Consider the following 115,343-nt stretch of genomic DNA (forward strand, 5'->3'; position numbering starts at 1 on the left):
GGGTGATGCCCATCATCCGGATGATCTCCTGAACCTTGAGGATCTCCACCCCGAACTCCTCCTCGCCAATGTGAAACGTGACCAATTGCAGCAGATTGCTGTCCTTTTTTTGGTCCGATTCGTGTATTTGCATGCCCCCCTCCTATCTCGTTGTACTTTTTAACTTCTCTATCAAAAAATTTGGCCGTTTCCACGTTCATGCTCAGCCAGGCTACGCTCCTCATCGAGAAAAGAATCCTCAACACTCCGCCAGGGCGGGACGGATCGCGGATATCAACTGTTCGCCGTCAAACGGCTTGTGGATAACGCCGCAGACCCCAATTTCCTGAAGCCGCGATATGGTCTCCCTGTCGCCGTATCCGGTCATGACCAGGATCTTGACCGGTTCTTCGGACTGTTTGAGGATTTTGATCAGTTCCAAACCATCCATGCCGGGCATCTTGATGTCGGTGACGACCAAGTCGACTCTCTGAGCCTGCTCCAGGGCCTCCTCCATAACTCGCAAAGCTTCCACGCCATTATCCGCTTCCAACACCTGAAGTCCGTGATGCTTGAGAATCAGCGCCAAAGTGAAACGAACCCTGGGCTCATCATCAACGATGAGAATAAGCTTACCGTCCATGACCCTTCATGAGCACAAGACGTGCCACGGACATATATTAGCGTAAAAATATGGAATAAAAGATAATATCAGGAATACAGAGAGAAGAAGGCCAACCAGAAGTGTCAACCCTGGTTGGCAAAAGGGAGTGTTTGGGTCGGCAGGGTCTATACTGGCGCGCCATGCAACCAAGGTTGACGCTCGAGAAATACGTCAACCTTGGCTTACAGGCCAAAATTGAAGGGATGACGACAATACTCACAGTGCCTGGATGGTCCGCGGCACTTAGGTAGTGTCAGCATTTCCGCTGCGCTTTCTTGAGCCGCTTGTTCATGGCTTGCCGGGAAATGCCGAGCATTGCCGCTGCCTTGGATTGATTGCCGTTGGTCGTCAGCAGGGCCTGCTCCACCAGCATGTCGCCGGCTTGTTCCAGGGTGGGAAGGGGTTCGGGGTATCGCCATGGCACGGAGCGGCAGTCGGGATTTCGTTGCGCCGTGACCGTGCCGACCAGGCCGATCCCCGTGAGGTCGGAGATCTTTTTTTCCAGGACCGCCATGCCGCCTCCGGCCATGGCCGCGAAGACGAGCGAGCGGAGTTCCCGGACATTGCCTGGAAAGCCATACGACGCCAACAGTCCCGCGACACGAGGGGACAGCGGTTCCCGGCTCACGTTCAACTCGGAACAGGCCTCGGCCAGGAAGAACTCGGCCAGGAGTGAGATGTCGCCTCTCCGCTCCCGCAGAGGCGGAAGGTGGATGTGGTAGGTGTTGATCCTGTACAGCAAATCCTCCCGAAATCGCCCCTGTTGATGAGCCGCTTCCAGGTCCCGGTTGGTGGCGGCGATGATTCTGGCCGTACAGGTCTTGGGCGTGTCCGATCCCAGAGGATAATATACGCGGTCCTGGATGAGCTTGAGCAGTTTGACCTGAGAAGCCGGGGTCAGGTCGCCGATTTCATCCAGAAACAACGAGCCGCCCTCAGCTTGTTCCACAAGCCCTTTGCGGGCTTCGCGGGCATCGGTGAACGCCCCCTTGACGTGCCCGAACAGCGTGTCCGCGAAGACATTGTCGTCCAGGCCTGCCGCGTTGAGACCGACGAACCGGCCCTTCCGCCCGCTGGCTTCGTGCAGGGCCACGGCCAGCAAATCTTTGCCGGTCCCGGTTTCCCCGGTGACGAGCACGGGGGCGGACAGGGCGGCGAGGACCTCCACGGAGCTGAATATCGCCCGCATCCGCGAATCCTGGGTAATGATCCGTCGAAAAATATCCGGCTGGTCCAGATCGCCCGTGAGCAATTTTCGTCTCAACCTGAAATTCTGTTCCAGCACCGAGGCATGGCTCATGGCCCGGCGCACCGTGGTCACCAGCCTGTCCGCGTCCACGGGCTTGACCAGATAGTCGAACGCCCCGGCCCGGATGCACCGCACCGCCGTATCCGCCTCGTTGATCCCGGTGACCACCACCACCTGCACCAGCGGACTGTATTCCCGAACCCGTTTCAGGACTTCCTCCCCGGGCATGCCCGGCATGGAAAGATCCAGCAAAAGCACCCCGCTTTCCCGCTCTGAAAAAAGGTCCAGGATTTCTCGGCCGTCATGAAACATCCGGACGTCTTCGAAGCCGAATGACTTGAGCGTCAAAAAAAAGCTCCGCGTTAGAGCCTGTTCATCGTCAAGGATGTAGACGGGAAGGTGCTGCGTGGAATCAGGCATGATCGTCCTTGCGCATGGGTAAAGTCGGGAACCGTGCTACTCCGGGACGCTCAGAAACACAGTGACTACCGTGCCTTGTCCCGGGCTGGATTCAAACTGGATATCGCCCCCATGGTCCTGGATGATCGCGGAGCTGATGGACAATCCCAAGCCGGTCCCTCCGGTTTTATGCCGCGTGCTGTAAAACGGATCGAGGATTCGATTCATGTCTTCGGGCCGAACCCCCTCGCCCTGGTCCGTGATCCGCACGGCCACGGCCGCGCGATCCGGGACATGGAACGTCTCCAGGGCAATGGATTGGTGCTTGTCGGTCAAGGCCTGGCAGGCATTAAGCAACAGGTTGACCACGACCTGCTCCAGCTTGTGGTGGTCCCCCCGGATCAGCGGCGTCTCTGGCATGAGCGTTACGCTGAAGTTTTCCGTATACCTGGAGACGGTCTTCCCGATCAAAACCAGGGCCGACTCGACCACCTCGTTGATATTCACCCGGCCCGCCATGTTCAACGGCGACTGTCGGGCATAATCCTTCAATTCCGTGACAATCTTGGCAATGCGCCTGCTTCCTTCATTGATCCCGGAATACAGTTCCTGGACATGCTCGCGCATCTCGCCAAAGGGAATTCCCACCAGTTTGAACTCCGGGTTCTTTCGCCAATACGCTTCCAGTATCGACGACACGTCCTTCCAGACCCGCTCCAGAATGGGCGCGTTGAGCATGATCAGGTTGTTGGGATTGTTGATCTCATGGGCCACCCCGGCCACAAGGGTGCCCAAGGCGGTCATTTTGGAAGCCTGAACCAGTTGCTCGCGCTGTTCCTCTTTGGCGATCTCCAACAGCCTTTTCTCGGTTATGTCCTGAATCATGCCGATAATCGTCGCGGCCTCGCCGCCATCATCGACCTCCACGTCCCCAAGGACCCTGACCCATTTCCGTTGGCCTTGAACAACGACTCGCAGTTCAAAATCAAATGCCTGGGGAGACCGCAATAGCTTGTCCCGGGTCATGACCGTAAACGAGCGATCATCTTCATGGATGATTCCCAGGACGTCGTCAAAAAGCAGCTCTCCCTCTCCGTCCATGCCGATAATGCTGAACGCTTCCTCCGACCCCGTGAAAACATCGCGAACCGGATCGTATTTCCAGCTGCCCATGCGAGCCAGTCGCTCCGCTGCTTTCAGGTCGGCGTTGCTTTTCAGGAGCGCCGCCTCGGCCTTCTTTCGCTCAGTGACGTCCCGAGAACTGAAGATAAGTTCCTTGGGGTTGCCTTGATCGTCAAAAATAAAGCCTCCCACCGTCTCAAGCCAGAGATGGCTCCCGTCGGCCAGCAGATACCTCAGCTCGACCTTTCGCGCGCCGTCCTTGACGGCCAGGAAGTCCTCAAAGGCCGCCATGATCTTCGCCTTGTCCTCCGGGTGGACGAACTCCATGATGTTCCTGCCTACTCGGGAATCCACGTCATGCCCCAAAAGACTCGTGGACTTGCTGAGAAACAAGATATTTCCCTCCAAGTCGGTGAGGGTCACCATGTCGAGCATGTTGTCCGTGATCTTCTCCAGAAGACGGGTCTGCTCCTCCAAAGCTTCCTGGGATCTTCTGAGGTCCGTGACATCCCGGACAATGGCCAGAAAACACTCGCCACAGCCGGTCATTCGGCTTTCATACCGCTTGGTCTCGCCGTTGACGACGAGTTCATATCCGTAGGAAACGCACGCCCCCGTCTCAGCGACTTGATCGATATGCCGCTGGGTCATTTCAGCGATATCCGGGCCGAGGACATCCCGCACATTGCGCCCGAGAAACATGCCCGGCGCCATCAGAAGACCGCCGCCTGGCGCATGATGATCCAAAAACTCTCCACTCCGACTGAAGAGGAACATCAAATCCGGCAGGGCGTTGAGCAAAGCCTTGCCTCTGTCTTCGCTCTCCCGCAGTTTCTGATGATCCAGCCTGGCCTCGGTAATGTCCGTGGTGAACCCCTGGTAAAAAGCGATCTCTCCAGCCTCGTCCCGCACAGCCCGCGCATTCACGGACACCCAAAAAATGGAGCCGTCCCGGTGTCGCCGCCGAGTCTCATGGTTCCAGACCAGGCCGTATTCTTCCAGAATCCGCTTGAATTCCTCCCTATCCGCCGGATCGACGTACACTTGACCGGGAATATCCTGAATCGATTCCAAAAACTCGAGGGGAGTCGCGTAGCCGAACATTCCGGCCAAGGCGGTATTGACGGAAAGGTACGTTCCTTCGGGCGTGGAGGTGAAGATGCCGATGGGGGCGTGGTCAAAGAAGTCTTGGTCGTTGAAGCCGAGCACGTCGCCAGCGTCGGTGCGACTTTGGGGGCATGTAGGGAACATGATCAGTACTCCTCGAAGATTCGCCTGCCATCTGGATGAGTCCGGGACGGTGCCTCCCTCATTCCTTTCCCAACGCCCCCCGTACCGCGGCCTCCAGCTCCTTCAACTGATACGGCTTGCCGATGAAGCCCACTGCCCCGGATTTCAGGCTTTCCCTGGCTTGGCCGTTGGCCGAATAGCCGCTGGAGATGAGCACCCGGACGGCCGGGTCGAGGCGGAGCAGTTCCTGGAGGCATTTGTGGCCGCCCATGCCGGGCATGTTCAGGTCCAGCAGGACCAGGTCGATGGTTTGGCCGTGCTCCTGGTAGATGGCCAGGGCTTCTTCCCCATTGGCCGCGTGAAGCACGACATAGCCGAAGTCTTCCAAGGCCTCCTGAGTCAGCTCCCGGATTGTCGACTCGTCGTCCACCACCAGGACGGTTCTGGCGTCGTTCACACCGTCCATGTTGGTCTTGAGCGAGGCCTTGGGTTGGAGGGGTTCATCCAGTCCTGCCTCGAAGGAATCGGCTGCCGGCAGATAAACCCGGAACGTCGTGCCTTGGCCGGGTTCGCTGTAACAGTGGATGAGGCCGCCATGGCTCTTGACGACGCCGTAGACCGAGGCCAGCCCCAGGCCGGTGCCCTGTCCCACTTCCTTGGTGGTGAAGAAGGGGTCGAAAGCCTGCTTGAGCGTTGCCTCGTCCATGCCGCACCCCGTGTCGGTGACGGTCAGGAGCACGTGACGCCCAACGGTCGCTCCGGGATGGCCGCCGACAAAATTCGCGTCCAGGTCCACATTACTGGTTTCGATGATCAACCGGCCCCCGTCGGGCATGGCGTCCACGGCATTGTTGGCCAGGTTGAGCAGGACCTGTTCCACCTGCACCGGATCGCCGGATATCGGACGAACCGCCGGATCGAGGCGCAATTCCAAGGCGATCATCTTGGGAATGGTCCGCTCCAGCATCTGGGCCGCCTCGCGCACTTCCTGGTTCAGATCCACCGGCTCCTTGCCGGATTCAACCTTCCGGCTGAACAGCAGAAGTTGCTGGACCAGCCTGGCCGCCCGGTCCAGGGACGTGGTGACGGATTTCAACCGGGCCGCTCCCTGGGGATCGATGGATGGATTTCGGGCCAGCAATTCGATATTGCCGCGCATCACATGGAGCAGATTGTTGAAGTCATGGGCCACCCCCCCGGCCAGAATGCCCACGGACTCCATCTTCTGGGCCTGAAGCAATTGGGCCTGAATCTTGGCATTCTGGGCCAGAACCATGTTTGATTTCGCGCCGATCTCCCGCAACTCGGCAATGCGCAGCGCGTCCAGATCCACCGGTGCATTCTCGCCGCTCTCGCCCCGGGAGACGATCAGGTTCAGTTCACGGGAGAACCAGGCGGCCATGCGTTGGCTGACCACCAGCACCAGCATCGCCGTAATGCCGAGAGCGATTCCGGCGATGAGGATATTGACGATCAGACGTTGCTGCATGCTCGCCTGCACTTCGGCCAGCCGCGCTTCGATATCCTCAAAGTACACGCCCGCTCCCATGACCCAGCCCCAGCCGTCCACTGACCGGACAAAGCTGAGCTTTTTGGCCGGTGCGCCGGTGCGCGGATCAATGGTAGCCACATACTCCAGGAACCCGCCGCCGGGCTGTCGGCCGACGCGATCCAGCTCCTGCACCAATTTCATGCCGGACGCATCCAGGAGTTCCCAGCGGTTCCGGCCGATCACCTCCTCGTTGATATGGTTCAGGCAGACCCCGTGCCGGTCGTGATTGAAGATGTATCCCGCCTCGCCGAAGCGAACGGCGGCAATGCGCCTGATCATGGCCTCCTGGGTTTGGGCTTCGACATCCTCCACGTATTCTCCCACGCCGATCACCCAGTTGTACGGCTCGAACAACTGAAGATAGGCGATTTTCTTCCGACCCAGTTCCCGGTGGTAGCGCTCGTCGATCTCGGGTTTGCTCCAGTAGTAGTCGACAAACCCGCCCCGCGAATCGGACAAAGCCGCGGAAACGAAACTCTGGATCAGCAATTGCCCCTGGCTGTCCACGAGATCGGTGTCGTCCCCCCCGATGGACCCTTCCCGAAAAGGATGGGCCACGAGAATATGATCCGTGTCATGAATCCAATAGTAGCCGCGGCCATTAAAAAAGCGCAACGGCATCAAGGCGTCGATGATCAGCTGCCTGACCTCGGCCTCGTCGCGCGCCCCGCTTTCCCGGGCATGGATCGCCGTGGCGATGTCAATGGCCACGCGGACCTTTTCGAGAATATTTCGCTTCAGCCGATCCTCAACTTCGGCCTGATGAAAGGCGATTTCATCAACCAGTTGCTCGACGATGGCCCGGACCTCGGCCTTGCGCAGGGCGACATGGTCCTCGTGGATGCGCTGCATCGTCTCAAGCTGATACTGGTGCTCACGCTTAATCCAGACATAGCCCACGACCGCGCCGGAGAGCAGCAGGATGGCGACGACCACGACCTGAAAAACTTTTTTGTAGCTGTATGTTTTCATGTGAGTATGGACCTCATGTCTTGGACATGTTCGTCTTCACGGATTGCGAAGCGTCAACGATTCAGCGGTTGCGGAGGGTTCACGGTTGAACCGCGGGATTGTCGAAAGATAGTGCATTTGGCGCTGTACCGCCGGGCGAAAGATTTTTCGCCCCTACGGATTGATGGATTTGCGGTGTCCTATGCATCGGATGAGGCTTGAATCATTATATTTTGATCTTTTCTCCAGATGACTCACCGGCTCTTCGGCACCTTGAAGGGCAGAACCACATGCACCGTGGTTCCCTGGTCGACCATGCTTTCAACATGGATATTCCCGTTCATCAGCTCCACCAACCGGCGCACGATGGCCAACCCCAGCCCCGCGCCCTGATACGAACGGGTGTAGGAGCCGTCCGCCTGAACAAAAGGCTTAAACAGATCCACCAGCTTCTCGTTCGGAATACCGATACCCGTGTCCGAGACCGAAAACATTAACCTTATATCGCCCCCTTTGGCCGCAGAGAGAGGCGTCAGCCGGAGCTGCACGGAGCCGCTGTCCGTGAATTTCAAGGCATTGCCCACAAGGTTGAACAACACCTGCCGACACCGGGCCTCGTCACCGATCAGCTTGGCGGGGATTACCGGGTCGATGTCGCACAGCAGCTCAAGCCCCTTGTCCCTGGCCATGACCGTAAACAAATCCGTGACCGACTGGCCAAGCTCGCTGACTTCGAATTCGGCTTCATGCAGTTCCATCATTCCCGCCTCGACCCGGGAGAGGTCCAGGATGTCCGAGAGCAGGCGTGTCAATCGGTTGGCCGAAGTGACGGTCAGTTGGACGTACTTGCTTTGATCGGGATCCAGGTCCGTGGTTTTCAGAAGCTGCATCATGCCCAAAATCCCGTTCAGCGGGGTGCGGATTTCGTGGGACATATTGGCCAGGAACGCGGACTTGGCCTGGTTGGCGACCTCGGCCTGCTCCTTGGCCAGGAACAGAGCCTGTTCAGCTTGCTTGCGGTTGGTGATGTCTATTCCTGTGGTTAAAAAGGCTTTTCTTTCTCCGAAGGAGAGGATTGTGGAGGAAAAGTCCAAAATTCTCGATCGTCCGTCTTTTGTGATGATCTTCAGTTCATAGTTATTAGGGGCGTTGCCGCCGCGCTCTCGTTTCGCCGCATGCACTAATACCTCGTGGCGCATATCGGGGTGCACTAATTCAATGGGTTTCAGAGCCTCAGACTCTTCCTTGCCGTAGCCGGTGACCTGTTCCCATTCGTTGTTCACGTACAGAAAGGACCCGCCTTTAGAATCGGCAACAATGGCAATCATGATCCGGGCGGAATCTGCCAGGCGACGAAATTTTTCCTCGCTCTCCCGCAGCCGTTCCTCACCCTTTCTACGGACCACCAACACCCCCACCAGCGCGGCGATGCACACGCCCAAAAAGGCGATCACCGCCGTCACGGGCCAGATCAGTGCCTTGTGTCGGGCATAGAAGGTCTCGGGCAGGTTGGTCAACACGGCTTCGGCGGGCAGGTCCGCGGTCTTTACGCCGAAGCGTCGCATCTGCTGATAATCGAACATAAGCACGTTGGGGCTCTCCATGACCACCGGAAGGTAGTCCGGGTGCTGGCCCGAGAGAATTCGAATCGCCAACTCCCCGGCAGCGCGGCCCTGCTCCCGCGCACTGACCAGAAATCCACCCAAGGCGCCCTGCCCCATGTCAAAATCCCAAAAAGACAGCACTGGAGCCGAAGACTCCCGTGAAATAATGTGCATGCTTTCCGTCACCGAAAGAAAGCCGCCTCGCTCATCCAGGAAATTGTTCAACCGTAGAACAAGGCTGTCCCTGGGCAAGGACCGCAGCACCTTCGTGGCCTCACGGGCAGACAGATTAAACAATTCTTCCATGGCCACCCGAGGGGCGAACCGTTCCACCTCCGCCCTGTACCGCTCCAGGTTGGCCCGTCCCATGGGCGAATGGTCATCCACCATGGCAAAAACCTGACTGGTTCCGGGAAAGAGCCGCAGCCCCAACTCCAGGTTCCGGGCAATACTGATTTCCTCATTGACTCCGGTGATATTGAACTGACCGGCAATGCGCTCCGGGGTAAAGCTGTTGATCCCGGTGAAGACCACGGGTACGCGGGGGAACAACTCGTCGCGGACCCGGATGAGAAAATCCAGGGCCTCGTCATCCGAGACAATGACCAGATCCTGGGGTTTTCTCCGATACTTATGCCCGAGAAAGCAGCTCACCCACTGTTGATACTTCTCGCCCGCGTTGCGGCGCATATCCAGATGCTCGATGGTCAGGTTCACATGCGCCAAGCCCCCCAACACATCCCGAACACCCTGGACAATACCGTCGTTCCAGGCATCTCCATGATGGTAGGAGGTGACCATCAACACCTGCTTGTGCTGTGCGGCGGCCTGGACTGTCGGCGGCATCGCCAACCAGCAGCAGATCGCCACAAGAACGCCGTTAAAGACACGGATCATAACCAGCCTCCTCGCAACAACCATTGCCCTCTCACCACGAGACCATCTCTAAGAACCATACTAAGTATGGCCTACAATCCACAAGGTTATGCCATCAGTTCAGAATATCAAACAGCCACAACGGCAGAACGCGACCATACCCGACCTCCCGGCCGTCCGTGAAAATTTCGCCCATGCGATTTCCCGCGTTAATCCGGATTGGACGCACACATAGGTGCGCCCCTACCTAGAATTTCTCAAACTCATCATCCGCCCCTATATCCAGGCCCGAACCGCCTTGGTCCTGCTTCCTCGCCGGAACGACCTTGCGAGAGGGAACCAGGAGGTTGCCGGGTTGGGGCTTGCGTTGCCGTTGTTTTTTCAGTCCTGATATTGTCACGACGAGCCAATCGCCTCTTGCATTCGCGCTAACTGATCCTCCAACTCGCCCATCCGCTCCCGGACCGCCTCCAGATTCCCGGCCTTAGCCGCGTGTTCCATTGCCTCGGCCAGGGCTCGCAAGGTTTCCGCGCCGATATTGGCGGCTATGCCCTTGAGGGTATGGGCCTGCACGTGGGCGGCTTGGACGTCGGCGGCGTCCAGGGCCGCCTGAAGTTCCCGGATGTGCCGGGGCACGGTTTCCAGGGACAGGCTCAGGACTCGATTGAACAGACCTTCATCACCCATGACGCGCTCCATGAGCGCGACACGGTCGAACAACGGCGAAGCCTCTTCATCCCCAATCCGCGCCTCAATCTTCACCTCCCGATCGCCCCGACCTTCCCCATCCTGCCTTCCGTCTCCCGGCTCCCGACTCCCGTCTCTTCCCAGCCACCTTTCCAGCACCCGAGCAAGGTCATCCGGATTCACCGGCTTGGCCACGAAATCATCCATCCCGGCCTCGAAACACTGCTCCCGATCCTCCGGCATGGCCCCGGCGGTCATGGCGATGATCGGCGTTCGCCGAGAGGGATGAGGGATGAGACCTGAGACCGGGGGGGCGGAAATTTGTCCTCTGCCTTTCGCCCCCTGACTTCTGACTCCTGACTCCTGAATTCTAATCCTTTTCGTCGCCTCCAAGCCATCCATCTCCGGCATCATCACGTCCATGAGCACGAGGTCGTAGGACAGGGATTGCAAAGCATGGAGGGCTTCGAGGCCGTTGGAAACGGTATCGGCATGAAGGCCGAATTTCTTGAGCATGCCCAGGGCCACCTGTTGATTCACGGGGTTGTCCTCGGCCACGAGGACCCGACCGGTGAAGCGCGGACAGGCTGCCTGGCGGCGCTGATTTTCCCGTGCCAGGTGGCGGGTGATGATCGGTTTGGAGGGGGAACGCTCTCCCGTGTCGGCCATGACCAGGGCCAGGGTGTCGTACATCTCGGACTGACGCACGGGTTTGTTCAGGTAGGCGGCAAAGCCCAGGTCCGCGAACAGGCGGGCATCACCGGGACGTCCCAGAGACGTGAGCATGACCAGAGGGATGGTCCGAAAGCGTGGATCGGCCTTGAGCAACCGCCCCAGACTCCCTCCGTCCATGCCCGGCATCTGAAAGTCCACAATGGCCAGATCGTACGGATCGGCCCGGTCATGGGCCTCGCCCGCGGCCCGCAGGGCTTCTTCCCCGCCCTCGACCGCCTGGGGCCGCATCCCCCAGGCCGTAAACTGCTTCATAAGGATTTCCCGGTTGGTAGCATTGTCGTCCACCACGAGAACACGCAGCCCCGTCAGACTTTCCACGGCCTGAGGCAGAGCCCCGTCCGTCGCCTCCTGAACAGTAAATCGGGCCGTGAACCAGAACTCCGAACCTTCACCCGGCATGCTGTTCACCCCTACTTCACCGTCCATCATCTCCACCAGTTGTCTGGAAATGGCCAACCCCAGCCCGGTCCCCCCGAACTTCCTGGTAATGGACGCATCCACTTGGCTGAACTTGTCGAAAAGGAGATCGATCTTGTCCTCGGGAATGCCGATCCCGGTGTCCCGGACCGTGAAACGCAGCTTCACGGTTCGAGGGCCACGGTCCATGGTCAGGTCCGTGGCATCGTCGGAATATGCTGCAACAGACGCAACAGCCGGTGGGCGGCTGCCGGTCGCCCCTACGCCACCTTCCGGCACTCCACCTGCCGCTTGATCAGTTCCCGCATACCCGCATCCCGGCATTCCGGCATTTCCTTCCACCCTTTCAACCATCACCACCACCTCCCCCATCTCCGTAAATTTCACCGCATTCCCAATCAGGTTCGTCAGTATCTGACGTAGTCGTCCTGGGTCGCCGAGAAGGAGGGTGGGAGCGTCGGGATGGGTGGTGGAGATGAATTCCAGGCCTTTCTCGTGAGCACGCAAAGCCATGACGGAAGCGATGTCGTCCATCAGGTTTTCCAAGTCGAAGTCCAGCATTTCCATGCTGACCCGCCCGGCCTCGATCTTGGAATAATCCAGGATGTCGTTGATGAGGCTCAGAAGAGCCGCGCCGCTGATCTGGATGGTTTCGGTGTAACGGCGCTGCTCTTCCGTCAGCTCCGTATCCAAAAGGAGGTCGGTCATGCCGATCACGCCGTTCATCGGAGTGCGGATTTCGTGGCTCATATTAGCCAGGAACTCGCTCTTAGCCCGAGTGGCCGCCTCCGCCTTGATCAGGGCCGCGTCCAGTTCCCGGTTCTTCAGTTCCATCTCATCGACGATCTGAAGCAACTTTTCCTCGGCCTGCTTGCGGGCAATGACTTCCCAAGTCACGTCGGCCAAAAATATCAAGGCGTCCAAATCCTCCCGGATGTAGTCCACGGGCTTGTTGCCCACGCCCATGATGGCCACCACCGCACCATGGCGCATCACGGGAACGACCATTTCCCGAACCACCTCGGCATGGCCGTCCGGCAACCCCTTTTTCCGCGGCAGGGAGGCGTAGTCGTTGTGGATCACCCCTTTACGTTCCCGGACGCAGTCCACCCAAACCCCGGCCCGATCGATGTCGTAGTGCAGACCTTGGCCAGGCGATTTGCAAAAACGTTCACTGGTCGCAGTGGACCATTGCTGCAAAGCCAGGGTCTTCTGATCCGGTTCCACGAAATGGAGGAAGCTGATGGAGCTGTTCAGAAACCGTTCAACTTCGTCCAGGGCCTTGACCATTAATTCGGCCAATGAGTGATCGGAAGAAGAGGATACCAGCCTGAGCCGGATTTCCGTCTGCTGTTCGATGCGTTTTCGCTGGGTGATGTCCTCCTTGACCGCGACGTAATGGGTGGTCCGCCCCTGCTCATCGCTGATAGGGGAGATAGAGGCGGATTCCCAATACACATCTCCGTTTTTCATGATGTTCTTGAACTCTCCACGCCATTCCTTGCCCGAGGCGAGAGTCGTCCACATTTCCTTGTAGTCCTCTGGTTTCTTGTCCGAAGACTTCAACACCCTTGGATTCTGGCCGATCACCTCGTCAAAGGCATAGCCCGTGACCTTGGTGAAAGCCGGATTGACGTACTCTATCGTGCCCTGCAAATCTGTCAGGACGATGCTGACCGGGCTTTGCTCCACGGCCCTGGACAGCATGCGAAGCCGCGTATCCGAACCGCGCAACAACCGTCGGCCGATCCCCAAGCCCGCCAAACCCAGAACGCCCAGCAACAGATGCGCCAGGACCAGCGCGACATGGCCGCCTTGCAACCAGTTCCAAGCCAGGGACGCCGACACCACGACGATCCAGATCGTCGCGGTCACCATTGTCCGTCGTTTCGCGGTCCAAGAAAAAATCATCGCTTGTGGACTCATGACGCTGTTCCTTGATCGATTGAATAGGCTTTCACAGACGGATTAAGGGGGATTGGAAAGTCGCCCCCGCGGACGAACGTCGGCGAAAAAGAAAGGCGCCGACATGGTCCGCGCCGAGAGAGGAGGATGGAGAGAAAGAGGAGGGCATAGCGGGCCTGTTCATTGTTTGAAGTGGCCAACCCGATCGAGAAGATCGGAAAACGACCATGCCATGCCAAAAAAAGTTATGCAATCATATTGAAAGTTGGACGCTCTACACCCGCTCCGAAAGACACTGGACACACTGAGCGTAACGTGCGCCGCCTACGTCACGCCGTTTCCTGGTCCTTCCCTCCATACAACCCCTGGGCCGTTCCAGGTAGACTTTTGGACAGGGAACAAAGCACCGGAACCACGATCAACGTCAACAGCGTGGCCACGGCCAGGCCGAAGACCACGGCCACGGCCATGGGGCCCCACCACTGGGCCGATTCGCCGCCGATGCTCCATGCCAGGCTCTTGAAGTCGAAGCTGATGCCGGTGGCCATGGGCATCAGGCCGAGAATGGTGGTGACGGCGGTGAGCATCACCGGGCGGAAACGGACCAGTCCGGCCCGGAGCAGGGCTTCGGTGCGCTCCATGCCCCGAGCCAGAAGCTGCATGTAGTAGTCGATGAGCACGATGGCGTTGTTCACAACCACCCCGGCCAGACTGATCACCCCGATTCCGGTCATGATGATCCCAAAGGCCGTGCCCGTGACCAGCAACCCGAAGAACACGCCGATCAGGGAGAAGAGCACCGAGGCCAGAATGATCAGCCCGGGGATGATGGAATTGAACTGGGTGATCAGGATCAGGAAGATCAGGAAGATCACCGCGATAAATGCCTTGCTCAGGAAGTCCTGGGCCTTGGCCTGCTCCTCCTGCTCGCCGGTGAACTGGTAGGAATACCCCCGGGGCCATTCAAAACCGGCCAGAAGCCGCTGGATGTCCTCCAGGACGTCGTTGGCCAGCCTCCCGGAAACCGAAGCTGAAACCGTGACCACCCGGCGCTGGTTCAGACGCATGATGTCCCCCACACCGCTGCCCAGTTCCACCTCGGCCACGCTGGTCAAGGGAATAGGCTCTCCCAAAGGCCCGGAAACCGTCAATCGCTTCAGGGATTCCAGGGAATCCCTGGCTTCTTCGGGCAACCGAGCCGTGATGTCGTATTCGTCCCGGTCGTCGCGCAAGACTCCCACCCGCACTCCGCCGATGGCCGCCTTGACCGTATAGGCGATGGTGTAGGCGTCCAGACCCAGCAGGGCCGCTTTTTCCTTGTCGATATTGATCCGGATCTCCGGCTTGCCCTGGACGAAATTGTCCTTCAGGTCCACCAGCCCGGGCACGTCCCGAATGGCTCGTCGAACCTGGGCCGCCAGTTCGCCAAGAACCCGGATGTCCCGCCCGGAAATCTCCATGTTCACCGGAGGCCCCGTGGGCGGACCGCCCTCTTCCTTTTCCACCTGGACCTCGGCCCCGACAATGGTCGTCAAAAGGCGTTCGCGAATTTCGTCCAGGGTTTTGGTGGAGGACTGAGAGCGGTCGTGAAAGTCCACGAAGTCCAGGGCCACCCGGCTCAGATGGGTTCCCGGCCCGCCCGCGGCGAACGGATCGCCTCCGGCGGAGCCGATGTTCCCGATCACGAACTTGATGTCCGGGTATTCCATGACGATGTCTTCCACCTGAGCCACCAGCCGGTCCGAGGCGTCCAGGCTGGTGCCTTCCGGAGCGCGGATATGCACGTAGGCCCGGTTCGGGTCGGTCTCCGGAAAGAACTCCACCCCCTTGCCCCAGGCTCCGAAACCGACCATAGCCGCGACCAGCATCAACACGGCGGTTCCCAGAACCACCAGCCGATGACGTAGCGACCAAGTCAAAAGACCAAGATAGAGCCGCTTGATCCAGGGCTCGCGGACCTCTTCCTGGTCAGGGTTTTTCGCATCCTCGCTTTGTCGCGGCTTGGGCGTTTTGACGACCTGGTACCGGGCCGAAAGCACCGGATTGACCACAAGGGCCACGAACAAGGACGCCGAGAGGACCATGATCAGGGTCTTGGGCAGGAACATCATGAACTCGCCCACGATCCCGGGCCAGAACAGCAGCGGGATGAACGCGGACAGAGTGGTCAGGGTGGCTGTGATCACCGGCCAGGCCACCTGGTCCGTGCCGATCCGGGCCGCGACCTCCCGAGGCCGACCCTGCTGCATGTGACGGTAGATGTTCTCCACCACGACGATGCCGTTGTCCACGAGCATGCCCAGAGCCAAAATCAGGGAAAAGAGCACCACCATGTTCAGGGTGATCCCGAATCCGGAAAGCAGGGCGAAGCCGATGAACATGGAGTAGGGAATGGCCAGGGCCACGAACACGGCCGAGCGCCCGCCGATGAACAGCACGATCACGCCGAGCACCAGAATCAAGCCGGAAAGAATGTTGTTTTCCAGCTCGGAGACCATGAACCGAACATCCTCGGACATGTCCGAGGTGATGTCCAGGATCAGATCCGGCGGCAGATCCGGACGGAGCCTGTCCACCATGGCCCGGACCTCGTCGCAAATCCGGACGATGTTCTCCCCGCTGCGCTTTTGCACCGAAAGGGTCACGCTGGGCCGACCGTTGATCCGACTGCGGGTCAGGGGATCTTTATGGGTGTCCTCGATCCGGGCCACGTCGCGCAGATACACGGGGCGTCCGTCACGGACAAAAGCCACTATGGAAAAGATCTCCGAGGGATGCTTGAAGTCCTCGGGCACCCGCACCAGGTAACGGGTTTCGCCGATGTCCATGCTCCCGCCGGGCATGTTCACGTTACTCTGGGTCACGGCCTGGATCATGCTGGAAAAGGGCACGTTGTAGGCCCGGATGCGGTCCAGGTCGAACTCCACCCGGATTTCCCGCTCCAGCCCGCCGCTTTCCAGAACGTTGAGCACCCCGGGGATGGTCTCGATCTCGTCCTTGAGGTCCTCGGCCCAGGTCTTCAGCCGGGCCAGGGAGTACGGGCCGGAGAGAACCACCCGGATCACCGGGATGTCCGAGAAGTTGACCTCCTCCACCACCGGGTCGTCCTCCAGATCCGAGGGCAGGTCCGCCTTGGCCTGGTCCACCTTGACCCGGACCTTCTGCAAGGCGTCGTCGATGTCCACCGAAGGGATGAACTTCACCGCCACCGTGGACAACCCCTCGGCCGAACTGGCCCGAATCTCCTCCACCCCGGCCAGCCCCTTGAGCTTGCGCTCAATGGGCATGGTGATCAGCGTCTCCATGTCCTCCGGGGCCACGCCTTCATAGGTCGTGGTCACGAACACGTACGGGATGGTGATATCCGGGAAGGCTTCCCGTGGAAGAGTCAGATAGGAATACACGCCGATGATCACCAGGAACACCAGCAAAGTCAGGACCGTGGCCTGGCGGCGCAAGGCCCATTTGTTGACGATCATCGCACCACCACCGCCGTCCCCTCATCCACTTCGCGGTGCCCGGCCACGATCAGGCGGTCGCCGGGGTACAGGCCGCGGGTGATCTGAATGCGGTCGCGTTCGATGACCCCGATCTCCACTTGGCGCGCCCGAGCCAGGCCGTCTTCTTCCACGTAGACGAGGCGTTCTCCGCCCCGGTCGATCAGGGCGGACAGGGGGATGGCCAGGGCGTCCGGGATGGTCCGGCGCTGAAAGAGCACCCGGGCGATCATCCCGGGCCGGATTTTGCCCTCGGGGTTGTCCATGACCACCTGGGTACGGAAGGTCTTGGTGGCCGGGTCGCCCCGGAAGGCGATGAAGTCGATGACGCCTTGAAACTCCTGGCCCTGAAAAGCGTCCACCATCACCAGCACGGGCTGGCCCACCTCCAGAAAGCGGACGTCCATTTCCGGAACCTGGACCTGGACCTTGATCTTGTCGATGTTCACCAACTCGATGATTGTCTGGCCGCGATCCACGAACTCCCCGGCCTCAATCAGCATGTTGTTCACTCTGCAGGGACCGGGCGCGCGGACAATGCCCCGGTCATATTCAATCTCAGCCTGGCGCAGGGCCTCCCTGGCCTGGACCCTCTGGCTGCGAACCTGATCCAACTCCTCCTCGGAGATGATCTCGTCCTGAAAAAGCCGTTCCCGACGTCGCAACTGTTCGTCGGAAAGGTCAAAAGCCGACCGGGCACGGGCCATGTCGGCCCCCAAGGCCGTCACTTCGATCTGGGCCAAAACCTGTCCGGTTTGAACGCGATCCCCTTCGCGCACGGACAGATTCTCCACCCTGCCCGCGGTTTCCGCGGCCAGATTCACGCTCAGCCAGGGGTCCGCCGAGCCCGGCAGCACGACCACGTCCCGCATTTCTTGCGGCATAATCTCCTGAACCGTCACGTTCACCCGGCGCGTGACGACTGATTCCCTGGAGGTCTCTTGCGATGCTTCTCGAGGTTCCTGCCCGGAAGAGGAGGAACAACCGAAGAGTGGCGACAGGCCGGCCAGGATCAGCAGAGCCGGCAGAATCAACCGGTAGAATGAAAATAAGAAACGCATCGTCTTTTGCATATGCTAAGCCCCCGCCTCGGGGGAAGGGATGGAAGGATGGGAGGATGGAGGTGGTTGCAAGGAAAGTTTTGATGGGATAGGAAATAAGGATATTGAATGCCGCGTCAACTGCCCTGATCGACTTGGTTTACCTACTCCCTTCCATGACCATGTTCAAGCCTTTTTCTCCGCGCGGACGCCGTGTGGTCGGCACGCCGAACATCAACAAACGCAAATAAACTTCGCAACATAACTGACACCGGAACGGCTTCACGCCGCTCCGGCGAAAATGTCCTGGAGAGATGCATGCGCGCCTTCACCGCACATTTTTTACTTTTCCGACCACTCTTGGCCTCGGCTCTGGCCCTGCTATTCGCCTTGACCTTTGTCTGCGCTGCACCAGGCGTCTCGTTCGCCCAGCAAGAGCCCGCTCCAACGCCCGGCCTTCCAGCGACGCCCCCCCCGGGCTCGACTCAGAACCTGGAAGAACGGCTGGACGCCGTTCGATCCCAACTGGCCAATATCGCCCAGTCCATCCAGGATCGCCGCAGACATCTGGACGATCTGCGCCGCCACATGACCGAAGCCCAGACCGCCTCGGAACGCGCCGAGATGGAAGCGGAAATCGAAGAGCTGGAGCGTTTGATCCAGGCCTCCAGGACCACCTTCGAGTCCGTGGCCACCGGTGGCGTGGACAGTTCCATCTTCCGCGACCAACCGGAGCAACCCTTTGACTGGCAACAACAACTTTTCGAGGTCATTGAGCCTTTCCTCGACCAACTCAAGCAGTTCACGGAAACGCCGCGCAACATCGAACGGATCAACCGCGAAATAGCCCAGGATCAGGCCAGAGTGAACGTGGCCAATCGAGCCCTGGCCAACATCGCCAACGTCATCGCCGGAGTTCAGGACGAAGAGTTGCTCACTCGTTTGCAGGCTCTGGAAAAATCCTGGCTGCAGCGCAAGTCGGACCTGGAGCTGGAAATCAACCTGCAACAGCTCCAGCTTCAGGAACTGCGGGAGGAGCAAAGAACCTTCTGGGACATGCTCCACCAGGGCATGCTGTCCTTTGTCCAGGGCCGCGGCCTGATCCTGATCATGGCGGTCGTGGTCACCGCCGGGGTCTGGTTCCTGCTCCAGACCATGCCCAAGATCGTCCGCCGCAAAGAGGACAGCGAGGTCGTCCTGAAACGCAAGCCCCACGCCAAACTGATTACGGTGGGCTATCAGGCGCTCAGCATCATCCTCGCCCTGTGCGCCCTGCTTCTGGTGCTCTACGTTTCCGGAGACTGGCTGCTCCTGGGCTTGGCCATGATCATTCTCGTCCTGGTCGCGGTCGGTTCCAGAACCTATCTGCCCAAGTTCATGACCGAGGTCCGGATGCTGCTGGACATGGGGCCGGTCCGGGAAGGGGAGCGGATTTTCCTGAACGGAATTCCCTGGGAGGTCAAAAACCTGAACATGTACTCGACGTTGTACAATCCGGAGCTGCAGGGCGGCGTGCTGCGCGTGCCCCTGGGCGATCTGGCCAACCAAATATCCCGCCCGGACGACCCGGAGGAACCCTGGTTCCCGACACGCAAGGACGAATACGTGATGCTTTCCGACGGCACTTTCGGTCAGGTACTGCTCCAGACGCCGGAGGTGGTTCAGATCAAGCACGTCGGGTCCGTGCGCACCTTTTCCACGAGTTCTTTCCTAGGAGCCTCGCCGCGCAACCTGACCCGCGACGGCTTCGGCTTCGCCGTGACCTTCGGCATCGACTATCAGCATCAGGCCATCTGCCTGGAGGAAGTGCCGGAGATTTTCGAGGCCGCGGTGAAGGACGCCCTGAAAGCCTCGTTCAATGACGGCCTCGAATCCGTGCTGGTGGACTTCAAGGAAGCCGGAGCCTCGTCCCTGGACTACCTGATTTACGTGATGATGAACGGCAAGGCGGCCGGGTCCTACTGGGCCGTGGGCCGGATCATCCAGCAGTCCTGCGTCCGGGTCTGCAACGAACGTGGCTGGATCATCCCCTTCACGCAACTCACCGTGCATCAGGGAGACGGCTTTGAGGCCCTGCGCACCGCTCGGTCATAGTCGTCGATTGTCGCGATTTCTCGTTTTCGCCCTGGTCCTGGCCGGCCTGGTCGTCACGATCAGTCCGGCCCAGGCCCAGTTCGACAATCTGCGGGATCTTGTCCCGGACGCCTTGCACCAGACGTTGTTCGGCACGGATGCGTATCAAGTGGTCTTCGAAGGCGAACTGGACCCCGCCCTCCGGGACGTCCTGCGCTCGGTGTCCGAATCCCACGCCCTGCGCGAGCGCATACCGGCCACGGACCAGATGTTCCAGCGCCGGGCCCGGGCCGACATCCCCAACCTGCTTCGCGCCCTGCGCTCCGAAGGCTACTACGACGGACATGTAGAGGCCCATGTCGATCCGCAAGCCTCCCCGCCCCGGATTGTCTTTCATGTTCAGCCCGGGCCGGCCTACCTGCTGGAGGCCGTACATTTCCACGGCCCGGACTCCGAGAACGGATTCGGCTTTCCTCCTCCCGGCCCGACCACCGCGGGCCTTACCCTTGGCAGCCGGGCCAGGGCGCCCGAAATCCGCGGAGGCACGGACATGTTCCGCGAATTCCTCCGCGAAAACGGCCACCCCTTTCCCTGGGTCGCGCTCCGGGAAGCCCGGGTGGACCACGAATCCCGAACCCTTACCGTAACCTACACCTTCAACCCCGGTCCTTCGGCCAAGTTCGGGACGGTGAACGTGGAGGGCGAGGAACGGGTCTCTCCGCGCTACATCCTGGACAAGGTTCCCTGGTCCGAGAACCAGACGTTCCGCTCTTCCCAACTACACGGGCTGCGCGCCACCCTGATGCAGACAGGCCTGTTCACCATGGTGGACGTCTCCCATCCGGGATCGATCCCCGAGGCATCAAGGAACAACGAGCTGCCCGTCACCATTTCCGTGGTGGAGCGCGTTCCTCGGACCGTCAAGGCCGGCGTGGGGTATGAAACCGATACGGGACTGGGCACGGCCCTGGAGTGGGAACACCGCAACATCCTCGGCAGCGGCGAACAACTCCGCACCAGGCTCCATCTAGCCGAAAAAAGGCAAATGCTCGAAGGCGAGTTCAAGGTACCGGAATTTTCCGATCCGTCGCAATCCCTGACCATCCAGGGGAATATCGGCCAGGAAACAACCGACGCCCTGGAAAAGAAGGAAATCGCGGCCGGGGCCATGATCAACCGCCGACTGGATCGCTTTTGGTCCGTGGGCCTCGGAACGAATTTCCGGTATTCGGAAGTCACCCAGCTTGGAGAAACCGAGACCTACGGCCTGATCTCCACCCCAGGCGAACTAACCTGGGACATGCGCGACCACGTGCTCAACCCGACCAGAGGCTGGCGGATACAGCTCCGGGCTGAACCGTTTTTGGACACGCTGGAGTGGAACACGACCTTTTTCAAGCTCTCCGGCTCACTGAGCGCCTATCTGCCCATCCTGGCCGAAGACCGCCTGGTCCTGGCCGGACGAGGGGCCCTGGGGTCGATCACGGGTGAAGCCAACATGAACCTGCCCCCGGATCAACGCTTCTACGCCGGAGGTGGCGGTTCGGTCCGCGGCTACGCCTATCAATCCATCGGGCCGGAGGTGGACGGCAAGGTCGTCGGCGGCAAGAGCATGGTGGAAGTGGGTACTGAACTGCGGCTGCGGCTGGAGAACAATATCGGACTGGTGGCCTTTCTGGATGGGGGACAGGTGTTCAGCGAATCCGAACTGCAATTCCAGGACGATTTCCTCTGGGGCGCGGGCCTGGGGCTGCGCTACCACCTGGACTTCGGCCCCATCCGCCTGGACCTGGCCTTCCCGCTGAACCGCCGGGACAAAGACAGCGCATTTCAGGTCTATGTGAGTATTGGGCAGGCGTATTGAGCACCAACCCAAGGACGAAAACGACGCATGACCGAACCAAACGCCTCCTCAGCGCGACATCCCAGGAAAAAGAGCCCACGTCGGTGGTGGCTCTATCTGTTCCTCGCCCCGGTGGGACTGTTGATCACGTTTGTTCTGATGATCGTCATCCTGCTCCGCACCGATTTCGGCCTCCAACGCCTGGAAAACCTGCTCAACTCCAGCCTGGCCGACGTGGGCGGGCAGCGAGTCGAATTATCCGGGCTGCATGGCCGGTTTCCCTTCGACCTTCGGCTTGCCGAACTGCGCCTGGCTGATGACGAGGGGGTATGGCTGGAGATCGACGAGATCGCTCTGCGGTGGTCCGGCCGGGATCTGCTTGCGGCTCGCATCCGGATTCAGGAGCTGAGCGCGGACCGGGTCGAGCTGCTGCGTGTTCCCGCCGGTGACGATCCCAAGCCGGACCCAGAGCCCGCCAAGCCGGAATCCTGGGAAGCGCTCCTGGATTTTGAACCGCCCACGGCTTTTCCGCGGGCGGCCCTGGACAACCTGGACATCCGCGAAATCATTCTGGCCGAAGCCGTGGCCGGGGAACGGATCGTCCTCCGCCTGTATGGCGACCTGGACGCCGGGGAGCAGGGAGTTCGGGTCAACCTCAGCCTGGACTCCCTGGCCGGCCCTGCCGGTGGGGTCGGTGAAGCAAGCCTGCTCAACCTGAGGGCCGGGTTTGACCCGGAGACCGACCTTCTGGATCTGCGCCTGGCCTTCACCGACCCGAACGGCGCCCTGGCTCCCCTGCTCGGCCTGCCCCAGGGCACGCCCCTGGAACTGCTCCTGGACGGCGACGGGCCGCCCCTGGCCTGGGACGGATCGTTTTCGTTCCAGGCCGGAGAATTGATTTCCCTGCGCAGCGAACTAGGCTTGGCTTGGCCGGATCACCCCAGCCTGACCTGGCACGGAGAGTTCGCCGTCGCTTCCTCCTTGTTTCCCGATCCCGCCCTGGGCTTGCTGCCTCCCACGATCTTCCAAATCCAGGCGTCCATGCCCAAGCCCGACGTCGTGCATCTGGCCGGATTCGCCCTGCATAACGCCCTGCTGGACCTGAACGCGCATGCGGACCTGGATCTGGGCCTGTCCACCCTGACCGGCGGACTGCGTCTGGACGTGCTGGATGCGGCCCCCCTGGCCGAGCTGGCCGGAGTGGACTTGGGACCGCGCATCGGTCTGCGCGGCGACGTTTCCGGCCCCTTGACCGGCCCGGACATCCAGCTCGCCCTGCACCTGACTGATGTTTTCGCGGACCCGGTTCGGGTCGGCGGGCTGGACCTGGACGCCGCGATCCGGTTCAGCGCGACAAGCGAGACAGGCGAGCCAGGGGAGACGACAAGGGCGACCGACCGGATCATCTCCGTCGTGGGCACTCTGGAAGCCCAGGGGCTGCACGTTCCGGACACGGCCCTGCCTCCGGAACTGACCGCGAACTTCGCCGCGGCCTATCGCCTGACGGACAATTTCCTGGACATGACGTCCCTGAACCTGCTCGGCAACGGCGTGGACATCCACGCCGTTGCCGGATACGGCCTGGAAACCAACCAACTGGACGCCCTTCTGGAACTGCGCCCCAGCCCGATCCAACCCTGGCTGGCCCCGCATGGCCTGGAAGACGTCGGCGGCGAGGCCGATCTGAAAATCACGGCCCAGGGCACGGTCCACCCCATGAATCTGGACGTGAACCTGGACGCGGGCCTGACTCAACTCGCAGGCCTGCCCGATCCACTACCCGATCTGCTGGGCGCGGCCCCCAGGCTGCTGGCCCAGGTTCGACTTCTGCCTCCCGAAGACGCCGCAACGGCCGGACCGGGAAGCATCCAGGCCCAGACCCTGCGCTTGCAATCGCCCGGCCTGGACATGAACGCGACGGCTGATTTCATCCTGGCCAGCGGCGAGCTGTCCGCCCAGGCCACCCTGTCCCTTCCAGACCTTTCCCTGGCCGCGCCCAACCCTGAGTTGGGCCTGGCCGGAGCGGCCGTGCTGCAAGCCCAGGCCCGGGGCGACGTCAGCCAAAATCTGGCCCTGGATCTCGACCTGCGCAGCGACGATCTGCGCGTGGCCGACATGGACGCCTTTCCGCTTCAACTGCTCGCGACCATTCGCTCCCTGCCCTCGGCCCCGCACGGCGAGCTGACCCTGTCCGCCTCGCCCCTGCAAGCCCCCTTGCTCCTGGAAACGGCCTTCGCCCTGGACGACGCCCTGCTTCGCCTCTCGGAACTGGAGCTGATCGTGCCCGAAGGCGCGCTGCACGGCCAAGGCGTCGTGGACCTGGACAGTCATCTGGTCACGGCCCGGCTCCAGGGTCGCATCCGGGATATCGCGCCCTTAAGCGCCCTGGCCGGGCAGACCATGCACGGCGCTCTGGACCTGGACGTGGAACTCCAGTCGGACAGCGTTGCGAACGAGCAGGTCCGAAACATCCAGAACGGCAGGCTCAACGTGACCCTGGACCAGTTCCAAGCGGATTTCGGCACCCTGCCCGGACTGAGCCTGACCGGCCGGATTCAGGACGCCTGGAGCGCCCAGGGCGCGCCGAATCTGCATCTGGACGTGGCGGCCAGGGATTTTCAAAGCGGCGAAACCCAGGTCAGCACCCTGGACGCGGCCATCACCGGATCACTCGCGGACCTGGTCCTGAACGCCGAGGCCCGGGGAAACGCCCTGCACCCCTTCACGCTCCAACTCGAGGCCGCCTACGCCGACCAGGACGGAAGCCACTCCGTGGAACTGCGCGATCTTACCGGGGACTGGGCCGGCCAGCCCCTGCTGCTGACCGCGCCCGTACGCATCACCCTGGGAGAACACGAACAGACCATTTCGCCCCTGCACCTGGATTTCGGCCAGGCCGTCGTCCGCGCCGACGCCCGGATCGGAGCGGACGACGCCGACCTGCGCCTGGGAATCGAGAGTCTGCCGTTGTCGTTGTTCACTCCGGAGATCCTGGGCACGGTCACCGCCGGGGCGGTGCTCCACGGTCCCAAGTCCGCCCTGCGCGGCGACCTGACCGTGCTCGGCGAGAACCTGCAACCAACGGGCAGCGGCCTGGAGAACGTTCCGACCCTGGATATCCAAGCCGACGCGGCTCTGGACGGGACAACCGTCGCCCTGATGGCCGTCCTGCGCGAAACCGACGCGACCACCCCCTTGCTCCAGGCCCAGGGGCGGACGCTGATGACCCTCGGGCTGGACCCCGCGGGTGTTGTCCTGCCCCACGACGCTCCGCTGAGCGCCTCCGTACGAGGCGATTTGGACCTGGGCTGGCTGGGAGAAATCGTGCTCACGGACAGCCAACTGCTGACCGGAATCCTGGAGCTGGATTTTCAACTCGACGGGACCCTGGACGCCCCGCGCCCCGCGGGAACGATCCTGATCCGCCAGGGAGGCTACCAGCACCTGCTCCAAGGCGTCCTGCTCCAGGACATTGAGGCCCAGGCCCAGGTCACGGACCAACGGTTCAACCTGGTTTCCCTCACCGCCACGGACGGCGGACAGGGCCGTCTTCAGATCCACGGAGGCGCTGACCTGGACCCGGACCGAAGTTATCCCTTTCACTTCTCAATCCTTCTGGACGACATGCGCGTTCTGGACAGCCCGATGGTGCAAGCCAGGCTGGCCAATGTAGATCTGGACGTTTCCGGCACCATGTCGGCCCAGGAAGTCTCCGGCTTGGTGGTCCTGGATCGGATGGAAATCTTCCTCAAGGAAGTGGGCGGCCCCCAGGTGGCGGAACTGCCCGTGGTGGAGATCAACTCCCCACGAGCCGCGTCCCCGGAACAGCTCGCTCCAACGCCCTCCGCCCCGCCTCTGGCTCTGAACATTGAAGCGCGGTTCCCGGCCCGGGTGTTCGTGCGCGGTCGGGGTCTGGATTCGGAATGGGGCGGCAACCTGCGGATCACCGGCACCGCGGCCGAACCCGATATCCGCGGGGAAATCAGGCCGTTGCGCGGACGTCTGGACCTGCTGGGCAGACGATTCGCCGTGGATCCGGAAAGCGTGATCCAGTTCACCGGCGGACAGCCGCCGCTGCCGTTCATCAACCTGACGGCCTCCCAGACCCGGCGCGATCCGGACGGGGAGAAAACCTTCACCGTGCGCATCAGCGGGGTCCCTCCGGACATTCCCCCCCCGACATTGACCTCCGATCCGCCTCTGCCCCAGGATGAAATCCTGTCCCAGATGCTCTTCGGCCGGTCCCTGTCCCGCATCTCCCCCACCCAGGCCGCCCAGCTGGCTTTGGCGGCCCGGGAACTGGCCGGCCACGGCTCCGGCCTGAACCTGATGGGCACGGCCCGCGACCTGCTCCAGCTCGACGACCTGGACCTGATTTCCGGCCAGGACGGCGACATGAGCCTGCGCGCCGGAAAATACATCCACGACCGCGTCTACCTGCGCCTGGACAGCGACCTGAGAACCGGCGAGGAAACAGCCTCCGTGGACGTGGAACTCAGCCCCCGGATCAACCTGGAAAGCACCATCGGCCCCAAGGGAGGCGGGCTGGGATTGTTCTGGAAAAGGGATTATTGAACGTTCGTCTAACGGAGATATAAACGCCGCGGACGCCGCGCAAACCAAGATATCACTCCAAGGGAGGACGACCATGAATTATGTTCAAGCAGGAACGTTGCGGATCGCCAAGCCGTTTTACGACTTCATCGTTCAGGAGGCCGCGCCAGGAACCGGGGTGGAGCCGGAGCGCTTCTGGAGCGCCCTGGAGGAGATCGTCCGGGAGTTCGGCCCGCGCAACGCCGCGCTGCTGCGAAAGCGCGACGAACTGCAAGCGGCCATCGACCAATGGCACCGCGACCGGGCCGGACAACCCCACGACGCCGCGGCTTACAAGCAGTTTCTTCTGAATATCGGCTATCTCTTGCCCGAGAGTGCTTCCGAAAGTGTCTTTGAGGGCCCGGATTTCCAGATCACCACCGAAAACGTGGACCCGGAAATCGCCGCTATTGCCGGGCCGCAGCTCGTGGTTCCGGTGACCAACGCCCGGTACGCGGTCAACGCGGTCAACGCCCGCTGGGGCAGCCTGTACGACGCCCTGTACGGCACGGACGTGGTCGACGAGGACCAGGACACGGAAAAAGGGGCGGCCTATAATCCGGTACGCGGAGCCAGGGTCATGGCCGAGGCCGCCGCGTTTCTGGACCGGGCCGTCCCGCTGGCCGCCGGCCGCCACGCCGACGTGGTCCGCTACATGGTCGCCCCAAGCCCCTCCGCGCCGGAGAGGCGGACCCTGGTCGCCCTCCTGGATGACGGCTCCAGGCAGGGGCTGATCCGCCCGGAACAGTTCGTCGGCTTTTTCGGCCCCGTGAACCAGGACGACGAACCAAAGGCCGTCATCCTGCGCAACCACGGCCTGCACCTGGAACTGCGCATCGACCGCACCCACCACATCGGACGGGAAAACAAGGCCGGAGTCTGCGACGTGGTTCTGGAAGCGGCCCTGACCACCATTCTGGATTTCGAGGACTCCGTGGCCGTGGTGGACGCCGAGGACAAGATCGGGGCCTTTCGCAACCTGCTGGGCCTGCTCAAGGGCGACCTGACCGCCAAATTTTCCAAGGGCGACCGTTTCGTGGAACGCCGGATGCATGAAGACCGGAGGTTCACGGCCCCCGACGGAACCGAACTCCGCCTGCCCGGACGCAGCCTGATGCTGGTCCGCAACGTGGGCCTGCTGATGACCACGGACATCGTCCTGGACGATCAGGGCCGGGAAATATACGAAGGCATTCTGGACGGCCTGACCACGGCCCTGGTTTCCCTGCACGATCTCCGAGCTTCCGGCGGCAATCCGTACCGCAACAGCCGCCGCGGCAGCGTATACATCGTCAAACCCAAGCAGCACGGTCCCGAGGAGGTCCGGTTCACCCGGGACCTGTTCGCCGCCATCGAGGACGCCCTGGGCCTGGACCTGGGTCTGACCCGCAACGCCCTGAAGATCGGGATCATGGACGAGGAACGTCGGACCACCCTGAACCTCAAGGAGTGCATCCGGGCCGCCCGGGAGCGGGTCATCTTCATCAACACCGGATTCCTGGACCGCACCGGGGATGAAATCCACACCAGCATGGAGGCCGGGCCCATGGTCCGCAAGAACGACATGCGCTCCGAGCCGTGGATGACCGCCTACGAGGACTGGAACGTGGACGTGGGGCTGGCCGCGGGCCTGAGCGGCAAGGCCCAGATCGGCAAGGGCATGTGGGCCAAGCCGGACAAGATGAAGGAAATGGTCGAGGCCAAGATCGGCCATCCCCTGTCCGGCGCCAACTGCGCCTGGGTCCCCTCCCCCACCGCAGCCACCCTGCATGCCATGCACTACCACCAGGTGGACGTCTTCGCCCGGCAGCGCGAACTCATGGGCAAGCCACGAGCCACCCTGGACGACCTGCTCCGACTGCCCCTGCTGGGCGACAAGCGCCCCAGCCCCGAGGAAATCGAAGAGGAACTGGCCAACAACGCCCAGTCCATCCTGGGCTACGTGGTCCGCTGGGTGAACCAGGGCGTGGGCTGCTCCAAGGTGCCGGACATCTCGGACGTGGGTCTGATGGAAGACCGGGCCACCCTGCGCATCTCCAGCCAGCACATGGCCAACTGGCTCCGCCACGGCATCTGCACCCGGGACCAGGTCCTGGCCGTCCTGCGCCGCATGGCCGATGTGGTGGACCGCCAAAACGCCAACGACCCGCTCTACCAGCCCATGGGACCAAACCACGACCAAAGCATCGCCTTCCAGGCCGCCCGAGACCTGATCCTCCTGGGCCTCGAACAACCGAGCGGCTACACGGAGCCGATCCTCCACGCCCGGCGCAGGGAGGTAAAGGGCGGAGGAAAATGATTTCAAAGCATATTCCCAAGAATACTCTACTCGAGGTGCGACCATGGTGACCGTACATCCAGAATACGTTGTCGACGCACAGCAAAACCGCAAGGCGGTTCTACTGCCTTTGGCGGAATGGGAACAGATTGTCAGTGAGCTGGAAGAGCTTGATGACATCCGGGCGTACGATGCCGCCCAGCAGCATGCTGCCGATCGGCTGCCTTTCGAGGAAGCCGTACACGAAATCCAACAGGGCTATGACTCGTGAATTACTCGATCGAAATATTGCGCATTGCTCAGAAGCAACTCGCGAAAATCGACCGAATTCACCAACAGCGCATCATCGACGCAATACGGAGTCTCGCCCTCAACCCTCGGCCCTCGGGTTGCAAGAAGCTCTCCAGCCGCCCAGCCTGGCGCATCCGCATCGGTCCCTACCGCGTGATTTACGAGATACACGATACCCAACTCCTGGTTCTCGTCGTTACCATCGGGGATAGGAAGGATGCATACCGGTGAGCAGCCCCATTCCTCGCCAGCAGGAAATCAAAACACTCTGAGTACATTGATTGGAATACTGCTGGGTTTGATTTGACACTCACCACATCCTCGACGGAGTCTACGACAAGTATCTGCTCAACGCCGGTGCCTATCCGCTGACGATTTTCGTCGGCCAAAAAAGCTGAAAACAGGAAACGCTCATGACCAATCCGCTGATCAAGCCCGAATTCCCCCTTTCCGCGAAATACGACCCGGACTGGATGCTGGACAACCAGATGGGGCCCAACGCCGTCTGGCTGATGGAATGGCTGGCCGAGGGCTTGACGCCGCGGCCAGGACTGCGCGTGCTCGATTTGGGGTGCGGGCGGGCCATGACCAGCGTCTTCCTGGCCCGGGAGTTCGGCGTGCAGGTCTGGGCCGCGGATCTGTGGATTTCGCCGGAATTCAACCGCGTCCGGGCCGAGGCGGCCGGGGTCGGCTCCCTGGTGTATCCCTTGCGGGCCGAGGCCCACGCCCTGCCCTTTCCCGAGGCCTTCTTCGACCTGGTCGTATCCGTGGACGCCTACCAGTATTTCGGCACCGACGTGCTCTACCTGGGCTACCTGACCCGCTTCCTGAAGCCCGGCGGACGGATCGGCATGGTCGTCCCCGGCCTGACCCAGGCCTTCACCGAGGTCCCGGAGCACCTGGCCCGGCCGCAATCCAACGGCAAGGTCTTCTGGGAGGACGAGTGCTGGAGCTTCAAGACCGCGGACTGGTGGCGGGAGCACTGGAGCCGCAATCAAGGAGTCGCCGACGTGCTGGTGAACCTGCTGCCGGACGGGTGGCGGCACTGGCATGACTTCGAACTGGCCGTGGAGGCTTCCGGCAAGTCCCATTTTCCATCGGACGCCGAAGCCCTGGCCGCTGACCAAGGAAAATTCATCGGTTTTGTCCGGGCCGTGGGCAGGCGCACCGACTGGATGGCCGAGAACCTGTACAGCCCGGACGTAGGCGTGCGCTGCGGCGTGGACGGCTGATGAAAGGGCTGAACAAGCTATCGAAGGCCGCCGACCTGCTGACCGGACTGCGCCGGACGATCCAAGGGGCAGCCGCTGACAAAAACCCCGAAAGCGACCCGGGCAACGCCGTGCTGGACGAGGCCCTGCGCCGGGCCAGGGCGGCCCAGCCTCCGCCGGTGGTCTGGCTGCTGGGCAAGACCCAGTCCGGAAAAACCTCCATCATCCGCTCCCTGACCGGCAGCCCGGACGCCGAGATCGGCAACGGCTTTCAAAGCTGCACCCGAACCGCCCGGCTCTACGACCACCCGGCCGATGCGCCGGTGGTCCGCTTCCTGGACACCCAGGGGCTGGGCGAGGTGGACTACGATCCCGCCGAGGACCTGGCGTTTTGCGAATCCCAGGCCCAGTTGATCATTGCCGTGATCAAGGCTTCGGACGGGCTGCAAGGCGCGGTGTTCGACGTCTTGCGGGCCGTGCGCCGTCGGCGACCGGACTGGCCGGTGATCGTGGCCCAGACCTGCCTGCACGAAGTCTATCCCCCGGGCTTTGAGCACGTTCTGCCCTATCCTTTTGATGAACCCGGCTGGGAGACGCGGGTTCCTCCGGACTTGGCCAGAGCCCTGCTCTTCCAGCGCGACCATCTCGGCTCTCTGGCCGGAAGCGGGCCGGCCATCTGGGTCCCGGTGGACCTGACCCTGCCCGAGGACGACATCCGTCCCGCGGATTACGGTCTGGACGCACTTTGGGTCGCGATCCAGCGGGCTTCAGACAGCCTGAAAGAACGGCTTCAAGATGAGTCTGGCCAGTCCTCCCCCTTTTCACGCGCCGCCCATCAGCAGATCGTCGGCTACGCCATGGCCTCGGCGGCCCTGGGGGCCGTGCCCCTGGTGGATCTGGCGGCCCTGCCCGCCTTGCAGGTGAAAATGCTGCACAAGCTTGGCGAGTTGGCCGGGGTGCGCTGGGACAAACGGCGCGTGGCCGAATTCTCGGCCCTGCTGGGCCCGGGCATTGCCGCCGGATACGGGCTGCGCATGGCCGGGCGCAGCGCGATCAAGCTGATTCCGGTTCTTGGTCAGACCGGAGGGGCCGCCTATGGCGCGGCCACCGGCGCGGCCCTGACCTTCGCCCTGGGCAAGGCGGCCCGGCTTTACCTGGACCACGCGGCCCAAGGGCGGTCCGTGCGGGCCGAGGACGTCCGTCGGGTCTTTGACGAGGCGTTGCGTCGGGGCCGGGACCTGATCAAAACCATCAAAACGAAGGGAGGGCCATAATCAGCATGATCAGCAAGATCGCCCTCTTACGCGGCTTCGGACTGCTCCGGCTGCTGGCCGTCCTCCTTGCGGCCCTTCCTCTGCTGGCCCTGCCGGCCCTCGGCCTGGCCTGGATCTGGCTGTCCGACCATCGCCCCTTCTGGCTGGCCGCGTTGGGGGTCTGCGCCGTTTCCGGCTACGGACTGCACCTGCTGGCAGCCTGGATCGAACGTTCCCGATCCAAGACGGATCAAGCCGAGCAACCAGAAGAACCCGAACCCCACACCACCAGATCCGCCGCCCATTGGTCCCGCCAAGACGAGGCCTGCTGGGCCAAGGTGGAGGATCTGGCCCGGCGGACTTCGCCCAAGGACTGGGCATCAGCGGACGTACAGCGCATCGCCTTGCTGGGCCGGGACGCCCTGGAGGTGGTGGCCCGCCATTATCATCCCGAAGCGGACAAACCGCTCCTGGAACTGACCATCCCCCACGCCCTCCTGATCACCGAACGGGCTGCCCGGGACCTGCGCCAGGAGATCACCCGGACCATCCCCTTCAGTCACAAGCTGACCATGGGCCTGCTGGCCCGGATCAACCGTTGGCGGGAAACCGCCAAGCAGTACGAAACCCTCTATCGCTTGGGCCGGGCCGTGCTTTCGCCGTATTCGGCCCTGTTTCATGAAGTGCGGCGCAACCTGGGAAACAGCATCGCCGGATACGGCCTGGACAACGTCAAGGCCTGGCTGCTGCGCGAATACGTGCGCAAGGTCGGGTACTACGCCATTGAACTCTACAGCGGAAAACTGCTGCTTGTTGACGAGGACCCGACGGCCCGTCCTACCTCCGCCACCCGAAGCGACCTGGGCGGCCTCAACGATGCCGGAAAGCAAGACGTCTCCTCCACCGCCGAACCGCTCCGCATTCTGGTCCTGGGCCGGGCCAACGCGGGCAAATCCAGCCTGATCAACGCCCTGTTCGGCAGGCTGCAAATCGTCACCGACGCATTGCCCGGAACCACCCAGGCCATGAAAGCCTATCGCCTGGAACGAGAGGGGCGGGACGCGGCCCTGATCCTGGACGCTCCCGGATGCGACACCGATCTTCTGCCCTCCAAGGCCCTGCGCCAAGCCGTGCTGGACGCGGACCTGATCCTTTGGGTCACAGCGGCAAACCGGGCCGACCGCCAAACTGAAAGCGAGCAACTGGACCGGATCAGGGCCTGGTACGCCGAACGTCCATCCCGCCGCTTCCCCCCTCTGGTGGTCGTGGTCACGCACATCGATCAGCTCCGGCCGGTCAAGGAATGGCAGCCTCCCTACGATCTGAACGCCGATTCAACCCCCAAGGCCGTGGCCATCGCCGGGGCGGTGCAAGCCGTGGCCCGGGACCTGAACGTTCTCGTAGACCAGACGATCCCGGTCTGCCTGGCCCAAGGGCGTCTCTACAACGTGGAGGACACCTTGGCCTCGGTGATTCTGGAGCTTCAAGAGGAAAGCGAGAAAGCGCGGTTTTTGCGCTGCCTGGAGGCGAGGAAGGGAGAGGAGTTCTGGAGCACCGTCAAACAGCAAATGAAGACGGCGGGCAGAATGCTCGGGTCGGTTCTCAGATAGCCATGGCGAGATGAGAGAAAATCAGGAAGCCTCGTCATGCAGGGACGCGGCGACGTCGATAAAGACTTGATGAACCATGGCCGCCTGCTCCCGGTCCGCGAACTGGAAGCAGACCAGCTCCCGGCCGGAGCGGGCCATGTCCTCGTCCAGGGTCAGGTCAAGCTGGAAGCCCCATTCCTGGTCGCTCCCCAGCGCCGATTCTCCCGATGGCACAAGCGGACCGACCCGCAAGTCGGACACGCTTTCGCACTCGATGTTGCCGTAGAACCGGTGACCGTTGCCCACGAAATGCACGGTCCTGCCGCGCACGTAAACATCCTCCAGGCTGCGAAAGGCCAGGAGCATGGCGCAGGGGCCTACGGCTTTGGAAACCGAGGTCATTTCAGGGTCACTTCAGGTTGACCTGATCGGCGATGCTGGTGATGGAAGCCACGGCGTCGTTGAGAAAGTCGTCCAATCCCACGCCGATGGTTTCGCACTCCCGGATGATCTCCCGGTTCACCGCCGCGGCAAAGGCCTTGTCCTTCATTTTCTTCTTCAGACTCTTGGCTCCCAGCCCTTCAAGTTTTGTAGGGCGGATCAGGGCAGCGGCGGAAACCAGGCCGGTGACCGTCTCGGCGCAGCGCAGGGCATGGTCGAAGGTGGTGGATGGCGCTACTCCGTTGCGCTCGCCGTTATGGGCGCGAATGGCCGTCAAGGCTTCCTCGGGCAGGTCCTCGGCCAACCACGTCGCCGCCCGCAAGCCGTGTTCCTCGGGCAGATCCTTGGTTTCATGGAAATCCAGGTCATGCAGCAGCCCAGACAGCCCCCAGACCTCCTCATCCCGACCCAACCGCCTGGCTAGCCCCCGCATCACCGCCTCTGTCTCCAAGGCATGATGCAGCATATGCTGTTCCTGGCCCTTGCTGAAAAGCAGTTCCCAAGCTTGTTCACGTGATATCATGTTGTCTCCGCTGCTTACTTAAAAAATAATTTCCGTGCCGATCCCGCCCTTGGTGAACATCTCCAGAAGGATGGAGTTCTCCAGGCGTCCGTCGATGATGTGCGCCTTCTCCACGCCGGCTTCCACGGCTTCCAGGCAGCATTTGACCTTGGGGATCATCCCGCCGCGCAGTACGCCCTTTTCCAGGGCCTCCACGGCCTTGTGGCGATTCATGGACGAGATCAGGTTGCCTTCGATGTCCAGGACCCCGGCAACATCCGTGAGCAGAATCAGCCGCTTGGCTTCCAGTGCCGCGGCCACGGCCCCGGCCACGGCGTCGGCGTTGATGTTGTAGGTCTCGCCGTCGTCGTCCACGCCCACCGGGGCGATCACCGGAATGAATCCTTCCTTTTCCAGGGTGCGGATCAGGCCGGTGCGGATGTCCGTTACCTCGCCCACCTTGCCCAGGTCGATGATCTCCGGGGGCATGTCCTTGTGCGGGATGACCATCTCCATTTTCTGGGCGTTGATGATCCGCCCGTCCTTGCCGGAGAGCCCCACGGCCTTGCCGCCGTGCTGATTGAGCAGGTTGACGATCTCCTTGTTCACCTTGCCCACCAGGACCATTTCCACCACGTCCATGGTGGCCTCGTCCGTGACCCGCAGCCCTTCCCGAAACTGGCAGCAGATGCCCAATTGATCCAACATTTTGCCGATCTGCGGCCCGCCGCCATGCACGATCACCGGATTGACCCCGATGTAGCGCAGCAGGACGATGTTCAGAGCGAACGCCCGCTTGAGCTGCTCGTCCTTCATGGCGTGCCCGCCGTACTTGATGACCACGGTCTGTCCGTAAAAATCCCGGATATACGGGAGCGCTTCAAGCAGGGTTTTGGCTTTCGTGACTTCGTGCTGCATGGAGAAACCTCTTCAAAAAACCGTTAGCCGTTCAACAAACCGTTCGCGCTACAGAATATACCGCGACAAATCCCGCCGTTGCTGAATATCCTGAAGCTTGTCCTGGACATAGGCACCGTCCACGACCACCTTGTCGCCGGAGCGTTCCGAGGCTTCGAAGGAGAGATCAGAAAGGATCTTTTCCAAGATCGTATACAGCCTGCGTGCTCCGATGTTCTCCGTGTCGTCATTGATCTTTTGAGCGAAGTCCGCCACCTCTTCCAGGGAGTCCGGGGCGAATTCCAGGGTCACGCCTTCGGTCCCCAGCAGGGCCATGTACTGTTTGGTCAGGGCGTTTTCCGGTTCAGTCAGAATGCGCAGGAAGTCTTCCTTGGTCAGAGCGGACAGCTCCACGCGCAGCGGAAAACGGCCCTGCAGTTCCGGAATCAGGTCCGAGGGCTTGGACATGTGGAACGCGCCGGCGGCGATGAACAGGATGTGATCCGTGCGCACCATCCCGTACTTGGTGTTCACGGAACTGCCTTCCACCACCGGCAGCAGGTCCCGCTGCACGCCTTCCCGAGACACGTCGGCCTTGGTCGCTTCCCGACTGCTGCAGACCTTGTCGATCTCGTCCAAAAAGACGATTCCGCCCTGCTCGACCCGCTCCCGGGCCGCTTCCATGACCTTGTCCATGTCGATGAGCTTGTCGCTCTCCTCCTGGATCAGCAGTTCATAGGCATCCTTGACCTTGACCCGGCGTTGCTTGCGGCGCTGGGGAAAAACCCGGCTGAACATGTCCCGGAACTGCATTTCCATGTCCTCCAGTCCGGGCATGGCCATGATCTCCACCTGGGGCGAGGAAGCCTTGACCTCCAGCTCCACCAGCCGCTCGTCCAGCTTGCCGTCCCGCCACAGTTTGCGCAGCTTTTCCCGGGTCGAATCCTGGCCGACGTCGCCGTCGCTCTCCAGGGCCGGGGCATTGGTGGGCGGAATGGTGGGCGAGGTCTGCTGCGGAGGCTTTTTGGCCGGCAAAAGCAGGTCCAGCAATCGTTCTTCGGCCAGCTTCTCGGCCTTGACCCGGACCCGCTCGTTTTCCTCCTTGCGCAGCATGGTCACGCCGATCTCCATCAGGTCCCGGATCATGGACTCCACGTCCCGGCCCACGTACCCGACTTCCGTGTATTTCGTCGCCTCCACCTTGATGAACGGCGCACTGGCCAGCTTGGCCAGCCGCCGGGCGATCTCCGTCTTGCCCACGCCGGTGGGGCCGATCATAATGATGTTTTTGGGCGCGATCTCGTCCCGCAGTTCCGGGGCCAACTGCTGCCTGCGCCAACGGTTGCGCAGGGCAATGGCCACCATGCGCTTGGCGTCCTTCTGGCCGATGATGTAGCGGTCCAGCTCCGATACAATTTCACGGGGGGTCAAATAGCTCATCAGGTGGTCGTCTCCTTTTTGGCCTCGTCGTTGCGCAAGATTTCCAGGCTCAATTGGTCGTTGGTGAACACGCACAGCTCCGCGGCAATGGCCATGGACTTGCGCACGATGTCCTCGCAGTCCAGGGAAGTATTCCGGGCCAGGGCTCTGGCCGCGGCCAAGGCGTAGCTTCCGCCAGAGCCGATGGCCGCGGCCCCGTCGTCGGGCTCGATTACGTCCCCGGTGCCGCTGAGCAGCAGGATGGACGTATCGTCGGCCACCAGCAACATGGCCTCCAGCCGCCGCAAATACTTGTCCAACCGCCATTCCTTGGCCATTTCCACGCTGGCCCGGACCAAGTTGCCGCCGTATTCCTCCAGCTTGGCCTCGAAGCGCTCGAACAACGTCATGGCGTCCGCCGTGGCCCCGGCAAAGCCGACCATCACCCGATCCTTGTAAATCTTCCGAACCTTGCGGGCCTTGTGCTTCAGGGCCACGCTCTGGCCCATGGTCACCTGCCCGTCACCGGCCATGGCCACCCCGTCCGCGCCCCTCACGGCGAGAATGGTCGTTCCGTGTAAGTCCATTACTTGCTCCTCAAGTGCTCGTTTAAAAATATCAAGAAGGAACGATCAACCCTTTTTCGACTTGATCACGGCCCGCGGCTTGCTGCCTTCCTGGGCACCAAGCAGGCCGTCCTTTTCCATTTGTTCGATGAACCGGGCCGAGCGGTTGAAACCAATCCGGAAGCGGCGCTGGAGCAGGGAGATGGAGGCCCGGCCCTGTTCCAGGACGAATTCCACGGCCTGGCTGTAGATGGGATCATCCACCACGTCCGAGCCTTCGGGGCCGAGACCGTTGTTGCCTCCGGCCTCCTCCTTGGCCCACTCGGTGAAATCCAGCTCAAAGCTGGGCGGCTGCTGTTCGTGCCAGGCCTTGACCACCGCGGCGATTTCGTCGTCGCCGACAAAGGCCCCATGCATCCGCTGCAACTTTCCAGCGCTGGGCTTAAAGAGCATGTCGCCCTGGCCCAGGAGGTGCTCCGCGCCCACGGAATCCAGAATGGTCCGGGAGTCGTGCTTGGAGGTGACCTGAAAGCTGATCCGGCAGGGAAAGTTGGCCTTGATCAGCCCGGTGACCACGTCCACCGAAGGCCGTTGCGTGGCCAGAATCATATGAATGCCCGCGGCCCGGGCCAACTGGGCCAAGCGAACGATGCACACCTCCACTTCCTTGCCCGCGGTGAGCATCAGGTCCGCCAATTCGTCGATAATGATCACCAGATAGGGCATGGCCCGATGCTGCTCGGCCTCTTCCGGGGGCAGCCCGGCGACCTTTTGCTGGTACGACGAGATGTGCCGGACGCCCAAAGCGGCCATGGCTTCGTAACGGGCGTCCATCTCGGCCATGGCCCAATCCAGGGCGCTTTTGGCCAGGGACATGTCCGTGACCACGGGATGCACCAGGTGGGGCAGGTCCGCGTACACGGCCAGCTCGATCCGCTTGGGGTCCACCAACAAAAACTTGACCTCGTCCGGCCGGGCCTTGAACAGGATGCTCACGATCATCGCGTTCAAACCCACGCTTTTTCCGGCCCCGGTGGCCCCGGCCACCAGCAGGTGCGGCATCCGGGCCAGATCCGCGACCATGGGCAGGCCTTCAATGTCCTTGCCGATGGCGATGGTCAGTTTGGATTTGGATTTCTGGAAGGCATCGGACTCCAGAATATCCCGCAACCAGACCGACTGGCGGTGCTCGTTGGGGATCTCCACGCCCACGGCGTCCTTGCCCTGCAACGGGGCCACCACGCGCACCGATGCGGCCTTGAGCCCCAGGGACAGATCGTCGCTCAGACCGGCGATCCGACTGATCTTCACCCCCGGCGCGGGCTTGTATTCGAACATGGTGATCACCGGGCCGGGCTGGATGTTCTGGACCTCACCCTGAACCCCGAAGTCCGCCAGACAGGCCGACAGGGACTTGGCCATTTCTTGCAGGCGCTGCGGAGAGGTACGCGGCTGCTTGCGGTCCGGAACGGCCAAAAGATTCAGGCTCGGAAAAAACGGTCCGCCTTTCTCCCCCAAAGCAAAATCCAGCTTCTCCGTGACCGCGGCCAGCGGGTCCCGTTCCCTTTTTCCGTCCTTGGGCTTAGGCTTGACGGCCCGGCTTTTTCCTCCGGGAACCTGAAACTCCTCCAACAGGGACGGGGGCATGTCATTATTTCTGCGCTTACCGGGCTTGTCTTTGACCGGGCGAGGGCGGGGAGGTCGTTTGATCCATTCGGCCAAGGCGCTTCCCCAGGTGGTCCAGTAGACGCCGAACAGCAATTGCGAGGACAGAAAGACCAGGAAAAGCCACAACAGCAAAGCCCCGCGCTCATGAAACAAAACCATGCTCAAAGCGTGGAGTTGGTCTCCGAAGTAGCCGCCTCCCTGAATCCCGGCCATGACAAACCGCTCCGCGCCCCAGGGATGACTGGCCGCGGCCAGCAAGGCGCAACAAAGCAGCAGCATGCCGACCCAACGCCACCAAGGCACCCGGAACACGCTCCAGACGCAGGCCACCCCCAACCAGACCAAGACCACCGGAAACACGAACGCCAACAGCCCAAACAGGTCCACGAACAGTCCGGCCACATAGGCCCCGACGATTCCGGCCTGATTATTGATGGACTGGATGCTGGTGGCCTGTTGGTTAAAGGACGGATCCTGGGGATGGTAGCTGGACAGGCTGAGGATGAGAAAAGCGGCGACGAAAAGCAGGGTCAGCGCGCAGATTTCCCGCAGCAGTCGTGTTTCATTTTCTTGGGGGGCGTCGGCGGTCACGGCGGAAGGACTCATGAAGGCTTGATGGAATCAAAAAAGATGAGAATTGGAAACTTTTCTTTAACTTGGAACTCCCGTGGCCTGGGTTCCCGCAAAGACGGGAACCAGGCCACGGGGCAAATTTCAAGACGCTCTCGACCTTGTATGCGCGGAAACGATAGTCGCTACTCGCGGCTGATATAGGTTCCGGAGCGGGTGTCAACCTTGATCTTGTCGCCCTGGTTGATGAACAGCGGAACGTTGACCGTCAAACCGGTTTGAACAACGGCCGGCTTGGTGGAGCCGCTGACCGTGTCGCCTTTGAGGCCGGGATCGGTCTCGGTCACTTCCAGCACCACGGAGGCAGGCATGTCCATGTCGATGGCCTGGCCGCGATACAGCAGCACCTTCACCTGCTGACCGTCCACCAGATAGCGGCCCTTCTCCCCGGCCTGATCCTCGGTCACGCTGAGCTGCTCGTAGGTGGTCATGTCCATGAACACATAGCCCGTGCCGTCATGATACAAAAACTGCATTTCCCGGGATTCCAGGTCCGGCTTGGCGAATTTTTCCCCGGAGCGGTAGGTCTGGTCCAGTATCCGGCCAGTAAGAATGTTGCGCAGCTTGGTGCGCACGAAAGCTCCGCCCTTGCCGGGCTTGACGTGCTGGAATTCCACAATCTCGTAGGGCGTGTCGTCGATTTCAATTTTCAGTCCGCGCTTGAAGTCGGTCGTCGAAGGCATGGCTTGGGTCCCATGAATGAGGTTGAAGGTTATGACGGTTCGGCGATGGACGTGGACCATCGCAGCCAGAGCGTCTGCACGGCCAGGGCGTAGCTGAGCAGGCCGAAGCCGGAAATCACGCCGACGCAGTGTGGGGCGATCAGACTAGCGTGCCGGATGGACTCGGCCCTGGCCAGGATGTTGCTCAGATGCACTTCCACGCAAGGCAGGTCGATCCAGGCCAGACAGTCGGCCAGGGCTAAGCTGGTGTGCGTGTAGGCCCCGGCGTTCAGAGCCACGCCGTAAACATCCTCGTTGCGGGCCTGCTCCAGACGGTCGATGATCCGGCCTTCGCCGTTGGCCTGAAAAAAAAACAGCTCCACCTCGTCCACGGCCCGACCCATCAAGGTTTCCAGCAGGTCCGGCAGGTCGCGCATGCCCTGGGAGCCGTAGATGTCCGGCTGACGCTGGCCAAGATGGCCGAGATTGGGACCGTTGAGGACGAGAATGCGACAGGTCATGAAAGGAAACGCTCACGGAAGGCTGCTGTTTCAGGAGGATACGAGCGGCGCCCGTCGCCTTGATCACGGACGACCAGCTGAGGCGTACACCGCGAAAGAATAGATAAATCTAGCTGGTTGTCCAGAAAATCGCAACCTAGCGGAAGCTGACGGAAGTGGTCAGCCAGAAATGCTCAGCATGAAGAAGCGGAAAGACGACCGGAAACGAGCGTCCGGTCGTCTTTATGAGGTTTGATCAACGATCAAGCTGCATCCACGGGATTTGACGCGTCGATATCCAAGTCCGCCGGGACCTTTGCCGTATTCACCGCCGATTCCGAACATCGCGCAGTTTTGCGGCCCTCGTGCCGGGCGAAGACCAGAAACCCGGTATGGGCGACCATCCGGTCGTCCGGACGTAGCCGTTCGGCTACGGGCTTGTAGCGGCGCAACAAGATTTCCAGGACTTCCACGTCTTCGAAAGGGGCCTTTTCCAAGCCGACCAGCAGGGAGCTGACCTGATTGGTGGTGGGCAGCAGGAAGCCCACCGGCGCGCCGGGCATGATCGCGGCCACGACCTGATCCAGGAAGTCCCACGGGGTGCGTACGTCCAGGAACAGGGCGTCCACGTTGGTCTGCAGGAAGCCTTCGGCGATATTTTGATTGAATTGCTCCACCCGCTCTCCCAAGCCGGACCAACTCAGATTTTCGCCGCACAAGCGGTAGAACTCCTCGCGCTGCTCGTACGTGTAGACCCGGCCGTGATCCCCGACATACCAGGCCAGGGCCGTGGTCAACGCGCCCGAACCGCTGCCGGCCTCGATCACCCGACACCCCGGAGCGATGCCCAACTTGAGCAGGATATAGCCGATTTCCTTTGGATAGATGATCTGGGTCCGCCTCTTGAGCATCTTGACCATGTCGTAGAGGCTCGGCTTGAGCACCCGGAATGGATGACCGAGATGGGTGCGCACCTCTTCGCCGTACCCGGACTGAAGCAGGGCCGCGTGTTCCAGCACCCCGAAATGGGTCTGCATGGTTTCGCCTTCGCGAACTTTTCGAACGTAACGCTTGCCTTGCGGACAGACCAGCATTACCAGATCACCTGGATTAAGCATATTGCCTCCTGAAGATAAAAGAAGTGTGCTGGTATGTGCTGAAACCCGGCGTGTCAAGGCTGAAAGCCCCCTCAAGCAGGGCAGATTTGTTCTCGCACTACGGACGCTCTGAATCGGTATCGAAATCGAAATCGTGATCGAAATCGATTTTTCGTAACTTTCCGATTTCGATAGCGATTTCGATTTCGATGATTGCTGGCCCACCACATCAATATCCGAATCCATACATAACCATCAAACACCCCATGCAATTCAAAACTCTTTACGGCCCGGTCCGATCCGGACGCCTCGGCCTGTCCCTGGGAGTGGACCTCCTGGGCAAGCGCATCTGCTCCCTGGACTGCATCTACTGCGAAGTCGGCCCGACCCGCATCCACACCCTGGAACGCCGCGCCTACATGCCCGCCCGGACCATTCTGGAGGAACTCCGCTCCTGGAAAAGTCAGGGGTTGCCCAGACCGGAGTTCATCACCCTGGGCGGTCTGGGTGAGCCCTGCCTGAACCTGGAACTGGAGGAAATCATCATCGGCAGCCGGACCATCTTTCCGGATATTCCGGTGGCCGTGCTGACCAACTCCACCCTGCTCCACGACCCGGCGGTCCGCCGGGAACTGGCCGCGACGCAGGTGATCCTGCCCTCACTGGACACCCTTGTGCCCAGTGAGTTCATCAAGATAAACAAACCTTGTTCCGGCGTTACATTGGACAATATCACCACCGGACTACTGGAGTTCCGCGAGCGATACGCCGGAAGAATATTTCTGGAAATCCTTTTGGCTCGAGGCATCAACGACAGCGAGGAGAACCTGGCCCGGCTCCGGGACTTCATTCCCAGGCTCAAGCCGGATCGGGTGGATGTGGTCACCATGACCAGGCCTGGCGCGTCCCCTCTGGCCAAGGCGGTGGACGAGCAAACCTTGATCGCTTGGCGTACCGCGTTGCGGGGAACGACCAAGAAAGAGGGGATTCAGCAGCCCGCCTCCATACAGGGCCAAACCCAGGACTTGGCCCAGGACTTGGCAACGGACGCCCAACGCGAGCTGGTGCTGAATTCCCTGCGTCGCCGCCCGCAAACCATCGACCAAGTCCGCGAGGCCCTGGGGCTTGACCCGGCGCAAACCCGCGCCGTATTCGCCGACCTGACCGCCCAGGGCGCGATCCAGCACGCCCGGGAACTCGGCGAGGATTTTTTTCAGGCCGCGCCCTAGAAACGCTTTGCGACCCACTTCCGCTCCATGAGCGGAAGAACTCATAATTTTTAATTTTTTGAAGGAAAAAAACATGGCTCCAACAAAGAAACGCAAAAAAATGTTCATCAGCGTGCTGCCCGGTGAACAGGTCGAGTTGATTCTGGCCGAGGACGCCAAGATCACCGACTATTTCATTGAAATGCTGCACCAGGCCAAAACCAAGGGCAACATTTACAAAGGTACCGTGAACAACATCGACACGGCCCTGCAAGCGGCCTTCATCAATTACGGAGAGGCCCGCAACGGCTTTCTGCAGATCGACGAGGTCCACCCCGAATACTATCTCAAGGAACACAACCCGGAAAACGGCCGCAAGTACCCGCCCCTGCAAAAGGTGCTCAAAAACGGCCAGGAGCTGCTGGTCCAGGTGGTCAAGGAACCCACGGTGAACAAAGGTGGCTTCCTGACCACCTACCTCTCCCTGGCCGGTCGCTTCCTGGTGCTCACTCCGGGACAGGATCAACTCGGGGTTTCCCGCAAGATCGAGGACGACGAGGAACGCACCCGGCTCAAGGAAATCCTCCGGGAACAGGACCTGGGCGAGGGCATCGGCCTGATCGCCCGGACCAACAGCCTGGGTCAGACCAAGACCAACCTGCTCAAGGATCTTCAGTACCTGAAGCGACTCTGGAAGGACGTGCGCAAAAAAGGCATGACCGAGAAGGCTCCGGTACTGATCTACCAGGAGAAGGAACTGGCTTTCCGGGCCGTGCGGGACTACCTGACCTCGGACGTCGGTGAAATCTGGATCGACCACCCGGAAACCATGGAACTGGTCAAGGAATTCGTGACCCTGACCTTTCCCCGACGACAGAACATGGTCAAACTGCACGCGGACACGGACCGCACCCTTTGGGAGCGCTTCAACCTGGAAAAACAATTGCAGCAGATCTTCGGGCGCGAGGTGTTGCTGCCCAGCGGCGGACGTCTGGTTTTTGATCAGACTGAGGCCCTGATGGCCGTGGACGTCAACTCCGGCAAAATCAGCGGAAGCAATTTCAACGAAATGGTCTTCAAGACCAACATGGAGGCGGCCCAGGAAATCGGGCAGCAATTGCGGATGCGCGACGTAGGCGGGCAGATCGTGATCGATTTCATTGAGATGCGCGACCCCAAGCACCGCCGCGAAGTGGAAAAGGAACTCAAGTCCTCGCTCAAGGTCGACCGGGCCCGGGTGGACGTGGGTCGGCTCTCCAAGTTCGGCCTGCTGGAAATGGTCCGCCAGCGCCTGGGCTCCTCGGCCCTGTCCATCAGCTCCGAGCCCTGCCCGCACTGCCAGGGCTCGGGACTGCAACGCAACATTGAATGGCGCGCCCTCCAGGTCCTGAAGGACATCTACCGCAGACTGCGCGCCAAGAACTGCCCCACGCCCCTGGAATACCGCACCGAGGCCGAATTGGCCCTGTACCTGCTGAACCACAAGCGGATCATGCTCAAGGACCTGGAGGACCGCTTCCAGAATTCGATTCTCGTGCTTACCGAGAAATGTCCGAGCTAAAGCCCGGCGCAACCCTGCTCCACGTCTGCTGCGGACCGTGCTCCCTGGTGCCGGTGCAAACGCTGCGGAAGCAGGGGGATGAGGTCGTGGGGTTGTTCTTCAATCCGAACATCCACGGCGTGGAGGAGTATTTCAAGCGCCGGGAGGCGGTGCTTCAGGCCGCTCAAGGACTGGACTGCCCGATGATCTGCCTGGACGCGGAATACGACCCGCGCCGTTTTTTCCAGGTCGTGCACGGCCGGGAAGACCACCGCTGCCCCGCCTGCTACCGGCTGCGCCTGGAGCGGACCTTCGCTTACGCGAGGGAACACGGTTTTTCCACCGTGAGCACCACCCTGCTCTACAGCATCTACCAGGACCGGGACGCCATCGTGGCCATTGGCCGGGAACTGGAAGGCCGGACCGGAATCCGCTTCCAGGACCGGGATTTCCGCCCCGGCTGGCAAGCGGGAATCGACCTGTCCCGGCAATGGGGGCTGTACCGCCAGAGCTACTGCGGCTGCCTGTACAGCGAACTGGAGCGCCGCCGCAAAAAGCTGAACCGGCTGACGGACAGCTCCAGTCCGACGTGAACTTCGTGCATGTTGCTGTATATCCACATCCCCTTCTGCCGGAGCAAGTGCGGGTACTGCTCCTTCTTCTCGATCCCCGCCCCAAGCGCGACCGACCTGGAGGCCTACCTGGACCATCTCAAGGCCGAAATCGCCCTCTGGGGACGACGGCTGGGCAGGGCCGGAATCCGGCGATCCGTCTCCTCCATCTACTTCGGCGGCGGAACGCCCAGCCTGCTTTCCCTGAAACAGATGGAGCGAATCGCATCGGCCCTGGCCCGAACCTTCGAGCTGGCCCCGGGCCTGGAATGGAGCCTGGAGGCCAATCCGGACTCCGCGGCTGACCCGGACTATCTGCGCGGCCTGCTCGTCCTGGGCGTGAACCGGCTCAGCCTGGGATTGCAAAGCCTGGACAATAAGAAACTGGAGGTACTGGGTCGGCGGCACCAGTCCGCCCAAGGCGTGAAGGCCTTTGACCTTGCTCGCCGGGCGGGTTTCGCGAACATCAGCCTGGATCTGATCTGGGGACTGCCCGGACAACGGGCCCTGGAATGGCTGCGTGAGCTGGAAACCGTGGTCAATCTCCAGCCCGACCACCTCTCCTGCTACGGCCTGACCTTGGAAGAAGAGACGCCCCTGGCCCAGGCCGTAGCGGACGGAAAAATCGAGTTGCCGCCCGAAAACGAGCAGGCCAAGATGTTTCTGCAGGGGGCGGAGTTGCTGGAATCAAAGGGGTACCTGCACTACGAAATTTCCAACTTCAGCCGGATGGGCTTCGCCTGCCGCCACAACCAGGGCTACTGGCAATCCCAAAGCTACCTTGGCCTGGGGGCCGGGGCGGTCTCCACCCTGGGCGGCCTGCGCTGGGAAAACCCGAAGAACCTGAAGGATTATGCCGAACTGGTCCGCACGGAACGGATCGGTGAAACGTCCGCGGCCCTGACGCCCGCGGACAAGGTCAAGGAACTGGTCATGCTCTCCCTGCGCACCACCAAGGGACTCAGTCTGACCGAATACCGACAACGCACCGGCCAGGATTTCCTGCGCAGACACCGCCGCCTGATCCAGGTTCTCCGGCAAAACGAATTGATCCGGGTCCATTCCGGCCTGCTGCGCCTGACCAGATCTGGGATGCTGGTCAGCAACGCCATCCTCGAACGCTTCCTGCAGGACATCCCCGGCCATCTTCCAAACGACACACGGGATCACGCCCCTGCATCGGACATAGGATCGAAATCGAAATCGTGAAAGCCAAGCGCACCAGGGAATAGTGGCGGTATCGATTTCGATCCCGATTTCGATTTCGATTACGATTACGACCAACACACTTGGCTTCGCACCTCTTAGTCAACGCTGACCAGCCCTATGCAAACCTGGTATCTCTACTCCTTGCTGGCCCTGCTGCTCCTGGGCGGACAGCGCTTTCTGTACAAGGTCGCCGCAGCCAAGAATTGCGGCACCTTCCTGACCACCTTTTGCTTCATGATCACCGTGGCCGTGCTCAGCACCGGCCTGCTGCTGCTCTTTCCGCCGGTCGTGCCCAGCCTAGCCTTCCTGGCCCTGATCTCCCTGGCCAACAGCCTGACCTTCGTCAGCGCCACCCTGGCCCACATCCAGGCCCTGAAACACATGCCCGCCACCGTGGCCTATCCGTTGATCCGGATGAACATCGTGCTGGTGGTCCTCTTTGCCGTGTTTTTCCTCCAGGAGCGGCTTGAGACCCAGCAGATTCTGGGCGTTGCTCTCTCCTTCGCCACCATCTGGGTACTGGCCCGGGACAACGCCCCGGACAACGACGCCCGAACCAGGGCCAAGGGCCTGATCCTGGTTTTCGTGGCCATGCTGGCCGGGGCTCTCTCGGCCATCAGCTCCAGATACGCAGCCCTGCATACGGATCTGTTGGCCTTCATCGCCCTGTCCTACGTCTTCTCCACCCTCTTCACACTGGCCCTGGCCCCAAGGATGTTCGCCCCAGACCAAGCCCACACCGTACCCCGGAGCTCACGCAAACTGGCCGCGGGCATCGGCCTGGCCATGGGCCTGCTCAACCTGGCCGGGTTCTACCTCTTCCTGAAAGCTCTGGCCCTGGGTCCGCTGGCCATCGTGGCCTCGATCAACGGCATGCACTTTCTGGTGGCCGTGGTGCTGTCCGTGCTAATTTTCCGAGAAAAATTAACCCTCGGCCGCCTGCTGGGGCTGGCTCTGGCCATTGTCGCCATCGTGCTGCTGCGGGGATGATGAGGGATACAGGCTATAGGGAAAAAGGCCGTTTCCGGATGTAAACCGGCTTCCCCATCTTTCCAGCGGAAGATCTAAATCATTTCCTGGCGACCCTTGCATACCCAGCGAAGCAGGCGGTTCAATGCTTCAGAGGATTGCTTCCGTAAGGAACGTCGTTTATAGGTTTCGAGAAATCAATTTATCTCGATAAATGTCAGACCCACGGCCAAAATATTTGCAAGGTTGATTCTCCTGTTAGCGTGCAACAGAGGAAGTGCAGTTTTTCAACTTCCTTGCTGAGTTAAAAAAGTCTCTCAAAGGCGTTTTCCTGAGGCTTTCGTTTAGCCTCGCATGTATTCATTCAGGAGGATGTGACATGGTGCACAGGCGCAAACGACTCGTATTATTGTTGACGGTAGTGCTATCCTTTTTGGCTTTTGGTACTGCAACCCTTGGCGACCAAGCCTGGGCTCAGTCACAGGTTGAGCAGATCAAAGAGGCCAATGATCTGCTTCGTACGGCTGAACGTAATCTGCACGGAGGGAAGGCTGACCTGGCCCTGGCGGACCTGGCCAAGGCCGGGGATATGCTTGAGGCCGCAAAGATTGGAGGCGAGAGTCCGCAGCTGAAAACAGCCTTGAATAAGCATGCCAAGCTTCTGGCCGATGTTCAGCGTCGCACCGGGCAGAAGCAGACTGCGTCTGCCCAGCCGACGGCATCGTCAGGAGGAGGTGCCGCCGTTAAAATGCCTGCGTCCGTGTCCCGTCAGTTCCTGGAGCTGAACCGGGAAATGAGTAAAACCAAAACCAGTCTGAGCTATGACAAATGGTGGGATTTGGCGTCCAGCATGCGCGAGGGTCGTCTTCAAAGCGCGGACGAGAGCCTGGCCATGTTCCGGAGCCAGCTTGACGAACTGATTGCCGGCCTTGACCCTTCCCTGGCCGATGCCCCGCAGGTCCACGAAAATAAAGCACTATTAGCAGAAATTATTTCATGGCGTGAACGTCGGGGTACGGAAACTGAACCCGTTGCGGATGTGCATCCGGCAGTGGCCGAGGCTCTGGCCATCGAGGAGAAATTGCTGGCCCTGCATGCCAAGTATAAAGACCGTTTTGAAGGCGTGTACGGTTCATCCATGATCAACGAGAGTCTGCTGGAAGCCCAGTTCAAGCAAGGTCGCGACGCTTTGGCTCAGTTGGAAGCCTTGGAGAGCGAGGTGGTGCCGGCCATCCAGCCCGTGTTGGCAGTTATTGTCGAAAAATACGGCGACAACCCCATGGATATTGACAATTCACTCTTTGCCCTGGGCCTGAAAAACGATCATTTTTTTGGTGGAGCCTTCCGGGATCTCTACTCGGGGTTGGCGAACATACGTAAGTCCAGACAGGCAACCGGTCAGGACATGGCGGCAAGGGCAGGACAGACCATGAGCGGCATTGAGGGGTACTCCGAAGAAATCCGCCTGCGGAGACTGGGGGAGGCACGGGAGCAACTTTTGCTCGGAAAAGCTTTTGATCCGGCCAACGCCGAGATCAATCGGCTGTTGGGAGAGATGGATATACTGTATGCCGACATCACCGCCCGCATTGAAACAGATGTGGATGCCCGCACCTGGGCCGGGGACATCAAGGACTTTCCCGGGCCGGGATCGCCGGACGTATTGACCCGGGCCGCCCGTGAATATTTTCGGGCGCACCCCAATTGGAACCCATCCGGCAAAGGCGTCGAAGTGCTGGCTGTTGCCCTCCGAGGCCCCTGGGCCGTGGCGACAAGCGATGTTTTCGGGCGGGTTCTTCAATGGCGACTGCCCATCCATGTAGCCATCACCAACACGGAAATGAAAACCGGAAACATTGCCCGTGTTTACGAGTTAAGCATTCTGACCGGCCAAGGGGTGCCGGGTAACGAAGATAAAAAGCCTCCATTCGCCGACTACTGGGTCGGCAACAGCTGGAACATGCGCCTGGATAAAACGCCGGTCCAGAATTAGCCAAAAAAACGCCCGAGGTCTCGAGCCTCGGGCGTTTTTTTTATCGGGAAGGCCTAATGCCGCCATCAGATATGGAGGAAGGAGGACACGTGTAAAAGGGAATCAGTGGTGCCAAGTTTTTATCTTTCCCTCGGAAGGTAAAATCCCTTTTGGTGCCCCTTGTGCTCTGAGCGAAATGGGCGGTTCAATGCTTCAAACGTCGACAGGTTCTGAACCACCCAGTTATTCAAGCCCCCGCAGCCTCTCCGCGATGTTCCAGGCCCGACAATGCCGAACCGTGGCCGCCGGGGTCAGGTGTTCCCAGGGCCGGTCGTCGATCATGGCTTGACGAACCTCCGTGCCGCTGATGCCTTTTTGGTCCGGGGGAACGTCCCAAAGAACATGGGTTCGCAGGCTCAGAGCCTGAAACTGGCTCAGTTTGTGGAGGCCCCAGTCATCGCAGATGGAAAGCAGAAAAACCGCGTCCAAAGGGACATAGTGGCGATAAAGGTCGGGGTGAGTGATGGGCAGGGGAACGATGGTGGTTTCTGGTTGGCTGACTCCGGCTTCCAGAAGGATGTCCCGGAGAATCACCAAGCGTTCGTAAAAGGTCAGGGGGTTGGCCTGGGCGCTGGAACGGTTGCGGTCCACGGCCACCTCGGAGGTCAGGCTGGGATCCGGGTTGGTGACGCCCACGACAAGGTGGCGGCACAGCGCCTTGCCGGCCAGCAGATATCTCAAGTGGTCGTTGTGCGGAACCTGAAACCGACCGTGAATCACGCCGATGTCGTACATGTGGGCTTCCATGTGGATATTGGGTTAAGAGACACGCAGGGGCTGGTAGTCTCCGGGCCAATACAGGCAGTCCTCCGGGGAGTCCCGGATCCCTTCCAGGCGGGCCATGTCCAGATGGTTCAGGATCAACCGGAACAGCTCCGCGCCGCGCACGCCGCCCAGGCACCCCGACGCGGCGTGGATCTCATCGAAGCGATCCACCACATCCCGTCGGACTCCGGCCCCGTGCAGGACCAACGGCACGGGTTCGCCGGAGTGGATCATGTTGCCGGAGCTGGGCGTGGAGTGATCCGCGGTGACCACCACCAGCAGGTCCGGATCTTTCAGTAAGGAATTTTCAACGGTCCCAAGGGCCTGATCCAAGGTCTCGATCACCGCTTTCTTGAGCAAGGGATCCTTGGCGTGGCCCGCCTCGTCCGGGGCTTTGGTGTGCAGGTGGATGAAGTCGTGCCGGGTAAAGTGCTCCGGCACGTCGGCCAGGTCATGGGCAAAGTCCGCCCGCAGGTTGCCGGTGTTCCGCGGCGCTTGCCAGTCCAACCCCAGATACCGGGCCAAACCCCGAAACACCGCGCCCGAGGCGATACTCAGTCCGCGCAGGCCGCAGCGTCGGGAAAACGGGAGCACCGGGCGCAATCTTCCCGCACGCTGGGTGACCAACCCGGTGATGGGCGGAGACCCGGCCCGTCGGCGGCGATCATTGAGGGGATGCTCCCGCAGGGTGCGCCAGGCATGCAGCAAATAGGCCCGCAGCACACGGGCCGTTTTCCGAGCGCGAACCTCCTCGCTCCCCGTCCCATCTGCTCCCCCTTTTCCGGAGTGTTTCGAGACCAAGGGCAGCACGTCCGGCAGGAACCGGCCGTCGCGCATCGGCCCGGTGTCCGTGATGTCCGGAGAAACCTCGCCGGAAAGGACCAGCACCCCGAACACGCCCTTGACCGGGACGTACCGGATGCGGATGCCGTCCTGTTCCCACGTGTCCACGGCCCGAATCAGTTCGGCGACCTCCTCCGCATTAGCCCGGGGAACGTCCCGGACCAAAGCCAGGCAGCCGTCCCGTTCCTCCAGGGCCGCGAAATGGGCCAGGACCGCGACCTCGTCCCGGGCCAGATCCACCCCGGCCCCCAAGGCTTCCAAAGGCCCCCGCCCTGGAAAATCCTCCCGATCATAGCCAAACATGGCGAAGTGCGCGGTTTCACTGGGCAGAGCCTCGCCCAGACTCCCGGCATGGTACAGGCCGTTGGCGCCGTTTCGGGCTAGGCTGTCCAGGTGCGGCGTGCAGGCGGCCTGGAGCGGGGTTCGCCAATCCAAGACCTCATGGGAGCGGTCCCCCAGTCCGTCCAGAACGATCAGCAGGCATTTGTCGGGCATCATGGGCGTGTGGGGGGCGGTTAAAAATTCAAGGGAAAACAGGGGCGTCTTGGCCCAAGCGCGGCAGATCGGGACCGAATCGGGAAAGCCGAATATGGCTCCGCTTCGCAATGACTGAGGTGAGATGGCGGGACGACTTGATCCAATTCATCCAGGAGCAAGGCCCGAGTGGCCAGGGCGTGCTCAGGGCGCTGCAATTCAATGGTCCACCAGACGCACTCGGTCTGCAGGAGCTTGGCTATGAGCGGCCTGAACGGGACGATGTCCTCAATGGGATGATGACCTTGGTCGTCTTCACGTCCGTAAATATGAACCTCGAACAGCCTGTCCGCGAAAAGATCCACGAACCGTTCCGCCGGGAAACGGCCGTCGCGCGCGGCCTCCGAGCCCAAGGCGTGGCCGACGTCCAGGGTGATCATGGCTCCGGTTCGCTCGGCCCAACGCAATACGTTTGCCGGTTCACTGGATGGGCCACAGCGCAGATTTTCCAAGCAGACCACGATGCCCAGGTCTTTCCCGTGGGCCACCAAGCGAGCCAAGTTGTCCATGAATGTCGACTCATGCACCGGTTGGCTCGGGTCGAGTCCGGTATGCACCGTGACCACGGGCTCGCCCAGCCCGACCATGGCCCGCAGGGTACGCAAATGTGCCTCCAGGGCCAGATCGGCCAGGACCGGGTCGGCGTGGCCCAGTTCGTGTTCAAAATATCTGGTATGGAACCGGACGAAACGACTTTGGGCCAGAAACGGCAGGATCATCTCCGCAAGCCGGTCCAGATGATTCGGATCCGGTGAAAACTCCACCGCGGCGGCTAGCTCGCCTACCCAATGCAGCCTGGAAGCCGGGTCCGAGGCGGCCGCGGTAAAGGCCAGGGTCGGGGAAGGGGTTGGAGATGAGCCGTTCATTTCGATTCAGTGGGACGCAACCGGGAGCGTCGAGGGAGAGTCGAAAAACCATGTGGAGCGAAAAGACACCGACACATGGGCGTCCATTAAGTATTTCCGAAACAGCCCGGATCAGCAACTGATTTTTTCTATGGCTCAGACAAAAAAGCATTTGCTTTTCCAATTTGACATTTACCCCTGAAATCATTTCTAAACTGATCGATAGATTCGTCACCAGCAAAGCCACGAAGCGGCCATGACCCAAGAACACTCTCCGACTCCCAGCGACTCACCGAACACCTTCCGGGAAGAAATGCCCCCTCAGGAATGGAATTTCGACGAAGAATTCGACGGCGGGGAGGAAACCTGCGGGCGGGTGATCATCAATCTCTACACCTATCTGCTGCCCATGCCGCCAGGAACCAAGGTCCTGCTCATCTCCAAGGACCCGGCCGCGCCCATCGAGTTTCCGGCCTGGTGTCGGATGACCAGGAACACCCTTCTGGACATGCGGCCCCCATACTATCTCATCGAATACAAACCCGAATGGAAAAAGGAGCAACCCCATGGCGAACCGATTCTGCGTGACCATCAGCCACTGCCGCACTGACGGCGACAAGGCCACCCTGGGCTTCGTGGTGGCCAACGCGGCCCAGGGCAGCGAGAAGGAAACCATGATCTTTCTGAGCACGGACGGCGTGTACTGCGCGGTCAACGGCGAGGCGGAAAAGATTGATGAAGGCGCACCCTTTGCCCCGCTCAAGGAACTGATCACCAAGTTCGTCAATGCCGGTGGCAAAATCTACGTCTGCACCCCCTGCTTGAAAAAACGCGGCCTGTCCGAAGCCGACCTGATTGAGGGCGCGGTCCCGGCCGGCGGCGCGGCCCTGGTGGAATGGCTTTCCGCTGATCCGGCCTGCGTGGCGTATTAGATTGGACGGCTGATTGCAGGTCGAAGGCTGGAGACTGAACCCTTCCCGGTTTGATCTCGTGCCTTGGTCTCTGATCATACCGCATTTTTTCATGGCCGGGGGCGGTGTCCGATCCGCCTCCGGCGTATTTATTTGGAGAACGCGATGAGTGAACCACTTGATGTTTCCGCCCTGGAGGCGTTGCGGGTGGAACGGGTCTTTGACGGCGGGGATCTGGACTGCGGGTCCGGGTTGATCCTCCTGATCCGGGAGAACATGCTCCAGACTCCGGTGGGGCAAATTCTGGAGATGCGCAGCCGGGAACCTACGGTCAACGACGATCTGCCGCCCTGGTGCCGGATGGCCGGGCACGAATATCTGGGCCGTCTGGAAGGTCCGGGATATGCCCGATATTTTCTCCGGCGCGGAGCCCCCAAGACGGATCAAACCGCTCCATCCGACGACCAGGCCCTGGTAGAGGACAAGAAAAAGGCCACGGAATACGAATGGCGGATGCGGGTCCGGTCCACGGGCAACCTGAAAAGCACGGTGTATTGCCGCAATTTTTCCTGGGATTTAGGACAACCGGCCAGCTTCAAGGACAAGGACGCTTATCCGTGCGCGGTGGAAGCCTTATTGGGCGCGCTGGGCGGGGCGCTCAGCAGCGGGTTTGCCACGGACTGCGCCCGTGAAGGCCTGGACGTGGACGACGTGGAAATCACGGTTCGCGGCAAGCTCCACAACATCCTGGCGCACATGGGCCTGGAAGTGGGCGATCCTTCTTTTGCCGGGATCGAGCTGAAATGCTTCGCCTCGACCATGGACGACGAAGCCAAGGTCCGTCGGGTCTGGGACCAAACCGTGGCCCGCTCGCCCATCGCGGCCACCCTGGCCAAGGCGGTTGAGCTGAACATCAAATTCGCTGTGGTGTGATCATGTTTACGACAACGCAAGTGGGCAGCTGGCCCCGCTCCAAAACCATGCTTAAGGCATTGCGCGACCGGCGGCTGGAGCGGATGTCCCGGGCCGAGTTCAACGCCGTGGCCGACGAGGAAGTCCGGCGCACCATACGCATCCAGGAGGAAGCCGGACTGGATGTGGTGGTGGACGGTGAGCACCGCCGGGACAATTTCTACTCCTTCATCACCGAAAAGGTGGCCGGAACCAAACTGATGAGCCTGGCCGAAATGCTGGACGAGGTGGAGGACAAGTCCGGATTCGAGGAAATGCTGGGCACGTTGGACGTCCCGGCCTCGGCCATCCGCAATCCCACCTGCGTGGGGCGACTGGAGCGGCGCGAGCCCCTGGCCGTGGACGACTTCCGATTCGTAAAGCAGCTCACGGACAAGCCGGTGAAGATCACCTTGCCTGGGCCGTACCTGCTCAGCCGTTCGATGTGGGTGTCCAACTACACAAAAAAAGCCTACCGCGACCAAGGCGAGCTGGGCGACGACGTGGTGCGGATCCTGCGCGACGAACTGCGGGAACTGGCCGAGGCCGGTTGCGAATTCGTCCAGTTCGACGAGCCGGTGCTCACCGAAGTGGTCATGTCCGCGGAGTGCGGCCGCCGAACCTTCATGTGAGCGACTCTGGCCACCCGCCGGGATGTGGGTGTTGAACTGGAGTACGCCGCGGAACTGATTAACCGCATTATTGAAGGCATTGCCGCCCCGCCCCATGGGCCGCGCATCGGTCTGCATATTTGCCGGGGCAACTGGAGCACCCGGGAGGACGTCCTGCTCACGGGAGATTATACCCCCCTGTTACCGGCCCTGACTCGGATGCGCGTTCATCAATTCGTCCTGGAGTACGCCACGCCCCGAGCCGGGGAGATCGCTGTGGTCGGAGAGGCCCTGTCCGGGGCCGTGCCCGGAACGGACCGCCCTCGGGAACTCGGCCTGGGCGTGGTCAACCCACGAACCACCAAGGCCGAAACGCCCGAGGAAATCGTGGCCAAGGCCGAGCTGGCTCTTCGCCACTATCGCCCGGAGCAGCTTTTCCTGAACACGGACTGCGGCTTCGGCTGCTTCGCCAACCGCTGCGTAAACGTGGAAGAGGTGGCCGCGGCCAAAATCCGGAACATCGTCCTGGCTGCCCGGGAGCTTCGGGAGCGGCATGGATGAACTGAATATATCAAATATTCAAGTCACTAAAACGCCCCCACTCCACCACCATCTCCCTGGAGCCGGTTCCAACGAGCCGACTCCAGGGAGAGCCACTTTGCCGTGAACTCCCCCGGCACTTGATCTGAACAGATTCACCATCTCCATCGTCAGACCCTCTGTCGCGGACCGCTCCTTTCCATGCGGTCACTCCCTCCTGCCTCCTTCGCCTCAGCAAATTTCCGGGCTTGGCTATCCTTTAGCGAACGGCCAAGTACTGCCTCGCGGCCCGAATCTTCACGAATTCACGCTTGAAAGGAACAGGCCCTGACCTTTGATGCCGTTTCCGTCTATTGAAACAGCCTCACACGATTGTTTTTACCTATTTGACATTATTCCCCGGAATCGGTTTAAGAATCATTAAGAACATAGGGTATCGAGATAATTATCAATTTTGTTACGATTTTTTAAAAGCAGCGCACAGAAGACAACAAAAATACAAAACGTGCTACACAATAATTTTCATCGCCTTGCAAACTCTTTCCCGGAGGTTCTCCCCACAACCCTCAACGCAAGGACAAAGAAAAGTTCAAAGTTTAAGAGTGGTTATTAACACGTGAAAATTTGAACTTTTCAAAAAAAGCCTCACGGGTTTTGGCAGGTCCGCTTGACCCGGTACGGCTCGATATCGCAACAGGCCCTGGTAATGAACACTCTAAACGGAGGTGGGTTATGAAATTCAGTGTTGGCTTGGCCAGAGACGAAGCCGAAAAACGGCTCGCGAATCGTGGCGTCAATCGTCGCGATTTCATGAAATTCTGTGCCGCGGTGGCGGCGGCCATGGGCATGGAGGCCTCGTTCGCCAAACAAGTCGCGGCCGCGCTCACTGATCCGCGCCGCCCGTCCGTGGTATATTTCCACTTCGCTGAATGCACGGGTTGCTCCATGGCCGTGGTGCGCACGGTCAATCCCTACATCGACGAACTGATCCTGGACACCATTTCCCTGGACTATCACGAAACCCTGATGGCCGCGGCCGGCGATCCAGCTGAAGCCGCCCTGGAGCAGGCCGTCACCTCGCCCCACGGATTCATCGCCGTGGTGGAAGGTGCCATTCCGACCAAGGACAACGGCGTTTACGGCATGGTCGGCGGACACACCATGCTGGAAATGGCCCAGAAGTACCTGCCCAAGGCCCAGGCCGTCATCGCCATCGGCGCCTGCGCGACCTTCGGCGGCGTCCAGGCCGCGGACCCCAATCCCACGGAAGCCATGGGCGTGAACGAACTGATGGAACACCTCGGACTGCCGACCCGGGCCATCAACATCGCCGGCTGTCCCCCTAGTCCCTACAACTTCGTCGGGACCGTGGTGCATCTGCTGACCAAGGGCATGCCGGAACTGGATCGCCTGAATCGCCCGAAAATGTTCTACGGCGAATCGGTCCATGAACTCTGCGAGCGGCTGGATCATTTTTTCAACTACGAGTTCGCTCCATCCTTCGACTCCGAAGAGGCCAGAAAAGGCTGGTGTCTGTATGAGGTCGGCTGCAAGGGACCGGACACCTACAACAACTGTCCCAAGGTCAAGTTCAACGAAACCAACTGGCCCGTACAGGCCGGTCATCCCTGCATCGGCTGCAGCGAGCCGAAGTTTTGGGATCAGCTCAGCCCGTTCTACAAACCGGTTTAACTCCGAAATCAAGCGAAAAGACATTCCAACATTGCCAATAATTCGAAGGAGGAGAGATTATGTCTGGCTGTAAGCCCCAAGGTGCTCCGGTCGTCCCGGTCACCCCGCAAAGCAACTATTCCGGTCCCGTGGTTGTTGATCCATTGACCAGGATCGAAGGTCACCTGCGCCTGGAGGTGGAGGTGGACAACGGCAAGGTCAAGAACGCCTGGTCCAGTTCCCAGCTCTACCGCGGCCTGGAAACCATCCTCAAGGGCCGCGATCCCCGAGACGCCCAGCACTTCACCCAGCGGGCCTGCGGGGTCTGCACCTACACCCACGCCCTGGCATCCACCCGATGTCTGGACGATGCCGTGGGCGTCGATATTCCCGATAACGCCCGGCTCATCCGCAACTTGGTGATGGGCACCCAGACGTTCGTCGACCACCTGATTCACTTCTACGTGCTGCACGCCCTGGATTGGGTGGACGTAACCAGCGCCCTGAAAGCCGATCCGATCAAGGCGGCCAAGATCGCCAACAATATCTCCCCCCGGCCGACCAGCGCCGAGGACCTGAAGGCCGTTCAGGACAAGCTGACCGCCTTCGTGAACCAAGGACAGTTGGGCATTTTTACCAACGCCGACTTCCTGGGCGGTCATCCGGCCTACTACCTGCCGCCGGAGGTCAACCTGATCGCCACGGCCCACTATCTGGAAGCCCTGCGTCTGCAAATCAAAGGTTCCCGGGCCATGGCAATTTTCGGCGGCAAAGTGCCCCACACCCAGTTCACCATCAGCGGCGGCGTGACGTGTTACGACGCTTTGCGCCCCGAACGCATTGAGGAATATCGCGCTCTGTACAGGGAAACCCGCGATTTCATTGAGCAGGTGTACATCCCGGATCTGCTGGCCGTGGCCTCCTACTACAAGGATTGGGCCGGTATCGGCGGATGCACCAATTATCTGTGCTTCGGGGAATTCCCTCAGGTGGAGAAAGACATCAACTCCCGCTGGTATCCCCAGGGCGTGATCATGAACCGCGATCTGACCAACGTGAAAGATTTCGATCCCGCGGCCATCTACGAACACGTGGCCGCCAGTTGGTACGAAGGCACTGAAGCCCGGCATCCTTACGAAGGCGTGACCGAGCCCAAGTACACCAGCCTGGACGACAAGGAGCGCTATTCCTGGATGAAGGCGCCCCGGTACCAGGACGAATCCATGGAAGTGGGCCCACTGGCCCAGGTGCTGGTGGCCTATGCCAAGGGTCAGCCCGAGGTGAAGGCGGCCGTGGACCTGGTGCTGAACCACCTCGGCGTGGGCGCCGACGCCCTGCACTCCACTCTGGGCCGGACCGCGGCCCGGGGCATCCATGCCCTGACCGTCGTGCAAAAGACCGAGGCCTGGCTGGACGAACTGGCGGAAAACGTGAAGAGAGGTGACACCAAGATCGCCGAAAATCACGAAATGCCGGACGAGGCCGAGGGCGTCGGCTATTGCGACGCACCCCGAGGCGCGCTGAGCCACTGGATCAAGATCAAGGGCGGCAAGATCGAGAACTTCCAACTCGTGGTCCCCTCCACCTGGAACCTGGGGCCGCGCTGTGACAAGGGCAAGTTAGGCCCGGTGGAAGAAGCGCTGATCAACACTCCCATCGCCGATCCCAAGCGCCCCGTGGAACTGCTGCGCACCGTCCACTCCTTCGACCCCTGCATCGCCTGCGGCGTCCACGTCATTGACTCCAAGACCAACCAGGTCCACGAGTTCAAAATCCTCTAAGCCTTAGCCTTACGCCTTGCCGAAACGCCCACCGGAACGGTAAGCGTTTGATGAGCGCAAGGTGAGTGTATCACGGAGAGCGAAGCGGCCTTGACGGCCCTTCGCTCTCCTTTTTTGGAAGTCCAACCGAAAGGCGGAATCCCACGATGCCGAGAAATCCCCAGGAAATAAAACCGCCTGAAACCGCGAGCCGCATTGCCGAAGCCTGTACCCGTTGCGGAACCTGTGTTCGCCGGTGTGCCTTTCTGAACAAGTACGGCATGCCCGGGGACATCGCTCGCCAAGTGCTGACCGGGGATTCCACCGTCGATCCCTACGAATGCAGTCTGTGCAACCTTTGCGCCGCGGTCTGCCCGGAAGGACTCGCTCCGGGCGACCTGTTCCTGGACCGGCGTCGTTTGGCCGCGGACCAGGGTTTGGTGGACTTCAAACCCTACGCGCAGCTGCTCGGCTACGAAAAACTCGGCCACTCTCGCCTCTTTGCCTGGTATCCGCCCACGCCCGCGAAAACGGTATTCTTTCCGGGCTGCACTCTTCCCGGCACCCGTCCCCGAATCACGTGGAAATTTTTCGAGGCCTTGCGCGAATGTGAACCAACGACGGCCATGGTTCTGGACTGCTGCCACAAGCCGTCCCACGACTTGGGGCGGCAATCCTATTTTCTCGATCAATTCCGGGACATTCGGGATCGTCTCCTGGCCCTGGGCGTGGAACGGATCGTCGTGGCCTGCCCCAACTGCCACAAGGTCTTCAGGAAGTACGGGGACGGGCTGACGGTCGCCACGGTGTACGAAGTCCTGGCCCAAGATCAGGCCCGGATAACGGATAAGACCGCTTTGGCGTCACCGCGCACGACCGTTCAAATCACGGTCCACGATCCCTGCCCTCTGCGGGACCAGGTTGGAGTCCACCAGGCCGTGCGTGCGCTCCTGGCGGCTCGGGGCTATGGCATTCGGGAAATGAGAGACAGCGGGGCGCGAACCCTTTGCTGCGGGGAAGGTGGTGCCGTGGGATTCAAAAATCCAGCCCTGGCAGCGACATGGATCGAAAAGCGACGCGCCCAGGCCCAAGGCGACCGGATCATCACCTACTGCGCCGGTTGCACCGGATTCCTGGACCGCGCCGCACCCACAAGTCATCTGGGAGACGTACTGTTCGAGCCGGAAAAGGCCATGCGGGGCCGAAGCCAGGCGGCCAAGACCCCGATGACCTATTGGAACAGGTTGTGGTTAAAACGGAGACTCATTCGAGACGCCTAGCAATTCATCAACAAGACGAACAACTTCCTCCGCAACCTCCGCCTCCGCCGCCCACCTGGACCTCGGAGGAGACGGCGAATCCGTACGGCGTCATGTCGATCTTGATAACCCCGGCTTTTTCGCTCAATTCCTTGTCCACGAGAAAGGTATAGCCGCTGAGTTCCTGCACCAGATCCGTCTCCTGCTCCGTGTCCAAAGCCAGAGAGAGCCGCTCTCCGCCGCATCCGGCGGCCAGATAGACCCGAATCGGAGATTGCGCCTTACCCTGAAAATGGTTGTCCAATTGTTCTTTCACGGAAGGGGTGATTTCAATCATGTCTCGTATTCCTCTTGGGTTAAGTGTTTGCTTTTGCAACGACGTGTATTTCATTGGGTAAAAACAAGAACACGAAAAGTCAAATAGATTCCCTGTATTGTGTTGCCACAAAAGCATTCATCGTTCCAATTGATCAGGCCGACGTGGGAAACTTCATCGGCATATTGTCCATACATGCCCGATGGTATTTGAGGTCGGACCCGATTCCGTTGTGTCGGAGTCCGCGCATCGAAAAAAGCAATTGTCTGAAGAAACATCCATTCGTCTTTCAAATTAGACATAAAGCTCGCGGATGAGGTAAATAAAAGCGGTTCCGTGAACACATGACTGTTTCCGCTGAAACGGCGACATCGAATGCCCGGAGGTTCTTCATGGCCGTTATTATTGTCGACCCTGCGCAGTTTTCCAAGAAAACAGCCAAAATGCTCAAATCCGGAGGCAAAGCCGGGGGCGCGGCCCGACAGGCCCAGGCAATCATCCAGGACTTGGCCGACAGCGGGCGATTGGATCCCAATATTGCCCGGAAGTTGACCTCCAACGGCGAGGCTAGAATGGAAAATTGCTGGAAATTCAACCTTGCCGGCGGACATCGGCTGGTCCTGACCAAGCACGAGGGCGACTTCGCCTTCCTGTTCCTGGGAACCCACGATGAAACCGACACCTGGATCAAGAACAACTCTGGAATCAAGCTGGACATCTCCGGAGGGGAAATCGTTCCCGGAGCCGCATCCGGGCTAAACGATCATAGGGGCGCGCCCGACGAGTCCGACATGCCAACAACGCTTGTCCCTGCATCCGATGACGACGACTACTATGACCGTCCCCTTCATGAATTCATTGACCAGAACATGCTTCGGGAGATTTTTCGCGGATTGTGCGACGCTCCCGGTCTGAAAGTCGGAAACGAATCACCAGGCTAACGGAGCAGGCTTGAGTCACCGTGAAAACACCTTCACGAACTGAGGGCGTAGCAGCGTACTGAATGGTCAGCGACCAGGAGTCACTCTTGGAGCGCCAAGACACTGTTTTCTTTGTTGCGAAACGGACAATCCGGCAGGGTTTCCGGTCTAGCAAGTCATGAAGCCGGCAAGGGCCATGCACGACCCCTCCGGGTTCGTGCATGGCCCTTGCGTTAATCCGTCTTAATCGTGTTTTTGCGCTTATCCGAATAGACGCCGGACCGGCGAGGCCACGGCAGCCAGCACCCTTTTCCGGCTCAATGTTCCTGGGACGTCCGCCTGGGCCATGGCGTAGCCGTGATACCTGCGGGGGCTTTCCTCGCACAGGTAGACGACCCGGGTATCCTCCGGATCAACCAGCACGGCGTTGGGTCGGTAGGCCCGGACTTCGGCCAAGCGCTTCCCGGCCAGTTCCAGCATTTCCCCACGGTCCCCAAAATGCATCGTCCCGGTGGGACAGGACAGCACGCAGGCCGGCAACAGCCCATTCTGCACCCGGTCCAGACACATGTCGCACTTGGCCTGCACCTTGGTTTCATCCCAGCGGGGGATGTCGTAGGGGCAGGACGTCCGAATCTCCTCGCCGTCCAGATTCTTGGTGCGGTCCGTAAAAAGGATCGCGCCGGTTTCCGGATCGTGCAGGATGGCTGTGTCGTCGTACATGTCGCCGACCATCTTGCACGGCGGATGCACGCAATGCCGACATTGGTCCGGAAAGAAATACCAGTTCTTGAATTCGCCGTTCTCTTCCACTTCGGAGAACCGGACCAGCTTTAACGTGTTGAAGGAGAGATCCTTGGGGTTCTGGAACGAGCCCCAGTTTTTGGTTTCCTCGGCGGGCAGCTTCTTCCATTGCTTGCAGGCTACCTGGCAGCCCCGACAGGCCGTACATTTGGTCAGGTCGATGAAAAACGTTTTTCCTTGCATGATTCAGTTTCCTCCTATGCCTTGCGGATGTTGACCATGAACGCCTTGGTCTCCGGAATGCCGGTGTTCGGATCGCCCACGGCCGGGGTCAGCAAATTCGCCGCGTCCCCGCCGTCCTTGGGATGCACCCAGCCGTAGTGCCAGGGCACGCCGACCATATGCAGACTCTGTCCCATAACCTTGTAGGGTTTCAGCCGGGGAGTGACGATGGCCACGCACTCAACTTGGCCGCGCATGCTCTCCACGATAACCTTCTCCCCGTTGGCGATGCCCCGGAGCTTGGCCAGCTCAGGGTCGATCTCCGCGAACATCTGGGGCTGGCACTCCAAAAGCCAGGGGGTCCAGCGGGTCATGACCCCGGTCTGCCAGTGTTCGGTGACCCGGTACGTGGTGCCCACAAAGGGATAGCGCGGGTCGCACACGGCCCGCTTTTCCAGCGGCCCGGAAAAATGCAGGGCCGTGGGATTATGCAGCTGACTGGAGAAAGGCTGGGTCTCGAAGGGACATTCCAAGGGTTCGTAGTGTTCCGGGAAGGGACCGTCCACCAAGCCCGGGCCAAAAAGGCGGCCAAATCCCTCGGATGTCATGATGAAGGGGTGTCGTTCCGAAGGAGCCCAGGGACCGTCGGGCACGTCACCGATCCATTTGCCCTGCTCCCATTTGATGACCGCTTTTTGCGGGGCATAAGGCTTGCCCTGTTGATCCACGGAAGCCCGGTTGTACAGGACTCGCCTGTTGACCGGCCAAGCCCAGGCCCAGTTGGGAAACAGACCGATATTGGCCTGCATCTCGGTCTGGGTCTTGTCGCGGCGGGCCATCTGATTTCCGGCCTCGGTGAAGGAGCCGCAGTACAGCCAGTTGGCGCAGGCCGTGGAGCCGTCATCCTGGAGCAGCGCGAAGCTGGGCACCTGGGTCCCGGCCTTGTAGGTCACGTCACCTATCTTCTTGTCCGTGAGGAAGTAGCCGTTGTGCAGCTTGGCCATCTTGACCGGATCGAACATGCCGTCCGTGACCACGGCGTCCAGGGTGAAACCGGCTACGGGATCGGGAAACGCGCCCCCTTCTTCCTGGTAGAGTTCCTTGAGCCGCTTGACCAGCATGACCATCATGTCTCCGTCGGGTTTGCTCTCTCCCAATGGCTCGGGCCCGGCGTAACGCCACTGGGCCCAACGCCCGGAATTGGTGATGGAACCTTCCTTCTCATAGAACACCGAGGCCGGGAGCATGAAGACTTCGGTCTTGACCTTGGCGGGGTCCATGCCCGGGCCGTGCCAGAAGGAGCCTGTCTCGTTCTGGAAGATGTTCACGTTGACCAGCCAGTCCAGCTTGGTCATGGCCTCCCTGGTCTTGTTGGAATGAGCGCCGCTGACGGCCGGATTCATGCCCCAGGCGAACAGCCCCTTGAACTTGCCTTGCAGCATATGGTCGAACATCACCAGCCAGGAACAGTTTTGGCCCACGTCCAACCGGGGCATGTAGTCGTAGCTCTCCTCGGGCGTCTTGTCCGGATACATGGCCTTGAGCAGGCTGGCGATGTACTTGGGCCGGTTCTGCCACCAGTTGGCGCTCTTGGGATCGTGACTGACGGGAGTGTTGGCCTTGTTGTAATCACCCAGCGTGGGCCAGACCGCCCGGGGAGCGGGATTGTAGGCCGGGATGATGTGATAGAGCAGGGCGCTGTCCGTGGAGCCCTGGACATTGGCCTCGCCGCGCAGGGCGTTCACCCCGCCGCCTGCGTTGCCCACGTTGCCCAACAGAAGTTGAATCATGGCCATGGTCCGGATCAACTGGACCGCGATGGTGTGCTGGGTCCAACCCATGGCATAGGTGTTGGTCCCGGATTTGTCCGGTTTCCCCGTGGCCGCGTAGGCTTTGTAGACTTCCAGGAGCTTGTCCTTGGGCGTACCGGTGGTCTCGGAAACCCGGTCCAGGGTGTATCGGTCGTAGTGCTTCCTGAGCAGTTGGAACACGCAATTCTTGTCCTTCAAAGACAAGTCGCGCTTGGGCACGCCCTTGTCGTCCAACTGATAGGTCCAGGTCGACTTGTCGTAGGCGTTTTTCTCCGGATCCCAGCCTGAGAACAGCCCGTCGTCGAAGCCGAATTTCGGGTTTACCAGGAAAGCCGCGTTGGTGTAGTTGGCCACGTAGTCCTTGAAATACAGGTTATTGTCCAGGATATACTTGATCATCCCCCCCAGAAAGGGAATGTCCGTGCCGGAGCGCATCGGGGCGTAGATGTCGGCCTTGCTGGAGGTCCGATTGAAGCGCGGATCCACGCTGATAAGCGTCGCGCCCCGCTCCTTGGCCTTCATAATCCACTTGAAGGAAACCGGGTGACATTCCGCCGGATTCCCGCCCATCATCAGGATGCAGTCGCTGTTCATCAGGTCGTTGTAGTGGTTGGTCATGGCCCCTCGACCAAAGGACTCGGCCAGGGACGGCACGCTGGAGCTGTGGCACAATCTGGCCTGGTGCTCGATGTACACCAGCCCCAGGCTGCGCATCAGGCCCTGGAGGTACCAGCACTCCTCGGTATCCAGAGCCGCTGACCCCACATGGGCGATCCCGTCCGTACGGTTGACCACCTGCCCCTGGGCATTGGTCGTCACGAAGGTCTGATCCCTGGCCTCCTTGACCTTCCGGGCGATTCGGTCAATGGCCCAATCCCACGATTTTTCCTCCCATTTGTCGCCATAGGGCGCGCGGTAGAGCACCTTGGTCACCCGGTTCTCATTCTCGGCCAATTGGTAGACCGAGGCCCCCTTGGCGCACAGCGAGCCCTCACTGATGGGATGGTCCGGATCCCCTTCCACGTTGACGGTCCGCCCCTTCCCGCCAAGAGCTGTGTGGACGATCAGGCCGCAGCCCACGGAACAGTAGCAACAGACCGAGGTTGTCTCCTTGGCGTCCCGCAATTTCGATAATTCAGCCTTGGCCACGGCGGGCTTGAGATTGAATCCCAGGCCCCCGAAAGCCAGGGCCGAACCGGTTACGGCCGAAAACTTGAGGAAGTTTCTGCGGTTGATCTGCATGACGACTCCTTGAGTTGAAGGTGAGGCGGCAAGAAGTGCTTGCCGGGGATATATTTGCTCGCTCTCCGACGGACTGACCGCGGAGTTCGATGCGTGAAATGGCTGGTTGGCGGACGTACGCCCGTGAAAGATGCCGAAAGCAAAATTATGCGGCGATGGACGAGACCCAACCCAAGTGCGGCGTTCGGAAAAGACTGAAGGCGGGTGATCAGCCGCTGAGATCGTCGCGGAAAGCCCAACGAAGATTCAGCCAGGAAAACAAAGGGGGGGAGAATACCCAAAGAGCCAACTCTTGAATGAGATGGCCGATGAAAAGCAGGAGATGGCAGGGAGTCGGGGAGCCAAAGATGAAATGCTGGACCAAAAGCGGAGACGGCGGAGAAAAGAGCGAGCAGGATTATCGGTCGATCAAGGGGAGTCGGCCTGAGAGGTCGTAAGCGACCATGATGAAGATGCCACGGCAGTTTGGACACGCAACAATTCCGTATTGTTCAAGTACGATAAAGCCCATCCGGCTTCGACTCCTGAATCAAGGCGAACTCGCCTCAACAAGGAGAAGGTTCAGATGTATCGGAAAAGGTGCGCCATGATGTGCAGCTCTTTCGGTTCAGAGTAGGTTAAAATGGATAATCCTGATGCTGACGCAAAAGAAGATTACCAATAGGGGGCATCTATGTGGATTTTTCCACGAAGGTCAACAAATCTGCCTATTCGGCAAACATTGACACAAAATATCTACTTATTCATTTGAATTACAATATTTTTTTAACTTTAATCATGATCAAATTTTTCATAACTGAAAATTCATTCTGATTGTAAATAGCTATATATTTTCAACTTCACATAAAATTGCTTGCTGATATTGCTTTAAGGAAACAGCTAAAACACTTTCACACATAGTTTTTGATGATTAGATTCATAGAGATGTATCCACAAAACAAATCAGCCCGTATAGTGTTGATACCAATGAATGTATGGAACCATCCTGACGAAGTATGTCCTTGCAATCTGAAATTTCATTTCGCTCAAATTTTCTCATTACATTGAAATACGTCCACTATCGCTAATCCATCTATCAATAAAAAAATATAATCCAAAAATAGCTAAATACATATATTTTCCTGATTAGACATCAAGCCCGAAGATGCACTACCAGCAGCGGGATGGCTTCCTCCCTTTTTGAAAGAATATGTATCGAGGACACGCCAACCTTATTAGCGGAAACTGTTCGCTTATGTTGCATATCGATCATACCGGAGTAGTCGCGGGTATCGACATCGGCTCCCGATCCATCGAACTGGTCGTTCTCAGTCCGACCGGGGAAATCACGCGCCAAGCCAGACTCCCCACCACCTTCGCCCCTTTGCGGCAATGTCGCGAGATCCTCATGGGAGTGGGAGCACGGCGGATCACGGCCACCGGGTACGGCCGCAAGCTGTTCGTGGAAAACGACATCCTGAATCCATGCGACGCAATTACTGAAATCCAGGCATATGCCCTGGGAGCGGCCAGGCTGTACCCCGAAGCGCGCACCATTCTGGACATCGGCGGCCAGGACACAAAGGTCGTCTCTTTAGGGCCGGAAGGTCGGGTGCTGAAGTTCGAGATGAACGACCGTTGCGCCGCCGGTACGGGCAAATTCCTGGAGATCATGGCCACCTCTCTGCAAGTCCCCATCGAGGAGTTCGGCGACTTCGCCCTGGCCGCGGACAAACAGGTGCAAATCAGCAGCATGTGTGCTGTTTTCGCCGAATCCGAGGCCACCTCCCTCATGGGTCGTGGTGAACAGCCGCAAAATATCGCCCTGGGCCTTCACTTGGCCATTGTGGAACGAACCATGGCCATGCTCAACAGAGTCGGCCTGGAGCACCCACTCTGCTTTGCGGGCGGCGTGGCCCACAACCGATGCGTGATCAGGTTATTGGAGGAGCGGCTCAAAACACGAATCATCGTCCCGACCGAACCGGACATGGTCGGTGCGCTTGGAGCCGCGCGGTACTGCTTGAGGAAAGAAACCGGCCAGTAAAAAATGCCTAGCTTGCCATCATTTGCAACGCCCTCCACAACGATTCATCAGCCAAGGAAATGTTCCCATGACAACGCCAAAACCTCCGTGCTTCCCCAGGTTCGAGAACTGGGCGGAAAAGAGCCTGCTGGATCTGGATACGGCCCGCCGGCAGGGCACGAAAATCGCCGGGGTGTTCTGCACTTACGCGCCGTTGGAACTAGTCCGGGCCGCCGGGGCCGTGCCCGTTTCCCTGTGCGGGAAGAAGCAGGAGCCCATCAGCGCCGCGGAAAAACACCTTCCGGCCAACCTCTGTCCCCTGATCAAATCCAGTTACGGCTATGCCGTCACGGACGCCTGCCCGTTCTTCGCGGCCAGCGATTTCATCCTCGGCGAGACCACCTGCGACGGCAAGAAAAAGATGTTTGAGCTGTTGCAGGAGATCAAGCCGCTGCACCTGCTCCACCTGCCCTATCTGCAGGACGACGCCACTGCCTTGGCCTTTTGGGTGGACCAGATCCAGCGCATGCAAACCTTTCTCGAACAGACCACCGGGCAACGGATCACTCGGGACCGTATCCAGAGGGAAATTCACGACGCCAACAGGGTGCGACGACTCCTGAAGAAAATCGCCTACCTGGCCAGTGATCATCCGGTTCCCCTTTCCGGCTTGGACGCCATGCGCGTATTTGAGAGTTCGTCTTTTGTCGTGAACCTGCCCGAGTTCGCCGGACTGCTGGAAACACTGGTTCAGGAACTGACCGAGATGAAGGCCCGGGGCGTATCCGTTTGCACGGACGACGCGCCGCGCATCCTGCTCACCGGGTGCCCGGTGGGCAAAGGGTCGGACAAAGTCTTGAAGCTGATCGAGGACAGCGGAGCCGTGGTGGTTTGTCTGGAAAACTGTACCGGCTTCAAAAATTTTGACCTTCTGGTGGAGGAGACAGGCGACCCGTTCGAGGCCCTGGCCCGCCGCTACCTGCGCACCCCCTGCTCCTGCATGACCCCCAACCAAGGTCGTTTCGACCTGATTTCCAGGCTGACACAGGACTTCAAAGTCCAAGGCATCGTCGACCAGACCTGGCAGTGCTGCCACACCTACAACGTCGAAGCCCACGGAATAAAAAAACTGGCGGAGCAAACCCTGAAAGTCCCGTTCCTGCACATCGAAACCGACTACTCGGAGTCGGACACGGAACAGCTCAGGACACGCATCGAGGCGTTTCTGGAAGTGGTGGAAATGAACTGACCGAACACGAAGGGAAAAAGCATGTTGCACATCAACGTACCCGGCTGGAAAACACTGCGCCTCGCTCACCTCTTCCTGGACTACAACGGCACTCTGGCCCTGGACGGCCGCATTCTGCCCGGCGTTGCGGAACGCCTGGAAGAGTTGTCACGGCACCTGGACATCCACGTCCTCACAGCGGACACCTTCGGCAGCGTGCGGGAAGAGTTGAAAGTCGTTCCCTGCGACCTGCCGATCATCCCGCCCCAAGGCCAGTCGACCCAGGAGCAGGCCCAGGCCAAGGCCGACCATCTGCGCGCCTTCGACCCGGCCCTGTCCGCGGCCATGGGAAACGGTCGTAACGACGCCTTGATGCTCCGAGAAGCAGCCCTGGGCATTGCCCTGCTCCAGGAAGAAGGCGCGGCTCCGCAAACTCTGGCCGCCGCGGACGTGGTCTGCCCCTCCATCCTGTCCGCTTTGGACCTCCTGCGTCACCCCCTCCGCCTGGCGGCCACGCTACGCGGGTAGCGCTCGCAATCCGTCCGATAGCAAAAGGGCGGAGTTCGGCGACGAGAACGGAAGGACGCGGAACAGGTCGCCCACTGGGAGCCCGCCTATATGTCTTTGCACGCCTTGGCCGAGGATCTTGCAATCGCCCGGATTTTCACCAGTTCCGCCACAATGCTCAGGGCGATCTCGGCGGGGGTTTGGGCGTTGATGTCCAAGCCGATGGGGCAGTGGACGCCGGAAAGGTCGTCTTGACTGAAGCCTTGCCCGCGCAGGGCCGCGTAAATGGCGTCCCGCTTGCGGCGACTGCCGATCATGCCGATATAGGCGGCCTGGGTACGCAGGGCCTGGGCCAGGACGTCCATGTCGTGGGTGTGGCCCCTGGTGACGATGACCACGTAGCTGTTTTCGTCGATTCGGCGTCCTTCAAAGGCCCGCCCCATATTCTCCGGAACGTGGACGGCATCGGCCATGGGAAAGCGCTCCGGGTTGGCGAAGTCGGACCGGTCGTCATGGACTTCCACGCGAAAATCCACCCGGTGGGCCAGGAGCGCCACCTCCCTGGAAACATGGCCCGCGCCGAACAAATGCACCGTCTCTTTGGCTCGGATCAACTCGATCACCACCCGTGACTCCCCAACAGTGTTTCCGTTTGTGCTGCCGCTCGTGTACAGGGTCGGACCACACTCGGTTCGGGCCGACTCCAGCAGGCTTGCCAGTCGCTCCGGGCTATCCGGCTGTTCTGGATAAAAACGCAAGCCCGAGGCTGAACGCTGGAGCAGATACGACTCGGAGAGCAGCCCGGCTCGACCGTCGGCGGATTCCCGGATCACGGTGGCCAAAAGCCATTCTCCTTCCTGTTCGCGCCGACGAGCAAGGAGCCGGAACAACTCGATGGTTCGGGTAACCGGCCGCAACGGCTCCACCAGCACGTCCAATTCGCCGCCGCAGATCATGTCCATGTCCCCGGCATCCGTGCCTGCCAGGGTAAAATGCTGGAGCCGGCTGAAACCTGAACGCAAGACATCCAACCCGGTCTGGATAACCTCGGCCTCCAGGCGTCCCCCCCCGACTGTTCCCAGGATGGAACCATCCCGGCGCACGACCATCCGGGTTCCGGGAGTCCGCGGCGCGGAGCCGGTTTGGCCGACAATGGTGGCCAGAGCCGCCGAATCTCCAGCCTCCAGCAAGGTCAAAATTTCATCTTCAAGTCGGATCATTGGATTTTCTCATCATCGCGTTACCACATCCGCCCAAGCAGGAAACCGCAGGAAAGTGCTCCGAGGCTGATCAGGTTTTGGGCGATCAGGTTCAGGACCGGTTTCAGGCGCTTTCCTTCCTGAAACAGCAGATGGGTTTCAAAGATGTACGTGGAAAAGGTGGTGAACGATCCCAGAAAACCGACCAGGATGATCACCTTGAATTGAGGAGAGATGGCCCCGATCTCATGGATCAGCGCCCAAGCCAGCCCGAAGAGGCAGCTCCCCAGGACGTTCACCGTGGTGGTACCCCAGGGATATTCCCGGCCCAGAAGCGCATACACGGCCGAGGAGAGCCAATACCGCGACATGGCGCCCAATGCGCCGGCCAGGCAGAGAAAGAGGATTTCCTGCATCGGGTAATAGGGTGGTTCAGATCATCTTGGCATGTGAATGAGTGAAACGTTCGCTTTACTCAGGTCGCGGTAGCCGGGAGGTCCCAACGGACCTTGCCGCCGGTTTTCTTGCGTTTTCGCAGCAGGATATAAAGTGCCCCGGCTCCGCCGTGCTGGGGCAGGGCCGTGCAGAAGGCCAGGACGACCCGGCGCAGCGGGTCGCGAGTCAGCCAAAGGGGCAGTTCCTCGCGGATCAACGCCAGCCCTCCGGGCGAGTTCTTGCCGCGTCCGGGAATCAGCAACACGCAGCGTCGGCCCAGGTAATACTGGCCGCGCAGGAAGTCGAGGGTAGCGTCCCTGGCCTGCAACGCGTTCAACCCGTGCATGTCCAGGTGGGCCTCCACGCTGAACTGCCCCGCCTTGAGCTTGCCCAGCACCTTTTTGTCCAGGTCCTGAATATAGCCGTGCATGTATTCCTCGGAATACGACAGCTCGAACTCCACCGTTCCCTGGACCAAATTGCGCAGATAGTCCGTCACCCAAAGGTCGTCGTTCTCGGCCTGGCCTGGCCTGCGTTCGGTGGTCACGGATCGCGAAAGTCCGGATTCGCCGGGCACTTCCCGCCCCTTGGTTCCGCCGGAGATGGGCGTAACTTCGGACATGGCCCGGACGAACAGGTCCGCGTCGTCCTGGGGCGGGGCCTCCGGCTCTTCTTTTGGTCGAGGCTTGGGAACGATGCGCTTGACGCGCTCCTTTTTGGGGAACTTCTTCTTAAGCGCGGAGAGGTCTTCGAGGGAGGTGAACTTCATGGCCTGGACGGGGCTGCTTGATTCGGTTTCGTGGAGTGGGTAGGAAGGCAGGTCGCCCTTGCAACGCCGAGAAACGGGCTGTATCCGAGACAGTATCCTGACGAATATGCAAAGGCAAGACAAAGGCTGGGCACTTTTGTTCTCGAACCACGGGCGCTCTGGATCGGAGTCGAAATCGAAATCGTGATCGAAATCGATTTCTGGCAACATTCCGATTTCGATAGCGATTTCGATTTCGATAGCGATCTGTAAGAGGTCGGGAGTTACAACAAAAATGTCCTGCAAGACGGAGACGAAGCGTGGTAAGAATCATCGCCGGACACTGGAAGGGCCGCCGGATCAAGACGACCGAGGGCGAAGGCTATCGTCCGGCCATGGGCAGGGTGCGGGAGGCCCTGTTTTCCATGCTCGCCTCGCGCGGCGTGCATTGGGACGCGGTCCGGGTGCTGGACGTGTTCGCCGGCAGCGGAAGCCTGGGCTGGGAGGCGTTGAGCCGGGGAGCACCGGAAGTGTGCTTTCTGGAAAGCGACCCCAAGGCCCTGCGCCTGTTGCGGGACCAGGCTCCGGCCTTTGAGCGTCCCGGACAACGCGTCCGGATTCTGGCCGGAGACGCCTTGCGCACCCTGGCAGAGCCTCCCAGGCAGGGAGGATACGAGGTCTTGTTTTTTGATCCGCCGTATGGCCGCGACCTCCTGGTCCCGGCCCTGATCCTGGCCCGCAAGCACGGTTGGATCGCCCTGGACGCCCTGATCTGCGCGGAGGTGGAGGAAACCTGGACACCCGCCGCCCTGCCCCTTCCCGAACTTGAACTGGAAACCGACCGCACGTACGGTCAAACCCGCATCTGCATCTGGACGACCCGACCGCCCTCGCCTATCCCCTGAACCGTTGAACCGTGAACCCCGATGGACAAAAATTTCTGCAAAAAACGCATCGCCGTCTACCCCGGCACCTTCGACCCCCTGACCAACGGCCATGTCAGCCTGATCCGACGCGGACTGGAAGTCTTTGACCAGGTCATCGTGGCCGTGGCCTGGGATACGCCCAAGACCCCGCTGTTCTCCCTGGAAGAGCGCCTGGAAATGATCGACGAAGTTTTCGCGCCGGAACCGCGGGTCATCGGCGAGGGGTTCCAGGGACTGCTGGTGGACTATGTCAGAGAGCGCGGCGGCAGCGTCATTCTGCGCGGGTTGCGGGCGACGTCGGACTTTGAGTACGAATTTCAGATGGCCCTGATGAACCGCCGCCTGAACCGCGGCTTGCAGACCATGTTTCTGATGACTGATTATAAGTGGTTGTACATCAGTTCAACGATCATCAAGGAAGCGGCCAAGCTGCACGGAGACGTCCAGGGCCTAGTGCCGGAACCCGTGTTGCGCCGACTGCATCAAAAGTATGGGCCGAGCAAGGACTGAGGGGGAACTCCCCTTGGCCTCAAGTCCGAACAACGTTCAAGCTCCAGGCGGCCAAGTCACGCCCATCGTCTGCCTGGTGGGAGCCACCGGAACCGGCAAGACGTCCGCGGCCCTGGCATTGGCCCGGCATTTTCCGGTGACCGTGATCAACGCGGATTCACGCCAAGTCTACCTGGACGTGCCGGTCATCACCGCCCAGCCGGACGCCGCGGAACAGGCCCAATGCCCGCATCTGCTCTACGGATTCCTGGCCATGGACGAAACCATTTCCGCGGGCAGGTTCATGGACGAGGCCCGGCTAGCGGTGGCGTCCTGTAGGGAGAACGGCCGTATGCCCGTTCTGGTGGGCGGCACGGGCCTCTACCTGCGCGCCCTGGCCGGAGGATTGGCGGATATTCCGGACGTGCCCGCCCAAGTGCGCGAAGCGGTGCTCCAGGAATGCGCGGACCACGGTCCCGAAGCCCTGCACGCCCGGTTGAGCGACGTGGACCCGGACTACGCGGCCCGGATTCACCCCCGTGACAGGCAACGGGTCTGCCGGGCACTGGAAGTCTTCCAGGCCTCCGGACACCCTTTATCCTGGTGGCATGCCCATGCTCGCTCCGCCCAGGGACTGGAACTGTTCATCATCGGCCTACGCCTGCCCCGGCCGGAACTCCACGACCGTCTGGCCCGCCGCATCGACGTGATGCTGGAACTGGGATCGATCCAGGAAATCCAGCGAGCCTGGAAAGGTTGTCCGAACTCTGAGGCCCCGGGCTTTTCCGGCATCGGCTGCCGCGAACTGCTGGCCCATCTGCGCGGAGAGACCAGCCTCGAAGAAGCCAAGGACCTGTGGCTGTTCCGGACTAGAGCCTACGCCAAACGCCAGGAAACCTGGTTCAACAACATCCCCGAGGTCCGCTGGGTCTCGGCCGGGGACCAGACCGCGGTCGTCCGCCTCGTGGAAGCCCATGCCGCGGATCCGCAAGTTACGGTCCGAACTCAGGACTGATCCGAACACATATCGATCCATATGAAGAAAGGAGACAACGTCTTGCGAAGCAACAGCCCCAAAACATGGTTGCTCACCACGCTGATGGCCGTTCTTATTGCCGTCCTGCCCTCCTTCTTACAGGCCGGGCAGGACGTGCGCCTCTTCGTCGAGACCGATGAAGCCGGGGGGTCGGAGCCCCGCCCTTCCGCTCTGCGCCAAGCCCTGGCTCAGGGGGTGGCCCAGGAGGCGGAGATTTTGATGCGGGGAGAACTGAGCGAAGGACGAAGGGCCGCATTGGAGCGGATTCTGGACTCCCGGGCCGAGGAATACGTCCTGGGCTGGGAGGAAGTCGAATACCTGCCCACGGAATGGGGCGCGGTCCTGCACCTGAATGTCCGGGTCAACCGGGAGGCGTTGCGTGATTTCCTGCGGGCTTTGGGCACATATTACACACGGGACTACCAGATCGGCTACCGATTCGATCCCCAAGGCCTGGTGCCGGAGCAACAGGAAGTGGTCCGGACCTTGGAGCAGCTCTCCGGCGTGCGCGACGACGGCTCGGACTCCCTGATTCTGCGTCTGGCGCTTTTGAGTGAAGGCGGGTGGCAAGGCGTACTGGATTACGAGGGCATGATCTGGACCGCGGCGGGACCGGACCTGCCGGAAATCTGGGCCGCCCTCTGGGGCAATTACTTCCGGTTGGACCGGGTACGCGGAGGCTTCGAGGACGCGGTGACCCTGGTCACCCAGGGATGGCGCTCCGCCGGGGACATCCAGGCCTTTGACCGCCACCTGCGGAACCTGGACGTCTCCATGGACACCATCGACCTGCTGGGCGTCACGGTCCAGTCCGTCCGGTACCAGGCCAATTGGCGGATCGTGACCATGGACCGCGAAGCCCTGGAGCGCTCCCTTCGCGAATACTTTCAGGATCAGCCGGGCACCTTCGACCTGGAGTAGGGGCGGGCCTGCGTGCCCGCCCTGGGCAAACACAACCAACCTAACGACAAGGAGAACCATCATGGCGGAATTCATTTGTGCCAAGTGCGGAGAAAAGAAGGAAGGCCGGTGCAAGCCCCAGAAGTGTCCCAAGTGCGGCGAGAAAGGGACCATGGCCAAGCAGGAGCAGAAGTAGCCCGATGACGAGCGAATCCGGCGTGGAGCGCGGCTCAGGGGCCGCGCTCCACGACCACGGAGCGGGCGACGTGCTCGCCATTGAGGACGCCGAGGGCCGGACACGCCTCATCCAGGCCACTTCGGAACAGACCCTGGCCCAAGTTTTGTTTCTGGAAGGGCTTTGGCCCACGAAGCCGTTTTGCAGCGGCCTGGGGCGGTGCGGCCATTGCCTGGTGTATGTGGTCGACGATTCCGAGCCGTCGCCAAACACGCCAACAACGGACGAACGGAAGACCCTATCTCCGGAGGTCCTGGAACAAGGCGGACGATTGGCCTGCCGCCGCCAATCCGAAAGCGGGCTGAGGGTCCGGCTGCCGTTCGCGTTTCCCAGGACCGCCGCCGAATCCGCCGCTGCCTTCGAATCGAACGGGATCGCCTTGGAGCGGGCCGTCAGCGGTTCATTGGCCCTGGCCGTGGACCTGGGAACCACCAGCCTGCACTGGCAACTTCTGGACGACAAGGGCGTCCTGGCCCAGGGGCGGGAACTCAATCCGCAGTTGGCCGCGGGCAGCGAGGTGATGTCCCGGTTGGGCTTTGCCCTGGCCGCGCCGGGCAATGCCCGAATGCTCCGGGACGTGGTGCTGCGACGGCTGCATGAACTGACCATGGCCCTGCCTGCTCCGGTGGATCGGATCTGCGTGGCCGGAAACACGGTGATGACCGCCCTGCTGCTGGAATGGCCGCTGAAGGGCTTGGCCGCGGCCCCGTACCAGAAGCCTCATGCAGGCGGATTCTGGACCAGACTGCCTTTTCAGGAAACGTCGCTGGAATTATCAGACCATCACGCTCCTGGAAATGCCGAAGGACGGCACGGCGGGCGAACCTACATCCCGCCGCAACCCGCACCGTTCATCGGCGGCGACCTCAGCGCCGGACTGGCGGCCCTGCACTTCACCGCCGCTTCTCCCCCAGCCTTCCCTTTCCTTCTGGCGGACCTGGGAACCAACGGCGAGTTCATTCTGGCCCTCGGGCAGGAGCGGTACTTGGCGGCCAGCGTGCCCATGGGGCCGGCTCTGGAGGGCATCGGCATGTCCTGTGGCGCGACGGCCCTGCCAGGGGTCTGGGTGGACGTGGTCGTGACGCCGTTTGGGCTGCGGCCCCGGCCCCTTGAAGACCCTGACGGGGGGAACTCGGACACGGGGGGCACGGAACACATCGACGTCCCTCGCTCAAAACCGGATCGGCAACGGATTTCCGGAACCGGCTACCTGGCCCTGCTGGCCGGGTTGCTGCGCCTGGGGCTCCTAGACCGCACCGGGGGCTTCGCGGCCGGGGACAGCCCGCTGGCCCGGCGGGTCGGATTGGGTTTGGCGGACCGGGACGGTGAACGGCGCTTTTTGCTCGGTCCGGACGTATACCTGACCGGACGCGACGTGGAAGAGGTGCTCAAGGTCAAAGCGGCCTTCAATCTGGCCTTTTCCCGGCTGCTGGCCGAGGGCGGCATTCAACCGGAGGCGCTGCGGGCCGTGTATCTGGCCGGGGCCCTGGGCGAGCATGCGGACTTTTCCGCCCTGGAGGAACTGGGTTTCGTCCCGCCCGGCTACCGACGTCGGATCCACCCCGTGGGCAACAGCTCCCTGGCCGGGGCCGCCCTGCTGGTGAACAGCCCCGAGGCCAGGGACTGGATCGAGAGAATCGCGCCGATGATCACGACCCTGAACATCGGCCAGGAACCGGACTTCTTTTCACACTACACGCAAAGGTTGGTCTTTCGCCATGTCTGACGCCCCATCTCGCCCCGCCGACACCCCCGTTTTCTCCGGCGCGCCGTTTCCCGATCTTTCCGTCGCGGCCCAGCAGGCCCTGGCGGACTACGTCAACCTGCTACGGGAAGTCATGCCTATGAAGGCCGCCCATCGACGCAGACTGGCGGACAACATTCAGGAGCTGTCCTCGTTTCTCATCGAAGACCGCGCCGAATTTCTGGGGCGGGACTACCTGCACGCTCCAGCGGCCCTGGGGGCCTATCTGTGGTACTTCCTGCCCTGGAATCTGCTGCGCCTGAGTCGCCTGCTGGGCGGGCTGGACCTGGACCTGCCCGAAGGCGCGACCATCGTGGACCTGGGCTCCGGACCGTTGACCGTGGTCCAGGCTTTGGCCCTGGCCAGACCGGACTTGTTGACCAGGGAACTGCATTTTCACTGTCTGGATGCCACGCCCAAGCCGATGCGCGAAGGCCGAAAGCTGTACCACGGTCTGGTGAACAGCCTGGAAAACACATTGGGCCACGGCCAGAGCCGGTGGAAGATCCATCTCATTCACGCCCCGTGGCACGTAGGCCTCAAGGACCTGCCCCGGGCCGACCTGCTCACCGCGGCCAATTTTCTGAATGAACTGCCCTGGCATCGCCGGGATCCTCTCGGCGAACAAGTCGCGGATTTTTTCCGGACCGTGGCCGCCCATCAGCGGCACGGCGGCCGGTGCCTGTTCGTGGAGCCCGGAAACCGCCTCGGCGGGAAGCTGGCCAGCCTGGTCCGGGAAAGCGCCGTGGCCGAGAGCTGGCACGTGCTCGGCCCCTGCACCCATCACCAGGCCTGTCCGATGCTCGAATACCGGGAAACGTCCTGGTGCCATTTCACCCTGTCCACCCGCGGCTGTCCGCCCTGGCTGGGGGAATTATCACGGGAAGCCGACTTGGCCAAGCGGGATGTGAGTCTGAGCTACGCGTATTTGGCCGGGCCTGATGTGGCCGATCCCGGGCGGAAAGCATTGAGCGACGCCCCGAACCGCGAAGCCCCGGCCCCCAATGCCCCTGCCCCCAAAGCCCCGGACGCCGGGGCGGGATCGGCCAGAGTCATCAGCGCCGAATTTTCCGTTCCGACCCGTGACCACGGGCAAATGATCGGACGCTACGGCTGCGCGGCCCAGGGCAAGCTGTTGATCCTCTCCGCGCCGGGCGCACCGGGCACGCGCTCCGGAGATCTCGTCCCCGTCCGCCTTGCTGAACCGTCCTGGCGCGACCCCAAAAGCCATGCCGTGGTGGCCGAGTTGCCTTCGACCGCGGGCAAAACAAAGTCCGGAACGGACAAGCCGAACCCGAGGCAAGGAACCATGCCCAAGGCGGACGCTTCCAACAAGCCGAAGCAAGCCTCTTCCAAAGAATCGACGGGCATGGATCGAAAAAAAAACTCGCGACCGCGACCCGCCGCGCCTTCGGTGAAAATCTCAAAAAAACGTCCCAAATCGAAACCGGATTAGTCCGTGCCACCATAAAACAAGGACAGTCTATGCGTACGCTGATAGTTGAGGACAGCCGAAGCATGCAGGAACATCTTCGGGAGATCGTGGCGCCCTACGGCCGGGTCGTTCAGGTGCTCGACGGAAGACAGGCCGTGAACGCCTTTATCAGGTCTCTTGAAGACAAGAAGCTGTTCGATCTGATCCTCATGGACATCGAAATGCCGATCCTGGACGGGCATCAGGCCCTGAGCATGATCCGCCGCCTGGAAGAGCAGCGCCTGGGGGGCATCCGGACCAAGGCCGTGATGGTTTCGAGCCTTACGGACTATGAAAACATCCTCAAGGCCCAATTCGAGGAACGGGCCGACGCCTATCTGACCAAACCCTTTGAGCCGGAAATTCTCCTGGAAATCCTCCGCAATCACGGCCTGATCGACAAAGGGTCTTTTCCGGAGGAAGACGCTGAAACCTCTTCGGACACGTCCCCCTGATCCGCTAAGCCCCCCGCCCCCATGCATCCAATCCCCATCTTCACCATCGGCTACGGCTCGCGAACCATCGAGGAACTACTGGATCTGCTCCGGGCGCACGACATCGAATATCTCCTGGATGTCCGCACCAAGCCCTACTCCAAGCGGCGTCCGGAATACGCCAAGGCGGTCCTGGAACAGCGCCTGAAAACGAACGGCCCGCGCTACGTGTTCATGGGCGACGACCTGGGAGGCTTGCCGGACGATTCCGAAATGGGCGCGGCCCTTGGGCCGGAGATGGGCGATCCGGTCCAGCCCCCGGCCTTTCGCCGGGGGCTGGACCGGCTGCGCAAGGCCTTTGCCCAGCAGGCCCGCGTGGCCCTGCTCTGTTGCGAGGCCAGGCCGGAACGCTGTCACCGGGCCCTGTTGATCGGAACGAGTCTGGCGGCGGAAGGCGTGCCCGTGGTCCATATCGACGAACACGGCGCGCTGATCTCCCAGGAAGCGATGCTGGCCCGGCGGGATGCTTCGGGATTGAGCGAGCAGCCCGGCCATGAGGACGCGATGGACGGAGGAAGCGTGACGGACGTGACGGACGTAACGGGCGAGGCCGATCCGACGGAGCGCTTCGCCCCGCCGGAAGACGACGCCCCGCCGCCCACGGACGCGGACATGCCGGGAAACCAGGATCAAGACCTGGAGGAAGCGGCACGGCCCGAATCCGTTTCGCCGCCCCTCCCGATCCTGGACCTGGACCTGGACCGCTTCGCTACCGCCGACCCCGCGACCATCCTCAAGCAGATCTTTGGCTATGACGCTTTTCGGCCGTTGCAGTCCGAGGTCATTGCCGACGTGCTGGCCAGGCGGGACACGTTGGCGATCATGCCTACAGGCAGCGGCAAATCCCTGTGCTATCAACTCCCGGCCCTGATGTTTCCGGGCATGACCGTGGTGGTCTCCCCGCTCATCGCCCTGATGGAGGACCAAGTGATGCAGGCCCGGGAACTGGGCCTGCCCGCCGTGTTTCTGAACAGCACCCTGCCAGGGCACGAGTATCAAACCGTGCTGACGGATGTCCGGGCCGGGCGGGTTAAACTGCTCTACGCGGCCCCGGAAACCCTGCTCCTGCCCGGAATTCTGGAACTCCTGAAAAACGTGGCCGTGGACTGCCTGACCATTGACGAGGCCCACTGCATTTCCGAGTGGGGCCATGATTTCCGTCCAGAGTACCGCCGGTTGCTGGAAGTGCGCCACCTGCTGCCCGCCGCGGTCTGCCTGGCGGTCACGGCCACGGCCACCGAGCTGGTCCGCCGGGACATCAAGGCCGCCCTGGACATTGGCGACGCCCAGACCCATCTGGCCAGCTTCAACCGGGACAATCTCTTTCTGGAGGTCGTGCCCAAAACCCGGGCCGCGGACCAGCTCATGAGCTTTGTCCAGCCCCGTGCGGACCAGGCCGGGATCATCTACTGCGCCACCCGCAAACAGGTGGACGTGCTCTCCGAAATGCTGCGCTCCAACGGCCACGATGCCCTGCCCTACCACGCCGGCCTGGACGCCCCCACCCGGATGCGTCATCAGCGCCGGTTCATCCGCGATGACGTCCGGATCATGGTGGCCACCATCGCCTTTGGCATGGGCATCAACAAGTCCGACATCCGCTATGTAGTGCATTACGACCTGCCCAAGAACCTGGAGAGCTACTACCAGCAGGTGGGCCGGGCCGGACGGGACGGGCTGCGGGCGGACTGTCTGCTGCTGTTCACCTACGGCGACGTGCAGACCTCGGCCTCCTTTATCAGGAAAATGGACCCGGCCCAGCAAAAACCGGCCCGGATGCAGTTGGAAGCCATGCTCGGCTACGCCGAATCCACCGTCTGCCGCCGGATTCCCCTGCTGAACTACTTCAACGAATCCTATCCGGACCAAAACTGCGGGATGTGCGACAACTGCCTCGCCCCGCGCCGGGAGCCCGAGGACGTGACCGTGGCCGCCCAGAAGTTCCTGTCCTGCGTCAAGCGCACCGGGGAAATGTTCGGGATGACCCACGTCGTCGACGTGCTGCGCGGCTCCCGATCGGAAAAGGTGCTCAGCCGGGGCCACGACGCCCTGTCCACCTACAACATCGGCCAGGAGTATTCCAAGAAACAGTGGCAGCACTTAGCCCGCCAGTTCATCCAGCAGGGCCTGCTGATCCAGGACATGGAACACGGCGGCCTGCGCCTTGGCCCGGAGGCCTACGAGGTCTTCCGGGGCCGCAAGGTCCTGGGAGTGCTTCCCGAGCCGGACCAGGCCGCCGCGCCGTCCTCCGGCCCGACGGACCGGGACCATGATCCGGACCTGTTCGCGCTGCTGCGCGCCAAGCGCAAAGCCCTGGCCGAGGCGGCCAACGTCCCGCCCTACGTGATTTTCTCGGATCGCACCCTTGTGGAAATGGCCGCGCTGTTTCCCCAGTCCCCCGGCGCCCTGGCCGCGGTCCACGGAGTCGGCGAGGCCAAACTGGCCCGCTATGCCGAGGAATTTCTGCCCATTATCCGCGAATACTGCGCAGAGCGGGGCATCGCCGAACAGTCCCCCCCGGCACATCCCCCCGTCCCCCGCAAGCAAACCGAAGGCCTGGGCGCCCGGACCCTGGAAGTCCTCGCGCTGCACGAGCAGGGCCGGACCATCGCCCAACTTTGCGAAACCTTCTCGGTCAAACCGGCCACGATCATCAACCATCTCTGGCAAGCCCTCCAGGCCGGCCGCCCCGTGCGCGGCGACACCCTGGCCAACCAGATCCCCCTGCCCCCGGACACCCTGGACCAGGCTCTCAACGCCTTTGCCGAACACGGCGCCGAGCGGCTTCGCCCGATATTCGACGCCCTGGGAGGAGCCGTGAGCTACGACGATCTGCACCTGATCCGGCTGTATGTGGTGGTGAACGGACAACAAAAATGATGCAGTACCTTCAACGTCGGCCGCTCGGCATTGCTGATTGAATCCCGCATGCCCTGCCCGTTGACACGGCGATCTTCCGGGTGTAGCGGCGAACTGACACGCAATAAATATTTTTCATGTCTATCACTGGATCGAGCAATGCCGAAAGCCCCCTGAAGGTCTGGAGGCAAACCTGAATCCGCGTCCTCAAGCCAGGAGGTTTCCCTCATGCTCTTCCCCGTCTCCGGAATCGAAGTGGCCCCGTGGATACCTTTTGTCGCCGGTTTTGCCGTAGCCTTCGTCTGCTCAATGGGCGGCGTGTCCGGGGCGAATCTGTTGCTGCCCTTTCAGATGAGCGTGCTGGGCTTCGTCACCCCGGCGGTCAGCGCCACCAACCACCTGTTCAACATCGTGGCCATTCCCAGCGGGGTCTACCGCTTCATCCGAGAGGGCCGGATGGTCTGGCCCCTGACCTGGGTGGTCATCGCCGGAACCGTGCCCGGCGTTTTGCTGGGCGTCATCCTGCGGGTCAAATACCTTCCCGACCCAACCCACTTTAAGGCGTTTGCCGGACTTGTGCTGCTGTACATCGGCTTCATCATGGTCCGCTCGCAGATCAAGGGCCCTGCCCCCGGATCGGACAAGGCGTCCTCGGAAAAACGATTTCAGGAGTTGGTGGCCGGGTTTCGGAAAAAGGAAGCCAGGTCCGGAGAGCCCCTTCCAAGAATCAGCGTTGACCAGATCGGGCTGAAGACCATCGATTACTCATTTTACGGCGAAAAAATCAGCGCCCCGACCATGGGCATCTTCTGGTTGAGCGCCATTGTCGGCGTGGTCGGCGGGATGTACGGCATCGGCGGCGGGGCCATCATCGCCCCCTTCTTCGTGGCCGTGTTCCAGCTGCCGGTGTACACCATCGCCGGAGCCTGCCTGATGGGCACGTTCATCACGTCCGTGGTGGCGGCCGTCTTTTACCAAGCCATCGCCCCGCTCTACCCGCACATGGCCGTGGCCCCGGACTGGACCCTGGGCATTCTCATGGGCGTGGGGGGAATGATCGGCATGTACGCCGGAGCCCGAATGCAGAAATTCGTCCCGGCCCAGGCCATCAAGTGGCTCCTGGCCTTCATTCTGGTCTTCACGGGCGGACGCTACGTGGTCGGATTTCTATTCTGATTTCTGACAGCTTCAGCGCCATAATCCCGGACCGATTCATGCTGCTCAGCACGCTTCATGATTGAGGATAACGCTATACGCCCCGAAGAGCACCCAGGCTTGGTCTCCTGGATGCAGGCCCAGGCGGCGGCAGCTGGCGGTGGTTGCCACGGAGCAGATTTCCGTGCCGTCCGCAAGGCGCAACAGCACTTCCGTATTGACCTTGCCGGTGCTGATTTCAACCACCGTGGCCGGCAGGCGGTTCTCCGCGCTGTTCTGGTCCGCCCCCTCGGGACCGGCGAGAAGCACCCAAGGCGCCTTGATTTCCGCAGTCACGAACAACCCGAGCTTCAGCCGCATTCGGCGTAGACTGGCGTTGGTGATCACCGAAACGACGTTCAGCCCGCCCAGAGTCAACAGCGTCACCTCGGACTGAATGTCTCCGGTGACGATTTCCGTGATCTTGCCGAAAAAAATATTCCGGGCGCTGGTGCGTCGGCGACTCTCCCGGTCCACGTACTGCCTGGCGGCATGGTGGACGTCCTCCTCGGAAATATCCAGATGCGCGGCGGTGAGATTGGGCGTGGAATGGCCAAGCAGCCTCTGGACCACATGAAGAGGCAGATTGCCGCGCAGCAGTTCCACGGAGCGCGAGCGACGCAGCGTACTGGGATTGCCGAACTCACGGGGCAATCCGCATGCCTCGGCCTGCTCGTAGAACTTGCGCCGGACATGGGCCGGATCAACCCGGAACAGAGCCTCACCCGGACCATGCCCGCCCTTTTCCAAGGCCGCGCGCAGCTCCTCGGCCAGATCGTCGGGGATTTCAACGGCCCTGACCCGCTCCCGTTCCTCGCCGCCCACGGTGACGACCCGCTTCCCCAAATCAATGTCCCCCGCCTTGAGGTCCAATATTTCATTCAGCTTGGCGCCCGTATGGCGGATCAAAAGAAATATCAAAAGGATACGCTGCCTGGACCATTGGACGTCCCGCCTTGGGGAGTCCGTTGCCCAGACGCGAAACGTCCGCTCCAGCTCCGCCAGCTGGACGGAGTCAAGAATCTTGGCCGAGGACGGAACGGAAAACGAAGCACGCGGCGAACGCCGGGTCGAGGAGTCTTTATCGGGGATGGTGTGCATTTTGGCAGGAGTGAATCAGTTGGTGAATGTCCCCGATCAACCTATGGCTATCCTCATGCTCGGATCGGTCTCGCATTGATCGATGATCCTGTTGTACGCCTCCACCAGTTCCTTCATGGAGTGCGAACGTTTGGCGTGCTCAAACCCGCTCCACTCGTAGACGTTGGCGGCGATGAACTGATCGATCTCCAGGATTTCGATGCGCTCCGCCGCGTCGGCATTCTTGGCCAATGCCGACGCGCCGCCCGCCCCGCTCATCGTGGTAACGATCAAGGGGCGGATGTTTTCCTCGAGATTGCGGATGCATTTCCTGATCAGCGCCTCCGTCGGCGCCGTGGTGACATGAATTGCCGTATCTCCGACAAGGAAATCCCCTTTTCTTGCCCCTGGCGCATCTGCAGTCGAAAATCCCTGATGTTCGATGCGCCCTTCCGGCAGGATCATTTCCAACTTTGCCCCGACGAGGTGCTGCATGACCGCGCCGGCGAGCATCATGCCGGGAGTTTCCCTTTGTCTTTCAAAGGCCGTCTCGATCAACCGCGCAACGATGCTGCGCAGCGAGTTGGACGAATCCATCTTCAGACGCAACGGCTTCGTGGCGAAGTACAAATTGACGCGCTCCACCCACCATTTTTCGATGACTAGAAAATCGAGCGTCCCGGAGGCGTGCATTTCGTTGAGCAGTTGCATGTACGCCGTCATTCGCCCGAGGGAGCCGCGGCTGGTTCGTCCGCCTTCTTCAGCCAGAACACGGGCGATGCCGTGATCGGCCAGCACCGACTGCACGGCGGGCCCGCCAAGTCCGGCCACTTGCCCCCCTTTTGGAGTCAAAAAATCACGCGGATCATACGGAGGAGTCCTTCCGGCGGCTCTCCGCGTCAATACGAGCACCAGGCTGAGCGTTCCCTTGGTATGTATACCGTGCTCATCGGCAAAGGCGGCGAGTCGCTCGCTGATCACCTTGTTCACCATGCTTGCGCCTTTCATTTCCTTCACGGGCTTCATTTCGTCGACTCCTGGACCTGACCGTACTCAATATCAGCAGCTTGGGGAGAAGGATTTGCCGACGTATCGGCAAGCATCTCTTCCACCAAAGGATTCAAATAATTTTTCGCGATCCACGAAATGACCGGCACGCAAACCGCGTCCCCGAAACCGAAAAAAGCCTGATTCAAGGGAACGTCTATGACGAAATCATCGGCACCCATCAATTTCGCACACTCTCGCGGCGTCAGAAGACGTACGTCGACCTGATCGTATCCGGCCCGCAGCAGAATCTGACGCCCGCTGCCGCCGCGCGGCGTGCGCAGACAACCGGCGACGCCGTCCGTGCGCAATTCAGCCATGGACCTTCCCTTCCTAACGCGCCTGAAAACCGTTCCGTACGACCATTCCCGCCGCTGCTTCATGACCGCGACCTGTTGCGCATGTTTTTCACTCATTTGAGACAGAAGGTAATCCCGTCGTTGCTCATTCCACCAAAAAGGGGACTCGGCTGGCAATTCTTCCACGATGTCGCTCAAACGGAGTCGTGTCCGCGGCAAGGTAGGCATCTTCCTGAGGTCCCAGACGATCTCCGGGTGCATGAGAATGAAGTCGGCCAGCGCCTTGGGTCGAACGTCGCTTTCGTAGAACCTCAGCGACTCGTTCAAGCGCCAACCGCTTGCCCCCTGTCTGAGCTTGCCCACCACGAAGAGCCTCACCCTGCTCTGCGGAACAAAGCGCGCGGCATCGACAATCATCGCGTCCACGGCGTAGCCGAGCCGATTCAATGCCAGCAAGGCGGCCTGAAAATCACGGCCCTGATGCGATGTCAAAAAGCCGGCGACGTTTTCCAAAAGAACAATGGGAGGACGCCGCTCGCCCATGGTTTCCAGAATGCGTATGAACCCCCAGTATGCGGAAGACTGCTTGCCCACCAGTCCCTTGCGCATTCCGGCCAGTGAAAGGTCGTTGCAGGGAAAGGAGGCCGTGGCCAAGGTGGTCGTGGGGGTGTCTTCGGGTGAAAGGAGATGGACGTCTTCCAGGCTGAGTCGGCCGGGAGCATCATCAAAGTTGCTCTGGTACATTCGATGCTTGTCGGGATCGATGTCGTTGGCAAAGACCACTGACCAGCCTTCCTTCTCCAAGCCAAGGCGCATCAAGCCGATGCCCGCGAAATATTCGGCAACCGTCTTCGACCTGAGATGCTTTTGACGTGCCTGTTCCGAACATCCGAGTTTTTCGTGAATCATTGGAAATCATCTCAGTTTTTTCAAACATGTTTTCTTTGGGAGGAGCTGAACGGAAGGTGCGGTAAATAGCCGACTTTCAAAAGAAGATCACAGCAACTACAAACTTATGGAGCGATAATCAACGTCTATTTCCAAAGCCGTCAACTATTTCATCCTTTTCCCAGCGTGGGTGTCGTCCCATTTATAGAGCTTTGCAAACAGAATCATATTAAATTAAAAAACTGACCCAATTACACTCATTTCAAGTTGAATCGGATTGATTAAGGCCGACCCGAGCCAAAAATGGGCGAGAGAGGGGTCAAGTCCGCTCTTGGCTCGCAAGTATACGGCACCAACCGTGGGGCCCTGCCTTGGGCGTAGAGCAGGGACAGGCTCTTGGCGTGGCCGTCGGCGTTGCCCAGCAGCGTGTTGGCAAAGCACCACCTCGCCAGCAGCATGACATCCTTGGCCGGTGTCGCACTGCATTCGCGCAACAAACATACCTATTCTCCCCTGGCCTTGACGACCAGTTCCAATCCCAATCCCTCAAGAACCTGTAAGGCTTTGTCCAGTCGCACGGTGGGCTTGCCTCGTTCCAACTCCCCGACGAATCGTGGCCCAACCCCGCAATACCCGGCCAGATCAGCCTGGGTCAGTCCGTCCACCTTTCGCTTCTCAGCCGCGATCCGCCCGAGGTCCGCGGCGCTGCTAATCCGATGCGGCATGGCCTTTCCTCCTGATCCGGGAATGGTGACGATGATGCTCCGCGAAGCTCCTTTTATTCCCGTTCGGGATGAAATATCTGTTCTGTCCGTCCAATGCAATTGTTTCTTCCCTATCGGGAAGATAATTTCGGATGTTGCCATTCCTCCAAACCTTTCATTGTAGTGCCCCGGGAACAGCACTGATTTACCCCGAACACCTGCTTCCTCTCCCTGCTCCGAATCCGTTGTCGTTGGCCGCCTCAAACAACGGCGTCAGAATATCTTCGGCGCTTTCGCCTCCGGAGCGGCGCTCCTGGTAGTCCAGCACCTCCAGCACCCGCCCGTGCCCAAAGGCCACCAGGGTCTGGGCAAAGACCTCCACGTCGGCCAGGTCGTGGGTGACCATGACCATGGGCACATCGAACCGTTGCTTGATTTGGGCCAGTTCCTCGCGCATTTTCATCCGCAAGGGTTGATCCAGGGCCGTGAACGGCTCATCCAGAAGCAACAGTCGCGGTTTTGGAGCCAGGGCCCTGGCCAAAGCCGTGCGCTGGCGCTGCCCCCCGGACAGTTGATAGGGACGTTGTCCGGCAAGAGCGGCGATGCCGAACAATTCCAGTAGTTCCTCCACGTTGCGCCGCTGTTCCGCGTCGAGCGGGCGAAAAGGACGCTTCAGGCCAAAGGCCACGTTTTCCCGGACAGTCAGATGCGGAAACAGGGCATAGTCCTGGAACACGACGCCGACATTGCGCTTTCTGGCAGGCACGTTCACTCCTGTCCGCGAGTCAAAAAACGTGACCTCCCGGACCGAGACGTGCCCGATCCGGGGAGTCAGCAGTCCCGCCAGGGCCATCAACGTCAGCGTTTTTCCGGAGCCGGACGGCCCGAAGAGAACGATGGACGCGGCAGATGCCTGGAACGATGCATCCAGTTCAAAGCCGCTCGTATCTCCGGTGAAGCTTGTCGAGATGTCGCACCGCAGAAGCATTGTTATTCCGCTTTCCTGAATCCATACCCGGAAAGAACGGCTTGTCCCTTCTCGGACAGAATGAAACGCACGAAGGCTTGGGCCAGGTCCGGCTGTTTGGTGTCGGAGAGCGGAGCAATGGGATACAGGGCTGGTTCCCTCATGGGCATTTCCATGACCACGGCCACGCTGTCCGCCCCCCGGACCGCGTCCGAGGCGAAAAAGAACCCGGCATCCACCTCGCCGAGGCGCAAATAGCTCAACAGTTGAGTCACGGTTTCCGCGAAGATGTACTTGAATTCCAGAACTTCCCAGAGTTCCAGGTCCTTCAACGACTGCCTGGCGTAGTTTCCCGCCGGACTGGTGTCCGGCGTAACCACTCCGATCCGACGGACACCAGCGCTCTCCAGATCTTTCAAGGTCGAGACCCCGGCGGGATTGTTTTTAGGCACGGCCAGGACAATCAGGTTTCGCGCAAAGACTTTGGATTCCGTCGCTTCGACTCGCCCGATCCGGACGGCCTCGTCCATCCAGCGCATGTCCGCGGAAGCAAACACGTCCACGGGCGCGCCCTGTTCGATCTGCCGGTAGAGAGCCCCGGAAGCCCCGAAGTTGAAGACCAATCGTGCTCCAGGGTGTTCCTTTTCAAAATCTTCCTTCAGCACATTGAAGGCATCCGTCAGCGAGGCCGCCGCGGACACGATCACCACCTGAGCGGCGGCCGGCACGACCGAGGCAAGAACCATGACACCACACAGCAGAGCGGCGGCAATCCGTTTCATTACCTTTCCTCCCATTTGGGTTTGAGCAAAGCGCCCGTAATCCATAAAATCACCACGCAGGCGGCGGACAAGACGAACACCAGCATGTTGGCTAGGTCCTGGTTCCCGGTCTGCACGGCGCTGTACACGGCCAAAGGCATGGTCTGGGTTCGACCGGGCAGGTTGCCGGCAACCATCAGGGTGGCCCCGAACTCGCCCATGGCCCGGGCAAAGGCCAGCATGGTCCCGGCTGCGATCCCGCGCACGGCCATGGGCAACAAGACACGCAAGAAAATTTGCCATTCGCCGCAACCCAGGGTGCGGGCCGCGTTTTCGTACTTTTCCCCAACCCCCTCCAACGCGGCTCGGGCCGACTTGAAAACCAGGGGAAAAGCCACCACGGAAGCGGCAACCACCGCCCCCTGCCACGTGAACATCAAGGTGATCCCAAAGGTCGACTCCAGCCAACCGCCGATCACACCGTTTCGCCCTATCAGCACGATCAAATAATACCCCAGCACCGTGGGCGGCAGGACCATGGGCAGGGTCAACACGGCATCGAGCATGTTCCGACCGGGAAAACGAAACCGATGAATGACCCAAGCCAGCAATACCCCGAAGAGCAGGGCGAAGAGCGTGGCCAGGGAAGCCACGCTCAAGGTGAGTTGCAGGTGAAAGAGAGACGAGCCGTCAGCCCGTCAGCCATTGACCGGCCATGTTCGGATTCCGGTTGTCTTGCCTATTCCCCAAAGTAGCGCCGCAACCAACAGACAAAGGAACCCGCCGAAAGGACTGGCCAGGGTCAGTGGCAGACCGATGCCTGCCAGGAACAAAGGCAGGCCTTTCGTGGCCGCTTCCCCTGCTGGAACCCGGGACAAGCTGCACGAAGCTTCTCCGTCCACTCCGTCGGAAGAGACATACAGGCAACTGCCCACCAATTTTTCACAAACCACAAAAACCATGGCCACGAGACAAATTCCCAAAAAAACACCCATGACATCCCTCCTGCTCGTTGTTTTGCCTTGAAGGAAGCATCATGCGTGCCAAATACAACAACAAGGAATTGTTGCGAATATTTTTTTGAACTTCAGAATCATTACATTTTTGTAGTATACATTCCATACAATTATGTATCTTTACTGGAAACTCGATACCTGTGCGGAGAGTCCTTCCGAAAGAATCACATATGCTATATTTAGCATAATATCAACAGATATCCTTCGAAAGCTTCGCTCTGCATACGCATGCCCGGTTAGAACATCGTGGAGCCGACGGAGGGGATGTGGCGGGAGCCCTGTCTGAATGTACGGCCCGAGATGCCGCCAGGGGATGAGTGAAACTGAATCTCGCGGAAAAAGCTGAAGCTCTTTGATAGAGAGGCAGGAGGAAAAGCTTTCGAGGTTATTCCAGGGTAGATTCAAAAAACAAGACCATGATCTATGTATTCACTCAAAAACTCTCGCTATTTGGGTTAATATTTTGCGGTTCTGTAATAGGCGACGTATTTCTTGATCGGTATGAACCTCAACCCAGGAACTAATTCATCCCGCCTTCTACCCATTTCGGGATAAGAGCAAAGCCTTTCTTCTTTTCGAGAATCAGCTCAATAAATGTCGACGCACGGGATGAAAAACCTGCCATCACTCTGATCACCCGGCCACTTCCACCGCTTCCGGATCGACAAGCACACGCACCTTGTCCCCGACCATGACGCCGAGGCGTCTGACTTCATCTTTGCTGAGGATGCTGCGGAGAGGTACGCCGATATCCACGAGTACCTTGATGTTCGGACCTTCCGCGGTCATCTGCAATATTTCGCCGACATGTCCTTGCTCGGCCATTTTTCCTTGAGCAGCATCCAGGGGAAAGAGGGTGATCAGTTCCGGCTTGATGAAGACTCGCCCCGGGCCGGAGCGCGACGTTTGTACGGGCAGGGCGACGTTGTCGCCGACAACGCAGACCGTTCCCCGATCTCCGTGAACAATGTCGCAGGAGATGAGATTTTCGCCGCCAGGTCCCGTAAGCCGGCCTTCGAAAAGGAATATCCGCTCCTCGGCCAATCTGGTCGCTTCCAGGCGTTTGTGCGTTGAAAAGACGATGGAAATGCCTTTTTCCTTCCGCAATGCACGAATCACCCCGTCGATGACGGCCTGGTTCTCCACGTCCACGCTGGCCGTGGGCTCGTCGAAGAGCATCACCTCCGGACGGCAGGCCATGGCCCGGGCAATGGCCACGCGCTGGGTCTCGCCGCCGGACAGCAGGTGAGCGGGACGATGAGCAAAAGCGGACATGCCCACGCGGTCCAAACACTCTTCGGCGATCTTGCGCCGCTCACGGGCGGATACACCGCGCATCCTGGGTCCGTATTCCACGTTTTTAAGCACCGTGGAAGAGAACATGATCGGATGCTGATCCACCAGCACCACCTTGCGACGCAAGGCGGTCAGGGTGCGGTCGCTCCACTCCACTCGTCGGCCCTGAAAAGAGATTGCTCCGAGGGACGGCGGCCGCAAAAAAGCCAGAACGTGCAGCAAGGTGGTCTTGCCCGAACCATTGGGTCCCAGCAGGGCGTAGCTGCCCCCGGCGGTAAGCTCAAGGGCCTCGATATCCAGCACGGTCCGGCCTTCAAAAACCTGCCGCACGTTGTGCAACGCGTACAGACTCATCGATTATCCCCGTACTTGCCTTGCACCAGTTGCAGGGCCACATTCATGATCAGGCTCACGGCCAACAGAACGATGCCCAGAGCCACGGCCAGCACGAATTCGCCCTTGTTGTGCTCCAGGGCCATGGCCGTGGTCATGGTTCGGGTGAAGCCCTTGATGTTGCCGCCGAGCATCATGGCGATGCCAATTTCCGCGATGACCCGACCGAATGCGGCGATGATCGCGGCCAGGATGCCGAAGCGGGCTTCCCGGGCCACGGCCAGGGCCGCTTGCAGGGCATTCGCGCCCAGGGTCAGGGCCGTGCGGCGATAGCGCTCGTCGATCCGGCTGACCGCGGCCATGGTGAACGTGGCCACCCAGGGCAGGATCAGGATCACCTGGCCGATGATGATGGCCTTGGGCGTGTAAAGCAGGCCGAGATGGCCGAGCATGCCTCGCCGGGACAGGAATGCGTAGACCAACAACCCGATGACCACCGTGGGCAGGGCCAACATGGTGTTCAAAATCGTGATCACGGCCCGCTTGCCCCGGAACTGTTTCACCGCGATCAGAAAGCCAAGCGGTACGCCCAGGATCGAGGCGATGATCGTGGAGAAGAAGCTGACGTACAGGGAGACGTAGACAATGAAGTACATTTCCGGGTCCAGGGACCAGATCATCCGGAAGGCTTCGATGATGCTTTGGGTGAGGAAATCCATGATTGAGGGAGGGAAGAAGTCAGAAGTCAGGAGTCAGGAGTCAGAATTCAGGAGTCAGGAGTCGGAAGCCCGGAGAAAAAATCACAGTGACGGGAGTAGGGGCGGACCTATGTATCCGCCCTTGCAGGTGAACGTTTATCATGGTTTCAGATTGTCTTGCACCGTGGCTGGCCGTTCATCCGTGGGTTTTCCGTCCATGGGATTTGTCGCGTCAATTCGGAATGGGCGCACACGCAGGTGAGCCCCTACACAGGTCGCTGACAATCATTATTTCGCATCCGGGAAGAACAGCGGTTGGCCGTGAAGCTGGTAGCTGGCGATGACCTGTTGGCCGCGCTCGGAGACCAGCCATTGGGCGAAGGCATCAGCCAGATCGAACTTCACGTGAGGATGCTTTTCCGGATTGACCGGGATCACGCCATAGGGGTTCTTGAGCATGTCGTCGCCTTCGTAAGCGACCACGAGATCATAAGGCTGGGTGCGTCCGAACTTGTACTGCAGATAGGTTCCGCGGTCCGCGAGGACGTAACCCTCCTTTTCCTCGGCGAAGATCAGGGCCTCGCCCATGCCCTGGCCGATGGAAAAGTACCAACCGTCGGCGTCCTGGGGCGACTTCGCGTCCGTCAGAGCCAGTCCGGTGGCTTCCCAGAGCTGCCTTTCCCGCGAGTGCGTACCACTGTCGTCACCTCGGGAGACAAAGGGGGCCTTGGCCGCGGCAATGCGTTTCATGGCCTCCGCGGAGTTCGGCGCGTCCTTGATCCCGTCCGGATCGCTCTCCGGGCCAACGATGATGAAATCGTTGTACATCACGTAGTAGCGCTTCGTGCCGTACCCTTCAGCCACGAACCGCTCCTCCCGGGCCACGTCGTGCACGAAGACCACGTCCGCATTACCGTCCATGCCGTCCTTCAAGGCCGCGCCGGTACCCTTGGACATGACCCGCACGGTGATGCCGGTATCCTTGAGAAACTCCGGCAACAAACAGTCCAACAACCCCGAAGCCTCGGTGCTGGTGGTGGTGCTCATGGTGATCACCTTGTCTTGGGCCAGGGCCGGAAGCGCCGCCAATACAAGAGCAGCGCCAATTACGATGGAAACGATTTTTCGCATGCAAATCTCCTTTTCATGTTGCGGTTACGGACAGCAAGTCCTTTACACTATTACCTGTTCTCCGGATCACTTGGATATATCGTTCGCCCGGCCTGGGAGACATCATATCCGGTCAAGGCCTCGGCTTGACGCGGAAACGTCGCGTCGTGGAGCAGCCCCAGGAACTGCTGGACTCCCTTGTCAAAGAATCGCTCCCGGGAAATCAGCAGATCGAACCGCTCCCGCCCCAGCGGCAGAAAGTCCAGTTCCAGAATTCCGGCCACTGCCCGGATGCCCGGCCCGACGTCGGCCCGACCGAACAGCACTTCCAGCCCCACGTCCAGATGCCGATGGACCTCATTGCCGTACCCGACCATGGTCTCCGCTGCCACGCCGGCCTTCTCCAGGTGCTGATCAAAGAGCAGACGCGTGCCCGTGGCCAGTGGACGGTTGACCACCCGGATTTCCTTACGCCCCAAATCGGCCACGGAGCGAATGTTCAGGGGATTGCCCTTGGCCAGGATCAGGCCCTGCTCCCGGAAGCAAAAATTGATCACCGCCGGAGGCGCGCTCAGTTCCTCCTCGGCAAACTGAAAATTGTAATCCCCGTCCTCGGCCTGAATCAGATGGCTGGAAGCCATGTGGCACAAATTGTTGTGCATGGCCTTCAACCCTCCGAAGCTGCCCACGTTGCCGTAGACCGCCAGATGCTTGGGAAAGGTTTTGTTGAACAGGTTCAAGGTCCGTTCCAGCAGCGGATCGTCGCTGCCGGCCACGATCAGCAGGCCGTGATACGGTGGCAGGGGCGAAGTCGGCGAAGGGAAATTCTGGGTGCTGTTCTCAATCCACTGCTCCACGAGATGTTTGGGAAAAAGCCACTTCCCGGTGACTTTCGTGGCCGGCAGCCCCTTTTCGGCAATCAGGCCGTAGACCATCTTCTCGTTCACATCGAGCAGTTGGGCCACTTCCTTGGTGGACAACAAGTTCTTCACGAAATCCTCCGGTAAGCCAGTGATGCGCAAGGTGTTCACGAGATACTTTTCAGGTGCTTTCTCGTCAACTATTTTCTGAACACTACAAACAATGAACTAGAAATTACCGAAACAAACCTAAACAAACAAAGCAATCTTGTCGGCATGTCCTCCTCCGGCATCAAATCTCGATTTCTTGCTCAACCCCCGGCATGTTGCTAAACGTCACCGGATGCAACAACGCTCCATCCCTCTTCCCCCCTTTTCTCTCTTCACGTTTCCGACCGGCTCAGAACACCGCGGATCACGATCATGACCATGGAATTCGTCCAGGAAGCACACTCGACCTATGCCCAGGGAATCGCCCATTCGACGATCTTTCAGGGCGACTCCGGAAAGCTGCTTCAGCGTCTCCCTTCCAACTTCTTTCGTTGCTGCATAACGTCGCCCCCGTATTGGGGTCTGCGGGATTATGGGGCGGAAGGACAAATCGGAGACGAAGATGATCCGGACGAGTACGTTGAGCGCCTCGTGGAAGTCTTTGAGCAGGTTCGCCGCGTGCTCACCGACGACGGAACCCTGTGGTTGAACCTTGGCGACAGCTATACCAGCGGCAACCGGGCATACAGGGCTCCGGACAAGAAAAACCCCGTTCGCGCCATGTCGTATCGGGCCAAAACGCCCCATGGTCTCAAACCCAAGGATCTGATCGGCACTCCCTGGAGAACGGCCTTTGCCCTACAAAAAGCGGGATGGTATCTGCGCAGCGACATAATCTGGGAAAAGCCGAACTGCATGCCGGAGAGCGTCAAGGACCGGCCGACTAGATCCCATGAATATATTTTTCTCTTCTCCAAGTCCCTAAAATACTATTACGACCATCAAAGCGTCCGGGAGGAGAATGGCCGCAACCGGCGCACGGTCTGGTCCATTCCCACGGAAGCTTTCCCCGGCACCCACTTCGCCACCTTTCCGCCCAAACTGGTCGCCCCCTGCATTCTCGCCGGCTCCCAACCAGGAGACTGGGTTCTGGACCCTTTTTTGGGCTCGGGCACCGTGGCCGTGGTCTGTCAACGGCTTCAACGAAACTACGCGGGGATCGAATTGAACCCGGAATACGTCAAACTCGCCGTGGACCGGGTGCGCGCGGAGGAATATCCCAGCACGGACCGATTCTATCACATCGACCAATTGATCCGGTCCGACTCGGAAGAACACCTGGATTTTCGCGAAAACCTCCTCTCGCGAATCGGGATCAAGGCCTGAGTTTCCTCTCTTCCGCCTCACTTTATCTGAACAAGGCGACAGAACGCCTTCCACTCTATTTCCAGCAGATTTCCAGAATATAAGGACGACAATCATGACCTTTCAACGTTCCATCTACCTGACCACCATCCCCATTCCCGAAGCCCTGGCCGCGGCCAAGGAGGCCCTGGACCGGGAGTGGTTGATCCGCCGGGAAGTCGTTCCGTCCCAGGACGCTCTGGGGCGGGTTACGGCGGGGCCGATTTTTTCGCGGTATTCCAGCCCGACGTTTCACAGCGCGGCCATGGACGGGGTGGCCGTGGACGCGGAGGCGACCTTCATGGCCCGTGAGGGGCGACCTCTGGAATTGAAACTGGGGAAAAATTATCGACCGGTGAACACCGGCCATGCCATGCCTGAAGGGACCAATGCAGTGATCATGATCGAGCAGGTGGTCCAGGTGGACGAGGAGACCATCGCCATCGAGGCCCCGGCCTTTCCCTGGCAACACGTTCGGCGCATCGGCGAGGACATCGTGGCCACGGAACTGCTCCTGCCGCAGAACCACCGGATTACGCCCTTTGACGTGGGCGCGTTGCTCAGCGCCGGGATATGGGAGGTCGAGGTTTGGGAACGGGTGCGCATTGCCTTTATCCCCACCGGGGACGAGGTGCTGGACTTCACCACTAGGCCGGAGCCCAAGCCCGGCCAGGTGGTGGAGAGCAATTCCCAGGTCTTCAAGGCCCTGGGTCACTCCTGGGGCTGCGAGGTCATCCGGGTTCCTCCGGTGCGCGACGAGCTGGAAGCGCTGACCAAAGCCGTGGGCAAGGCACTGGAAGACGCGCACATCGTGGTCATCGGCGCGGGTTCCTCGGCCGGGACCAAGGATTTCACCCGCACAGTCATGGAAAGCCAGGGCCGGGTCCTGGTCCACGGCATCGCGGCCATGCCCGGCAAGCCGTCGCTCCTGGGCGAAGCAGGAGGCAAACTTCTGGTGGGCGCGCCGGGCTATCCGGTCAGCGCGGTGATCTGCTTCGAGGAACTGGTCCGGCCCCTGGCCGCCTGGATGGGCCGCCGCGATCCGGGGGCACGGCCCAAGGTCCGGGTGGAGCTGACCCGCAAGACGCCGTCCAAGCTGGGGGTTCAGGAATTCATGCGTCTGGCCATCGGCCGGGTGGGCGAGAAATGGGTGGCCACGCCCCTGGCCCGGGGCGCGGGGATGATCACCACTCTGACCAAGGCCCAGGGCATCGCCCGGATCCCCATGCACAGCGAGGGCGTGGAGGCCGGGACCCTGCTGGACGCCGAACTGCTGGTCCCTGAAGCCGAGATGGAGCGGACCATCGTCTGCGTGGGCAGCCACGACAACACCCTGGACCTTTTGACCAACGAACTGATGGGTCTGGCCGAGCCCTTCCGGCTGGCCTCAACGCACGTGGGCAGCATGGGCGGCCTGACCGCCCTGCGCAACGGCGCGGCCCATCTGGCCGGGTGCCACCTCTTTGATCCTGAAACCGCGGACTATAACTTCCCGTTCCTGGCCAAATACCTCCCCGGCCTGGACCTGCTGGTGATCAACCTGGCTATCCGCCACCAGGGGCTGATCACGGCCAAGGGCAATCCCAAGGGCATTCGCGGCGTCGAAGACCTGGCCCGGCCCGACCTGACCTTCATCAACCGCCAGCGCGGCGCGGGAACGCGCATCCTCCTGGACCACCACCTCAAGCAGGCCGACATCACCCCGGACTCGGTCAAAGGCTATGACAAGGAAGAGTACACGCACATGGCCGTGGCCGTGAACGTGCTCAGCGGAGCGGCGGACTGCGGCCTGGGCATCTTCGCCGCGGCCAAGGCCCTGAACCTGGACTTCGTGCCCCTGGCCCGGGAACGCTACGACCTGATCATCCCCAGACAATTCGCGGCCGACCCGAAAATCGCCACGATCCTGGAATTGATCCGCTCAGAGGCGTTGCAGGCGAAAATCCGCGACCTGGGCGGATATGATACGGATTTGACGGGACGGGAGATGACGCCGGAATTGGGGTTGGGATAATGCATGTAATTGAAATTGATGGTTATCGGGCAGTTATCAAATATAATCCGGACATCGAGATGTTCCGAGGCGAATTCACTGATATCAACGGTGGGGCGGATTTTTATGCCAAGGATACTGAAAATCTCAAGAAAGAAGCCGCTCTCTCACTGAAGGTTTTTCTTGAAATGTGCGCTGAAGATGGTGCTCGACAGTAGCAATCAAAACTCCAGATGCCCCGGCGTGCGGGGAAAAGGAATCACGTCGCGGATGTTGGTTGCGCCGGTAAGCATCATCAGGAAGCGCTCGAAGCCCATGCCGAATCCGGCGTGGGGTGCGGAGCCGAAGCGGCGGGTATCCAGGTACCACCAGTAGGCGTCCTTGTTCAGGCCCTGCTCGTCCATCCGGTCCGAGAGGATGTTCAGCCGCTCCTCGCGCTGGCTCCCGCCCACCAGTTCCCCCACCCGGGGCACGAGCAGGTCCATGGCCGCCACGGTCTCGCCGTCGTCGTTTAGGCGCATGTAGAACGGCTTGATGGTTCGCGGGTAGTCGTAAACGATTACCGGCTGCTTGAAGTGCTCCTCGGCCAGGAAACGCTCGTGCTCGGTCTGCAAGTCCGACCCGAACAACACCTGAAATTCAAAATCCCGCTTGCTGTCTTCCAGGATGTCAATGGCCTGGACGTAGGATATCCGGGCAAAGGGCTTGGCCAGCAATATTTCCAGGTCGCCGAGCAAGGTCTTGTCCACGAACTTGCCGAACAGTTCCAGGTCGTCCGCGCGGTTATTCATGACCTGCCGGACCATGGCCTTGGTCAGGTCTTCGGCCAGTTGCATGTCTTCGGCCAAGTCCCCGAAGGCGAACTCCGGCTCGATCATCCAGAATTCCGCGGCATGCCGCGGAGTATTGGAATTTTCGGCCCGAAAGGTCGGCCCGAAGGTGTAAACCTTGCCCAGGGCGCAGGCATACAGCTCGGCCTCCAGTTGGCCGGAGACGGTCAGATTGGCCTGCCTGCCGAAAAAATCCTCGGAATGCACGTCGGCTCCGGGCTTGGGCCGGTGCTCGGGAGGAAGGCTGGTCACCCGGAACATCTCCCCGGCCCCTTCGCAGTCCGAACCGGTCAAAATCGGCGCATGCAGATGCCAGAAGCCTTGCCCGCGAAAAAAATCATGCACGGCAAAGGCCGCCTCGGAGCGGATCCGGGCCATGGCCCCGTACTTGTTGGTCCTGGGCCGCAGGTGGGCGATGGTCCGCAGGAACTCGTCCGAATGGCGCTTTTTCTGAAGCGGATACGTTTCCTGATCCGCCATGCCGATGAGCACGACCCGCGCGGCCCGCACCTCCCAGCTCTGCCCCGCGGCGGGTGAGGCCACGTGCTCGCCGAGAATCTCCACAGAAGCCCCGGTGTTCACGTCCTTGAAGAGCTTGTCCGCCACGGTATGATCCACGACGACCTGCACGTTCCCGAGGCAGGAGCCGTCGTTGATCTCCAGAAACGTGACTTCCTTGGCGTCCCGCCTGGTGCGCACCCAGCCCCGAAGCAGAATGGAACCCAGCGGCACGGCGGCGCTCACGGCCTGAAAAACGGATGTTCTGTTCATGCGGCGTTCTCCATCGACATGATGATAATGGGGTGAGACATCGACTCCGAAACAACATTGACCATCTTCCCTTTCCATGCAAGTGTTTCAGGTGAAGAGTCATACATCGAAATCCTCGATCAAAGATCCAAACCGGACTGCCTCACCCCTTCACCCAAAGCCGGAGCGCCCCGCCATGCTGACATCGCTCGCCGTTTCCCGGTTTTCCCTGTTCGCCGAAGCCAAGCTGAGCTTCACCCCCGGCTTGAACGTCATTGTCGGAGAAAACAGCACGGGGAAGAGTCATCTGCTCAAGCTCGCCTATGTGGTCAGCGCTCTGCAAAGCGAGAGTTCCGAGGAAACGGCTCCGGAAATCCACTTCCACCTGGACGAACGGATCGCGGAAAAATTGGTGGCCGTGTTTCGTCCGGATTTTCTCGGTGGGCTGGTCAATAGGACTTCCGGGCGATCGCGCTGTGTGGTGTTCGCCGCCTTCCAGGGGCATGCCCTGCGCTTCAGCTTCGCGCCCAACAGCCGCAAAAAAGTGGCTATCGAAGCGCATACGCCCCCCAAAACCGCCAAGTCACCTGTGATGCTCCCTCCCAAGGAAGCCTTGTCGCTTTTCCCGAGCCTGGTCGGCTCCTATGAGCGCCGTGAACTGCCCATGGACGAGACCTATTACGACCTGTGCCGAAAATTCCAGGCCGGGCCATTAAAGCCATCCCAATTGCAACCAGTAGCCACCCTGATTCAAGAACTGGAGACCATCCTGCGGGGCAAAGTCCTTCTGGAGCACGGACGTTTTCACGTCAAAACCAGCGACAAAGGCAAGCTGGAAATCGGTTTGCTGGCCGAGGGGCTGCGCAAGATCGCCCAACTGGCGTACTTGCTGCTAAACGGAACCTTGTGCCGCGGATGCACGCTGTTTTGGGATGAGCCGGACAGCAACCTGAACCCCAGATTGATCCGCAAAGTTGCCCAGGCGCTGCTGGCCACGGCCCAGGCCGGAATCCAGGTGGTCATCGCCACCCACAGCCTTTTTCTGCTCAGGGAGTTGGCCTTGCTGAACCGGTCCCATGCTGTCCAGACCCTGTTCACCGGGCTGGAATACAACAATTCCGGAGTCGTCGCGCACCAGGACGAAGACATTGAGGGTTTGCCCAACATCGCGGCTTTGGAAGAGGAATTGGATCAGAGCGACCGCTACCTTGAGCAGCATTTGGAGACGGATCGATGACCGAATTCGTCGAGGGGGAATTGCTCTTTCGTTTTGCCCAGGGCGTTACGGTCTGCAAATACGACGACACCAAGTTTTACCGGAGCACAATGCTTCGAGTGGAGGGGACCAAGGCCGTGGATTTCATGGCCGTTCGTCCGGGGTCCGGCGCCCCCGGCGATCTGCTGCTTATTGAGGTCAAAGATCTCAGCGGGCATGAGTCCCGCAACCGCCAGCGCCTGCTCTCCGGGCGGCTGGTTTCGGAAGTGGTTCAGAAAGTCCGGGACAGTCTCTCCGGCCTCATCGCGGCCCGACGCTGGGACGTCCCGGAATTGCGACCCTTTGCACGCGCCCTCTTTCACAAGAACCAATCCCCGCGCATCCAGGTGATCCTTTTTTTGGAAGAACGCAAAAGCGCGTCGCAGCTTTTCCCCTATAAACGCAGACTCGCGGACCAGATTCAGCTCCTCAACAACAAGCTGCGTCCGTTTAGGGCCGAAGGAAAAATATTTAACAGCAAGAACCTGCCCAGCAGTTACGGGATACGGGCAACACGCCAAACTCAATCCACAACCAACTAAAATTCCGAATGTTTTATTTCAAAAACTCGACATACCTTCAGCCTATCCACCCCTCTTGGGTGTCCAACCTCACGCAAGGAGCCTTTGCCTTGACAATAAGAGCTTTACGGTTGTAATAATTTTCACGAAGCATATTTCCAAGTGCTTCAATTCAGATCATTGGATTCATTTTGCGCACAAGGGGGCCGACGCGGTCGCATTCACCCGGCGAGTTCGGTTCAATGCGCAGGCCGGTTCCCTTCTGTTTTGTTTGATGAACCCCCCTAAACCCTTCGAGGAGGCAGAACAATGGCGAAACACAAGACCCCGTTGTTGGACGAGCTGGAAAAAGGACCATGGCCCAGCTTTGTTTCCGACATCAAGCGGGAAGCAGAGTCAAGGGCGAAGAATGAGAAAGGCGTTGAGTACCAGATTCCCGTGGACGTCTGCGACGATCTGCTGGGCGTGCTGGAACTCTCCTACAACGACGGGGAGACCCACTGGAAGCACGGCGGCATCGTCGGCGTCTTCGGCTATGGCGGCGGCGTCATCGGCCGGTACTGCGACCAGCCGGAAATGTTCCCGGGCGTGGCGCACTTCCACACCGTGCGCGTCAACCAGCCTTCCGGACTGTACTACAGCACGGACTTCCTGAATAAGCTCTGCGATCTCTGGGAATTCCGCGGTAGCGGCCTGACCAACATGCACGGCTCCACCGGCGATATCGTCTGGTTGGGCACCACCACCCCGCAGTTGGAAGAAATCTTTTATGAACTGACCCACAACCTGGATACCGACCTGGGCGGCTCCGGCTCCAACCTGCGCACCCCGGCCTGCTGTCTTGGCAAGTCCCGATGCGAGTTTGCCTGTATCGATGCCCAGGACATCTGTCATGACTTCACGAATGAATTCCAGGACTTCCTGCATCGCCCGGCTTTTCCGTACAAATTCAAATTCAAGTTTGACGGCTGCCCCAACGGTTGCGTGGCATCCATCGCCCGCTCCGACCTGTCCTTCATCGGACTGTGGAAGGACAACATCCGTATCGACCAGAAAGCGGTCAAGGCCTACATCGGCGGCGAGATTCCTCCGAACGGCGGAGCCCATGCCGGACGCGACTGGGGCAAGTTCGACATCCAGAAGGAAATTATCGCCCTTTGCCCGACCCAGTGTATGTGGATGGAAGGCGACACCCTGAAGATCAACGACAAAGAGTGCAACCACTGCATGCACTGCATCAACGCCATGCCGCGTGCCCTGCGCATCGGTGAGGACACCGGCTGCGCCATGCTCCTGGGCGCCAAAGCCCCGATCCTGGATGGCGCTCAGATGGGCACCCTGGTCGTTCCCTTCATCAAGTGCGAAGCCCCGTACACCGAGATCAAGGACCTGATCGAAAAGCTGTTCGAGTTCTGGATGGAAGAGGGCAAGAACCGTGAGCGTGTCGGTGAAACCATGAAGCGCGTCGGCCTGTACAAGATCCTGCAGGTTCTGGAAGTCGAAGTCGATGCCCGCGTGGTTCAGGAGCCGAGGACCAACCCCTATATCTTCTGGAAGGAAGAGGAAGTCACCGGCGGTTGGGATCGGAAGATTGAAGACTACAGAAGCCGTCACAAAATGTAACGAGCCCAGGAGGTTATACAAATGGCATTCATTTCCTCAGGATATGATCCGAAGCAGCCGATGAAGGACCGGATCACGGATATCGGCCCCAAGCACTACCAGGAGTTCCTGCCGCCAGTGCTCAAAAACAACTACGGAAAGTGGCTGTACCACGAAATCCTGGAGCCCGGCGTGTTGATGCACAAGGCCGAGAGCGGCGACGAAGTGTACACAGTCCGTGTCGGCTCCCCCCGCCTGATGGGTGTGCAGACCATCCGGGAAATCTGTGAAATCGCGGACAAGCACTGCGGCGGACACGTCCGTTGGACCACTCGGAACAACGTCGAGTTCATGGTGGACAGCAAGGACAAAGTCGCTCCGTTGAAGGAAGACCTGCTCAGCCGCAAGCATACCGGCGGCAGCTTCAAGTTCCCCATCGGCGGAACCGGCGCGGGCATGACCAACATCATTCACACCCAGGGATGGGTGCACTGCCACACCGCGGCTTCCGACGCCTCCGGCACGGTCAAGGCCGTGATGGACGACATGTTTGAAGAGTTCACCCAGATGCGCCTGCCCGCGCAACTGCGCGTCTCCATGGCCTGCTGCGTAAACATGTGCGGCGCCGTGCACTGCTCGGACATCGGCTTCGTCGGCTACCACCGCAAGCCTCCGATCATCGACCACAAGACCCTGGACAATATCTGCGAGATCCCCCTGGCAGTGTCCGCTTGCCCCACTGCTGCCATTCGCCCGACCAAGGTCGACATGCCTGACGGCACCAAGGTCAACTCCGTGGCCATCAAGAACGAGCGTTGCATGTTCTGCGGCAACTGCTACACCATGTGTCCGGCCCTGCCTCTGTCCGACGGTCAAGGCGGCGACGGCCTGATCATCATGGTCGGCGGCAAGGTGTCCAACCGGATCAGCAATCCCAAGTTCTCCAAGGTCGTCGTGGACTTCGTCCCCAACGAGCCACCCCGTTGGCCCACGTTGGTCAAGAAAGTTCGCCAGATCGTCGAGGCTTATTCCAAGGGCGCCCACAAGTACGAGCGTCTGGGTGAATGGGCCGAGCGCATCGGCTGGGAACGCTTCTTCGAGGTTTGCGATCTGGAGTTCACCTGGCACTTGATCGATGACTTCCGTGATCCCGCCTACGAGACCTGGCGGCAGACCACGAACTTCAAGTTCTAAGTCAACACATAAAAAACAGCCTGGGGGCATCCCGCCCCCAGGCTGTTTATAAACCGAGGAGAATCTCATGGATGACGCAGCGGCAAAACAAGCCATAGTCGACGGCATGATGGCCAAAAGCAAAAACAAGTCAAAATTCTATTTTAAAGACTTGGCCGCCATGGTTCCGGAAATCAAAACCCTGCACGCAAAAAAACTTCTGGGCCAGATGGTCAACGAAGAAGTTCTGGAATACTGGTCCAGCGGCAGCACCACCTTTTACGGCCTCAAAGGCGCCGGCAAGCAGCATGCCGGGGAAGGCGAAGATTAGCAGCAGCCTTTTCCAGGGGCTTCCCAGAATACATCATCCGTTCGGCACATGCTCCACTCATCGCCCACCTCATGATGGCACTCGCATCATGACCCCTCGGCGCTGACCCCACAGCCATCACGACAACGGATATGCGACGAACTATTTTGGGACGCCCCAATTTTTAAACGAGATTTCGTCTCATCATTCTTCCTTTCTCCACCTTTCCACCACTCTCCCCACACGCTCCGTGAACACTCCTCCACGCTTGATTCTGGCCGGTCTGAGCGGTGGAGCCGGGAAAACCATCATTTCCCTGGGCCTGTGCCGCGCACTGACCGATATCGGATTGCGAATCCAGCCGTTCAAAAAGGGACCGGACTACATTGATGCCGCCTGGCTTGGCTTGGCCGCCCGGCGGGAGACGTCCAATCTCGACCCGTTCATGATGCCCGGCGATTCGCTGGTGCGCCTTTTTCTCCGAGAGTCCGCCTCGGCCGACATGGCCCTGATCGAGGGCAACAGGGGACTCTTCGACGGCAAGGACACCAGTGGTTCCTGTTCCACCGCGGAATTGGCTAGGCTGCTTCAAACACCGGTGGTGCTGATCATCAACTGCACCAAGATGACCCGCACTGTGGCCGCCTTAATCCTTGGCTGCCGGACCTTTGAACCAAACCTGCGCCTTGCGGGCGTCATTCTCAACCGAACCGCCGGGCAACGCCACAAGACCATTCTCCGCCAGTGCATCGAACAGTACACGGATGTCCCCGTGGTCGGCATTCTTCCCAAGATCAAGCCGGACCCCATCCCGGAACGCCACATGGGCTTGGTTTCGGATCAGGAATGCGCCGAGGCCGATGCGACCCTGAGCAGCCTCGCCACCATCGCCCGAGACTGTCTGGACATCGAGACCATTCGAAAGATCGCCACCAGCGTCTCCAGTATACCTTTGCCCGATCCGTCCCAAGGCCGTCTCCGGGAGTGCTGCTTCACGGCAGTGCTTTGCCCAAAAGGCGATGCAACAAGTCTGCTCGTTCAGCAGCCATCGCAGACAGACAATCAGGCGGCACAACCAGCTCTGCAGGTCTCCCGGCAGGAGGATGAGCGACTCCTTCCGACCACCACCGTTCGCATTGGAGTGGTCCGGGATGCGGCACTCTGGTTTTATTACCGCGAAAATTTAGAGGAATTGCGAAGAAATGGAGCAGAGTTGGTGGAGCTCAGCCTGCTCTCGCCCGCGCCGTGGCCCGAACTCCACGGGCTCTACCTGGGGGGAGGATTTCCGGAAACCCAGGCCGAGCAACTAACCAGAAACGAGACCACAAGGGCCCTGGTTTACCGACTCGCTGGGCAAGGTCTCCCCATCTACGCGGAATGCGGTGGGTTCATGTATTTGGGGCAAAGCCTGATTTGCCGGGAAACCATTTACCCGATGGCCGGGGTTTTCCCCGTCCAGACCATGCTCTGCGCCAAACCACAGGGTCATGGGTACACAGTGGCCAAGGTAGTCCATCCCAACCCCTTTCATGCCGTGGGACTGGAATTCACAGGCCATGAATTTCATTATTCAAAATGCGTCACCCCATTACCGCCAGAGATGTCCTTTGCCTTGGAAATGCAAAGGGGCAGTGGTATCGACCAAAATCGAGACGGACTGATTTTCCGCAACACCTTTGCCTGTTACACCCACCTGCACACCCTTGGAGTGCCGACATGGGCCGTAAACTTCGTAGCGGCATCCCGGCGCTACCAGGAAAACGGCCCAGAGAACGATCAAACATGACGCAGTCGAAATTCAGGCCACAATCTTGGCCAAGGCTTCCCGTGCAAGGTCGCTGACGAGATACTCCCGCAACTGATCGTCGCGGTACAGCACGACGACGCTTTTGTCTTCAATCAAGGATCGCACCGCGGACGCGGTCTCATACCCGGCTCCCATCGAACACAGCCCCCAAAGGCCCAGAGCCCGTTTTTCCGCGTCTTCATCCTTCAACAGCTCAAGAAACGTCGAGCGGCCCTGCTGAACCAAATCCGGCTGCTTTTCGGCCAATCTGGCCATGCCCCAGTAGACCCCGCGCCGCAACGGCTCATGGTCGAGGTAGTTGCCGTCACCGGACGTGGGTTCCTGGGCGTAGGAAATCAGAATCCGATTGAATTCCACGGCCAGCCTTGGACACCGTGCCAGGCTCTCTCCCATGGATTCCGGGGCTCCCCAGCCAATGGCCCCGGATTCTTCATTCAAATTCCACATCAACCGGCGCATGACCACCCGCGCTGATTCCAGGTCCTGCTCCGCCAGCCTGGCGACGATCTCCCCAAAGGCTGAAACAGCCCGCCACTTCAAGAGCGGTTCCGGAGCCAACAGCAGGGAAAAAAGCGGCCCCAAAGTCTTACGGGGCGGCAAATCGAAGTAGTGCCCTAATCGCTCTCGCCAATCGTCTTGAAGCAGGAAAGCTGAAAAATCCTGCTTCATGGATTTGAAATACGCCACCAGGACCTCCCGACCGACCACCCATCAGATGGCTTGAGCCTCTCGAACACCACGGTCAAAGATCAAGATCGATGCTCTTCGAGCCGTGCGCGAAAATCCGGTACCACCTCGAAACCATACTCCAGGGCCTTGTCCATGTTCTCCAGGGCCAGGTCGAACTTGCCCTGGTCGTAATAGCACAGCGCGAGATTGTTGTAGGCCGGAGCGAAGCGCGGCTCGATCTTGATCGCCCGAGCGCAATGGTCGATACATTTTTCCAGGTCACCCAAGGCATAATACGCACTGGCCAGGGTCGTATGCGCCTGGACGAATTTTGGTTGGAGCGAAAGGGCCTGCAGCAGCGGCTCCAACGCTTTTTCCGGTTCACCCTGCTGGAGATGCACGAAACCGATATTGCCGTAAGGAACCGGGAACTTGGGACGCACTTTTACGGCTTTTTGATTGAAGTAAAGGCAGCCCTCCAGGTCGTTTTGATACATCCGGATACCGCCCAGTTGCACATACGCCTCGGCCAACGTGGGCGAGGACTCCACGGCAGCAAAGAATTCTTCCTCAGCTTCCTTCCATTTGCGTTGGGAGAGGTAGGCAACTCCCAGATTGTAGTGCGAATTGCCGCAATCGGCGTTCTGAGCAAGCTGGTCTTTCTTTTCCTTGATAAAATCGTCGGTATTCGAGGATGCGTTCATGATCGCTCCAGTGAGTTTGCAGGGAATGGTTGTCGGTCTGACCTAGTCGCGTCGGAATGTTCGTTGCTCCAAAACTTCTTCATGGGGCTGGGGTTGCTCCTGATACCAGCGGCAAAATTCATACATGGCCAGATAGCGCTCATCGTTATCCATCAGTCCCATGCACATGTCCAACACGGCTTTGGCGTAGACGTTGGAATAATGCTCTTCCTTGCGTTGTTGCAAAAACCCCATGGCCATGGTCCGTGCGGTTTTGTCCGTGGTAAATTTTCGCAGGTCCAACGGGTCGTTAGGCTTCTGGAACGGGTCCCACTTGTCGTACCCGACTTTGGCGACATAGGTCTTGGCTCGGGGAGAAAGACTCTCGTAAATCGCCCGTTTCTGCTCTTGCTGTTCGTCTATTTCCGACATGGCTCGCAGCTCCCGGGATCACATTCGTTCGGACCGCAGGTACAGCCGTCCTTTTTGACCGGACCGCATCCACCAGGCAAAGTTCCGGAAACTGGAATGCCGGATACCGAACTGTCACCAGAAGAGCAGGAGCCGGATGAGCAGCCGCCAGAAGAACACCCGGAGGACGTCTGCAGCCCCAAATACTCATCGTCGTATACCGTGAGCAGGGCCATGGACGGAGGGACGAGCATGTCGGCCATCTGATTGTACTTTGTATTCAGCGAGGCAACCAACTCCATGCTCAGAGCGGCCAATGCACGATGGATCTTGTCCACATGGACCGTAGGGTACGGAGCGCCGGGTGAAAACTTGGAAAGCGCGCAGGTCCTAGCCTTGCCGGCGACTTCCTGTGGAATGCCGTACAGCCGACAGGTAATGGGCCGATATGCGTAAAGGTCGCAACGATCCTGCGCGTTAAGCAACGGACACCGGACCCGCTTGCGAGCCATATCTTCCAGGATGACGTCGGTTTCCTCGCCGGAACGTTGCCTTTTGTGAGCCTGAAATTTCAATTTATATGCCGCGCGATCCGCTTGGTCGGCTTTGGCCAAAATCTGGTCCTTGACTTCCTTAGGCAGCACACCGTGAAAATGGTGATTCAAGTATAAGGCTTCAATTAAGGGCAAATCGAAAACCGCATGACAACAGTCACTGCATCCCGTCGTGCAGGTCACGCAGTCCGCGTGTTGATCCTTGACCGTCTCGAAAACCTTGTCCACATCAGCTAACAGTTTTTCGTATTTCGAAAAAAATGGTGAAAAATCCAGTGACATGCCGTACTCCTAAAACGCCAAAAGGAGGGTGACCCTCCTTTTGGCAAAAACGAATGACAGTTATGAGAGAAAAAAGTCGACGTCTAGACTTCCTCGACCGTGAGGGCGTTGGTTTCACAGACCTCAATGCACGATTCACAGCCCAGACACTCTTCCTCGTTCACGGCAACGGCCTTTCCGTCCTGAAGTTCATAGACTTCAACAGGGCAAACATCGACGCACTCGCCGTCGCCCGTACACTTGTCGACATCAACAGTAATCTTCCAACCCATTTTCTACCTCCAGTTTAAATGAAATCTGCCCGGGATCAATTCCGTGAGCAGGTTGTGGTGCTTCGACGTCGAACTCCCGACGCCACGGGCGAGGTCGTCCCGTATTCGGACGAAAAGCGCCCCCTCCTCGAAAGACAATCAAAATAACGCGCTGGTCGTGGTCCTGGCGCTGGAAATCCGAGCTATCGGCACGCCCATTGCCCTTCAGAAAAGCCGAACGACCAGATATTCTTGAGACGTTTAGGCTGTGATGTCAAGAGCGTGAAGGGCATTTTTGAGCAGGAATATTTCGCCGTTCGCGCATGGGACCAAAGGGGTTTCTCGCTTTGCTCAGCCTCTGTTCAGAGCCTGGACTTGCCGGACCGTCGGTCCAAAGAAAAGCCCGCCGCGGTTCAGGTCGCGGCGGGCTTGGAGGCTTGAATTCGAGACTACGCCCGGTAGCGCCTAGGACGCGGATTCCCGCTGTACCGCAAGGGCCACCTTGTACAGGACGGTCAGGATCAACAGGCCCACGGCGTACACTCCAATGGAGATGAAAACCTCGGGAATCGTCGGCCAGTATTCCGTATGCACCTTGAAGGGGTTGGGAATGAATCCGCCGATGACCAGGGTCAGGCCCTTGTCGATCCAGCCGGCGACAAAAACCATGATCAGGGCGATAGTCATGGTTACCGGATTGTTCCGGGTTGCGGGGATGACCAGTAAAGCGAGAGAGACAACTCCCAAGAACACGAAGTTCCACATCCAGGGCATCAACTGCTCTCCACCGTATCCCCCGAACATGTAGTCAAAGGCGGCCATTTTCGCGGGGTACTGGCTGTAGTAGGCGGAAAAGATTTTCAACAGCACCATGAACAAGTTGATGGCCCAGGCATAGGTGATGATCTTGGTCATGGTCTGGATCGCTTCCTTGGGAATCTTCAGATCCGAAACCTTTTGCACGATCATCAGAATCAACAGCAGCAGGGCGGGACCGGCCGCGAAAGCACCGGACAGGAAGCTGGCCGCCAGCAAGGAGTCATGCCAGAAGTACCGTCCGGGAAGGCCGGCATACAAAAACGCCGTGACCGTGTGGATGCTCACGGCCCAGGGAATGGACACGTAAATCAGGACCTTGACCCAGGAAGCAGGGCGAACGCCTTTCTTCACGGCGTGCAGCACCGACCAGCCGATGATGATGTTCAGGAAGAGATATCCGTTCAAGACCACCATGTCCCAGAACAGGACCGAGTTGGGGGTGGGGTAAAGGATAACGTTCATCAGTCGCTGGGGTTGACCCAGGTCGACAACGACGAACAGCAGACAGACGACAACCGCGGAGACGGCCAGAAACTCGCCGAAGATGACCAGCTTCCCAAAGGCCTTATGATCGTGCAGATAATAGGGCAGGACCAGCATGACCGCCGAGGCGGCGATGCCGACCATGTAGGTCAGCTGTCCGATGTACAGTCCCCAGGAAACGTCCCGGTTCAGACCGGTGACGCCCAGGCCCTGCTGCAACTGATACACGTAAAAGCCGAAACCGATACCGATGACGACGAGGAGCGTGGCGATCCACCCCCAGTACGCCTTGTTTCCCTGTAACGCTTTTTCCAACATATTTGGTCACCTCATATCAGATAGAAGACGTGGGGGTTGGTCCCCAGGGAAGGCTTGCGACGCAGGCTGTACCGCTCCCGCAACACCCGACGCACTTCGGAGTCCTCATTGGCCAGGTCGCCGAAAATCAGCGCTCCTTCCGAGGCCTCGACGCAGGCTGGAAGCTGCCCTTTGGCCAACCGGTCTTCACAGAACGTGCACTTCTCCACGACGCCCTTCATCCGGGTGGGGTAGTAGGGATCGATGTTTTCGATGAACGGCCGCGGATCCCAGAAGTTGAAGCTCCTCGCGCCGTAGGGACAGCCGGCCATGCAGTACCGGCAACCGATGCAGCGGTGCATGTCCATCATCACAATGCCGTCGTCGCGCTTGAACGTGGCCTTGGTCGGACAGACCCGCACGCAGGGCGGATTGTCGCAGTGGTTGCACAGCACCATAAAGGGCTGATTCTTGACCCTGTCCGGAACCAAAGCGTGCTGCTGGTCCGGGAAGGCGTGCTTGAAACTGTCGGTCCACAACCACTTGATTTCCTGGTCTCCGGGGATGTGCGGCACGTTGTGCAGAACATGACAGGCATCGATGCACTTCTGGTACACCTGGGCCGTGGTGAACTTCTCCGTATCGATGAGCATGGCCCAGCGCTTGGCGGTCAGGGCTTCAGGATACTCTCCGACCTTCGAAGGCCCAGAAGCTTCCAGCGCGCCCGGGGCCAACAGCTCCATCGCCGCGTGTCCGGCCACTCCGGCCAGAGTCGTCAGTCCGGCGGCCTTCAGAAAGGTTCTTCGATTTATGGCCATGGCTTATTCCTCCCCCATTGACGGTACGACGTGGCAATCCCAGCAGTGCGGGGCGATGGCCAAAGCATCGTGACATCGGTCGCAGAACGTGTCCTTGTTGGCATGGCACTGGCTCGACAGACAGGTTTTGGTCAGGCTCATGTCGAAGCGCTTTCCCGTTTCACTGGTATACAGGCGCATATTGTCCCGAACCGCCAAATCCCGCCAATCGTCCAGCAGGATCATATGGTTGGCGCGCATCCAGTCTCCGGACTCGACGCATTCTTCCTCAGTCTCAGGCAAGACCAGTTCCGGTGCTTCGAAGGCCGCCCTGCCGAGGTTCGACCAAAACGGAAACGTCACCAGCCCAAGAAAAATAACCAGTCCAGGTATGATTTTACCGGCGTTGTACATTATTCATCCCCCTCCAAGCCTGGAATGTCCTCGCCGCGCAGATCGGTGGGCCGATCGTGCTCCCCTTCCATGATCAACGCATTGGCCACCAGTTCCGTCAACCCAGAAACGGAAACCTCGGGCGCCCAATAATCCATCAGCGGAGGCAGAATGGCCCGGTCCAGCGCGCAGACGTTCACCAAGCGGTTCACGTCATGCTTTTCCTGCACATGCTTGACCGCGAACGCCCGGGGCATGCCGCCCATCATCCGCAGGTATTCGAACTCCCCGGCGTTCAAGCCGGTGCCGCCGCCGCAACAGAAAGTCTGCTCGCGAATGGTGTTCTCCGGCATTTCAAAGAAGTTGTTGCACACGCTCTTGAGCACATAGCGCGGTTCCTCGAACATGCCCATGCCGCGGGACACGTTACAGGAGTCGTGCCACGTAGTCCGCAAGTAGTCGTTACGTTTTGGATTCAGCTTGAGCTTGCCGTGGTGGATCAGGTCGGCCATGAACTCCACGATGTGGATCATCTTCGTTGACTTGGCGTTATCGAACACGGTTCCGGTGAGGGGCGACTTGGGGACTTCCAGAAAGTCCGCCGGCCCGTTCATGGTGTCCATGTACTGGTGCAGCACGCGCCACATATGCCCGCACTCGCCGCCCAGAATCCATTTCACGCCCAGTCGTTTGGCCTCGGCATACATCTTGGAGTTGAGCCGCTTCATCGTCTCCTGGCTGGTGAACAGCCCGAAGTTGCCGCCTTCGGAAGCGTAGGTACTGATGGTATAGTCCAGACCGATGTGCTCAAAGAGCATCAGGTAGCCCATGTAGGTGAAAATGCCGGGATCGGCGAAGACGTCGCCGGAAGGAGCGATGAACAAAATTTCCGCGCCCTTGCGGTTGAATGTGGGGTTCAGGCGAATGCCGACGTATTCCTCGATGTCGTCCACCAGGAAGTCGATGTTGCCTTTGAAGGTATGCGGCTCCAGCCCCAGGTGGTTTCCGGTGCGGTAGCAGTTGGCCGCCGCTCCAAGGATCCAATCGATGTTCACGCCGATCAGGTTCAAGAGCTCCCGAACGACGATGGTGATCTCCGCGGTGTCGATTCCGTACGGACAGTAAAGCGAACAGCGCCGACACTCCGTACACTGGTGAAAGTAGTAGAACCACTCCTTGATCACGTCCTCGGTCAGCTCGCGCCCGCCGGCGAACGCGCCCAAAATGCGCCCCACGGTGGTGAAATCCTTGCGGTAGATGGATCGGAGCAGTTCGGCCCGCAACACGGGCATGTTCTTGGGGTCTCCGCTGCCGATGAAAAAGTGGCATTTGTCCGCGCAGGCCCCGCAACGGACACAGATGTCCATAAACACTTTCAGAGAGCGATACTTTTCCAGACGCTCCTTGAGACCTTCGTGGATGATCTCCTTCCAGTTGGGAGGCAGCTTCCAGTCCTCATCCGTGGGGTTCCAATCCCGAGGGTTCGGCAGCCCGAGGGTTTCCAGGCTGCTCGCCTTCCCGGGGTACCCCCATGTTCCGGGAACGAGGTCCACCCGGGGATCCATCCAATCTTTCTTGGGGGGAATATGCGATACCCGGAGCAATTCTTCTGGCTTTGGCGCTTGTGACATAACGACTCCTTATCTTGATTACCTATGCTTGCCGTCAGCAGCTGGGAAGCCGCCTTAAGCCTGCTTTTCCACGGGAAGGTCGGCCTCGATCATCTTTTCCCGGAAATCATCCTCGTAATGTTCGTAGCTATGAACCTTCACAGGGGCGTTCCAGGGGTTGACGTGGCGAACCATCCGGCTGTCGTTGGGCAGGTTGCGGGTCGGGCTGAGAAATACGCCGCCCAAGTGCATCAGCTTGCTGAACGGGAAATAGGCCAGCAACATGCTGAACAGAAAAAGGTGGATGTAGAACATTACGCCGATTCCTTCCGGAACCGTGGGGTTGAAGGTGGCCAAGCCCATGGCCAGAACCTTCACGCTCATCAGGTCGACCTTAAAGATGGCGAAGTAGCGCATCATGATGCCGGAAAGAGCAATCCCCAGGATCAGGAACAGCGGGAAATAGTCGGCGGGCAGGGAAATGTAGCGCAACTGCGGGCTTGCCAGTCGCCGAACCAGCAGGAACAGCAGGGCCGCGACCAAGATGACGTCGGTCTGGTAAATCACCGGGGAGCCGATCTGCAACATGCCGTCAATGCTCTCCAGAGCCTGCACGAAATACGGCACGGGCTCCGTGAAGAAGCGCAGGTGCCGGATCACGATGGTCAGAAAGGTGTAGTGAAAAAGAATGCCGCCCAGCCAGAGCCACTTGTTGGACCCGTAGGCCAGCTTGCCCTCGGTGATTTCGGCCTTGGTGTTGCGAAACAAGGATCGAAACAGCAGGATTTCCATGGCCATCCTGCCCACGACGCCCCAGGTGGTATAGGGGCTGTCAACCGTGGACGGCTTGATCCAGTCCAGGCTTTTCTGTTGTCCGGCGGTGGTGGGAATCCGGAACGGCACCGGCGACTTGGCCCAACCCAACACCCGCATGGTGAATCCGATCAAAAAGACCAGGATCGCCGCATACGGGATGACGATGCCGAAAATGGCCTGCAAACCGAGCAATCCGGCTCCCAGGTAGACAAAAAGGGACATTCCCAAGACGAGTAACAAAGAATACCACACTGCCATTTCCCTACCTCGCTTTGCGTTAATGCTCCGTGGTTACGTTGAATGGTCGTCCACCCCGTCAGGAAAGACGGGTTTCCTCACTCATCAGGTTGGCCCGCTTCAAAAGCTGAGTGTGCCGGTTGATGAACTCGCTGTTTTTGATGTCGGACAACGTCTGTCGGCACTGGGCGTAGACGTCGAAGGCCACCAGCAAAACCCCGTCGACCCGTTCTTCAAAGGTCGTGAGCTGCTTATCCAGGCCTTTGGATTGAATCTCCGCACCCAGTTCATCGCGGATTATCTTCTTGATGAACAACAGAAAGGCCAGTGAGTTGGAGGGGGCGAACCCCTGAACGGCCCGGATGCGAACCATGCTGTCCAACATCGGCCGAATCTGTTGAACATCCAGTCCGGCCAGCATGGCGTCGAAAATCTCGGACAGCCCCTTGCCCATGGCATGGCCCACGGGATTGAGAAACTGATCTTTTTCCTTAGAGTAGAAGCGGGCGCTTTCGGAAGGATAGGTTTGCAGGGTCGAAGCAGTCCAGCGTTCAACCAGCATGCTTCGATTTTCCTTGAGAAGTTCAATGATGTCGTTAGTCATAGCCCCGGCCAAAGTGACGATGTCAGGTTAATGAAAAAAAGCGCATGCTCGCGAACAGGCTTGATACCCGCCCAAGACAAGGTTCGTCCAGGGATTAAGAGCGTTTCGGGACGCCCTGCCTGAAGGAAGCCCACCCAGGCCATTGAAAAACCAAAAAGAACGGGAGAGAATCCCCCGCGCATGACTGAGTAATACTTTTTTGAACAAAACCGCCGTTGTCCGTGTATTCTCGATTCAGAAAGCGAGTATCTGATTGAGAAATTTGTGTCAAGGTGCTTTGCGTGACAATATTGTCTTGCATCCAGCCCAAACGCCGCTCCCAAGGGAACCGGAAAATCGCATTCAGGCTGGTTTGCCATTCTAGGCGCTTTGCTTCATAGTGCGGCTCATTTCTTGCCATTAATACCAATCACTGCCACTGCCCGACGATAATTCTCTCCCCGAAAACATTGCGATTCAGGAGGACACCATGAGCGACACGCAAGTAAGCATACATACGGAAGACGACATTTCCACCGCCATTCCCGACCTTGGTCCGGCCAAGGTCCGCTCCCGCATGGAGTGCGCCCTATTCATTAATGAAGACCAGCGGGTTCAGCTTTTCGTGACAAACGAAGAGGGCGAAACCGGTACCAACGGCGTGAAGACCTACGATTTCGAGCCCGCCGGGCCTCGGGCCAACCTGTACTTCGATCCTCCGAAGACCAAATGCGCCATCGTGACTTGCGGCGGCCTTTGTCCTGGCATCAACGACGTCATTCGCGCCCTGGTCATGACAGCCCACCACAGCTACGGCGTGTCCTCCACCCTGGGTATTCGCTACGGATTGCAGGGCTTCATCCCCTCCTACGGACACAATTTGGAGGAACTCACTCCGGACAAGGTTGCAAGCATTCACGAGTTCGGAGGAACGATCCTCTCTTCCTCACGTGGTCCACAGTCACCTGAGGAAATCGTGGACGCCCTGGAACGGATGAACGTCAACATTCTATTCCTGATCGGCGGCGACGGAACCATGCAGGCCACCCTTGTAATCCAGGAGGAAGTTGCCAAGCGCGGGCTGAAGCTGGCCGTAATCGGTATTCCCAAGACCATTGACAACGACATTAACTTCGTCCCCCGCTCCTTTGGCTTTGACACCGCCGTGGAAAAGGCCACGGAGTCCATCCGCTGCGCTCATACCGAAGCCTTGGGCGCGCCCAACGGCATCGGCATGGTCAAGCTCATGGGCCGGGAGTCCGGATTCATCGCGGCCCAGGCCACACTGGCCCTGAAAGACGTCAACTTCGTGCTGGTCCCGGAAGATTCCTTTGAGATCCACGGCCCCAATGGTTT

99 protein-coding genes and 1 pseudogene (2 of these 100 running past the window's edge) are annotated in these 115,343 nt (G+C 60.1%); 46 read left to right on the forward strand and 54 right to left on the reverse strand.

Annotated features, from left to right (window positions below):
• The 10 genes from GY33_RS0102520 to GY33_RS0102565 all read right to left on the reverse strand — a co-directional run.
• On the reverse strand, window positions 1-133 hold the 5' end (the start) of the coding sequence (locus tag GY33_RS0102520) for a chemotaxis protein CheW (protein ID WP_031385823.1). Its footprint begins 350 nt before the window's first position; the window shows 133 of its 483 coding nt (coding positions 1-133); it begins with the start codon at window positions 131-133; the stop codon falls past the left edge of the window.
• 105 nt (window positions 134-238) lie between these two features.
• A complete protein-coding gene (locus GY33_RS0102525) occupies window positions 239-622 on the reverse strand; it encodes a response regulator (protein ID WP_031385824.1) in 384 nt (127 codons plus the stop codon).
• A gap of 274 nt (window positions 623-896) precedes the next feature.
• On the reverse strand, window positions 897-2,312 hold the full coding sequence (locus tag GY33_RS0102530) for a sigma-54-dependent transcriptional regulator (protein WP_031385825.1): 1,416 nt from the start codon (window positions 2,310-2,312) through the stop codon (window positions 897-899).
• Window positions 2,313-2,348: 36 nt separating this feature from the next.
• Entirely contained in the window at window positions 2,349-4,664 is a 2,316-nt protein-coding gene (locus GY33_RS19585) for a PAS domain S-box protein (RefSeq protein ID WP_051822212.1), read from the reverse strand.
• Between the two features lie 58 nt (window positions 4,665-4,722).
• Entirely contained in the window at window positions 4,723-7,167 is a 2,445-nt protein-coding gene (locus tag GY33_RS19590; protein WP_051822213.1) for a cache domain-containing protein, read from the reverse strand.
• A 233-nt stretch (window positions 7,168-7,400) separates the two neighbouring features.
• Entirely contained in the window at window positions 7,401-9,647 is a 2,247-nt protein-coding gene (locus tag GY33_RS19595) for a sensor histidine kinase (RefSeq protein ID WP_051822214.1), read from the reverse strand.
• Window positions 9,648-9,873: 226 nt separating this feature from the next.
• Window positions 9,874-10,026 carry a hypothetical protein gene (locus tag GY33_RS21200; RefSeq protein ID WP_153304576.1) on the reverse strand — a complete coding sequence of 51 codons (153 nt, stop codon included), beginning with the start codon at window positions 10,024-10,026 and terminating at the stop codon, window positions 9,874-9,876.
• Window positions 10,023-13,343, reverse strand: a complete 3,321-nt coding sequence (locus tag GY33_RS18915) for a response regulator (protein ID WP_161788433.1) — start codon at window positions 13,341-13,343, stop codon at window positions 10,023-10,025. Before GY33_RS18915 ends, GY33_RS21200 begins: the two co-directional genes overlap by 4 nt.
• 356 nt (window positions 13,344-13,699) lie before the next feature.
• Window positions 13,700-16,849, reverse strand: a complete 3,150-nt coding sequence (locus GY33_RS0102560; protein WP_051822216.1) for an efflux RND transporter permease subunit — start codon at window positions 16,847-16,849, stop codon at window positions 13,700-13,702.
• Entirely contained in the window at window positions 16,846-17,940 is a 1,095-nt protein-coding gene (locus GY33_RS0102565) for an efflux RND transporter periplasmic adaptor subunit (protein WP_051822217.1), read from the reverse strand. Before GY33_RS0102565 ends, GY33_RS0102560 begins: the two co-directional genes overlap by 4 nt.
• Window positions 17,941-18,225: 285 nt before the next feature.
• On the opposite strand from GY33_RS0102565, the gene GY33_RS0102570 reads away from it, so the two are divergent.
• The 9 genes from GY33_RS0102570 (at window position 18,226) to GY33_RS0102610 (ending at window position 33,059) form a co-directional block, all read left to right on the forward strand.
• A complete protein-coding gene (locus GY33_RS0102570; protein ID WP_031385832.1) occupies window positions 18,226-20,001 on the forward strand; it encodes a hypothetical protein in 1,776 nt (591 codons plus the stop codon).
• A gap of 7 nt (window positions 20,002-20,008) precedes the next feature.
• A complete protein-coding gene (locus tag GY33_RS0102575; RefSeq protein ID WP_051822218.1) occupies window positions 20,009-21,844 on the forward strand; it encodes an autotransporter assembly complex protein TamA in 1,836 nt (611 codons plus the stop codon).
• Between the two features lie 27 nt (window positions 21,845-21,871).
• On the forward strand, window positions 21,872-26,398 hold the full coding sequence (locus GY33_RS0102580; protein WP_031385834.1) for a translocation/assembly module TamB domain-containing protein: 4,527 nt from the start codon (window positions 21,872-21,874) through the stop codon (window positions 26,396-26,398).
• A gap of 73 nt (window positions 26,399-26,471) precedes the next feature.
• A complete protein-coding gene (locus tag GY33_RS0102585) occupies window positions 26,472-28,715 on the forward strand; it encodes a malate synthase G (RefSeq protein ID WP_031385835.1) in 2,244 nt (747 codons plus the stop codon).
• Between the two features lie 43 nt (window positions 28,716-28,758).
• Window positions 28,759-28,965: a hypothetical protein gene (locus tag GY33_RS0102590; RefSeq protein ID WP_031385836.1), complete on the forward strand. Its 207-nt coding sequence runs from the start codon at window positions 28,759-28,761 to the stop codon at window positions 28,963-28,965.
• Window positions 28,962-29,216: a type II toxin-antitoxin system RelE family toxin gene (locus tag GY33_RS21915; RefSeq protein WP_031385837.1), complete on the forward strand. Its 255-nt coding sequence runs from the start codon at window positions 28,962-28,964 to the stop codon at window positions 29,214-29,216. Before GY33_RS0102590 ends, GY33_RS21915 begins: the two co-directional genes overlap by 4 nt.
• Window positions 29,217-29,398: 182 nt before the next feature.
• On the forward strand, window positions 29,399-30,217 hold the full coding sequence (locus GY33_RS0102600) for an SAM-dependent methyltransferase (RefSeq protein ID WP_084184737.1): 819 nt from the start codon (window positions 29,399-29,401) through the stop codon (window positions 30,215-30,217).
• Window positions 30,217-31,470 (forward strand): YcjF family protein, encoded by a 1,254-nt coding sequence (locus GY33_RS0102605; protein ID WP_152555037.1) that lies wholly within the window; start codon window positions 30,217-30,219, stop codon window positions 31,468-31,470. The genes GY33_RS0102600 and GY33_RS0102605 overlap by 1 nt, the downstream gene beginning before the upstream one ends.
• Window positions 31,471-31,475: 5 nt before the next feature.
• Window positions 31,476-33,059: a GTPase family protein gene (locus GY33_RS0102610; RefSeq protein ID WP_051822219.1), complete on the forward strand. Its 1,584-nt coding sequence runs from the start codon at window positions 31,476-31,478 to the stop codon at window positions 33,057-33,059.
• Window positions 33,060-33,080: 21 nt separating this feature from the next.
• Here GY33_RS0102610 and GY33_RS0102615 read toward each other — a convergent pair whose 3' ends face one another.
• The 9 genes from GY33_RS0102615 to GY33_RS0102655 all read right to left on the reverse strand — a co-directional run bounded on the left by GY33_RS0102615 (window position 33,081) and on the right by GY33_RS0102655 (window position 41,441).
• Complete coding sequence (locus tag GY33_RS0102615) at window positions 33,081-33,440, reverse strand: hypothetical protein (RefSeq protein ID WP_031385841.1); 360 nt, start codon at window positions 33,438-33,440, stop codon at window positions 33,081-33,083.
• A gap of 7 nt (window positions 33,441-33,447) precedes the next feature.
• Window positions 33,448-34,002: an HDIG domain-containing metalloprotein gene (locus tag GY33_RS0102620; protein ID WP_031385842.1), complete on the reverse strand. Its 555-nt coding sequence runs from the start codon at window positions 34,000-34,002 to the stop codon at window positions 33,448-33,450.
• A gap of 18 nt (window positions 34,003-34,020) precedes the next feature.
• On the reverse strand, window positions 34,021-34,899 hold the full coding sequence (gene argB / locus GY33_RS0102625; protein WP_031385843.1) for an acetylglutamate kinase: 879 nt from the start codon (window positions 34,897-34,899) through the stop codon (window positions 34,021-34,023).
• A gap of 48 nt (window positions 34,900-34,947) precedes the next feature.
• On the reverse strand, window positions 34,948-36,318 hold the full coding sequence (gene hslU, locus GY33_RS0102630; protein ID WP_031385844.1) for an ATP-dependent protease ATPase subunit HslU: 1,371 nt from the start codon (window positions 36,316-36,318) through the stop codon (window positions 34,948-34,950).
• Window positions 36,318-36,884 carry an ATP-dependent protease subunit HslV gene (gene hslV, locus GY33_RS0102635; RefSeq protein ID WP_031385845.1) on the reverse strand — a complete coding sequence of 189 codons (567 nt, stop codon included), beginning with the start codon at window positions 36,882-36,884 and terminating at the stop codon, window positions 36,318-36,320. Before hslV ends, hslU begins: the two co-directional genes overlap by 1 nt.
• Window positions 36,885-36,929: 45 nt before the next feature.
• On the reverse strand, window positions 36,930-39,137 hold the full coding sequence (locus GY33_RS0102640; RefSeq protein ID WP_084184738.1) for a DNA translocase FtsK: 2,208 nt from the start codon (window positions 39,135-39,137) through the stop codon (window positions 36,930-36,932).
• Window positions 39,138-39,286: 149 nt separating this feature from the next.
• Window positions 39,287-39,844 carry an elongation factor P gene (gene efp, locus GY33_RS0102645; RefSeq protein ID WP_031385847.1) on the reverse strand — a complete coding sequence of 186 codons (558 nt, stop codon included), beginning with the start codon at window positions 39,842-39,844 and terminating at the stop codon, window positions 39,287-39,289.
• A gap of 29 nt (window positions 39,845-39,873) precedes the next feature.
• Complete coding sequence (locus tag GY33_RS0102650; protein WP_031385848.1) at window positions 39,874-40,344, reverse strand: type II 3-dehydroquinate dehydratase; 471 nt, start codon at window positions 40,342-40,344, stop codon at window positions 39,874-39,876.
• A gap of 242 nt (window positions 40,345-40,586) precedes the next feature.
• Entirely contained in the window at window positions 40,587-41,441 is an 855-nt protein-coding gene (locus tag GY33_RS0102655; RefSeq protein ID WP_084184739.1) for a tRNA (adenine-N1)-methyltransferase, read from the reverse strand.
• 245 nt (window positions 41,442-41,686) lie between these two features.
• Here GY33_RS0102655 and GY33_RS0102660 point away from each other — a divergent pair, with 245 nt between their 5' ends.
• From GY33_RS0102660 to GY33_RS0102685, 6 genes are all read left to right on the forward strand, one after another.
• Complete coding sequence (locus GY33_RS0102660; RefSeq protein WP_035271023.1) at window positions 41,687-42,649, forward strand: radical SAM protein; 963 nt, start codon at window positions 41,687-41,689, stop codon at window positions 42,647-42,649.
• Between the two features lie 73 nt (window positions 42,650-42,722).
• The gene (locus GY33_RS0102665; RefSeq protein WP_031385851.1) at window positions 42,723-44,189 is read left to right on the forward strand and encodes an Rne/Rng family ribonuclease; all 1,467 of its coding nucleotides are present in this window, start codon (window positions 42,723-42,725) and stop codon (window positions 44,187-44,189) included.
• Entirely contained in the window at window positions 44,177-44,761 is a 585-nt protein-coding gene (locus GY33_RS0102670) for an epoxyqueuosine reductase QueH (protein WP_031385852.1), read from the forward strand. Before GY33_RS0102665 ends, GY33_RS0102670 begins: the two co-directional genes overlap by 13 nt.
• Window positions 44,762-44,770: 9 nt before the next feature.
• Window positions 44,771-45,988, forward strand: coding sequence for a radical SAM family heme chaperone HemW (gene hemW, locus GY33_RS0102675; protein ID WP_084184740.1), 1,218 nt, complete (start codon window positions 44,771-44,773; stop codon window positions 45,986-45,988).
• Between the two features lie 117 nt (window positions 45,989-46,105).
• Window positions 46,106-46,978: a DMT family transporter gene (locus tag GY33_RS0102680; RefSeq protein WP_031385854.1), complete on the forward strand. Its 873-nt coding sequence runs from the start codon at window positions 46,106-46,108 to the stop codon at window positions 46,976-46,978.
• A 256-nt stretch (window positions 46,979-47,234) separates the two neighbouring features.
• Window positions 47,235-48,950 (forward strand): hypothetical protein, encoded by a 1,716-nt coding sequence (locus GY33_RS0102685; protein ID WP_152555038.1) that lies wholly within the window; start codon window positions 47,235-47,237, stop codon window positions 48,948-48,950.
• A 222-nt stretch (window positions 48,951-49,172) separates the two neighbouring features.
• Here GY33_RS0102685 and GY33_RS0102690 read toward each other — a convergent pair whose 3' ends face one another.
• The 3 genes from GY33_RS0102690 to GY33_RS0102700 are packed head-to-tail and all read right to left on the reverse strand — an operon-like array spanning window position 49,173 to window position 51,997.
• A complete protein-coding gene (locus GY33_RS0102690; RefSeq protein WP_152555039.1) occupies window positions 49,173-49,724 on the reverse strand; it encodes a nucleotidyl transferase family protein in 552 nt (183 codons plus the stop codon).
• A gap of 24 nt (window positions 49,725-49,748) precedes the next feature.
• Entirely contained in the window at window positions 49,749-51,095 is a 1,347-nt protein-coding gene (locus GY33_RS0102695; RefSeq protein ID WP_235185438.1) for an alkaline phosphatase family protein, read from the reverse strand.
• A gap of 17 nt (window positions 51,096-51,112) precedes the next feature.
• Window positions 51,113-51,997, reverse strand: a complete 885-nt coding sequence (locus GY33_RS0102700) for a sugar phosphate isomerase/epimerase family protein (RefSeq protein WP_031385858.1) — start codon at window positions 51,995-51,997, stop codon at window positions 51,113-51,115.
• A 235-nt stretch (window positions 51,998-52,232) separates the two neighbouring features.
• On the opposite strand from GY33_RS0102700, the gene GY33_RS20825 reads away from it, so the two are divergent.
• The 7 genes from GY33_RS20825 (at window position 52,233) to GY33_RS0102735 (ending at window position 59,700) form a co-directional block, all read left to right on the forward strand.
• Window positions 52,233-52,586: a sulfurtransferase TusA family protein gene (locus tag GY33_RS20825; RefSeq protein WP_152555040.1), complete on the forward strand. Its 354-nt coding sequence runs from the start codon at window positions 52,233-52,235 to the stop codon at window positions 52,584-52,586.
• A complete protein-coding gene (locus tag GY33_RS0102710) occupies window positions 52,543-52,908 on the forward strand; it encodes a DsrE family protein (RefSeq protein WP_031385859.1) in 366 nt (121 codons plus the stop codon). Before GY33_RS20825 ends, GY33_RS0102710 begins: the two co-directional genes overlap by 44 nt.
• Window positions 52,909-53,052: 144 nt before the next feature.
• Complete coding sequence (locus GY33_RS18925) at window positions 53,053-53,820, forward strand: sulfurtransferase TusA family protein (protein ID WP_051822221.1); 768 nt, start codon at window positions 53,053-53,055, stop codon at window positions 53,818-53,820.
• Between the two features lie 2 nt (window positions 53,821-53,822).
• The gene (locus tag GY33_RS21620; protein ID WP_268746621.1) at window positions 53,823-55,010 is read left to right on the forward strand and encodes a cobalamin-independent methionine synthase II family protein; all 1,188 of its coding nucleotides are present in this window, start codon (window positions 53,823-53,825) and stop codon (window positions 55,008-55,010) included.
• Window positions 55,011-55,721: 711 nt separating this feature from the next.
• Window positions 55,722-56,681, forward strand: a complete 960-nt coding sequence (locus tag GY33_RS0102725) for a hydrogenase small subunit (protein WP_031385861.1) — start codon at window positions 55,722-55,724, stop codon at window positions 56,679-56,681.
• Between the two features lie 59 nt (window positions 56,682-56,740).
• On the forward strand, window positions 56,741-58,441 hold the full coding sequence (locus tag GY33_RS0102730; RefSeq protein ID WP_031385862.1) for a nickel-dependent hydrogenase large subunit: 1,701 nt from the start codon (window positions 56,741-56,743) through the stop codon (window positions 58,439-58,441).
• Between the two features lie 146 nt (window positions 58,442-58,587).
• Window positions 58,588-59,700 carry a (Fe-S)-binding protein gene (locus GY33_RS0102735; RefSeq protein ID WP_051822222.1) on the forward strand — a complete coding sequence of 371 codons (1,113 nt, stop codon included), beginning with the start codon at window positions 58,588-58,590 and terminating at the stop codon, window positions 59,698-59,700.
• A gap of 7 nt (window positions 59,701-59,707) precedes the next feature.
• Here GY33_RS0102735 and GY33_RS0102740 read toward each other — a convergent pair whose 3' ends face one another.
• Window positions 59,708-60,016 (reverse strand): IscA/HesB family protein, encoded by a 309-nt coding sequence (locus tag GY33_RS0102740; protein WP_031385864.1) that lies wholly within the window; start codon window positions 60,014-60,016, stop codon window positions 59,708-59,710.
• 371 nt (window positions 60,017-60,387) lie between these two features.
• Between GY33_RS0102740 and GY33_RS0102745 the strand changes: the two genes are divergently transcribed.
• Window positions 60,388-60,936 (forward strand): hypothetical protein, encoded by a 549-nt coding sequence (locus GY33_RS0102745; RefSeq protein ID WP_031385865.1) that lies wholly within the window; start codon window positions 60,388-60,390, stop codon window positions 60,934-60,936.
• 240 nt (window positions 60,937-61,176) lie between these two features.
• On the opposite strand, the gene GY33_RS0102750 is transcribed toward GY33_RS0102745, so the two are convergent.
• Window positions 61,177-61,902 carry a 4Fe-4S dicluster domain-containing protein gene (locus tag GY33_RS0102750; RefSeq protein ID WP_031385866.1) on the reverse strand — a complete coding sequence of 242 codons (726 nt, stop codon included), beginning with the start codon at window positions 61,900-61,902 and terminating at the stop codon, window positions 61,177-61,179.
• A gap of 14 nt (window positions 61,903-61,916) precedes the next feature.
• Window positions 61,917-64,934: a formate dehydrogenase-N subunit alpha gene (gene fdnG, locus GY33_RS0102755; protein WP_031385867.1), complete on the reverse strand. Its 3,018-nt coding sequence runs from the start codon at window positions 64,932-64,934 to the stop codon at window positions 61,917-61,919.
• Between the two features lie 1,234 nt (window positions 64,935-66,168).
• Between fdnG and GY33_RS0102765 the strand changes: the two genes are divergently transcribed.
• From GY33_RS0102765 to GY33_RS0102775, 3 genes are all read left to right on the forward strand, one after another.
• Entirely contained in the window at window positions 66,169-66,960 is a 792-nt protein-coding gene (locus GY33_RS0102765) for an acyl-CoA dehydratase activase (RefSeq protein WP_031385868.1), read from the forward strand.
• A 67-nt stretch (window positions 66,961-67,027) separates the two neighbouring features.
• The gene (locus GY33_RS0102770; RefSeq protein ID WP_031385869.1) at window positions 67,028-68,188 is read left to right on the forward strand and encodes a double-cubane-cluster-containing anaerobic reductase; all 1,161 of its coding nucleotides are present in this window, start codon (window positions 67,028-67,030) and stop codon (window positions 68,186-68,188) included.
• Between the two features lie 21 nt (window positions 68,189-68,209).
• The gene (locus GY33_RS0102775; RefSeq protein ID WP_031385870.1) at window positions 68,210-68,695 is read left to right on the forward strand and encodes an HAD family hydrolase; all 486 of its coding nucleotides are present in this window, start codon (window positions 68,210-68,212) and stop codon (window positions 68,693-68,695) included.
• A gap of 86 nt (window positions 68,696-68,781) precedes the next feature.
• Here the strand turns inward: GY33_RS0102775 and GY33_RS0102780 are convergent, their stop codons facing one another.
• From GY33_RS0102780 to GY33_RS0102790, 3 genes are read right to left on the reverse strand one after another with little or no spacing between them, the layout of a single operon-like run.
• A complete protein-coding gene (locus GY33_RS0102780) occupies window positions 68,782-69,894 on the reverse strand; it encodes an XdhC family aldehyde oxidoreductase maturation factor (RefSeq protein ID WP_051822223.1) in 1,113 nt (370 codons plus the stop codon).
• A 20-nt stretch (window positions 69,895-69,914) separates the two neighbouring features.
• Window positions 69,915-70,289 (reverse strand): fluoride efflux transporter CrcB, encoded by a 375-nt coding sequence (gene crcB / locus GY33_RS0102785; protein WP_031385872.1) that lies wholly within the window; start codon window positions 70,287-70,289, stop codon window positions 69,915-69,917.
• Between the two features lie 59 nt (window positions 70,290-70,348).
• Window positions 70,349-71,077, reverse strand: coding sequence for a Smr/MutS family protein (locus tag GY33_RS0102790; protein WP_031385873.1), 729 nt, complete (start codon window positions 71,075-71,077; stop codon window positions 70,349-70,351).
• A 299-nt stretch (window positions 71,078-71,376) separates the two neighbouring features.
• Here GY33_RS0102790 and rsmD point away from each other — a divergent pair, with 299 nt between their 5' ends.
• The 10 genes from rsmD to GY33_RS0102845 all read left to right on the forward strand — a co-directional run bounded on the left by rsmD (window position 71,377) and on the right by GY33_RS0102845 (window position 82,389).
• Entirely contained in the window at window positions 71,377-71,961 is a 585-nt protein-coding gene (gene rsmD, locus GY33_RS0102800; RefSeq protein ID WP_031385875.1) for a 16S rRNA (guanine(966)-N(2))-methyltransferase RsmD, read from the forward strand.
• A 21-nt stretch (window positions 71,962-71,982) separates the two neighbouring features.
• On the forward strand, window positions 71,983-72,492 hold the full coding sequence (gene coaD / locus GY33_RS0102805) for a pantetheine-phosphate adenylyltransferase (protein ID WP_031385876.1): 510 nt from the start codon (window positions 71,983-71,985) through the stop codon (window positions 72,490-72,492).
• 13 nt (window positions 72,493-72,505) lie between these two features.
• Window positions 72,506-73,486 carry a tRNA (adenosine(37)-N6)-dimethylallyltransferase MiaA gene (miaA, locus tag GY33_RS0102810; RefSeq protein ID WP_051822224.1) on the forward strand — a complete coding sequence of 327 codons (981 nt, stop codon included), beginning with the start codon at window positions 72,506-72,508 and terminating at the stop codon, window positions 73,484-73,486.
• A gap of 42 nt (window positions 73,487-73,528) precedes the next feature.
• Window positions 73,529-74,428, forward strand: coding sequence for a hypothetical protein (locus GY33_RS0102815; RefSeq protein WP_152555041.1), 900 nt, complete (start codon window positions 73,529-73,531; stop codon window positions 74,426-74,428).
• A gap of 61 nt (window positions 74,429-74,489) precedes the next feature.
• Window positions 74,490-74,603 carry an RCKP-type rubredoxin-like domain-containing protein gene (locus GY33_RS21920; protein WP_031385879.1) on the forward strand — a complete coding sequence of 38 codons (114 nt, stop codon included), beginning with the start codon at window positions 74,490-74,492 and terminating at the stop codon, window positions 74,601-74,603.
• Window positions 74,604-74,607: 4 nt separating this feature from the next.
• Complete coding sequence (locus GY33_RS0102825; RefSeq protein ID WP_051822225.1) at window positions 74,608-76,368, forward strand: ASKHA domain-containing protein; 1,761 nt, start codon at window positions 74,608-74,610, stop codon at window positions 76,366-76,368.
• Window positions 76,361-77,842 carry a small ribosomal subunit Rsm22 family protein gene (locus GY33_RS19605; RefSeq protein WP_031385881.1) on the forward strand — a complete coding sequence of 494 codons (1,482 nt, stop codon included), beginning with the start codon at window positions 76,361-76,363 and terminating at the stop codon, window positions 77,840-77,842. Before GY33_RS0102825 ends, GY33_RS19605 begins: the two co-directional genes overlap by 8 nt.
• Window positions 77,843-77,871: 29 nt before the next feature.
• Entirely contained in the window at window positions 77,872-78,315 is a 444-nt protein-coding gene (locus tag GY33_RS0102835) for a response regulator (RefSeq protein WP_051822226.1), read from the forward strand.
• 21 nt (window positions 78,316-78,336) lie between these two features.
• Entirely contained in the window at window positions 78,337-81,234 is a 2,898-nt protein-coding gene (gene recQ, locus GY33_RS0102840) for a DNA helicase RecQ (RefSeq protein WP_084184742.1), read from the forward strand.
• A gap of 207 nt (window positions 81,235-81,441) precedes the next feature.
• Window positions 81,442-82,389: a sulfite exporter TauE/SafE family protein gene (locus tag GY33_RS0102845; RefSeq protein ID WP_031385884.1), complete on the forward strand. Its 948-nt coding sequence runs from the start codon at window positions 81,442-81,444 to the stop codon at window positions 82,387-82,389.
• Between the two features lie 45 nt (window positions 82,390-82,434).
• Here GY33_RS0102845 and GY33_RS0102850 read toward each other — a convergent pair whose 3' ends face one another.
• The 14 genes and pseudogenes from GY33_RS0102850 to GY33_RS0102910 all read right to left on the reverse strand — a co-directional run bounded on the left by GY33_RS0102850 (window position 82,435) and on the right by GY33_RS0102910 (window position 93,598).
• Window positions 82,435-83,508, reverse strand: coding sequence for a TOBE domain-containing protein (locus GY33_RS0102850; RefSeq protein WP_031385885.1), 1,074 nt, complete (start codon window positions 83,506-83,508; stop codon window positions 82,435-82,437).
• 36 nt (window positions 83,509-83,544) lie between these two features.
• The gene (locus tag GY33_RS0102855; protein ID WP_200874822.1) at window positions 83,545-84,513 is read right to left on the reverse strand and encodes a DUF4928 family protein; all 969 of its coding nucleotides are present in this window, start codon (window positions 84,511-84,513) and stop codon (window positions 83,545-83,547) included.
• Window positions 84,510-85,742 (reverse strand): DNA cytosine methyltransferase, encoded by a 1,233-nt coding sequence (locus GY33_RS0102860; protein WP_051822227.1) that lies wholly within the window; start codon window positions 85,740-85,742, stop codon window positions 84,510-84,512. Before GY33_RS0102860 ends, GY33_RS0102855 begins: the two co-directional genes overlap by 4 nt.
• A gap of 260 nt (window positions 85,743-86,002) precedes the next feature.
• Window positions 86,003-86,218 (reverse strand): hypothetical protein, encoded by a 216-nt coding sequence (locus GY33_RS20830; protein WP_152555042.1) that lies wholly within the window; start codon window positions 86,216-86,218, stop codon window positions 86,003-86,005.
• A 6-nt stretch (window positions 86,219-86,224) separates the two neighbouring features.
• A complete protein-coding gene (locus tag GY33_RS0102870) occupies window positions 86,225-86,446 on the reverse strand; it encodes a helix-turn-helix domain-containing protein (RefSeq protein ID WP_031385888.1) in 222 nt (73 codons plus the stop codon).
• A 184-nt stretch (window positions 86,447-86,630) separates the two neighbouring features.
• Window positions 86,631-87,413, reverse strand: a complete 783-nt coding sequence (locus GY33_RS0102875) for an ABC transporter ATP-binding protein (protein ID WP_051822228.1) — start codon at window positions 87,411-87,413, stop codon at window positions 86,631-86,633.
• Window positions 87,414-87,415: 2 nt separating this feature from the next.
• Window positions 87,416-88,174, reverse strand: coding sequence for a molybdate ABC transporter substrate-binding protein (gene modA, locus GY33_RS0102880; RefSeq protein WP_031385890.1), 759 nt, complete (start codon window positions 88,172-88,174; stop codon window positions 87,416-87,418).
• Window positions 88,174-88,812, reverse strand: a complete 639-nt coding sequence (gene modB / locus GY33_RS0102885) for a molybdate ABC transporter permease subunit (protein ID WP_235185439.1) — start codon at window positions 88,810-88,812, stop codon at window positions 88,174-88,176. Before modB ends, modA begins: the two co-directional genes overlap by 1 nt.
• 39 nt (window positions 88,813-88,851) lie before the next feature.
• Complete coding sequence (locus GY33_RS0102890; RefSeq protein WP_031385892.1) at window positions 88,852-89,148, reverse strand: hypothetical protein; 297 nt, start codon at window positions 89,146-89,148, stop codon at window positions 88,852-88,854.
• 476 nt (window positions 89,149-89,624) lie between these two features.
• A pseudogene (locus GY33_RS21925) lies at window positions 89,625-89,729 on the reverse strand (hypothetical protein); the annotation flags it as partial.
• A 73-nt stretch (window positions 89,730-89,802) separates the two neighbouring features.
• Window positions 89,803-90,819: an ABC transporter ATP-binding protein gene (locus GY33_RS0102895; RefSeq protein ID WP_051822229.1), complete on the reverse strand. Its 1,017-nt coding sequence runs from the start codon at window positions 90,817-90,819 to the stop codon at window positions 89,803-89,805.
• Window positions 90,816-91,517: an ABC transporter permease gene (locus GY33_RS0102900; protein WP_031385894.1), complete on the reverse strand. Its 702-nt coding sequence runs from the start codon at window positions 91,515-91,517 to the stop codon at window positions 90,816-90,818. The genes GY33_RS0102895 and GY33_RS0102900 overlap by 4 nt, the downstream gene beginning before the upstream one ends.
• 267 nt (window positions 91,518-91,784) lie before the next feature.
• Window positions 91,785-92,627, reverse strand: a complete 843-nt coding sequence (locus GY33_RS0102905; protein WP_031385895.1) for a substrate-binding domain-containing protein — start codon at window positions 92,625-92,627, stop codon at window positions 91,785-91,787.
• A 50-nt stretch (window positions 92,628-92,677) separates the two neighbouring features.
• Entirely contained in the window at window positions 92,678-93,598 is a 921-nt protein-coding gene (locus tag GY33_RS0102910; RefSeq protein WP_031385896.1) for a helix-turn-helix transcriptional regulator, read from the reverse strand.
• A gap of 291 nt (window positions 93,599-93,889) precedes the next feature.
• Here GY33_RS0102910 and GY33_RS0102915 point away from each other — a divergent pair, with 291 nt between their 5' ends.
• The 3 genes from GY33_RS0102915 to GY33_RS0102925 all read left to right on the forward strand — a co-directional run bounded on the left by GY33_RS0102915 (window position 93,890) and on the right by GY33_RS0102925 (window position 97,072).
• Entirely contained in the window at window positions 93,890-94,843 is a 954-nt protein-coding gene (locus tag GY33_RS0102915; protein ID WP_235185440.1) for a DNA-methyltransferase, read from the forward strand.
• A 94-nt stretch (window positions 94,844-94,937) separates the two neighbouring features.
• The gene (locus GY33_RS0102920) at window positions 94,938-96,875 is read left to right on the forward strand and encodes a molybdopterin biosynthesis protein (protein ID WP_031385898.1); all 1,938 of its coding nucleotides are present in this window, start codon (window positions 94,938-94,940) and stop codon (window positions 96,873-96,875) included.
• On the forward strand, window positions 96,875-97,072 hold the full coding sequence (locus tag GY33_RS0102925; protein WP_051822230.1) for a type II toxin-antitoxin system HicB family antitoxin: 198 nt from the start codon (window positions 96,875-96,877) through the stop codon (window positions 97,070-97,072). The genes GY33_RS0102920 and GY33_RS0102925 overlap by 1 nt, the downstream gene beginning before the upstream one ends.
• A 3-nt stretch (window positions 97,073-97,075) precedes the next feature.
• On the opposite strand, the gene asnS is transcribed toward GY33_RS0102925, so the two are convergent.
• Complete coding sequence (gene asnS, locus GY33_RS0102930; protein WP_031385900.1) at window positions 97,076-98,455, reverse strand: asparagine--tRNA ligase; 1,380 nt, start codon at window positions 98,453-98,455, stop codon at window positions 97,076-97,078.
• Between the two features lie 175 nt (window positions 98,456-98,630).
• On the opposite strand from asnS, the gene GY33_RS0102940 reads away from it, so the two are divergent.
• From GY33_RS0102940 to GY33_RS0102965, 6 genes are all read left to right on the forward strand, one after another.
• Window positions 98,631-99,671: an AAA family ATPase gene (locus GY33_RS0102940; protein ID WP_031385901.1), complete on the forward strand. Its 1,041-nt coding sequence runs from the start codon at window positions 98,631-98,633 to the stop codon at window positions 99,669-99,671.
• Window positions 99,668-100,231 (forward strand): cysteine--tRNA ligase, encoded by a 564-nt coding sequence (locus tag GY33_RS0102945; protein WP_031385902.1) that lies wholly within the window; start codon window positions 99,668-99,670, stop codon window positions 100,229-100,231. Before GY33_RS0102940 ends, GY33_RS0102945 begins: the two co-directional genes overlap by 4 nt.
• A 288-nt stretch (window positions 100,232-100,519) precedes the next feature.
• The gene (dsrA, locus tag GY33_RS0102950) at window positions 100,520-101,833 is read left to right on the forward strand and encodes a dissimilatory-type sulfite reductase subunit alpha (RefSeq protein WP_031385903.1); all 1,314 of its coding nucleotides are present in this window, start codon (window positions 100,520-100,522) and stop codon (window positions 101,831-101,833) included.
• A 21-nt stretch (window positions 101,834-101,854) separates the two neighbouring features.
• Entirely contained in the window at window positions 101,855-103,006 is a 1,152-nt protein-coding gene (gene dsrB / locus GY33_RS0102955; protein WP_031385904.1) for a dissimilatory-type sulfite reductase subunit beta, read from the forward strand.
• 67 nt (window positions 103,007-103,073) lie between these two features.
• Complete coding sequence (locus tag GY33_RS0102960; protein ID WP_031385905.1) at window positions 103,074-103,316, forward strand: dissimilatory sulfite reductase D family protein; 243 nt, start codon at window positions 103,074-103,076, stop codon at window positions 103,314-103,316.
• 229 nt (window positions 103,317-103,545) lie between these two features.
• The gene (locus tag GY33_RS0102965) at window positions 103,546-105,081 is read left to right on the forward strand and encodes a cobyrinate a,c-diamide synthase (protein WP_031385906.1); all 1,536 of its coding nucleotides are present in this window, start codon (window positions 103,546-103,548) and stop codon (window positions 105,079-105,081) included.
• 12 nt (window positions 105,082-105,093) lie between these two features.
• Here GY33_RS0102965 and GY33_RS0102970 read toward each other — a convergent pair whose 3' ends face one another.
• The 11 genes from GY33_RS0102970 to GY33_RS0103025 all read right to left on the reverse strand — a co-directional run bounded on the left by GY33_RS0102970 (window position 105,094) and on the right by GY33_RS0103025 (window position 114,008).
• Window positions 105,094-105,789, reverse strand: a complete 696-nt coding sequence (locus GY33_RS0102970; RefSeq protein WP_031385907.1) for a DVU0298 family protein — start codon at window positions 105,787-105,789, stop codon at window positions 105,094-105,096.
• Window positions 105,790-105,851: 62 nt separating this feature from the next.
• Entirely contained in the window at window positions 105,852-106,475 is a 624-nt protein-coding gene (locus GY33_RS0102975; protein ID WP_031385908.1) for a tetratricopeptide repeat protein, read from the reverse strand.
• Between the two features lie 42 nt (window positions 106,476-106,517).
• A complete protein-coding gene (locus GY33_RS0102980) occupies window positions 106,518-106,886 on the reverse strand; it encodes a hypothetical protein (RefSeq protein ID WP_031385909.1) in 369 nt (122 codons plus the stop codon).
• Entirely contained in the window at window positions 106,874-107,701 is an 828-nt protein-coding gene (locus GY33_RS0102985; RefSeq protein WP_084184745.1) for a YkgJ family cysteine cluster protein, read from the reverse strand. Before GY33_RS0102985 ends, GY33_RS0102980 begins: the two co-directional genes overlap by 13 nt.
• Window positions 107,702-107,784: 83 nt before the next feature.
• A complete protein-coding gene (locus tag GY33_RS0102990; protein ID WP_031385911.1) occupies window positions 107,785-107,973 on the reverse strand; it encodes a ferredoxin in 189 nt (62 codons plus the stop codon).
• Window positions 107,974-108,417: 444 nt separating this feature from the next.
• Window positions 108,418-109,572 carry a sulfate reduction electron transfer complex DsrMKJOP subunit DsrP gene (gene dsrP, locus GY33_RS0103000; RefSeq protein WP_031385912.1) on the reverse strand — a complete coding sequence of 385 codons (1,155 nt, stop codon included), beginning with the start codon at window positions 109,570-109,572 and terminating at the stop codon, window positions 108,418-108,420.
• 11 nt (window positions 109,573-109,583) lie between these two features.
• Complete coding sequence (gene dsrO / locus GY33_RS0103005) at window positions 109,584-110,369, reverse strand: sulfate reduction electron transfer complex DsrMKJOP subunit DsrO (protein ID WP_031385913.1); 786 nt, start codon at window positions 110,367-110,369, stop codon at window positions 109,584-109,586.
• Between the two features lie 3 nt (window positions 110,370-110,372).
• Window positions 110,373-110,762 (reverse strand): sulfate reduction electron transfer complex DsrMKJOP subunit DsrJ, encoded by a 390-nt coding sequence (gene dsrJ, locus GY33_RS0103010; RefSeq protein WP_031385914.1) that lies wholly within the window; start codon window positions 110,760-110,762, stop codon window positions 110,373-110,375.
• Complete coding sequence (gene dsrK / locus GY33_RS0103015; RefSeq protein WP_031385915.1) at window positions 110,762-112,372, reverse strand: sulfate reduction electron transfer complex DsrMKJOP subunit DsrK; 1,611 nt, start codon at window positions 112,370-112,372, stop codon at window positions 110,762-110,764. The genes dsrJ and dsrK overlap by 1 nt, the downstream gene beginning before the upstream one ends.
• Before the next feature lie 54 nt (window positions 112,373-112,426).
• Window positions 112,427-113,425: a sulfate reduction electron transfer complex DsrMKJOP subunit DsrM gene (gene dsrM / locus GY33_RS0103020; RefSeq protein WP_031385916.1), complete on the reverse strand. Its 999-nt coding sequence runs from the start codon at window positions 113,423-113,425 to the stop codon at window positions 112,427-112,429.
• A gap of 58 nt (window positions 113,426-113,483) precedes the next feature.
• Complete coding sequence (locus GY33_RS0103025; protein ID WP_031385917.1) at window positions 113,484-114,008, reverse strand: RsbRD N-terminal domain-containing protein; 525 nt, start codon at window positions 114,006-114,008, stop codon at window positions 113,484-113,486.
• A gap of 469 nt (window positions 114,009-114,477) precedes the next feature.
• Here GY33_RS0103025 and GY33_RS0103030 point away from each other — a divergent pair, with 469 nt between their 5' ends.
• On the forward strand, window positions 114,478-115,343 hold the 5' portion of the coding sequence (locus tag GY33_RS0103030; RefSeq protein WP_051822232.1) for an ATP-dependent 6-phosphofructokinase. Its footprint extends 508 nt past the window's final position; only the first 866 of its 1,374 coding nucleotides appear in the window; the start codon lies at window positions 114,478-114,480; the stop codon falls past the right edge of the window.

Source organism: Desulfonatronum thiodismutans, assembly GCF_000717475.1.
Classification (GTDB): Bacteria; Desulfobacterota; Desulfovibrionia; order Desulfovibrionales; family Desulfonatronaceae; genus Desulfonatronum; species Desulfonatronum thiodismutans.

What these genes read in the sequence shown, in the direction of transcription:
- argB (WP_031385843.1), bottom strand. Translation starts at nt 34,899, where the DNA reads ATGCAGCACGAAGTCACGAAAGCCAAAACCCTGCTTGAAGCGCTCCCG.
- GY33_RS0102695 (WP_235185438.1), bottom strand. Translation starts at nt 51,095, where the DNA reads ATGATGCCCGACAAATGCCTGCTGATCGTTCTGGACGGACTGGGGGAC.
- GY33_RS0102920 (WP_031385898.1), top strand. Translation starts at nt 94,938, where the DNA reads ATGACCTTTCAACGTTCCATCTACCTGACCACCATCCCCATTCCCGAA.
- GY33_RS0102660 (WP_035271023.1), top strand. Translation starts at nt 41,687, where the DNA reads ATGCAATTCAAAACTCTTTACGGCCCGGTCCGATCCGGACGCCTCGGC.
- GY33_RS0102610 (WP_051822219.1), top strand. Translation starts at nt 31,476, where the DNA reads ATGATCAGCAAGATCGCCCTCTTACGCGGCTTCGGACTGCTCCGGCTG.
- modA (WP_031385890.1), bottom strand. Translation starts at nt 88,174, where the DNA reads ATGAAACGGATTGCCGCCGCTCTGCTGTGTGGTGTCATGGTTCTTGCC.
- GY33_RS19585 (WP_051822212.1), bottom strand. Translation starts at nt 4,664, where the DNA reads ATGTTCCCTACATGCCCCCAAAGTCGCACCGACGCTGGCGACGTGCTC.
- GY33_RS0102780 (WP_051822223.1), bottom strand. Translation starts at nt 69,894, where the DNA reads ATGATCCGACTTGAAGATGAAATTTTGACCTTGCTGGAGGCTGGAGAT.
- GY33_RS0102860 (WP_051822227.1), bottom strand. Translation starts at nt 85,742, where the DNA reads ATGATTCACGAAAAACTCGGATGTTCGGAACAGGCACGTCAAAAGCAT.
- GY33_RS0102650 (WP_031385848.1), bottom strand. Translation starts at nt 40,344, where the DNA reads ATGACCTGTCGCATTCTCGTCCTCAACGGTCCCAATCTCGGCCATCTT.
- GY33_RS0102980 (WP_031385909.1), bottom strand. Translation starts at nt 106,886, where the DNA reads ATGTCGGAAATAGACGAACAGCAAGAGCAGAAACGGGCGATTTACGAG.
- GY33_RS0102700 (WP_031385858.1), bottom strand. Translation starts at nt 51,997, where the DNA reads ATGAACGGCTCATCTCCAACCCCTTCCCCGACCCTGGCCTTTACCGCG.
- hemW (WP_084184740.1), top strand. Translation starts at nt 44,771, where the DNA reads ATGTTGCTGTATATCCACATCCCCTTCTGCCGGAGCAAGTGCGGGTAC.
- GY33_RS0102690 (WP_152555039.1), bottom strand. Translation starts at nt 49,724, where the DNA reads ATGTACGACATCGGCGTGATTCACGGTCGGTTTCAGGTTCCGCACAAC.
- dsrK (WP_031385915.1), bottom strand. Translation starts at nt 112,372, where the DNA reads ATGTCACAAGCGCCAAAGCCAGAAGAATTGCTCCGGGTATCGCATATT.
- GY33_RS0102680 (WP_031385854.1), top strand. Translation starts at nt 46,106, where the DNA reads ATGCAAACCTGGTATCTCTACTCCTTGCTGGCCCTGCTGCTCCTGGGC.
- coaD (WP_031385876.1), top strand. Translation starts at nt 71,983, where the DNA reads ATGGACAAAAATTTCTGCAAAAAACGCATCGCCGTCTACCCCGGCACC.
- dsrM (WP_031385916.1), bottom strand. Translation starts at nt 113,425, where the DNA reads ATGGCAGTGTGGTATTCTTTGTTACTCGTCTTGGGAATGTCCCTTTTT.
- GY33_RS19605 (WP_031385881.1), top strand. Translation starts at nt 76,361, where the DNA reads ATGTCTGACGCCCCATCTCGCCCCGCCGACACCCCCGTTTTCTCCGGC.
- dsrA (WP_031385903.1), top strand. Translation starts at nt 100,520, where the DNA reads ATGGCGAAACACAAGACCCCGTTGTTGGACGAGCTGGAAAAAGGACCA.
- GY33_RS0102740 (WP_031385864.1), bottom strand. Translation starts at nt 60,016, where the DNA reads ATGATTGAAATCACCCCTTCCGTGAAAGAACAATTGGACAACCATTTT.
- recQ (WP_084184742.1), top strand. Translation starts at nt 78,337, where the DNA reads ATGCATCCAATCCCCATCTTCACCATCGGCTACGGCTCGCGAACCATC.
- GY33_RS0102665 (WP_031385851.1), top strand. Translation starts at nt 42,723, where the DNA reads ATGGCTCCAACAAAGAAACGCAAAAAAATGTTCATCAGCGTGCTGCCC.
- GY33_RS0102940 (WP_031385901.1), top strand. Translation starts at nt 98,631, where the DNA reads ATGCTGACATCGCTCGCCGTTTCCCGGTTTTCCCTGTTCGCCGAAGCC.
- GY33_RS0102770 (WP_031385869.1), top strand. Translation starts at nt 67,028, where the DNA reads ATGACAACGCCAAAACCTCCGTGCTTCCCCAGGTTCGAGAACTGGGCG.
- GY33_RS0102900 (WP_031385894.1), bottom strand. Translation starts at nt 91,517, where the DNA reads ATGGATTTCCTCACCCAAAGCATCATCGAAGCCTTCCGGATGATCTGG.
- hslU (WP_031385844.1), bottom strand. Translation starts at nt 36,318, where the DNA reads ATGAGCTATTTGACCCCCCGTGAAATTGTATCGGAGCTGGACCGCTAC.
- GY33_RS19595 (WP_051822214.1), bottom strand. Translation starts at nt 9,647, where the DNA reads ATGATCCGTGTCTTTAACGGCGTTCTTGTGGCGATCTGCTGCTGGTTG.
- GY33_RS0102825 (WP_051822225.1), top strand. Translation starts at nt 74,608, where the DNA reads ATGACGAGCGAATCCGGCGTGGAGCGCGGCTCAGGGGCCGCGCTCCAC.
- GY33_RS0102565 (WP_051822217.1), bottom strand. Translation starts at nt 17,940, where the DNA reads ATGCAAAAGACGATGCGTTTCTTATTTTCATTCTACCGGTTGATTCTG.
- hslV (WP_031385845.1), bottom strand. Translation starts at nt 36,884, where the DNA reads ATGGACTTACACGGAACGACCATTCTCGCCGTGAGGGGCGCGGACGGG.
- GY33_RS0102585 (WP_031385835.1), top strand. Translation starts at nt 26,472, where the DNA reads ATGAATTATGTTCAAGCAGGAACGTTGCGGATCGCCAAGCCGTTTTAC.
- GY33_RS0102945 (WP_031385902.1), top strand. Translation starts at nt 99,668, where the DNA reads ATGACCGAATTCGTCGAGGGGGAATTGCTCTTTCGTTTTGCCCAGGGC.
- dsrB (WP_031385904.1), top strand. Translation starts at nt 101,855, where the DNA reads ATGGCATTCATTTCCTCAGGATATGATCCGAAGCAGCCGATGAAGGAC.
- fdnG (WP_031385867.1), bottom strand. Translation starts at nt 64,934, where the DNA reads ATGCAGATCAACCGCAGAAACTTCCTCAAGTTTTCGGCCGTAACCGGT.
- GY33_RS0102725 (WP_031385861.1), top strand. Translation starts at nt 55,722, where the DNA reads ATGAAATTCAGTGTTGGCTTGGCCAGAGACGAAGCCGAAAAACGGCTC.
- GY33_RS0102590 (WP_031385836.1), top strand. Translation starts at nt 28,759, where the DNA reads ATGGTGACCGTACATCCAGAATACGTTGTCGACGCACAGCAAAACCGC.
- GY33_RS0102735 (WP_051822222.1), top strand. Translation starts at nt 58,588, where the DNA reads ATGCCGAGAAATCCCCAGGAAATAAAACCGCCTGAAACCGCGAGCCGC.
- GY33_RS0102670 (WP_031385852.1), top strand. Translation starts at nt 44,177, where the DNA reads ATGTCCGAGCTAAAGCCCGGCGCAACCCTGCTCCACGTCTGCTGCGGA.
- GY33_RS0102600 (WP_084184737.1), top strand. Translation starts at nt 29,399, where the DNA reads ATGACCAATCCGCTGATCAAGCCCGAATTCCCCCTTTCCGCGAAATAC.
- GY33_RS0102790 (WP_031385873.1), bottom strand. Translation starts at nt 71,077, where the DNA reads ATGAAGTTCACCTCCCTCGAAGACCTCTCCGCGCTTAAGAAGAAGTTC.
- dsrP (WP_031385912.1), bottom strand. Translation starts at nt 109,572, where the DNA reads ATGTTGGAAAAAGCGTTACAGGGAAACAAGGCGTACTGGGGGTGGATC.
- GY33_RS0102655 (WP_084184739.1), bottom strand. Translation starts at nt 41,441, where the DNA reads ATGCTTAATCCAGGTGATCTGGTAATGCTGGTCTGTCCGCAAGGCAAG.
- GY33_RS0103025 (WP_031385917.1), bottom strand. Translation starts at nt 114,008, where the DNA reads ATGACTAACGACATCATTGAACTTCTCAAGGAAAATCGAAGCATGCTG.
- GY33_RS19590 (WP_051822213.1), bottom strand. Translation starts at nt 7,167, where the DNA reads ATGAAAACATACAGCTACAAAAAAGTTTTTCAGGTCGTGGTCGTCGCC.
- GY33_RS0102855 (WP_200874822.1), bottom strand. Translation starts at nt 84,513, where the DNA reads ATGAAGCCCGTGAAGGAAATGAAAGGCGCAAGCATGGTGAACAAGGTG.
- GY33_RS0102530 (WP_031385825.1), bottom strand. Translation starts at nt 2,312, where the DNA reads ATGCCTGATTCCACGCAGCACCTTCCCGTCTACATCCTTGACGATGAA.
- GY33_RS0102875 (WP_051822228.1), bottom strand. Translation starts at nt 87,413, where the DNA reads ATGCTTCTGCGGTGCGACATCTCGACAAGCTTCACCGGAGATACGAGC.
- GY33_RS0102750 (WP_031385866.1), bottom strand. Translation starts at nt 61,902, where the DNA reads ATGCAAGGAAAAACGTTTTTCATCGACCTGACCAAATGTACGGCCTGT.
- GY33_RS0102975 (WP_031385908.1), bottom strand. Translation starts at nt 106,475, where the DNA reads ATGAACGCATCCTCGAATACCGACGATTTTATCAAGGAAAAGAAAGAC.
- GY33_RS0102730 (WP_031385862.1), top strand. Translation starts at nt 56,741, where the DNA reads ATGTCTGGCTGTAAGCCCCAAGGTGCTCCGGTCGTCCCGGTCACCCCG.
- GY33_RS0102850 (WP_031385885.1), bottom strand. Translation starts at nt 83,508, where the DNA reads ATGCACACCATCCCCGATAAAGACTCCTCGACCCGGCGTTCGCCGCGT.
- crcB (WP_031385872.1), bottom strand. Translation starts at nt 70,289, where the DNA reads ATGCAGGAAATCCTCTTTCTCTGCCTGGCCGGCGCATTGGGCGCCATG.
- GY33_RS18915 (WP_161788433.1), bottom strand. Translation starts at nt 13,343, where the DNA reads ATGGTGACCGCGACGATCTGGATCGTCGTGGTGTCGGCGTCCCTGGCT.
- dsrJ (WP_031385914.1), bottom strand. Translation starts at nt 110,762, where the DNA reads ATGTACAACGCCGGTAAAATCATACCTGGACTGGTTATTTTTCTTGGG.
- GY33_RS0102605 (WP_152555037.1), top strand. Translation starts at nt 30,217, where the DNA reads ATGAAAGGGCTGAACAAGCTATCGAAGGCCGCCGACCTGCTGACCGGA.
- GY33_RS0102905 (WP_031385895.1), bottom strand. Translation starts at nt 92,627, where the DNA reads ATGCGAAAAATCGTTTCCATCGTAATTGGCGCTGCTCTTGTATTGGCG.
- asnS (WP_031385900.1), bottom strand. Translation starts at nt 98,455, where the DNA reads ATGAACAGAACATCCGTTTTTCAGGCCGTGAGCGCCGCCGTGCCGCTG.
- GY33_RS0102745 (WP_031385865.1), top strand. Translation starts at nt 60,388, where the DNA reads ATGGCCGTTATTATTGTCGACCCTGCGCAGTTTTCCAAGAAAACAGCC.
- GY33_RS0102915 (WP_235185440.1), top strand. Translation starts at nt 93,890, where the DNA reads ATGACCATGGAATTCGTCCAGGAAGCACACTCGACCTATGCCCAGGGA.
- GY33_RS0102985 (WP_084184745.1), bottom strand. Translation starts at nt 107,701, where the DNA reads ATGTCACTGGATTTTTCACCATTTTTTTCGAAATACGAAAAACTGTTA.
- GY33_RS0102710 (WP_031385859.1), top strand. Translation starts at nt 52,543, where the DNA reads ATGGCGAACCGATTCTGCGTGACCATCAGCCACTGCCGCACTGACGGC.
- GY33_RS0102835 (WP_051822226.1), top strand. Translation starts at nt 77,872, where the DNA reads ATGCGTACGCTGATAGTTGAGGACAGCCGAAGCATGCAGGAACATCTT.
- GY33_RS18925 (WP_051822221.1), top strand. Translation starts at nt 53,053, where the DNA reads ATGAGTGAACCACTTGATGTTTCCGCCCTGGAGGCGTTGCGGGTGGAA.
- GY33_RS0102775 (WP_031385870.1), top strand. Translation starts at nt 68,210, where the DNA reads ATGTTGCACATCAACGTACCCGGCTGGAAAACACTGCGCCTCGCTCAC.
- GY33_RS0102620 (WP_031385842.1), bottom strand. Translation starts at nt 34,002, where the DNA reads ATGATATCACGTGAACAAGCTTGGGAACTGCTTTTCAGCAAGGGCCAG.
- GY33_RS0102845 (WP_031385884.1), top strand. Translation starts at nt 81,442, where the DNA reads ATGCTCTTCCCCGTCTCCGGAATCGAAGTGGCCCCGTGGATACCTTTT.
- GY33_RS20825 (WP_152555040.1), top strand. Translation starts at nt 52,233, where the DNA reads ATGACCCAAGAACACTCTCCGACTCCCAGCGACTCACCGAACACCTTC.
- GY33_RS0102895 (WP_051822229.1), bottom strand. Translation starts at nt 90,819, where the DNA reads ATGAGTCTGTACGCGTTGCACAACGTGCGGCAGGTTTTTGAAGGCCGG.
- dsrO (WP_031385913.1), bottom strand. Translation starts at nt 110,369, where the DNA reads ATGGCCATAAATCGAAGAACCTTTCTGAAGGCCGCCGGACTGACGACT.
- efp (WP_031385847.1), bottom strand. Translation starts at nt 39,844, where the DNA reads ATGCCTTCGACGACCGACTTCAAGCGCGGACTGAAAATTGAAATCGAC.
- GY33_RS0102870 (WP_031385888.1), bottom strand. Translation starts at nt 86,446, where the DNA reads ATGCCGCATCGGATTAGCAGCGCCGCGGACCTCGGGCGGATCGCGGCT.
- GY33_RS0102615 (WP_031385841.1), bottom strand. Translation starts at nt 33,440, where the DNA reads ATGACCTCGGTTTCCAAAGCCGTAGGCCCCTGCGCCATGCTCCTGGCC.
- GY33_RS0102990 (WP_031385911.1), bottom strand. Translation starts at nt 107,973, where the DNA reads ATGGGTTGGAAGATTACTGTTGATGTCGACAAGTGTACGGGCGACGGC.
- GY33_RS0102890 (WP_031385892.1), bottom strand. Translation starts at nt 89,148, where the DNA reads ATGGGTGTTTTTTTGGGAATTTGTCTCGTGGCCATGGTTTTTGTGGTT.
- GY33_RS21920 (WP_031385879.1), top strand. Translation starts at nt 74,490, where the DNA reads ATGGCGGAATTCATTTGTGCCAAGTGCGGAGAAAAGAAGGAAGGCCGG.
- GY33_RS0102960 (WP_031385905.1), top strand. Translation starts at nt 103,074, where the DNA reads ATGGATGACGCAGCGGCAAAACAAGCCATAGTCGACGGCATGATGGCC.
- GY33_RS0102525 (WP_031385824.1), bottom strand. Translation starts at nt 622, where the DNA reads ATGGACGGTAAGCTTATTCTCATCGTTGATGATGAGCCCAGGGTTCGT.
- GY33_RS0102580 (WP_031385834.1), top strand. Translation starts at nt 21,872, where the DNA reads ATGACCGAACCAAACGCCTCCTCAGCGCGACATCCCAGGAAAAAGAGC.
- GY33_RS0102765 (WP_031385868.1), top strand. Translation starts at nt 66,169, where the DNA reads ATGTTGCATATCGATCATACCGGAGTAGTCGCGGGTATCGACATCGGC.
- GY33_RS0102925 (WP_051822230.1), top strand. Translation starts at nt 96,875, where the DNA reads ATGCATGTAATTGAAATTGATGGTTATCGGGCAGTTATCAAATATAAT.
- GY33_RS0102640 (WP_084184738.1), bottom strand. Translation starts at nt 39,137, where the DNA reads ATGAGTCCTTCCGCCGTGACCGCCGACGCCCCCCAAGAAAATGAAACA.
- GY33_RS0102570 (WP_031385832.1), top strand. Translation starts at nt 18,226, where the DNA reads ATGCGCGCCTTCACCGCACATTTTTTACTTTTCCGACCACTCTTGGCC.
- GY33_RS0102560 (WP_051822216.1), bottom strand. Translation starts at nt 16,849, where the DNA reads ATGATCGTCAACAAATGGGCCTTGCGCCGCCAGGCCACGGTCCTGACT.